Below are 111,489 nucleotides of genomic sequence, written 5' to 3' on the forward strand. Positions count from 1 at the left end.
TGGATGCCACCGGCACGCAGCACGCGGCGTTCTGCGCCGCCCTGCACGTACAGGGTATTGCCACCACCGTCATTGCCTATCCGGTTGACCGTGCGCTCGATTACACCGAGCTCGACGCGTTCGTGCGGCAGGCGCTGCCCACTACCACCCCATACGTGCTGCTGGGTGAGTCGTTCTCGGGACCGTTGGCGCTGGCCATCGCCGCGCACCCGCCGCCGCTGCTGCGCGGATTGATTCTCTCCACCACCTTCGCGCGGTCGCCGTGGCGTTCACTACGCGCGATGCAGTCGCTGGTGTACCGCGCACCGGTGCGGTTGCTGCCGATGCCGTTGCTGTCCTGGTGGTTGCTGGGGCGCTGGAGCACGCCCGCGCTGCGCCGGGAGCTGGCCGCAGCACTGGCGCAGGTAGATGACGACGTGCTGCGCACCCGCGCCGTGGCCGCGATCGGTGTGGATCGCAGTGCACATGCCGGGCGCGTCGACACTCCTGTGCTGTGCCTGCACGCGCGCCATGACCGGCTGTTGCCGGAATTCTGCCAGCGGCATCTTTCCGGGTTGTTGCACCCAACTTCGGTGCGTTGGTTGGACGGGCCCCACCTGTTGCTCCAGGCCCGCCCACAGGCCGCTGCCGACGAAGTGGGCCGATACCTTCGCGGCCTGACCTGACGCCTTCCGCATCACGATGCACCACGCCTATCGCAGGCGGAATATCAGTAGGCATCTTCGCTTGGACAGCAAGAGGCGGTTTCGATTTCATCGGACACGCCCTTTCAACGAGTTGCCCATGCCCACTACCGCCGCAGCGCATCGGCACGCCGCCGGTCGCTTTCACGCCCGTACCCCCGCCACCGCCCCGGCCCTGCGGCCTTTGGATACAACGACCATCCGCAGGGTGGACACACCCGCACAGGCACTCGCAGCGGTGCTGTTGATCTCCAATGCATCCGGGCTGCAGGCCGCCACGGTACGGCCTGGCTCACGCGCGGCTGCGGCGTTGCCTGCCGATTGCGTCCCGGTTCCTGTTTCGCCGGGGATGCCTGGCGTGCTGCACGGCATAGCGGGACTGCTGCGCAGTCCGGTCACCGAGCTGTTCACCGATGCGCGCAACGCCTGGGAGCGCCACGAGGGCGTGCGCTGCGCGCCGCCACTGAGCACCGGCATGCGCGCGCTGCTGCAGGTGGGTGACGCGGTGAGTACCCTTGCCGAAGCGGCCGTGATCGGATCGCGCGGCGTGTTCGCGATGCAGGAGGTGGCCAGCGTGCTGGACTTGGGTGCAGATGCGATGGAGCGCCGCCCGCTTGATCGCGACACGCTCATGGACGCGGTGCTGGGCCAGGCGGGACTGCGACTGGACGAGCCTGGGGCCGATGCCCAGCCACCGCGTCTGGTGGTCGCCCAGACCACCGTGGAACTGCGCGAAGGCAGGATGCAGGTGCGCTTCGAGGGCGCGGAGCACACCCTGTCGATCAGCGACGGCCAACTCCAGGTCCACACCGACAGCGGCGTCGTGCCCGTGCGGTGGGACACCGCCGACTGGGAGTGGAAGCGCAGCCCGGTGACGGTGACGCCCCGTGCCGGCCGCGTCCGCGCCGAGAGCTCCATCCGGCTGTTCGACCGCGCCGCAGCACGGGTGCGTGAGCAGCCTCCGCTGGACAACGTGCGCGTGCGGCTGGACCTGCTGGGCAAGGACGGCATCCTCTATTACGAGGACCCGGTCAGCGGTCAGGTCGGCAATGCCGTGTGCGTCGATGGGCGCTATTACGGCGCCACGCTGGAACCGCAGCTGGGATTGCGGATCGGCACGCTTGAGCTGGACCTGCAGGATGGCATCTACCAGCCACGCGAAGCGGAGCGACCGGCGCAGGCCGGTAATGCACCGCGCTGCCGCCGGGCGCCGGACGCGGCGTGCGCAATGGGTCAGCCGCAGTTCTCGACGGGTCTGTCGCGCATCCTCCGGCAGCAACATGCGCATGCGCTCACCGCAGAGCAGGCGCGCAATCGCGGCATCGTCGCCGACCCGGCGCGACCGGGCTGGCATCTGAGCCGCAAGGGCGACCGCCTGCGCCACTACGTGCAGTTCAGTGGCCGTTATTTCCGGGTGCGCATGCGCCAACTGGACGAGTTCACCCAACGGCTTTCGCTGTACCTGCCCCGCGCGTCCGGGGCAGGCCGCCTGAGTCACTGGGGGCGGCTGGCGCACCGCATCGCTGACATCCGCCAGTCGCTGCCTGCGCACGAGCACCGCTTCATGACCCAGGCCGAGTTCAATGTCGAGTACCGAGGCATGCCCAGCCTGGAGGCGGCGGAGGTGTACGAAAGTGCGATCCAGCACGCCGGCCGGCTGCGCCTCAGCCAACTGCAGCGCGCCGCCATCCGCAGCTACCTGCTGCGGCGTCGTTCGGTGGACGAGTTCCTGCAGTCCGGCGGGGTGCTGCCGCCGATGTTCACCGATGCGCCCCAGGTGGTGGCGCGGATCAATCGGGGCCTGGCGCGCATCCCGCCACACGCCGGGCGCGTGTATACGGCGCTGGCGGTGGACACGCGGCAACTTGCCCTGCTGGAGGTAGGACAGACGCTGTACAGCGACAGTTTCCTGGTGGCCAGTGGTGACCGTGGCCGTGCGGTTGCAGCGGTGGCCAGGGCCGGGGACGGACCGCAGGGTGCGTCCACCGTGCTGACCCTGGAGATGCAGCACCGAGCCCACCCGACGGGCTTGATTTCGCTGCAGGACGAAGCGCAGGTGCTGATCGGCAACAACGTCCTGTTCAAGGTCATCGGAAAATCGCCAGGCGAACTGCACCTGGAAGAACTCAGCCCGACCCGGCAGGCCATGGGGAAACTGGGTGCGCAACCCCTGCATTCCGTACCCCTGCGGGGCGCCTGAAAAACGAAAAGGCGGGCATTGCCCGCCTTCCCGTATCACTTCACCGCAGGCCGTTCAGGTCAATGCAATCGACTTGTTCTTGCGCTCGGCCAGCCGCTTCTCCAGGTAATGGATGTTCTGCCCACCGGCCTGGAAGCCCTTGTCCCGCATGATGCGCTGCTGCAGCGCCACGTTGGTCTTGATCCCATCCACCACCATCTCGCTCAACGCCACGCGCATGCGCGCAATGGCCGTTTCGCGATCCGGCCCGTGCACGATCAGCTTGCCGATCATCGAGTCGTAGTTCGACGGCACACGGTAGCCGGCATAGATGTGCGTATCCACGCGCACACCGGGACCACCCGGCGGATGGAACGCACTGATCAGGCCCGGGCTCGGCACGAAGGTTTCGGCATCTTCGGCATTGATGCGGCATTCGATCGCATGACCGGTGAGCACCACATCGCTCTGCTTGATGCTGAGCTTGTGGCCGGCGGCGATCTTCAGCTGCTCCACTACCAGGTCGATACCGGTCACCATTTCGGTTACCGGGTGCTCCACCTGGATGCGGGTGTTCATTTCGATGAAGTAGAAGCGGCCGTCTTCGTAGAGGAACTCGAAGGTGCCCGCGCCGCGGTAACCGATGCGCACGCACGCTTCGGTGCAGACCTTGCCGATCTCTTCGCGCTGTTCGGCGCTGATGCCCGGTGCCGGCGCTTCTTCCACCACCTTCTGGTGGCGGCGCTGCATGGAGCAGTCGCGCTCACCGAGGTGGATGGCGTTGCCCTGCCCATCGGCCAGCACCTGGATTTCCACGTGGCGCGGATTCTCCAGGAACTTCTCCATGTAGACCTCACCATTGCCGAACGCGGCCTTGGCCTCGCTCTTGGTGGTTTCAATGGAGGTCTTCAGCGAGGCCTCGGCATGCACCACGCGCATGCCGCGCCCGCCGCCGCCACCGGCCGCCTTGATGATGACCGGGTAGCCGATCTCACGGGCGATCTTGGTGTTTGCCACGATGTCTTCGCCCAGCGGCCCGCCCGAACCCGGCACGCACGGCACGCCGGCGGCCTTCATCGCGCGGATCGCTTCGACCTTGTCACCCATCATGCGGATGGTGTCGGCCTTGGGGCCGATGAAGATGAAGCCGGATTCTTCCACGCGCTCGGCGAAGTCGGCATTTTCCGACAGGAAACCGTAACCCGGGTGGATGGCCTGGGCATCGGTGACTTCCGCCGCTGCGATCAGCGCCGGAATGTTGAGGTAGCTCTGCGGCGACGGCGCCGGACCAATGCAGACCGACTCGTCGGCCATGGCCACGTGCTTGAGGTTGCGGTCGACCGTGGAATGCACGGCCACCGTGCGGATGCCCAGGGTATGGCACGCGCGCAGGATGCGCAGCGCGATCTCCCCTCGGTTGGCAATAACGACTTTGTCGAGCATGGACGGATCCTTAGCCGATCACGAACAGCGGCTGGTCAAATTCGACCGGAAGGCCGTTTTCAGCCAGGATGGCCACGATGGTGCCGGAAGCATCGGCTTCGATCGGGTTGAACATCTTCATCGCTTCGATGATCGCCAGCGTTTCGCCGGCCTTGACCTGCTGGCCAATGGTGACGAAGGCCGGCTTGTCCGGTGCGGACGAGGTGTAGAACGTGCCGACCATCGGCGAGCGCAGCACGTGGCCATCCGGCAGCGCCGGGCCCGGCTTGGCGGTACCGCCGGTGGAGGCTTCGGTCGGCGACTGCATCGGCATCGCCTGGGCGGCCGGCTGGGCCGGGGCCGGCGCCATCATCATCTGCGGCTGGGCCTGCACCATGCCGTAGCCCGACACCGGGGCGCGCGACAGGCGCACGGATTCTTCGCCTTCCTTGATTTCGATTTCGGCAAGGTTCGACTCTTCCAACAGGTCGATCAGCTTCTTGATTTTGCGGAGATCCATAGGGGCCTCTGGTGTTTGATGTCAGTGTGGTGGGAAGCGCGGAGCGCTCGGTTCAATGGGGTTTCAGGCGGCTGCCAGCCGCACCAGCGCCGCGTCCATCGCGTAGCGGTAGCTGTCGGCGCCAAAGCCGCAGATCACGCCGACCGCCTTGTCGCTGAAGTAGCTGTGCTGGCGGAACGGTTCGCGGGCGTGCGGGTTGGACAGGTGGATTTCGATGAACGGCACATCCACCGCCGCCAGTGCATCGCGCAGGGCGACCGAGGTGTGGGTGAACGCAGCCGGATTGATCAGGATGAAGGTGGTACCGTCGGTCCGGGCGGCCTGCACCCGGTCCACCAGCACGTGCTCGGCGTTGGACTGCAGGCTTTCCACCGCGTGCCCGGCGCCCTGCGCCTGGGCCAGCAGGGCCTGGTCGATCTGCGCCAGCGTGGTGTGCCCATACACCCCCGGCTCGCGCGTACCGAGCAGGTTGAGGTTGGGGCCATGCAGGACCAGCAGTTTCGCCATGGGAGCCAGAGAACAGGAAAGGGCGGAGTCTGGCGGAACTGGTGGATCGTGTCCAGTTCGGCGAAGTTACGGGTGTTTCAAGCAACCGTTTGAATCTCTGGCGGATCGCTTGGGGCGCGGGCGATGTCGCACCTCGACCGCCGCAGATGCCGCCCCAGCGTTCCGTTCATGGCACTGGTGTTCCGGGAGAGCGATATTACCTTTAGTAGGTAACGTCACTCCGGGAGCATTCCCCATGCACAGCCTGATCGTAGTTGCCCACCCCGAACCCGGCTCACTCACCCACGCGGTGGCGAGCCGGATCGGCGACGCCATCCTCGCCGCCAGCACCGGCAACACGGTGGAGATCGCCGACCTGGCTGCGGAGGGCTTCGACCCCCGCTTCAACCAGGCCGACAACGCCTTGTTCCGCCAAACCGCAGCGCCGCCGGAGGATGTGGCCGCCGAACATACCCGGATTGATCGGGCGGACGCGCTGGTGCTGGTCTATCCACTGTACTGGTGGTCATTCCCGGCACTGCTCAAAGGCTGGATCGACCGCGTGTTCACCCAGGGCTGGGCCTATGCCGAGAGTCCGGATGGCAAGGTGGTCAAGAAGCTGCAGCGCCTGCAGGTGCACCTGGTGGGACTGGGGGGCGCGGACGCGGCCATGATCGAGCGGCGTGGCTACGGCACCGCGATGAAGACGCAGATCGACATGGGCATCTTTGATTACTGCGGCGCACGCGTGCAGTCGTCCACGCTGCTGCTGGAATCGGACAGTGGTTCCGCAGAAGCGCACCTGCGCACCGCGGCGGACATCGGCCGTACCATTGGTGCGTCTGCTGCCGCCTGACCGACCCTTCCGATGCCCGCACGCCCCGAACCGCCCCGTCGCCGCATGCCACGCGAACAACGCGCGCGCCAGTTGCTGGATGTGGCGTGGGCGCTGGTGGGCGAAGAGGGAACCGATGCGCTGTCGCTCGGGCGCCTGGCCGAAGCTGCCGGTGTCACCAAGCCGGTAGCCTACGACCACTTCATCACCCGCAATGGCCTGCTGGCTGCGCTCTACCAGGACTACGACCAGCGCCAGACTGCGGTGTTTGAAGCGCGCATCGGCAAGGCCAGGGCGCAGTTGAAGGATCGCGCCCATGCCATTGCCGGTGGCTACATCGACTGCGTGCTGTCGCAGGGCAGCGAGATCCAGGGAATCCTCGCTGCCCTCGCGGGGTCACCCGAGTTGATGGAGGTAAAGCGGCGGTACCAGCAGGAGTTCATCGCCAAGTGCGCGGAATGGGTGGGTGGCTTCGCCACCGGCAGCGAAGTACCAGATGCGGGCTACTGGGCGATCCTGGGCGCGGCGGAGTCGCTCTCCGAAGCGGTCGCCGCCGGGGTGGTTGAGCACGCGGTGGCGGAGGCAGAGCTGGTGCGGCTGATCGTGTCGACCATCAAGCGCAGCTGATAGATCCCTCCGCGGCGACCAGTGCGCTGGCGGGCCAAGGGAATTCCCGTCCCTCAGCCCTGACGACCCCGCCCTCTCCTGAAGAAAGCATGCCACCGTTTCGGCGCAACGGCCTGCTGACGTGCATACAGACGCACACCCGGCACTGACAGCGCAACGTCGGTGCCTCGTGCTGGCCTGGAGCACATGCGCAGGGTGCCGCCCAGGCGCGCTGACCGCTCGTGCATTCCCTGCACGCCCCAGCGACCCTGCTTCACGGTGCCCTCCACCATGCCCCGGCCGTTGTCGCGTACCCGCAGGCAGAAGGTGTGGCCGAAACTCAGCTCAATGTCGATGTCCGTGGCGGCCGAATGCGCCAGCGCATTGCGGATTGCCTCGCGGCCGATCAGGAACACTTCTTCGGCGGCGGCGTCGTTCAGGCGCGGCGCTTCGCCCGAGACCACCACCCGCAACCGCGTGCCCGCCGGGTTCGTCTCTTCGTTGTAGACATGGGTGAGCGCCGCAGCGAGATCGAGCCCGGCGCCGGTGTCACGGCGCAGCGAAGCGACGCGTTCCCGGCCTTCCCGGAGACTGTCTTCCGCAGCCTGCATGGCCGATTCAAGCCGCGCCTGCGCCTCGTCCGGAAGGGACGGCATGGCGCTGATCGCGTGCAGCCGCAACAACAGGCCCTGGCCGCCCTGCAACAGGGTGTCGTGCAGGTCGCGGGCAATGCGCTCACGTTCCTCCAGCCGCTCTTCGTAGCGCGCCTTGACCAGGGCGGTGATGTGGCGGCCCCGCATGCGCGCGGCCGCAGCGACGAGCACCACCAGCGCGATCAACAGCAGCCCGCGGAACCAGAACGTCTGCGTCAGCAGCGGCTCGATCCGGAAGGCACGCGCGGTTGGGGCGCTCCCCCATACGCCGTCTTCGTTGGCAGCCAGCACCTCGAACGTGTAGCTGCCCGGTCCTAGGTTGGTGTAGTACGCCGTGGTGGCGCTGCCGGCGTCGCGCCAGCCGGAGTCCACGCCGGAAAGCCGGTACCGGTAGCGGTTGCGTTCCGGGCGGGCCAGCGACTGGGCGACGAAGTCGATCTGCAGCTGGGTGATGCCCGCGGGAACCACGGTGCCGTCGCGCAGGGGCAGGGTTTCATCACCGAAATGCACATCGCCGATGCGCGCGCTGGGGGCGGCGCGCGTGCGGTGGAGGCGGGTGGTATCCAGCCACGCCAGGCCCTGGTTGGTTGCAAGCCACAGCAGTCCATCCTTCGAAAGTTGCGCGGTGGGAATCGGGCCGCTCTGCAGCGCGATACCGGGCATGCCATCGACGTCATCGAACAGCCTCGGCGAGACGGCGTTTCCGGTGCGCGCGCTGGCGATCACATCGGCAAGATCCAGGCGCACCAGTCCGCGCCCGCCGTTCAACCACACCTGCTGGTCCGGGTCGATGACGATGCCGGTAATGCCTTCCAGCACGCCGGGAATGTCGGCGGTTACCGCGCTGAACGTACCTCCGTTGCTGCTGATGCTGAAGCCCTTCTCGCCGGCAACCAGCAGCAGGTGCTCGTGGGCAAGCACGGCGGTGACCGGCCCTGCATCGAGGCCGCGGGTCGAGCCGATGCGGTGCACCCCGGTGGCATCGCGCAGGACCAGCTCGCCGCTCGCATAGCCGAACAGCAGGCCCTGCGCGCTGCCCGGTGCAATGACGGTGCAGCCGGGCAGGGTGATGCGCGCGTCCTCCGTCCAGGAGCCGCGCAGGTAATGCACGACGCGGTTCTCGCCCACGCAGGCCCAGGCCTCTTCGGCGCCCGGAAAATGCAGTGCCTGCGGTTGCAGGCCGCGTGCAGTGCCGGGGAACTGCACTACCTCCAGCGCCGTTCCCCTGCGCCGGGCGAGGCTGGTCCATTCGAACTGCCACAGCGGGCGGGTGTCCCTCAATGCCGCGCGCTGCAGACCGGCCCGATCCAGGCCAAGGCCATGGCGGTCGAGGTCATACGGCACCATGTCTTCGCCATACCCGAAGAGCGCGCCGTCCGCATTCCTCGCCAGGATGCGGTAAGGATCGTTGGGCCCTTCCGTGAGAGTGCGCACGCTCTGCGCGCGGAAGCGGTTGAGGCCGAGATTGGTACCTACCCACACGTTGCCTTCGCGATCCTCGAAGACCGGCACGGCCGAGGTGGAGGTCAGCCCCTGCGGAACATCGAAGCGCTCCATGCGCACCGCGTGCTTGCCGTCGAACAGCACCCGCAGGATGCCGCCGCCCCCGCGCATGGGCGCCCACATGGCGCCGTCCGAGGTGAAATGCAGGCGGCTGGCCAGCACGTCCGGAAGCAGGCGGGCCTGCCGTTCAGCGGCGGGGAGCAGGCCGTTGGCATCGGCGATGGGCACCGCACCGCGGCGCCGGTCGGCCAGCCAGATCTCGCCCGACGGGCTTTCGGCCAGCGTCGCCATCAAGGAGACCTCGATGCCGGTGGGGACGAACGCAGCGCCGCCCTTGGGAATGAACCACACCTTCTGGCCGACCAGCGCCCAGAACCGGCCCCGCGAATCGTTGAGCAGCCAGTGCGCGTGGCGCTCGGGCAGGCCCATGGATGCGGGCGGTTTCTCCCAGCGCGTGCCGTTGAACCGGCGCAGGCCTTCGTCAACCGCTGCCCAGAGCACGCCGTTGCTGTCGTACGCAAACCCCGACACCACGCCTGGCGGCACCCCGTCCTTGCGCTGGTAAGAGCGCAGGGTGCCGTCGCTGCCCAGATGGGCGATGCCGGCGTGGTAATACCCCAACCACAGGCCACCGCTCCTGTCGCCAAGCAGGGTCACCAGGTTGAGCGAGGGCTGCGCAGCACCGGCGTTCGTCTGCTGACGTACGAACCGGTGCCCATCGAAGCTGTACAGCCCGGAGCCTGTCGCCAGCCACAGCGTGCCGTTGGGGTCCTGCTGGATGTCCCAGATATCGCCCGGTGCGCCCTGGCCGGCCCGCCACGCGGTGTGGTGGTAGCCGGTAAACCCGGTGCCGGGCGACGGATGCTGTTGCGCAAGACCCGGCGGAGACAGGGTGAAAAGAACAACCAGCAGCAGCGCACGCATGGCGTGGCCGGGGAACGAAGACAACAGGGGCATGCGGTGAACTACGGGGCCGGGGCAGGGGCCCGCTGCGGTGAGGACCGCAGCGGGACGCGCCGGAGCTTATCACCCGGCGCTGGGCGGCACCGGCGTGTTGAGCAGCTGCTGCTCCCATAGGTAGGCGATGCCACTGCCGGCGGCGTGCTGCTTGAATACCTCGGTCACTTCGGCCACGTGATCCAGCCGTGCCCAGTCGCGCTGCCATTCGCCAGCCAGGGCCATCCAGGTCATCACGTTGGCGCCGGCGGCGATCATGCGCTGGATGGCAACCTGGTGCGCTTCCACCGATACCGCGCCACATGCATCGGTAATAACGGTGACATCCCAGCCCTCGCCGAGCGCCTGGATGACCGGCATCGCTACGCAGATCTCGGTCCACAGACCCGCGATGATCAGCTGCTTGCGGCCGGTTGCCTTGACCGCATCCACCACCGCCTTGTCCTGCCAGGTGTTGATCAGGGTACGGTCGATGACCTGGTGGTCTGGAAACACATCGGTGATGTGCGGGAAGATCAGCCCGCCGCGTTCAGCGATCACGCTGGTGAGGATGGTGGGAACGCGGTAAGCCTTGGCGGTCTTGGCCAGGGCCGTGGCACTGTTCACCACGGCATGCGGGTCGTGGCTGTTGAGGTTGGCCAGCTGGTAGGGCTGGTGGTCGATGAGCACGAGGACGGAATCTTCGGGGCGAAGCAGCGAGTCGAGGCCATTGCGGAAGGTCATGGATGCATCCTGTGTGGGTGGGGCAGAACAAGCCCAAACCTTGTCATTCCCCTCCGTGAGGCGGTAGCCGCGTTCCGTGCCAAGCTGTGTCGCGGAAAGTGGAACGCGCGTTGGGCCATTGCTGTGTCAGGCTGGTGGGCGAACCCGGGAGGAACGGCGTGGATATCGAAGACCTGCGGACATTCGTGGAAGTGGCCAGCGCCGGTGGCGTGTCACCGGCGGCGCGTCGACTCGGCGTGGCCAAGTCGATCGTCAGCCGACGACTTGGGCGCCTCGAAGACGAGCTGGGCGTGCAACTGCTGGCGCGGACCACGCGCGGTGCATCGCTGACCGAGGCCGGTGCCACGTTCCGTATCCACGCGGCCAAGGCCTGCGCGGAGATCGATGCGGCGCGCGATGCCATCCTGCCCAGTGGCGACCTGCGCGGGCGGCTGCGCGTTGCAGCGCCGCTGACCTTTGGTCCCACCCACTTCGCACCGGTCTTCGCGGACCTGGCACGGCGACATCCCCAGCTGCACGTGCATGCTACTTACAGCGATCGCTTCGTCGATCTGGTGGGAGAAGGCTATGACTGTGCGATCCGCGTGGGGTATCTGCAGGATTCCAACCTGATCGCGCGCTGCGTCGGGCCGCTCCACGGCGGCCTGGTCGCCAGCCCGGGCTATGTCACCGCGAACGGCTCCCCGCAGTCGCCGGACCAGCTGGCCGACCACGAGGCGCTGATGCAGGGCACCGAAGCGTGGCAGTTCATGGACGGCGACAGCGTGGTGACGGTGCATCCGCGTGGTCGCTTCAAGGCCGACAACGGTACCGCGCTGCTTGCCGCCGCCCTGGCCGGCCTCGGCATCGCGTGGCTGCCCGATGGCATCACCCGTGAGCACCTGGATGCGGGTGCGCTGGTGCCGGTCATGCCGCGCCATCCGCCACCGCCGGCCGGCATCTATGTCGTCAGGCCGCCGGGCCAGCACCCGTCATTGAAGGTGCGGGCGCTCACCGAGCTGCTGATTGCGTGTTTCGATCTGGCGCCTCTGCCAGTGAAGCCGGCGACGTGAAGCAGAGCGGCTAGAACGTCACCCGCGCCCGCAGGCTGAACACCCAGAGCACGCTCTCGTCTGGATTGGTCGACGGATCGATCACGGCCTGGATATCCGGGGTGATCGCCAGGTTGCGGGTGATGTGGAAGCGGTAGAAGGCCTCGGCGGTGTACTGCGGGCGCAGCACGGACGCAGCAGGGTCGGCCCAGCCAAGGCCGATGCCCACCAGGTTGGAGGGTTGCCCCGTCGGCCGCCAGCCCACGCCGCCGGCCAGCGTCTTCTCGACGGCCCAGCCCTGCGAGAAGCCGCCACGGAAGAACACCATCGTGCGCTCGGAGACCATCCGGTTCACATTGAACGCGACACCGTGGGATTTGGGAGTGCCGTCGTCCTGTGCGTTGCGGTACCACCCGCTGACATGGATGTTGTCGCTGTCGGTGGGCCCGCGTGCTGCAATCGGAACGCCGGCGCGGGGGCGCCCGGTCCAGCCGATATCGAAGTGGTAGAAGTGTTCGGAGGTGTTGAAGAAGTCGTCCACCGTGCTTCCGGTGTCGTCACTGTGCGAGGTGTACATGCCCGCCTGCAGGTACAGGCCATTGGCGGTCGGATACCACGCCGCCACGGCGCCGAAGCCGCGCAGCGGCGACTGGATGCTGGGGCTGGTCGAGAACGCCTGGCTCAGGAACTGGCGGTTGTCGTCAAAGAACGGGTAGGCGTTGACGAAGTTGGGCGCGAAGATCTTGCCCACGGTGTACTGGAAGCGATTGCCGAACAGGTTCTGGCGGATGTAGGCCTGGGTGACCCCGAGGTCGAACTGGCCCCAGGTGGCTGCCGTCGGTACAAGCGATCCGGCGCCGAAGCCCGCGAACAAAGGCGGCTGGTCGCTGCCGAACATGGGCCGGCGGTCTTCTACCGCAACGGCAACCACCAGCGCTTCCGGCGTGCCCTTGCGGAACAGCTCGTAGGCCATGTTCAAGGTCAGTTTGGCGCCGGTCGAGTTCTGCTGGTCGATCAGGCTGTCGGAGTAGTTTTGATGCAGCAGCCCGTACGAGCCGCCAAACGTCAGGCCGGTGCGCTCCTGCACGTCCTGCTTCCACGCGAACCAAGGCTCCAGCAGGGAGTCGCGTGGGAACGGACGGGCGGTCACTTCCGCATCGGATGCTTCCTGGTCACCCTCGGCCGACAGCGTGCCCTGCAGCAGCGGCACGTGCGGATCATCATCAGGGAGGGCGTCCTGTGCGTGCAGCGGGGCTATCGACGCGGCCAGCACGACCAGTATGCGGAAAAGGAAGGCGCGCATGGAGGAACCTCACTCAACCCTGCCACGTCGGAAGGTCGCTTCCTCGAACGGCGACCAGTGGGTCGCGCCAGCGCCCCGGGGTGCGTGACAGCTGCACCTGGGGTGCCAGCCGCACCACCTCGCCGTAGGGTGTCCGCCGTGTGATCGTCCGCGGCGGGCCGATGCGGTGATCCGCGAGCGACGCATTGAAATCGGTGCTGGCGAACTGGCCGAGCGACTTGTACCACATGGCCGCACGGGTCAAGGAAACCCGTACGTGGTAGCTGCCGCCTTCGGTGGCGCGCCGGCGCAGGGCGGCCAGAACACCTGCGGCGCCCAAGTAACCTGCGATGTAGTCGTTCATCACCAGCGTGGGCGGGAAGCGGGGCGTGGCGCCGCCGCCTTCAGCCATCGTGAAGCCGGACACGGTCAGGCCTTCCATGTCGAACCCGGCGCGGTCGCGCCAGGGACCGTCGTGGCTGTAGCAGCGGACCGAGAGGTAAACGATGCCCGGACGCTTGGCAGCGATTTCCTGGGGGCCGAAGCCAAGTCGTTCAATCGCACCGCCCCGGAACGATTCGGCGAATACATCGGTAGCCGGAAGCAGCGCGGCCATGCGCCGGTTCTGCGCGGCATCGGCGAGATCGACAAAGGTGGAGCGCATGCCCACGTTGACGTCCATGACGAACGCCTCGTGCTCAAACGCCTGGTCACGGGCAACGTGCAGTACGTCGGCGCCGTATTCGGCCAGAGTGCGCGAGGCGGTAGTCCCCGCAATGACATGCGTGCAGGACAGTACCTTGATCCCGGACAACGGTTGCGTGGGCCGGGGTGCGAAACCGATCGGCGCGCTGTCGCCGATTTTTACGATCTCCACGAGCGGCTTCCCGGCGAGGTGGATGCCTTCGGGATGCGCGGACCACTCTTCGAACGTCCGGTGCATGGCCGCCGCAGCACGTGCTTCGGCGAGCGCGGTTTCAAGCGCCTGGCCGTCCCATGAGCGCACGGCCTGCTGGATGGCGGAAAGGTTGGGTGGGCATTTCAACGTGTTGAGGATCCGATCACCCAGGTGCGGGTAGGCGCCGGTGAGATTCATGAAGCGCCCGTCTTTGGTTTCGAACGCGCGGAACGACATCGGATGGCCCAGACCGAGCGGTGCCTGTACCAGCAGGCCGTTCACGCTGGGGACGAAGGTCATTTCCTTTGGGATGGGATCGCTGGCCGGGATCTGACCGGCGCCCTGCTGCATGCGCAGCACCATGCCGACCATGGGATTCACGTTCCAGACCGCGTCGCGCAGGTCCAGCGAAAGATCCTGTTCCTGTCCGGTCCTGTCACGCCAGATAGCGGCGGCGCCGACGCCGGCCCCCATGGCGGGGATGGCCATGCTGGCGCCGATGCGGAAGTGACTCCGCAGGATCGGGTCGGCCCCGGTGAAGGTCACCTTGCCGCCCGCGGCGTCCGGACTGCTGCCGATCGACTGCATGAAGCCGGCGAAAGCCAGTGTGACGTCGAACGGCGTGTCCATCGCCGATGGCGCCGCTGCGGCAGCGCCGGTGAAGAGCTGGTTGGTGACCATCGCGCCCAGTCCTGCCACGCCTGCGTCCACGAGAAACCCTCTGCGGCCAGCATCGATGGGCTTCATGGTTCGCCTCAGCAGGGTTGGATGGATGTCACCATACGCCGTGTTTTCCTGGCGCTCCTAGGTAAATCCGGCGGGCGACGGCCAGTATTTCTACGCACCTGTCTGGCACCGAGCTCCCGCCCGGCAGTGCGGTTCATCGCGCTGATGCCCGGATGAGCTCAGCCCGCTTCCTGCGGAGGAAAGAAGCGCCCGCCCAGCCCCAACGCCACGCGGACCAGCAGCACCAGCACGGGTACTTCGACCAGTGGTCCGATGACGGCGGCAAAGGCCACCGGGGAGGCAAGCCCGAAGGCGGCGATGGCAACGGCGATGGCCAGTTCAAAGTTGTTGCCGGCGGCAGTGAAGGCTATGGCCGTGGTACGCGGATAATCCCTTGCGACGAGCCGCCCCATGAAGAAGCTGAGGCCGAACTGGATGATGAAATAGAGCGTGAGCGGAATGGCGATGCGCACCGCATCGAACGGAAGGCGCAGCACGTCGGCGCCCTTCAGGCTGAACATCGCCACGATGGTCAGCAGCAGTGCAACCAGCGTGATCGGGCTGATCGCCGGCAGGAAGCGCTCTTCGTACCAGCGTTCACCCCTGGCGGCTCGCAGCCAGCGACGGGTGAGGTAGCCGGCGAGGAATGGAACGCCCAGGTAGATCAGCACCGCTTCGGCGATGGTCCACATGCTGACGTTGACCACGCTTCCCTGCAGGCCGAACATCGGCGGCAGCCAGGAAAGGAAGAACCAGGCGTACACGCTGAACAACAGGATCTGGAAGATCGAGTTGAAGGCCACCAGCCCGGCCACGTACTGGTTGTCGCCGCGTGCAAGCTGGTTCCACACCAGCACCATGGCAATGCAGCGCGCCAACCCGATCAGGATAAGCCCGGTCATGTACTCGGGGGAATCGCGCAGGAACAGCACCGCCAGGCCGAACATGAGGCACGGCCCCACGATCCAGTTCTGCAGCAGCGAGAGCGCCAGCACCCGTTTGTCGGCAAACACCTCTGGCAGCGCCTCGTACTTCACCTTGGCCAGCGGCGGGTACATCATCAGGATCAGGCCGATGGCAATCGGTACGTTGGTCGTGCCGATCGACAGGCGGTTCAGCGCGGTGGGAACGTCGTGGAACAGTGCACCGAGGCCCACGCCCACCGCCATCGCGGAGAATATCCACAGCGTCAGATATCGATCGAGGAAGGACAGGCGGGAGGTCTCCATGCGCATGGAAGGGACTCAGCAGCAGCCAGGCCGCTCAGACGGCGTGTCGTCAGCGCAGCAATTCTCGGTGAGGTAGCCCACCAAGGCGTTCATCGCAGTGAAGTTCGCCCGATAGCAGATGGACCGGCCCAGGTGTTCGGCGGTAATCAGCTTGGCGGCTGACAGTGCCTTCAAGTGGAAAGACAGCGTCGCGCCAGGCAGGTTGAGTGCCTGGGCGATATCGCCCGCCAGTTTGCCGCCCGTACCGGCCTGTACCAGGAGACGGTAGATGGACAGGCGGGTGGCATGGCTCAGGGCGGCGAGGGCCCGGGTTGCGCGCTTATGTTCCATAATTCTAGAATAATGGAAATAGCACGACACGACAAACCATGACTGACCTTCGCTGCTGCCGGCGTCGTCGTAACCGTTCTTGATGAGGAGGGCACATGAAGGCCGTCATCTACCACAACCCGAAATGCGGCACCTCGCGCAACACGCTGGCGTTGATCCGGCATGCGGGGATCGAACCTGAGGTGATCGAGTACCTGGTTGATCCGCCAAGCCGTGCGCGCCTGGTCGAACTGATCAATGCCGCCGGCGTTAACGTACGCGGCGCCATCCGCAAGAAAGAGAAGCGCTACCTGGAATTGGGGCTGGACGACATTGCGCTCAGCGATGACGCATTGCTGGATGCGCTGATGGACAACCCGATCCTGATCGAACGGCCGTGGGTGCAGACCGATCTGGGAACGCGCCTGTGTCGGCCTTCCGAGGTCGTTCTGGAAATTCTTCCGACCGTCACCGTGCCCTTCGCCAAGGAAGACGGAGAGGTGGTGATCGATCAGCACGGCAAACGGGTTCCCTGACCACCGCCGTAGTGCAGCCAGGGTCAGCCCTGTTGGAGCCGAGAACATGTTGTCCTTCAAGCAGATGGCATTGAACGCAGAGGTCATTGCGTTGCTTCAACGCGTCGGGTTGCCCACCGAAGACCTCGACCCGGTGTCCACCACGTTCTGCGGGATGTGGGAAGACGAAATGCTGTGCGGGGTCATCGCGATCGAGCCGTACCACGGTGTCGGACTGCTGAGGTCGCTCGCGGTCAGCCCCGCGTTTCGAGGCCGCGGCCAGGGTGAGGTGCTGGTGGGCAAGGCGGAGGAGCTTGCGCGCCGCGCGGGCGTGGAGGAGCTTTATCTGCTTACGGTCTCTTCCAGCACCCTGTTCGAGCGCTGCGGCTTTGCCCACGTTGCACGCGACCATGTCCCCGTTTCGATTCGGGAAACCAAGCAGTTTTCCGGCCTGTGCCCGGCCACCTGCGCGGTCATGCGAAAGCGGATCTGATACGCATCGCCCGCCGCATGGCGGGCGATGGTCGCAGGCTGCGCTTACTTCGCCGCCAGCCGCTTCAGCAGCACGGCGGCGGTCTCAGCGGACGACGCGGGGTTCTGCCCGGTGATCAGCAGGCCATCGCTGACCACGTACGAGCCCCAGTCCGGCCCCTTCGAGTAGTCGCCGCCCAGCGCCTTGAGCGTGTCTTCGACCAGGAAGGGCACCACGTCGGTCAGGCCGACGCCGGCTTCCTCGCTGTTGGTGAAACCGGTGACCTTCCGGCCCTGCACCAGCGGGTTGCCGTTGGCGGCCTTGACGTGGCGAAGCACGCCCGGGGCGTGGCAGACCAGCGCGACCGGCTTTTCGGCGGCGATGAACGATTCGATCAGCGCGATGGACTGGCTGTCTTCGGCCAGGTCCCAAAGCGGCCCGTGGCCACCGGGATAGAACACGGTGTCGAAGTCGGCCTGCGAAACGCTGTCCAGGCGAACGGTGCTGGCCAGTTGTGCGGTCGCCGCCGCATCGGCCTCGAAGCGACGGGTGAGGTCGGTCTGGAAGTCGGGCTCGTTGCTCTTTGGATCCAGCGGCGGCTGCCCGCCGTTGGGCGAGGCCAGGGTGATGGTGGCGCCCGCGTCCTGGAACGCGTAGTAGGGCGCGGCGAGTTCTTCGAGCCAGAAGCCGGTCTTGCGACCGGTGTTGCCAAGCGTGTCGTGGGAGGTGAGGACGATCAATACCTTCATGGGGAACGGTTCCTGGTAGATGGAGGAGTACAGTAGACCGGTCGTCTAGAATACCGGCGTGAAAAAACGCCCACAGGGCGTGAAGTACCTGCGGCCTGGGGTCAGGGCGAAGGGTGGAGAATCTGTTGCGTGGTCCGCCACGCGGCGTCGAAGGGCTGGGTATCGCGCACGATCTTCACCATCAGGCTCGCCCCCAACCACAGCGCGTAGAGGCTCTGCGCCACTGCGTCGGGTTTGCCGGTGAAGGCAAGCGAACCCTCGGCGGCGCCCGCTTCCAGTACATGCGCCAGCCGCTCGATGATGCCGGCGGTGCCCCGCTGCAGCGTTGTGCGCATGCTGTGGGACAGGTCTGCCACTTCGGCGCCGAGTTTCACCGCCAGGCACTTGCCCTGGCAGTCCTCGAACGACTGGTTGTCCTTCCAGGCGGCGAAATACGCCTCCAACTGCTGCGCGCGGTTCTTCCCGGGCTGGGCAAAGGTAAGGTCCATGTCGGCCAGATAGGCCGCGAAGTAGTCGTCAAGCAGGGCGTCGCCGAAGGCTTCCTTGGACGCGAAGTAGTGGTAGAACGAGCCTTTCGGTACGCCTGCGGCACTCAGCACTTCATTCAAGCCCACCGCCGAGAAGCCCTTGCCGCCCATGATGCGCTGGCCGGTGGACAGGATCCTGTCGCGAACGTCGGTGCTTTCAGTGGCTGCGGTCGGGCTCATGGACCGCACTGTACTCTCGATTAGACCGGTCGTCTAGTGTCGCGACAGGGTCGGCCGGCGCCCAAGCTAGCTGGCCTTCCGGCTGCAGCCCAACGCACGCTCGACGTGGGACAGCAGGTCGTCTATCTCGAACGGCTTGGCGATGAACGGCACCGCCTTGTGTGCAGCGGGCACCGCCTGCAGGTACACGGCGGACGCAAACAGATATGGTGTGCCCAGACGCGCAAGGCGATCAGCGACCGGAAACACGGCGCCGTCGCGCAACTCAACGTCCAGGATCGCCGCGTCGAACGGCTGGTCGGCAATGGCGAACAGGGCATCGGTCACCGAGTAGGCCGGAACGACCGTGTAGCCCGCGCCACTGAGTACTTCAATGAAGAGTCTCGACAGCTCGATTTCATCCTCGACTACCAGGATGACCTTGTTTGTACGTGATGACGCCAGGGTGCTCATGAAGTGCGCAGGAACGGTAGATACGCCTAAGGTCTACCTTCAGGTGTCAACGCGGCGGAAAGTCCTCTAGTCGCGGTCTTCATCGCAGCGGTCGACCCCCCTGCGGGCAATGCGGGCCGAACCGCAGTAGAAGTACGGTTTTTGGCGGGCCGGGCCATTGCTACGCTCCAGCTTTCTGCGTTGGAGATCCCGCCGTGAATCACGACGTTTCGCGTAAGCCCCACTTCGCCCTCCCGTTGGTCGCCCTCGCCTTAGCGGTGGCCTTATCCGCCTGCCGACGGGAGCCGGACGCGCCCGTCGCAGATGCAGCCAGTGCGCCACCGGCGCCTGCTTCATCAACGCCGCCATCCGCACCGCCGTCCGCAGAACCCAACCGCGCGCCAGAACCCGGAAGCGTGCCGGTGACCGCCGACAACTTCGTGCGCGCCGAATCCGATCGCTATCTCGGCGCGCTGGTGAAGGAGCAGGGACTGGGCAAGCTGTTCCATCATCGCGAACCGGCATCGATCAACAGCCAGACCGTGGTCCGTTTGAATCGCGACACGCTGTACTCCAGCGCGGTGTTCGACCTCGATGCCGGCCCGGTCACGATCACGCTCCCCGATGCGGGTGATCGCTTCATGTCCATGCAGGTCATCGACGAGAACCAGTACACCACCCAGGTCAACTACACGCCCGGCGACTACACGCTCAGCCGTGGCAAGGACGGCACCCGCTATGTGGTGGTCGCCCTTCGAACGCTGGTGGATCCATCCAACCCGGAGGACGTCGCAAAGGTGCACGCGCTGCAGGATGCGATCAAGGTCCAGCAGGCTGCGCCGGGCAGCTTCGACGTACCGAAGTGGGACACAGTGAGCCAGGACAAGGTGCGCACCGCGCTGCTGACGCTGGCATCCACGCTGCCCGACACCCGGCACATGTTCGGCACCCGCGACACGGTCGACCCGGTGCGCCGCGTGATCGGTGCCGCCTCGGCCTGGGGCGGCAACCCTGACAAGGACGCGATGTACCTCAACGTGGTGCCGGCCCGGAACGATGGCAGCACCGTGTACCGGCTGCACGTGGCCGATGTGCCCGTGGACGGGTTCTGGTCGGTGAGCCTGTACAACGCCGAGGGGTACTACGAAAAGAACCCGCAGAACGCCTACACGCTCAACAACCTCACCGCGAAGAAGAGCGCCGACGGCTCGATCGACATCCAGTTCGGTGGCTGCGATGGCCAGGTACCCAACTGCCTGCCCACCATGGCCGGCTGGAACTACATGGTGCGGCTGTACCGGCCCCGTGCGGAGATCCTGGAAGGGCGCTGGACCTTCCCTGACGCCGTGCCGGTGCAATAGCGCAGCCGGCCCCGCTCTCTCCGTACAGGTGCCGTGTACGCGGCACCTGCGATGCTGTGCGCATGAATCCGTCGACCCGTTCCGATCATGAACCCAGCGTGGCAGGAGAAAACCCGCCGCGCTCGCGAGCGTTCGCGCTACGCCGCTGGCTGGGCTGGCTGGTGTTTCCGCTGCTGCTGGGCCTGGTGCTGCTGACCCTGTGGAATGGCGAGTGGCTCAAGGCGCCACGCGCGATGTGGGAGCTGTCGCGCATGCCCGCGCCGACGACGTTGCCGGTCCCGGTGGACGGGGTTGCGGCGCGGCGCATCGCCGATACGTTCGGCGCGCCGCGCGGACGCGACCGCACCCATGCCGGCGTGGACATCTTTGCCAAGCGCGGCACGCCGGTACGGAGCGCGGCGCCAGGCGTGGTGGTCGCGGTGCGCGACAGCGGGCTGGGCGGGCGCCAGGTATGGGTCATTGGACCGGCGCGCGAGCGCTACTACTACGCGCATCTCGAGGACTGGCGCGAGGGGCTGGCCGAGGGCGAGGTGGTCAGCGAAGGCACCGTGCTGGGCTACGTCGGTGACAGTGGCAATGCGGCCGGTACGCCGCCGCACCTGCACTGGGGGATCTACGGTGCCGATGGGGCCTACGATCCGCTGCCGCTGCTGAAGGCGCACCGCACGACCAACGGTCGTGCGCTACCGCGGTAGGTAACGACCGTTGGTCGTTACGCCTTCGACCGCCGGCCGGACACGTGCGCATGCCCGCGCACATGCCAGCGCCATGGGAACTCCACTGCGCGACTGATGCCGATGCGGGGACCCGCCGCCGGATCCTCCGGTGGCGCCATCCCGTCCGACACGATCCGGATGCCGCGGTCATTGCTGACGAGGTCAGCGCCATCAAGTGCCTTGTCGATACCCATCGCCTGCGACAGCCGTCCAGGCCCGCTGGCCAGCTCGCGATCGCGGCGAATGGCTGGCCGCGCCTCACGGATCAGTTCCAATCCCTCCACGGGTTCCAGAGCCCGCAGCAGTACGCCCCAGCCCTGGCCGACTTCGCCGCAGACTGCGTTGCTGCCCCAGTGCATGCCGTAGGTAAAGTAGACATAGAGGTGGCCGCATTCGCCAAACATGGTGGCCGTACGCGGGGTCATGCCCCGGAACGAATGCGCGGCCGGATCCTGATCGCCTGCATAGGCCTCGACTTCAACGATGCGACCGGCCCGGCCATCGTCGCGCACCAGCAGCTTGTTCAGCAGCTCGGGCGCGACCTCGGTCGGATGCCGCCGGTAGAAGCTGCGCGGGAGCGTACGCCAGCGCGACGGAGGCAGGGGCATCAGCGTAGCGCCGGCTGCTGCGCGGCCAGGATCCGCGCCAGCTTGTCCGGATTGCGCTGCACCAGGATCTGGGTGATGCGCTCACCATCGGTATCGAACGACATCGCCGAATCCAGGTGCTCGCCAAAGTAGCGCAGCACCCCCAAGCGGCCGTTGATGAACGCGGACACCATGCGCAGCTCGGCGCGGCGCCGCAGGGTGGGCGCGAACAGGAGCTGGGCAATGCGCGCACCGCCAAGCATCGGCCTGGGGAAGCTGCTGACGATACCGCCGCCGTCGCCGATCAGCTGCGCCGACGTGTCCATCAGCGCGATCATCGACTTCAGGTCGCCCTTGTCCAGGGCATCGGTGAACGCCTGCAACAGTTGCTGGTGGGTGCGGTGCGGCACCTCGTGCAGCGGGCGCTCCTCGCGCAGACGGGTGCGCGCGCGGTGCACGATCTGCCGGCAGGCTGCTTCGCTCTTGTCGAGGATGTGGGCGATCTCGGGATAGTCACGGTCGAACACATCGTGCAGCAGGAAGGCGGCGCGTGCTTCCGGCGCCAGCCGTTCCAGTACCGCCAGGAATGCAACGGAGAGATCGCTGGCCGCTTCGTGCAGTCGCTCAGGCGTGCTGGCATCGTCGGTCAGTACCGGCTCGGGCAGCCAGATGCCCACATAGTGCTCGCGGCTGCGGCGCGCCATGCGCAGCTCGTCGATGGCGATGCGGGTGGTGGTGGCGACCAGCCATGCTTCGGCGTTCTCGATGGCGTCGCGGTCGGTGCCGTTCCAGCGCAGCCACACCTCCTGCGCGACATCTTCGGCTTCGGCCATGGAGCCCAGCATGCGATAGGCCACGCCAAGCACGCGCGGGCGCAGCTGGGTGAAGCGGTCGAGGGAAGTATCCATGGCGGCATTCAACACGAGCGCGCGCCGCAGGGACAGTGCCGTAAGCAGGACACTGTCGACGCACGGTGTTGAGCGCTGGGCACCAATCCAACGGACGCGGGGCTGTCACAGCGCATCGCGCTGGTCCGTCTGCCTTGCATGAGCACCTCATCCACCGCCGACGCCGCAGGCCTGCCACGCCCCGCCGACCAGGTCTGGACCACGTTCCTGTCTGCGCTGGAGGCGCTGCCTGCCGACGCCCGCCTGCTGCTGTTGCTGCACGACGTGGCCGGTGCATCGATCGAGGAGCTCATGCCGTTGCTGGGGTTGCCTGCTGCTGAATGCAGGCAACGGCTGGAAGCGGCCCACGCCTGCCTGCGCGCACATGCGCGCCATCTTGGAGCGCCGCCCGCATGTCCCTGACTGATCCGGCCACCGTAGACGACGGTGTCGACCCCCTCACCACCGGCTTTTCGGCCAGCTACGCCGGGGTGATGGCGTTCATTGCCGTCGCCCACGAGGGCAGCTTCTCGCGCGCGGCCGACCGTCTCGGTATCGGCCGCTCGGCGGTCAGCCGCAGCGTGCAGAAACTGGAGGGGCAGCTGGGCGTGCGCCTTTTCCTGCGCACCACCCGGTCGACCTCGCTCACACGCGAAGGCGAGCTGTTCCACGACGGCTGCCGCCCCGGTGTCGACCGCATCCTGCAGGCGCTGGAGGAAATGCGCGACCTGCGTGACGGGCCGCCACGGGGGCACCTGCGGGTGAGTGCCACGCACGGGTTCGGGCGCAAGGTGATCGCGCCGCTGCTGTCGGCATTCCGGGCCCACTTCCCAGACGTCACCCTCGAACTGCAGCTGGAAGAGCGCCCGCTGGACCTGGCCGCCGACCGGATCGATGTGGCGTTCCGCGACGGCGTGCTGGAAGACAGCGAGGTCATCGCAAAGCACCTGATCCCGATGCAGCTGCTGGTCTGCGCCGCACCGGACTATGTGGTGCGGCACGGCCTGCCGGCCACCGTTGGCGAACTGGCCGCGCATGCCTGCATCAGCCAGCGACAGGCCAACGGGCGGCTGCAGCCTTGGGAGTTTCGTGTGGAAGGCCGGCCACTGAGCGTGGAACCGGCGTCGGCGCTGGTGTTCAACGACGCCGACCTGGCGCTGCAGGCGGTCCTGCAGGGACAGGGCCTGGCGCAGCTGCCGAACTACCAGGTGCGCGCTGCGCTGGATGCCGGGTTGGCGGTGAGCTGCCTGGACCAGTACGCCGCCGACGACCGCGGGCACTACCTGTGCTACCTCAGCCGACGCCAGCTGCCCAAGCGCATCCGCGCGTTCATCGATTTCATCACCAGCGAGGTGCGTGCACTCGACCTGGACGTGGTGACCCATTGGGAAAGCGTGCAGCAGGCCAGTGCACCGGCGCGCGACGTCGATGCCGGCGCGTGGCAATGAACGCCATTGGTGCCTGACAGGCAACAGTGCGCGTCCGCGCGCGGACCTACTGCCGCCGTAGCGGCCTGACTAGCATCGTCACATGCCCCAGCCACCGGGGTTCCATCTTCCACCCCTGGAGCAAGAATATGAAGATCCTGGTTATCGGCGGCACCGGCCGCATTGGCAGCAAGGTCGTCGACCGCCTGCGCGCGGCAGGCCATGACATCGTCATCGCCGCACCGTCCACCGGCATCGACATCATCAGCGGCGACGGCCTGGAGGCGGCCATGGCCGGCACCGACGTGGTCATCGACCTGGCCAACTCGCCATCGTTCGAAGACGCAGAGGTGCTGGCCTTCTTCCAGACCGCGGGGCGCAACATCCTGGCCGCCGAAGCCAAGGCCGGCGTACGCCATCACGTGGCCCTTTCCGTGGTGGGCACCGACAAGCTGGCGGCCAGTGGCTACTTCCGCGGCAAGATCGCGCAGGAGACGTTGATCCGCGAGGCGGGCATCGCCTATACCATCATCCATTCCACCCAGTTCTTCGAATTCCTGCCGGGCATCCTCCAGTCCGCCGGGGAAGCGCTGCGCCTGCCCACCGCGCTGGTGCAGCCGATTTCGGCGGACGACGTGGCCGACGCAGTGGCGCGCATCGCGCTGCAGCCTGCCGTCAACGGGGTGGTGGAGATCGCCGGCCCCGAGCGCGCACCGATGGACGAACTGGCACAGCGCTTCCTCGACCGTACCCACGATCCCCGCCAGGTGGTGGGCGACGCACAGGCACCGTACTTCGGTGCGCAACTGCAGAACGACACGCTGGTGCCGGTCGGCCAGGCGTGGCTGGGCCGGCAGGGCTTCGATGCCTGGCTGCAGCAGTCCGGGTTGGTACGCAGCAACTGATTGCCCGTCCGCCCGCACCTCGTGGAAACGCCATGTCCGACCTGAAGCCGCCGTCGCCCACCGTTCTCGACAAATACCGTGGCGACGAGGTGCGCCCGCTCTACACCGGGCGGGTGCGGGTGAGCGGCGGCGAGACGGGACACGGACGCGCTTCGGGCGTGGTCGTCTCCGACGATGGCGCCTTGGCGCTCGACCTGCGCCTGCCTCCCTCGCTGGGCGGTCCAGGGGGCGGCAGCAACCCCGAGCAGCTGTTGGCTGCCGGCTATGCGGCCTGCTTCCACGGCGCGATGAACCTGCTGGCCAGCCGTGCCGGGCTGGTGCTGGTGGACCCCTGCATCGAGGTGTCGGTGACCTTCTCGCGCGACCCGATCGACGGCCTGTACCTGCTGTCGGCCGAGGTGGAAGCCTACCTGCCCGGCCTTGAGGCCGGCGTGGCCGCCGAGCTGGTGCGCAACACCGAACGTGTCTGCCCCTACGCAAAGATGTTCCGCAACGGCATCACGCACGTGGTGAGCGTGGTGCCCACCGCCGCCCCCTGAGCGGCGTTTCCCCCTGCTGGAGAACACCCTCATGCACGCCGGCCGCTCCTATACCTTCACCGAGTTCCTGCTGTGGACCCGCCGCCCGCTGTACCTGCTGATCCTGCTGGATGTGGCGCTGGTGGCGCTGTACCAGCTCGGCGGGCTGCATTGGCTGGCGGTGCCATGGAACGTAATCTTCATGCTGGGTACCAGCGTGGCGCTGATCGCAGGCTTCAAGAACACCCAGACCTACAACCGGTTGTGGGAAGCGCAGCAGGTGTGGGCCTCCATCACCGCCGCCAGCCGCCTGTGGGGCACGATGAGCCGCGACTACGTGGCCCATCCCGAACACACCCGGCGGCTGGTGTACCGCCACCTGGCGTGGCTGACCGCGCTACGCTACCAGATGCGCGAAACCAAACCCTGGGAGACCGTGCAGCTGGCGCCCAACATCGAGTACCGCAAGCGCTATGACGTGCCGGAAAAGGTGCGCACGCTGGATGCCGAGCTGATCAAGTACGTCACTCCCGAAGAGCGCTCGCGCATCCTGGGCGCTGGCGGCAAGGCCACCGAAGTACTTTCCCTGCAGGGGGCATCGCTGCGTCAGCTGCTGGATGCAGGTGACATACCGCAGGCCAGCTTCGCCGAACTGCAGCGCGTGCTGCGCGACCTGCACGACCAGCAGGCGCGCAGCGAACGGATCAAGAACTACCCCTATCCGCGCCAGTACGCGGTGATCAACGTGATCTTTGTCCGCATCCTGTGCCTGCTGCTGCCACTGGGCATGATCGACCTGCTGGCACCCATGAACGACACCGTGGGCGGGGCGATGGCCGGGCACATGGTGTGGCTGGCGATTCCGCTGAGCGTGCTGGTGTCGTGGATGTATGCCGCGCTGGACCAGGTCGGCGAAAGCAGCGCCAATCCCTTCGAAGGTGGCGCCAACGACATTCCGATTTCGCAGCTGTGCACCTCCATCGAGCTGGACCTGCGCCTGCTGCTGGATGAGCGCGACATTCCGGTACCGCAGGTGCCGGCCAGCCCCATCGTGATGTAGCCCATCGGGAGCACGCACATGAAGATCGTCGTCATCGGAGGTCACGGGCTGATTGGCAGCCGCGTGGTGGAGCAGTTGGCCGCGCAGGGCCACGACGTGCGCGCGGCATCGCGGCGCAACGGCGTGGATGTGGTCGGTGGGCATGGGCTGGATGAAGCTCTGGATGGGGTAGAGGTCGTGGTGGATGCGGGCAATGCACCGATCTTCGAAGACCCCGATGTCACCGCGTATTTCGAGCGCGCCACCACGCGGCTGCTGGCGGCCTGTGATCGCGCCGGCGTTGCGCACTACGTTGGCCTCTCCGTGGTGGGCACTCCCTACCTGCAGGACAGCGCCTACTTCCGGGCCAAAGCCATCCAGGAGGCCCTGATCCGCCGGGCGCCCCTTCCGGCCACGCTGGTCCGTGCCACCCAGTGCTTCGAATTCATGGTCCAGCTGGTTCCGCCCGTCGCTGCGCGCGAGGTGCTGCACCTGTCGCCCGCCAAGGTGCAGCCGGTGGCCGCCGACGATCTCGGCGCCCTGGTCGCACAGGTTGCCACCGCACCGCCTCGCGGCCACACGGTACAGGTCGCTGGCCCGGAGCGTCATCGCCTGTTCGAGCTGGTGGAGTGGGTGATGTACTTCAACCAGGACCAGCGTCCGGTCGTGGCAGATCCCGAGGCGCGCTACTACGGTGCGCTGCTGAAAGATGCCACGCTGACCCCCGAGCCGGGCGCGCTGTTGGGCACTACGCGTTTCATCGATTGGCTGGCCAGCCACCTGCCTGGCAACCGGCCGCGCGTCAATCTTCCCGATCCGCTAGGTGTCAGCGTGGAACGTACGCCGGTAAGCAGCGGGTGACACGCCAAACGCGCGGCTGAAATGGCTGCGCAGTGACACCGTGGAACCGAAGCCTGCGTGCTGGGCCACCCTGTCCAGCGCGCTGTCGCTGGTTTCCAGCAGGCGTTGCGCACGTGCCAGCCGCTGTTCCAGCAGCCATTGGTTGAAGGTGGTGCCGGTGGCGGCGCGGAAATGGCGGGTGAAGGTGCGTCGGCTCATCCGGGCGCGGTCGGCCAGCGCATCGATGCCCAGCGGTTCGGCAAGATGGAACGCGGCCCACTCGAGCACGGCTGCCAGCCTGTCGTCGCCGCAGGTCACCGGCAGGGGCTGCTCGATGTACTGCGCCTGCCCACCCTGGCGATGCGGGGCCACCACCATGCGCCGTGCCACGCGGCTGGCAACCTCGGCACCGTGGTCCTGCCGCACCAGGTGCAGGCAACAGTCGATGGCTGCTGCGGTACCTGCGGAGGTCAAAAGCGTGCCGTCTTCCACGTAGAGCACGTCGCGCTGCAATTGCACGCGCGGGTGCAGTGCAGCCACGTCATCCATGAACACCCAGTGGGTAGAGGCACGACGACCGTCCAGCAGGCCGGCCTGCGCCAACACCACCGCGCCCAGGCACAGCCCGACCAGACGTACGCCACGCGCATGGGCATCGTGAAGCGCTTCCAGCAGCGCCGGGGGCGCCGGTTCAGCCGGGTCGCGCCAGGCCGGCACCACGATGGTGTCCGCCTCGGCCAGGGCCTCCAGTCCATGCGCGATGCCAAGGCTGAAGCCGGCCGGGGTCTGCAGCGGGCCGGGTTCGGCGGCGCACACGGTCACGCGGTAGCGCGGTGCGCCGAGCCGGGCCAGGTCCTCGCCGAACACCGTGCACGGCACGGCCAGGTGGAAGGGGCTGATCTGCTGGTAGGCGACCACGACGACGTGGTGCGGGTGGTGGTCTGGCAGCATGGCCCGATCCTAGCAGGGAATGGCATTCGGGCCACTGTCGGCCGCGCCGGGGGTCCCCAACAATGCTGGCTCATTCCCCAACGGAGTTCACGAATGAACGCCATGATCCTTTCTTTGCTCGCCGGCATGAGCCTGACGGCCCCGGCTACCGCGATTCCTGATGCCGAGGCGCCCACCTTGCGCGCGCTGGGCGGTGCGGTTCCCCCACAGACGCTGGACGCCGGCAGCGCCGCGCTGCTGGTGATCGATTTCCAGAACGAGTACTACAGTGGGCGCCTGCCCATTCCCGATGGCGCTGCCGCGCTGGCCAACGCGCAGGCGCTGGTGCGGATGGCAGATGCCAACGGGATTGCGGTGTACCACGTGCAGCACCTGAACCCGGCGGCGGCACCGGTCTTCGCCGAAGGCACTGAAGGTGCCGCCCTGATCGCCGGCATGCAGCCCGGCCCGCGCCACCACCTGGTAAGCAAACGAACGGTCAGCGTTTTCGCCAGTACCGACCTGGATGATCAGCTGAAGGCCCAAGGCATCCGCACCCTGCTCATCAGCGGACTGATGACGCACGCCTGCGTGGCCGGTGCTGCGCGTGATGCGGTGCCGCGGGGGTACGAGGTGATCGTGGCGTCCGATGCGGTCGCCACCCGGAGCATCCAGGCGCTGCCTGGGCAAGGCACGCTGCCGGCCGAGCTGCTGCACCGCGCGGCATTGACTGAAATCGCCGATGCCTTCGGCAGCGTGATGTCGACCGAGGCGGTGCTGGCGTTGCCGGTGCAGCACTGAGCAATGGCGTGGGCGGCCGTCATCGTACGGTCGCCTGCGCGCGCTACAACGTGTCCACCGCACAACGCGTCGGGCAGGGCGTGCAGCAAACCCTAAAGTCCATGCAGATACGGCCGATATCGATGCGTCATTCCGCCTGGAGTACGTGATGTCGGCCGTTCCCCGCCGTGGTAGTTCCCTTCCCGCCTGGCGCACGCTGTTGCGTTGGCTGTCATCGCTGCGCCGGCTCAGCGTGGCGCGCAAGCTGAAAATCAGCCTGGTGGCCTGTGCAGCGGGCCTGCTGCTGGTGGCCGCCGTCTACGCCTGGACAAGGTACAACAGCGAACGCGCCGCCGACACCTTCGCCTCCCATCAGCAGGCGACCAGCCTGATGGCGGCACTGGGCACCCAGGTGGCCGATGCCCGCCGCCTGCAGACCCGCTACGCAGCGAGCTTCGACGATGCCGACCGGGAGGCGCTGCAGCAGGCACGCCAGCGCCTGCAGGTGTCGCTGGAGGCACTGCAGCGCACCGCCGCCGCCAACGGCAATGCGGCTTCACTCAGGGCATTGGCCACCCGCATCGGCGAGTTTGCCGAGGGGATCAACGCGCTGAATGCACGCGTGGATGAAATGGGAAGGGGCGAGGCCGGGCTGCGCGCGCAGCTGGAGGCCGCCGCTGCTGCGATGGAGGCCGAGCTGGCCCCCCTGCAACAACCCGCACTGGACGCCCAGTGGCAGGCCATCCGCCGTCAGGAAGCGCTGCTGTTGCTCACTGGCGATTCCACCCATGCCGACCGCGCCAGCGAAGCCAAGCTGCCGTTCGAACTGGCGCTGGCAGCGCCGGGCGTGCCGGCGGGCGCACAGGACGCGCTTCGCACCGCGATGGACAGCTACCAGGGTGCACTGCTTGGCTACACCGCCGCGCGGGTCGGGCTGGATGTGGAAGCGCAGTCGCTGGCCGATACCGCTGCACAGATCGCGCCGTCGCTCGAGCAGGTGCAGCGTGCGCAGGCAATGGCCCTGGAGGCCGCGCGTGGGCGCCTGCAGGCGCAGGCGAGGGCGATGACGGTGGTGTTCGCGGTCACGCTGCTGCTGGTGGCTGCGTTGCTGATCGCCACGCTGCTGCTGACCCTGCAGGCGGTGCAACGCCCGATTGCCAACACGTTGCGCTTCGCCGAGGACATCGCCGAGGACCGGCTGGATACGGTGCTGGTCGTGCATAACCCGCACGATGAGTTCGGCCAGCTGGCGCAACGCCTGCGACATATGCAGGAACGGCTGCGCGGCCGGATCGAGGCCGAGCGGGCCGCCGCGCGCGACAACACCCGTGCGCGCCAGGCCCTGGACAGTGCCCAGACCGGCTTGATGGTGCTGGAGCCTGACGGCCGCATCGGCTTCCTCAACCATGCGCTGTGCACTGCGTTGGGCTGCACGCCCAGCCAGTGGCAGGGCCAACCGGCGCAGGTGCTGCATCCGGTGTTTGCGGGCGTCGCCGCGCAGCTGCAGCGCGGCCATGCCAGTGCACACGAGATCGAGCAGGGCGGAATCCGCTATCAGCTGGTACTCAACCCCATCCTCGACCACGACCAGTTGCTGGGAGCCGCGGTGGAATGGCGCAGCCGCGCGCTGGAAACCACGGTCGAAACCGAAGTGGCCGCGCTGGTGGACGCCGCCGCGCAGGGTCAGCTGCAGGCGCGTATCGCGGTGAACGACAAGCAGGGTTTCGTGCTGACCTTGGCGGTGAGCATCAACCGCCTGCTGGATACCTTCCAGGGCAACCTGGCCGGGCTGCAGGCGCTGCTGTCCGGGCTGGCGCACGGTGACCTGGGCGTCCGCATGCAGGGTGACTACCAGGGCGTGTTCGCGCAGATGCGCGACGATGCCAACGCCAGCGTGGCACAGCTGGCCGACATCGTGGCGCGCATCCAGCACGCCACCGCGGCGATCAACGGCGCGGCTGGTGAAATCGTGGCCGGCAACCGTGACCTCGCCGAACGCACGGAACGGCAGGCGGCGCATCTTGAAGAAACCGCGTCCTCCATGGAGGAACTCACTGCAACCGTGCGCGAGAACGCGGATTCGGCGCAGCAGGCCAACCAGCTGGCGATGGATGCCGCTGCCATTGCGGGGCAGGGCGGCAACGCGGTGGCACAGGTCGTGTCCACGATGCACGACATCGCCGCCTCCTCACGGCACATCGGCGACATCACCGGGGTGATCGACGGCATCGCCTTCCAGACCAACATCCTTGCCCTCAACGCTGCGGTGGAAGCCGCACGGGCCGGCGAGCAGGGCCGGAGTTTCGCGGTGGTAGCGGGCGAAGTACGCCTGCTGGCCCAGCGCAGCGCCGATGCCGCCCGCCAGATCAAGCAGCTGATCGAGACCTCGGTGGAGACGGTCAACGCCGGTACCCGGCTGGTAGGCGAGGCTGGTGCCACCATGCGCCGCATCGTCGGCAGCGTGGGGCAGGTCACCGCGATCAGCGCCAGCATCGCGGCGGCCTCGCAGCAGCAGAGCGTGGGCATCGAGCAGGTAGGCAAGACGTTGTTGCAGATGGACGGCAGCACGCAGCAGAACGCGGCGATGGTGGAGGAAGCCTCGGCGTCCGCGCAGGCGATGCAGCGGCAGGCGGCTCTGTTGTCCGAAGCGGTGGCGGCGTTCGTGGTGGCACGGCCTGCGGTAGTGCGCGGGCTTCGTCCTGCGGTAGCGTGATGGGTTCGTGATTGCGGCGTCTACGTGGGCCGCCCAATGGGCGGCGCCACCGGCGGTATGCTTCCCACCATGAGCACACGTCGAAAAACATCGTCTCCCGCCCAGACCCGCAACGCATTTGTCCGCGTGCGCGGGGCGCGCGAGCACAACCTGAAGAACGTCGACGTGGACATCCCGCGCGATGCGCTGGTGGTGTTCTCGGGAATTTCGGGATCCGGCAAGTCCTCGCTCGCCTTCGGCACGCTGTATGCCGAAGCGCAGCGTCGCTACCTGGAGTCGTTGTCACCCTATGCGCGCCGCCTGATCGACCAGGTGGGCGTGCCTGATGTGGATGCCATCGAAGGCCTGCCGCCGGCGGTGGCGCTGCAGCAGCAGCGCGGCACCGCGAGCGTACGCTCCAGCGTGGGCAGCGTGACCACGCTGTCCAGCCTGCTGCGCATGTTGTATTCGCGCGCTGGTACGTATCCGGCCAGACAGCCGATGCTGTATGCCGAGGACTTTTCGCCGAACACACCGCAGGGCGCCTGCCCGAACTGCCATGGCTTGGGCCACGTGTATGAAGTGACCGAACAGTCCATGGTGCCCGATCCCTCGCTGACCATCCGCGAGCGCGCCATCGCCGCATGGCCACCGGCGTGGCACGGGCAGAACCAGCGTGACATCCTGGTGACGCTGGGCTACGACGTTGACATTCCCTGGCGCGACCTGCCTAAGAAGCAGCGCGACTGGATCCTGTTCACCGACGAGCAGCCGGTGGCGCCGGTGTATGCCGGGTTCACCCCGGCAGAAACCCGCGCCGCGCTGCGCCGCAAGGAAGAGCCCAGCTACATGGGCACCTTCAGTGGCGCGCGCCGCTATGTGCTGCACACCTTCGCCACCACCCAGAGCGCCATGATGAAGAAGCGCGTGGCGCGCTACATGGTGGGTACGGTCTGTCCGGTCTGCGATGGCAAGCGCCTCAAGCGTGCTGCCTTGTCGGTGACCTTCGCCGGCATGGACATCGGCGCGCTGTCCCAGCTGTCGCTGGCGGCGATGGCCGAGGCGCTGCGGCCGGCGGCGGAAGGCCGCTTCAACGCGCCGGCAAAGGGGGCAACGCGCAGCCGCGCGGCCGGGCGCAGGGCCGAACAGCTGCGGGTGGAGAAGGGCGGGCCGCTGCATGCAGGCAGCAGTGACGTGCGCCGCACGCCCGACCTGTCCGAGGAGAAGCGTATCGCTGCCCAGCGCATCGCGCACGATCTGGTGGAGCGTATCGGTACGCTCGAATCGCTGGGGTTGGGCTACCTGTCGATGGACCGCGCCACCCCGACGCTGTCGCCGGGTGAGCTGCAGCGTCTGCGCCTGGCCACCCAGATCCGCTCCAGCCTGTTCGGCGTGGTGTACGTGCTGGATGAGCCCACCGCCGGCCTGCATCCGGCAGATGGCGAGGCCCTGTATGGCGCGCTTGACCAGCTCAAGGCAGGCGGCAACACGTTGTTCGTGGTGGAGCACGATCTGGAGATGCTGCGCCGTGCCGATTGGCTGGTGGATGTCGGTCCCGGTGCAGGCCAGCACGGTGGGCAGGTGCTGTACAGCGGTGAGCCCGAGGGGCTGCGCGGCGTCGCCGCCTCGGCCACTGCACCCTACCTGTTCGGCAAGCACGACCGTGCCACCCGCAGCCCGCGCACGCCTGCCGGCTGGCTGGAGCTGCGCGGCATCCACCGCAACAACCTGCATGGGCTGGATGCACGCTTCCCGCTGGGCACGTTCTGCGCGGTTACCGGTGTCTCCGGCTCGGGCAAGTCCAGCCTGGTCAGCCAGGCGCTGGTGGAGCTGGTGGGTGAGCACTTGGGCCATGAGCCGGTGGCGCCCGATGCGGACGATGACCTGCCACAACCCAGCCGGATCGAGCGCACCCGCGGCCGCCTGCATGCCGGTCACACGGCGATCAAGCGCCTGGTGAACGTGGACCAGAAGCCGATCGGGCGCACGCCACGTTCCAACCTGGCCACCTACACCGGCCTGTTCGACCACGTGCGCAAGCTGTTCGCCGGTACCCGCATGGCCAAGGCGCGGCGCTACAGCGCCAGCCGCTTTTCCTTCAACGTGGCGCAGGGCCGCTGCGAAACCTGCGAAGGCGAAGGCTTCGTGCACGTGGAGCTGCTGTTCATGCCCAGCGTGTACGCACCATGCCCGACCTGCCACGGCCAGCGCTACAACGCCAAGACGCTGGAGGTGGAGTGGAATGGCCGCAGCATCGCGCAGGTGCTGGCGATGACGGTGGAAGAGGCGCTGGCGTTCTTTGCCGGTGAATCGGTCGTGCAGCGTCCGTTGCAGCTGCTGTGCGACATCGGGCTGGGCTATCTGCGGTTGGGCCAGCCGGCCACGGAACTGTCTGGTGGCGAAGCGCAGCGGATCAAGCTGGCCACCGAACTGCAGCGCAGCCAGCACGGCAACAGCCTGTACGTGCTCGACGAGCCCACCACCGGCCTGCACCCGGCCGACGTGGACAAGCTGATGGCGCAGCTGCATGGGCTGGTGGATGCGGGCAACACGGTGGTGGTGGTCGAGCACGACCTGCGCGTGGTGGCCGATGCGGACTGGGTGATCGACGTGGGTCCCGGCGCGGGCGAGCAGGGTGGGCAGATCGTGGCGGCGGGAACACCCGAGCAGGTGAGCCGATCGAAAGCAGGCAGGACGGCGGGCTACCTGCGGCGGTTCTTCGCCTGACTGCCTACCCACTGCTCGATTTCCCCATCTGCGAACGGCCCCAGTTTCTGCTTGACGATGTTCCCGTCGGCGCCCACCAGCACCGTGTAGGGCAGCAGACCCTGGGCGTTGCCCAAGCGCACGCTGGCGTCATCCGGCGCTGGCTGCTCGATCACGATCGGGTAGGTCACCGGCACGCGGTCAAGGAAATCGCGTACGCCGTCCGGCGTATCGATGGCCAGGCCCACCACCTGCACGCCATCGGCCGGCTGTGCAGCGGCAAACGCGGCCAACATGGGCATCTCTTCCACGCACGGACCGCACCAGCTGGCCCACACGTTGATCAACAGGGGGCGGCCACCGAAGCGGGCGAAGTCCACGGGCGTGCCATCCACGTCCGGCAGGGTGATGGCCGGCATCGCATCGCCGGGTTGGGCCGGCGCGGCGGCCGGGCGGCCCACCGCAGGAAACCCCGTTTCCTGTGGCGTGCGCGCCACGTAGTACACGCCGGTGCCCAACCCCAGCGCCGCAGCCAGCGCCGCCACCACCATCAACGAGGTACGGGGCGGCGGGGTACTCATCGCGCGGTGCGCAGCAGCGCTTCTTCCACCAGCGCCTGGGTCAGCACGGTGGGCAGCACGGTCGGCGGTGCGCCGGGGCCGTAGACCACGTACAGCGGCACGCCGACCGCCTTGTGCTCTTCCAGGAACGCGGTGATCTCCGGGTCCACGTTGGTGTAGTCACCGCGCATGTACACCGCGTTGGTACGGCGCAGGGTTTCCTCGAAACCCTGGGTGCCCAGCACCGCGCGTTCGTTGGCCTTGCAGGTCACGCACCAGTCGGCGGTCATGTTGACGAACACCACGCGGTTGTCCTGGCGCAGCCGGTCGAGCATCTGCGGCGAATAGGCCACCACGTTGTCGGCCGCGGCCAGTGCGGCTTTGGCCGGTGCAGCGATGCGGGTCACGCCCCACACCGGCACGAGTGCGCCCAGCAGCAGCACCAGCGCCAATGCGGCACCGACGCGCTGGCTGCGCCAGCGGCTGCGCTCGAACCACCACAGCGCCAGGCCCAGCATCACCAGCCCGGCCAGCACGAGTGCCATGGCATCCACGCCACGCTGTTTGCCCAGCACCCACAGCAGCCACAGCGCGGTGGCATACATCGGGAAGGCCAGCACCTGCTTCAGCGTTTCCATCCACGCGCCCGGGCGCGGCAGGCGCTTGGCCAGCGAAGGCACGAAGCCGATCAGCAGGAACGGCAGCGCCAGGCCGAGGCCCAGCATCAGGAACACCAGCATCGCCGGCACCGCCGGTGCGGTGAAGGCATAGGCCAGCGGCGCCCCCATGAACGGCGCCACGCACGGGCTGGCCACCACGCAGGCGAGCACGCCGGTGAAGAAATCGCCCATCGGTCCGCTACGCGAGGCCAGCGACTGGCCCACGCCGCCCAGGCTGCCGCCCAGGGTGAACACCCCGGACAGGCTCAAGCCCACGGTGAACATCAGGTACACCAGTGCGGCAATGAACCACGGGTGCTGCAGCTGGAAGCCCCAGCCCGCCGCCTGCCCGGCGGCACGCAGCGCCAGCACCAGTGCGCCAATCGCGGCGAACGCCACCAGCACGCCTGCCGTGTACCAGAGCGCGTGGCTGCGCGCGCGCTGGCGGCTTTCGCCGCTCTGCGCCACGCCCAGCACCTTCAGCGACAGGATCGGCAGCACGCACGGCATGAGGTTGAGGATCAGGCCGCCGGCCAGGGCCAGCAGCAACGCGGTGATCAGGGTGATCGGCGTGGCACTGCCGCTGCTGCCCGGCGGACGCGTGCGCTGGTCGTTGTCGGCGCTGGCGTCGGGCGTGCCGTCGGCGGGCAGCGCCAGCGCCGGTTCGTTCGGGCGGATCAGCATCGGCTGGGTCGCAATGCCGTTGGCCTCGCGTTCCTGCGCACGCTTATCGCGCGTCACCAGCGGGGCGATCACTTCGCTGCGGCGCGCTTCTTCACCCGCACTGGCGTTGACCTTGCCGGCCGGCAGCGCCAGCTTCACCCGCCGGGTCATCGGCGGGTAGCAGATGCCATCGGTCTGGCAGCCCTGGAAGGTGATCACCAGCGTGGCATCGGCGGCCTCGGCCACGCTGCGGCGCAGCGGCAGCTTCACATCGACCTGGTCGAAATACACCGACACATCGCCGAAGTGCTCGTCGCGGTGCGACTTGGCGGCCGGCCACAGCGGCTTGTCCGCGCGGATGCCCGGGGCGCCTTCCAGCTTCAGCGAAGTGCGGTCGCGGTAGAGGTAGTAGCCCGGCGCCGGACTGAAACGCAGCAGCACGGTATTGCCATCGCCGACGATGGCTTCGAAGCCGAAGGCGCGTTCGGACGGCAGCGGCAGTGACGGGGTGCTGGCCGCGCCGGGCAGGCGCAGGCCACCGGCGGCATTGCCGGCCAGCGGGTTGTTGAACGGCGACGCGGCGGCGGCGCCCAAGGCCGGGGTCATGGCGCTGTCGGCGCGGGCGCTGCCACCCGGCAGCGTGACCTGCACGCTGCGCTTCTGCGGCGGGTAGCACACGCCGGCATCGGCGCAGCCCTGGTAACGCACTTCCAGCGTCACCGTTTCAGCACCGTCGGCAGCCTTGCCGGGCAGTACGGCGGTCAGCCGCTCACGGTAGGTTTCCACTTCGCCGAAGAAGTCATCGTGGTGCTTCTTGCCGGCCGGCATCTGCAGCGCCTCGGCACTGAAGCCGGCGTCGCTCTTGACCGTAGTGCGGTGGCGGTAGAGGTAGTAGCCCGGCGCGATCTTCCAGCTCACCTCGATACGGTCGCGGTCGCGCGCCTGCGCGCTCAGCCCGAAGGCTTCATCCACCGGCAGCAGGTCTTTCTCGCTGACGGCCAGTGCCGGCAGGGACACCACGAACAGCGCGCACAGCGCCGCAACACGACGAAACAGCGTCATCAATCAGTTTCCTCTCGGGTCTGGGCCCGAATCCAATCCAGGTACGCCGGCAGGCCGGCGCGGGTTTCGACCGCGATGCACTCGGGGAGTTCATACGGGTGCAGCACCTGCACGCGCGCGATGGCCGCATCCAGGCGGCTGCCGGTGGTCTTGATCAGCAGTTGGACCTCAGCGTCCTCGGTCACCTCACCGTGCCAGCGGTAGGTCGAGTGCGCCCCGTCCAGCCGGGTCACGCAGGCGGCCAGGCGTTCTTCCACCAGCGCATGCGCCAGCCGCGTGGCGGTGGCCGCATCGGGGCAGGTGGTCAGGAGGATGAATACGGGATCGGGGGTCGACATGACCGCCGAGTATAGAGATCGCGGCCTGGCGATGCCGGCCGGTTCCGCCTGGGAACCGGCCGGAGAATCGAATCCCGGTGGCACCGGCGGGTGGCCGGGGCACCGTATTGTCCTGGTGCCGGCCCCTGGCCGGCAACTCGGGATGCCTCAGTTCGCCAACTCGCAGGTCGCCGGCTTGGCCGACGTGAACAGGGCAGGCGTGCCCCATTCCGGGTGGTCGATGAACGGGTTGCGGTTGCCCTGGAAGCTGTAGATCACTTCATTTCGGGCTTTTTCTGCGGCATCCGGCGGGTCGGACAGGTGCCAGTCGATCAGGGTCGAGAGCAGGCCCATGTAGGCCGGCGAGGCCGAGGTCTTCACGATCCTGCTGCGGTCGTCGGTCAGCTCCAGGTCCGGTTCGGACTGGCCGGTGGCTGCGTCCTTGCCGCCCTCATAACGGATCGCCATGTACATCACCGCACGCGCCATGTCGCCCTTGCGGTGGCCCCACACCTCGAAGGTGCCGGCATTCCCGTCCGGGGTGCGCACCCAGTTGGAATTGCCCGGATAGCCGCCACTGCCGCCGCCGGTGCCGTTGTTGGCCTCGGTGGCGCGCTCGCCGCAGTTGCTGTCGCACTTGGCGAACGGCTTGTTGCCGCGGTCCGCGTTCCACTGCGCATCGGTCAGGTACAGCATGTGGGTATCGGTATAGGGCGCGTAGGGCAGTCCCTTGTCGCCGGTGGTGCTGGCAAAGCCCAGTGAATTGGGCCAGGTGTGCTCGCGGTTGTAGGTCAACCCGCTGCCGGTGCCGGCCCGGTCGGTGACCTTGGCGTAGCTGCGGTTGCGGTACGCGTCCAGGATGCGGCCGCTGTTGTTGGGATCCTCGTCGGCGATTTCCAGGATGGTCCAGGTGCTGGTGCCCGAGCCGCTGTACGGATACGAGGTGTGGCCCTTGATGGTGGCGTGCAGCGAGCAGCGCAGCTGGCTGGGGCTGGAGGTGTTGACCTTCGAGTAGTAGCTGCCCGGATCCGGGTCGGGACCGGGGTCGGTACCGCCGCTGGCCACGGTGAAGGCGATGCGGGTATCGGCCGCCGGGCGTGCGCCCTGGGCGTCCTTGATGCGCGCGGCACGGATGTCGAAGCGGCAGGCTTCACCGGCCACCAGCGCGGTGTTGGTCGACAGGGTGAAGCGGGTACCGCTGCTGGCGTGGGTGAGCGGCACCGTGCCGGACTGGCCGCAGCTCAGGGCAAACGCACCGGCGCTGACGGTGACGCTTTCACTGAAGGTCACGGCCAGGTCGGCAGCGGCCGGGAAGCTGGTTGCGCCCTGTTCCGGGGTGGTGGTGCTCACCGACGGCGGGGTGTTGGGCCCGGTGCTGCCGCCGCCGCTGAAGGTCTGGCCGGTGTTGCAGGCACCGAAGGTCTGCGCCGCCGATCCGGCCCAGGTGAAGTGGGTGTACTGGCTGCCGCTGCCGGTGAGCTGCAGGGAGGTGCCCGGGGCGGTGCTGTTGCTCTCGCTGACCGGGATGTTCTGGCTGGTCAGCCCGGCGGCCGGGCCGCCGGAGGCGGTGATGGTGCCTTCGTAGCTGATGAACTGGATGACCTTGCCGCTGGCATCCACCAGCGCGATGCCGTCGTTGGCGCCGTTCTGCAGGCCGTTGGTGGGGTAGGTGACGGTGGCGATGCTGGCCTTGCCGCAGCCGGCGGCGGTACCGGCCGGCACGGCGTTGTTGGCATAGACCGTGGCCGCCGACGGGGTGCTGCCGTTGTACAGGTACAGCCGGTAGGTACTGAGGTCCTCGCCGCCGGTGGCGACCACCTCGATGGCTTCGCCGACATCCCCGGCCGGGGTGCTGTCGTCGTAGTGCAGTTCATTGATGAATACGTCCGCCTGGGCGGAACCGGCGGCCAGCGCCAACAGGCACCCCAGGGACAGCGGTGTGAGCAACCTCATCTACGTCTCCTTGTGATTGGGTTTTGCCGGCCGAATCTAGCTAATCCATATGACACATCTATCGATTTGTCGGATTCGGCACTCCGCAGTGGGACGTGCGTCAAGAAAATGGCGGTCTGGGGGAATTCGTCGGCACCCCCTTGAAAGGGCTCGGGACAGCACCATCTCTGCCCTGTCCCGCACTGGCGGGTTTTTTCACGAGCGGTGCTGGCAGTCACCTGGGGTGAGTGCTAAGATCGCCGGACTTTTTCAAACCAATCAACAACTTAAGAGGCACGCATGAACATCAAGCCGCTTCACGACCGCGTTGTGGTCAAGCCGATCGAAGCCGACGAAGTCTCCGCCGGCGGCATCGTCATCCCCGACTCGGCCAAGGAAAAGTCGACCAAGGGTGAAGTCGTGGCCGTGGGCCCGGGCAAGCCGCTGGACAACGGCAGCGTGCGCGCGCCGTCGCTGAAGGTTGGCGACAAGGTGATCTACGGCCAGTACGCCGGCAGCACCTACAAGAGCGAAGGCGTGGAATACAAGGTCCTGCGCGAAGACGACATCCTCGCCGTCATCGGCTGAGTTTGCGCCGCCGGGCTTGCCCCGCCGCTTCTTCTTTTTTCAGATCAACGCAGCCGGGCATCGCCCGGCGCCACATAAAAGGTAATCGCAATGGCTGCCAAGGAAATTCGTTTCGGTGAAGACGCCCGCGCCCGCATGGTGCGCGGCGTCAACGTTCTCGCCAATGCCGTCAAGGCCACCCTGGGCCCGAAGGGCCGCAACGTCGTGCTCGAAAAGAGCTTCGGCGCCCCGACCATTACCAAGGACGGCGTGTCCGTCGCCAAGGAAATCGAACTGGCTGACAAGTTCGAGAACATGGGCGCGCAGATGGTGAAGGAAGTCGCCTCGCGTACCAACGATGACGCCGGCGACGGCACCACCACCGCCACCGTGCTGGCCCAGGCCCTGATCCGCGAAGGCGCCAAGGCCGTGGCTGCCGGCATGAACCCGATGGACCTCAAGCGCGGTATCGACAAGGCCGTGGTCGCCGCCGTCGCCGAGCTGAAGAACATCTCCAAGCCCACCGCCGACGACAAGGCGATTGCCCAGGTCGGTACGATCTCGGCCAACTCGGATGAGTCGATCGGCAACATCATCGCCGAGGCGATGCGTGAAGTCGGCAAGGAAGGCGTGATCACCGTTGAAGAAGGCTCGGGCCTGGAAAACGAGCTGGACGTGGTCAAGGGCATGCAGTTCGACCGCGGCTACCTGTCCCCGTACTTCATCAACAACCAGCAGGCGCAGACCGCCGACCTGGATGATCCGTACATCCTGCTGCACGACAAGAAGATCTCCAACGTGCGTGACCTGCTGCCGGTGCTGGAAGGCGTCGCCAAGGCCGGCAAGCCGCTGCTGATCGTGGCCGAAGAAGTCGAAGGCGAAGCGCTGGCGACCCTGGTGGTCAACACCATCCGCGGCATCGTCAAGGTCGTGGCCGTCAAGGCACCGGGCTTCGGCGACCGTCGCAAGGCGATGCTGGAAGACATGGCCACCCTGACCGGCGGCACCGTGATCTCCGAAGAAATCGGCCTGTCGCTGGAGAAGGCGACCATCGCCGACCTCGGCCGCGCGAAGAAGGTGCAGGTTTCCAAGGAAAACACCACCATCGTCGACGGCCAGGGCGACCAGGACGCGGTGCAGGCACGCGTGGCCCGCATCAAGACCCAGATCGAAGACACCTCGTCCGATTACGACCGTGAGAAGCTGCAGGAACGCGTGGCCAAGCTGGCCGGCGGTGTTGCCGTGATCAAGGTCGGTGCGTCGACCGAAATCGAAATGAAGGAAAAGAAGGACCGCGTCGACGACGCCCTGCACGCTACCCGTGCGGCGGTCGAAGAAGGCGTGGTGCCGGGCGGCGGTGTTGCCCTGGTCCGTGCGGTCACCGCGCTGGCTGGCCTGAAGGGTGCCAACGAAGACCAGAACCACGGCATCCAGATCGCCCTGCGCGCGATGGAAGCCCCGCTGCGTGAAATCGTCGCCAACGCCGGCGAAGAGCCGTCCGTGATCGTCAACAAGGTCAAGGAAGGCACCGGCAGCTACGGCTACAACGCCGCCACCGGCGAGTTCGGCGACATGCTGCAGTTCGGCATCCTGGATCCGACCAAGGTGACCCGTTCTGCCCTGCAGAACGCTGCCTCGATCGCCGGCCTGATGATCACCACCGAAGCGATGGTGGCCGAAGCGCCGAAGAAGGATGACGGCGCCGGCGCAGCAGGCGGCGGCATGGGCGGCATGGGTGGCATGGGCGGCATGGACTTCTAAGGTCCCCGCACACGCGACACCCTGTCGTGCTGTAAACGAAGAACCCCGCCGAAAGGCGGGGTTCTTTCGTTATGGGACAAACACCTTGTTGCCGTATTCCCAGGTCCACGGCACGGCGGTGTCACCCAAAACGTAGCGCACCAGTGCGGGGAATGCCGCTTCGGCGCGCACATCGTTGCCCAGGATCACCACGCAGCGCTGGCCACGTTCCAGGCAGACCATCGTGTTACCCACCGCATCGTCATGCCCGCCTTTGTAGAAGCCATGGCCCTGCGGGCCATCGAACACCACCACGCCCAGCCCGGCGGCAAGGTCGGCACGCCGCTTCGCCGGGGGCAGTTCGTCCTGCAGCGTGGGGAACTGCGATGCGGTGGTGATCGGCCACTGCGCGCGCACCAGCTCACGCCGCGATGCAGGTGAAAGGCCTTTACCGCTCACCAGGGCGGCGGCAAGCCGCGCGATATCGGTGATGGTGGTGTCCATCGAACCAGCCGCTCGCACACGGCTGCGCTCGTCATGCGGTTCGGTGCTGCCGTCCTGTGTCCAGCCGTCGGCCAGGTTGCCGGCGAAGTCCGCGCGCCAGGTCATGCTGGTACGGGTCATGCCGAGGCGATCAAACACCCTCCGCTGCATTTCCCTGCCCACGTCCAGGCCTACGCCCTGTTCGAGCACGAACTGAAGCAGGATCAGCCCTTCCCCGGAATACGCATACCGCGTGCCCGGGTCGAAATGCAGCCGCAGTTTTCCCTCCGGTTCAAGGAAGGCGAAGTTGGAGAAACCGCTGCGGTGGCTGAGCAGCATGCGCGGGGTGATCTGCTGCCAGCGCGGGTCGTCCTTCAGGTCGGGCCAGGGCGCGTAGCGCTTATCGGCCGGATAGTCCGGTAGTGGACGGTCCAGGTAGGCGGCGATGGGGAGATCCAGATCCAGCATGCCGTCGTCCACGAGCTGCAGCACCATGTAGGCAAACGCCGCCTTGGTCAGCGACGCGGCGTACATGATGGTGTCTGGCTGCAGCGGCTCGCCGGCCGCATTGCGTTTGCCGGCCGCGTGCACCTGCGCGACCTTGCCGTCATCGATCACGGCCAACGCCAGCCCCTGGGCCTGGGTTGCCCGCATCAGACGCTGCATCTGCGCATCCACCGCGGGCGGGGACGGCAGCGCGTGGGGTGGGGCGGCGGCCAGCGCAGCGGACGCTGGCATCAACAGGGAGAACATCAGGACGAACGGGCGCATGCACGGCACTCCTCCGGGTCTCAGCGCCAATCGTACCGTCGGGCCTGCAGCCCTGAACACTGCACCCCAGTTGCGAATGAAACAGTTGGCACTCCCAAACCCCTGTGCTATCAATACTCCCCAATGAACGCACGCCACGCCAATTCCTACTTTTGGTATTACTTTCCGAAGCCACCGGCGGAGGAAGGCATGCGCTCACCCTGAAGAAACCTTCAGACGCATTCCCGAAAGCCGCCAGCGCACCTGGCGGCTTTTTTGTTGCCGCCGCGCTGGGGACCCCCACCTTCCAGGAGACACCCCCATGCCCCCCCACACCGACGACCTGCGCATCCGCAAGATCGAACCGTTGACCCCGCCGGCACAGCTGTTGGCGATGCTGCCCTGCGATGATGAAGCCTCCTCCACGGTAAGCGCCTCGCGCGCCGCACTGCACGAGATCCTGCACGGCCGCGATGACCGCCTGGCGGTGGTGATCGGCCCGTGCTCGATCCATGACCCGGTCGCGGCGATCGAATACGCGCAGCGCCTGAAGCCGCTGCGCGATGCGTACGCGGGCGAACTGGAAATCGTCATGCGCGTCTACTTCGAAAAGCCGCGCACCACGGTGGGTTGGAAGGGCCTGATCAACGACCCGGACCTGGATGGCAGCTTCCAGATCAACAAGGGCCTGCGCGTTGCGCGCGGCCTGCTGCGCGACATCAACAAGTTGGGCCTGCCGGCCGGCGTGGAGTTCCTGGATGTGATCTCGCCGCAGTACATCGCCGACCTGGTTGCCTGGGGCGCGATTGGCGCACGTACCACCGAAAGCCAGGTGCATCGCGAGCTGGCCTCCGGGCTGTCGTGCCCGGTCGGCTTCAAGAACGGTACCGACGGCAACATCAAGATCGCCGCCGACGCGGTGGGGGCCGCATCCAACCCGCATCATTTCCTGTCGGTGACCAAACAGGGCGATACGGCCATTGTCGCTACCGCCGGCAACCCGGATTGCCACGTGATCCTGCGCGGCGGAAAGGTGCCCAACTTCGATGCCGCCAGCGTGGATGCCGCCAGCCAGACGCTGGCCAAGGCGCAGCTGCCGGCGCGATTGATGATTGATGCCAGCCACGCCAACAGCAGCAAGAATCCGGAGAACCAGCCGAAGGTGATCGCCGATATCAACGCACAGCTGGCGGCAGGCGAAGAGCGCATCGTGGGCGTCATGGTGGAAAGCCATCTGGTGGCCGGCCGCCAGGAACTGGTGGAAGGCCAGCCGCTGGTGTACGGGCAGAGCATCACCGATGGCTGCATCGGCTGGGACAGTTCGCTGCAGGTACTCGAAGCGCTGGCCGAGGCCGTGCGTGCGCGGCGCGCGCGGCGTCTGGCCGAGGCGGCTTGACCCCGCAGGGAGCCGGCCGCCGGCCGGCTCCACGAAAGATCCGCTCTACCGGAAGCCTGGTTTTGTTAAAGAGAATCAATTGGATACTGCGCGCCCAGCGCTGCAGACTGCAGGCCTCACTTGAGGGTCCTACAGGGTGTATGTACAATGTATGCACAGTCCAGCAACGTGCGGGTGCTTCCCATGGGAACCGCAAGCAAAGTCATCAATTTCCGGGCCCCTGCCGATAAGCAGGATCTGATCGATCGTGCCGTAGCAATCAGTGGCGTGAATCGCACCGAGTTCATCCTGGAAGCCGCGTGCGACAGGGCACGCGAGGTGCTGGCCGACCAGACGCAGTTCACGTTGAATGCCGAGCAGCTGCAGCGCTTCAATGCGCTGCTGGACGCGCCGCTGGAGGAAAACCTGGCGCTGCGCCGGTTGTTGAGCACGCCGGCGCCCTGGGAACGCTGAGCCCTTGTGGCTCTCCGCTCCAACACCGCTGCATGCGGATCATCTGTTGGATGACTTCCGCTGCAGCGCTCCACCCCTGGCGAAATGGCTGCTTGAACGCGCACGCCAGAACCAGGCATCCGGCGCATCCAGATGCTTCGTTGCCTGCGATGAGAAGCGTCGCGTCGTCGGTTACTACGCGCTCTCAGCCGGTTCGATAGCGCATGACGCCGTGCCCGGACGAATCCGCCGCAACATGCCCGATCCCATTCCGGTCATCGTGTTGGGGCGGTTGGCGGTACATGCGGACAGGGCGGGGCAAGGCATTGGCCAGGGCTTGTTGAAGGATGCGGTGCTACGTTCGCTGCAGGCGTGCGCTCAGGTCGGCGCACGGGCGTTGCTCTGCCATGCCATCGATGAGCCCGCCAAGGCGTTCTACCTCAAGCACGGTTTCATCGCTTCACCCATTCACCCTCTGACGCTGATGCTGCCCCTTGCGTGCTAATGCACCTCGTCGCGGTACACGAACTTCGGCATCTCCCACTTGAAATGGATCGCCAGCAGGCGGAAGGCGAAGCCGCCGCCCAGGCACCACAGCGTGGCGGCGTTGAGCGACACACCCAGTTCGAGCAGGCCCAGCCATGCCGCGCCGGTAAGCAGGGTGATCACCGCGTACAGCTCCTTCTGGAAGATCAGCGGCACCTCGTTGCACAGCACGTCGCGCAGCACGCCGCCGAAGGCGCCGGTGAGCATGCCGGCGATGAGCACGATCGGCACCGCGTGGCCGCCGTCGCGCGCCACCGCGCAGCCGATCAGGGTGAAGCAGATCAGGCCCAGGCCATCGAGCACCAGGAAGGTGCGGCGGAAGTGGTGCATCCAGCGCGCCACCCAGGTGGCGATCAGTGCCGCGCAGATGGTGAAGCCCAGGTACTCGGGGTGCTTGACCCAGCCCAGCGGGTAGTGGCCCAGCACGATATCGCGCAGCGAACCGCCGCCCAGCGCGGTGACGCAGGCGATGATGACCACGCCGAACAGGTCCATCCGCCGCCGGCCGGCAGACAGGGCGCCGGTCATGGCTTCGGCGGAAATGGCGATGAGGTAGATGATGGACAGCAGCATGCAACGGCTCCGGAGGGGCAGGCGGGGACGGAAACGCGCACGCGCCAGCGCCGCAGCACTATCGTGGGGTGGGATTCCGTTGCCGCTCCCGCTGTCCTTTTGCCTGAGAGTTCAGTGGCCAGGCCACGTGCCCCTTCGGCGGGTCATTGAAGACCTCTCTCCAGATCGGCGTGTTGGATGCATGGTTGGTGGCGTATCGAGCCACCGGCCTGAGCGATTATGGGAGCCTGCGCCTTCGGCGGGCGCCAGCGCGGCGCCTCTCTCCTGCATCCGGGTCCGATTCTAGCAGCCAGCACGCCCCCGCCGGTGGATAATCCCGGTATGCCCGCTGAACCCGCCCCCTGGTACGTCTACCTGCTGGAATGCCGCAACGGCAGCTATTACGCCGGCATCAGCAACGACGTGGACGCCCGCTTCCAGGCCCACCTGTGCGGCAAAGGCGCGCGCTACACCCGCGCCAACCCACCGGTGAAGCTGCTGGCCATGCGCGCCTACCCCGACCGCTCGGCAGCTTCCAAGGCCGAATGCGAGCTCAAGCGCCAGCCGCGCGCACGCAAGCTGGCCTGGCTGCAGCAACGGAGTGCCGGAGCATGACCGGAATCGACCCGGCCAAGGCGCGCGCAATGATCGGCAAGACCGTGCTCGCCGGCATGACCTACCTTGACGCCCAGGGCAACGCCCTGGAGCACCGCCAGATGGCCGGGCAAGTGCTGCGCATCAATGACGAAGAAGGCGTGGTACTGGCCAGTGCAATGGACGGCGAGGAAGTGTTCCTGCCGCCCACGCTGGACCACTACACCCCGGCAGCACCGGGCGACTACACGCTGCGCTCAATGGCGCTGACCATCAGCGATCCGGACTACCTGTGCACCTGGGATGTTCACCTCGCCCCTGGCAACGATCCCTGATCGGACGACTTTGGCCGCCGGTCCTCGCGGTCATCACCGAAGATGATCCGCGCGCTGCGCTGGTAGCTCCAATACGCCACCGCCCAGTTGAGCAGCACCACAATCCGGTTGCGGAACCCGATCAGGAAGAACACGTGCGCGGCCAGCCAGAACCACCACGCCAGCACGCCCGACAACTGCAGCCGGCCCAGGTGCACGATGGCAGCCATGCGCCCGATCGTGGCCAGGTTGCCGAAGTCCTGGTACTTGAACGGCCCGGGTGACGGCTTGCCCTCCAGCCGTGCACGGAGGGTTGCGGCCACGTGCTTGCCCATCTGCTTGGCGGCCGGGGCAACGCCCGGCACCGGCCGACCATCGGCCTGCTGCAGCGCGGCCAGGTCGCCGGCGACGAAGATCTCCGCGTGCCCGTCCAGGGTCAGGTCGGGCTGCACCGGCACGCGTCCGGCGCGGTCCAACGGCACCTCCAGCGTCCGCGCCAACGGCGAAGCGGCCACGCCCGCGGCCCACACCACCGTGCGCGCGGCAATGAACTGCTCACCGAGCTGGAAGCCCTCGCCGTCGATGTGGCTCACCGCCGTACCGGTCAGCACTTCCACCCCGAGCTTCTCCAGCTGGCGCCGCGCTTTCAGCGACAGCACCTCGGGGAAGCTGGACAGCACCCGTGGCCCGGCTTCGACCAGCCGCACCTTGGCGCTGGCCGGATCGATATGGCGGAACTCGTTGCGTAGCGTGTGCCGCGCGATCTCGGCCAACGTGCCGGCCAGTTCCACCCCGGTGGGGCCACCGCCGACCACCGCGAAGCTCAGCCACGCCGCTTTGCGTGCCGGATCCGGCTCGGCCTCGGCGCGTTCGAAGGCCAGCAGCAGCTTGCGGCGCAGCGCGATGGCATCGTCCAGGGTCTTCAGGCCAGGCGCGTCGGCGGCCCACTCGTCGTGCCCGAAATAGGCGTGGGTGGCGCCGGTGCACAGCATCAGGGTGTCGTAGCCGAGCTGGCTGCCGTCGGCCAGGGTGATCTGGCGGCTGGCCTTGTCGATCGAGGTCACCTCGCCCAGCCGCACTTCAACATTACGCTGGTCGCCCAGGATGTGGCGCAGCGGCGCAGCGATGTCGGGTGCGGACAGGCCGGCGGTGGCGACCTGGTAAAGCAGCGGCTGGAACAGATGGTGGTTGCGACGGTCCACCAGGGTGATGCGGATGCGCGCGCTGGCCAGCGCGCGGGTGGCCCAGAGGCCGGCGAAGCCGCCACCGATGATGACCAGGTGGGGCAGGGAATCGCGGGTCATGCAATGACTCCTTGGCGGGGGTCGAAGCGAAGCACTGCATGTTCGCACGTGATGCGCGATATTCACGTGGATGGCAGATACTGGGTTCAGCAGCCGTCGCGCCTGCCGGCGGCCGATTCGACCCTTGCCTGGAAAGTCCACCTGCGTGCGCGCATTTCCGAAAGAAGACGCGGCAACACCGGCGCGTTGATCGGCGTATCGTATCGGCGCATATCGACAACCGGGAACACCAACATGCTGAAGATCTGGGGCCGCCGCAATTCCAGCAACGTGCGCAAAGTGCTGTGGTGCGCGGAGGAAATCGGCCTGCCGTACGAATCCATCGAAGTGGGCGGCCTCTTCGGTGGCACCCAGTCGCCGGAATACGTGGGCATGAACCCCAACGGCCTGGTGCCGGTGATCGAAGACCACGGCCTGCCGCTGTGGGAATCCAACACCATCGTGCGTTATCTGAGCGCGCGCTACGCGCTGGGCACGCTGTACCCGGAAGATGCGATGGCGCGCGCGCAGGCCGAGAAGTGGATGGACTGGAGCACCTCGCGCATGGCGCCGCTGTACACCGACCTGATCTGGGGGATCATGCGCACCGCCCCGGCCGACCGCGACGAGGCCCGCATCAATGCCGCGATCACCCGTGCCGGCGAGTTGCTGGGCATGGCCGATGCCACCCTGGCGCAGCAACCTTGGTTGTCCGGCGAGCAGTTCGCGATGGGCGACATTCCGTTGGGCGCGCTGGTCTATGCGTGGTTCGAGCTGCCGATCCAGCGGCCGTCGTTGCCGCACCTGGAAGCGTGGTACCAGCGCCTCCAGCAGCGCCCGGCGTATGTCAAAGCGGTCATGACGCCGTTGACGTGAGGTAACGGACGGTAGGTGCGGACCGTTGGTCCGCACGCTTTCAATACAGGTCGGTGGGATCTACGTCCAATGACCAGCGCACCTTGCGCGCCTGCGGCAAGCCGTAAACCAGCGGCATGATCTGATCCAGCAGCGCATGCAGCGGCCGCCGCGAGGCTGCTGAAAGCAGCAGCTGCGTGCGCTGGTAACCGGCGCGGCGCGGCATCGGCGCCGGCATCGGACCGAAGCGTTCCACCGGGCACTCATGCGCGATCAGCTCGCGCACCGCCATCAGCATGGCGTTGGCGTGCTCCACCTGCTGCGCCTCGGCGCGCATCAGCGCCAGGTGCGCGAACGGCGGGAAGCCGGCCGCTTCGCGCTGCTGCAGCTCGGCGTCGGCGAAAGCGTGGTAGCCCCCGTTGACCAGTGTTTCAAGTAGCGGGTGCCCAGGGTGATGGGTCTGCAGCCAGACCTCGCCGGCGTCGGTGGCGCGTCCCGCGCGGCCGGCCACCTGGATCAGCTGCTGGGCCAGTTTCTCGCTGGCGCGGAAATCGGCGGAGAACAGTCCCTCGTCGATGCCCACCACCACCACCAGGGTCAGCTTGGGCAGGTCGTGGCCCTTGGCCAGGATCTGCGTGCCGACCAGGATGCCGGCGCGGTCGCCCAGCGTGGCAAGTTGGGTCTCCAGCGCGTCGCGCCGGTTGGTGGTGCCGCGGTCGATGCGGATCACCGGGAAATCGGCGAAGGCTTCCGCCAGGTGTTCTTCCAGCCGCTCGGTGCCGATGCCCTGTGGCTGCAGCGCCAGGCTGGCGCAGTCCGGGCAGGCCAGTGGCGCCGGCTGGCGCGCGCCGCAGTGGTGGCATTGCAGCCGGCGGCCGCCGGCGTGCACGGTCATCGGCGCATCGCAGCGTTTGCAGGGCGCGGTCCAGCCGCAGTCGTGGCACAGCAGCACCGGCGCGTAACCGCGGCGGTTCTTGAACACCAGCACCTGGTGGCCGGCCGCCAGGTGCTGGCCGATGCCTTCCATCACCTCGGCCGAGAGGCCGTCCTTCAACGGGCGCTTGCGCACGTCCAGCACCCGCACGCGCGGCGGGCGGGCCTCGCCTGCGCGCTGTTTCAGGCGCAGATGGGTGTAGCGGCCGGCATGTGCGTTGTGCAGTGATTCCAGCGACGGCGTGGCGCTGCCCAGTACCACCGGCACATCCAGCGCCTTGGCCCGCACCAGCGCGAAATCGCGCGCGTGGTATCGAATGCCGTCCTGTTGCTTGTAGCTGCCGTCGTGCTCTTCATCGACCACGATCAGCCCGGCGTTGGGCAATGGGGTGAACACGGCCGAGCGCGTGCCCACGATCACCTGTGCCTCGCCGCGCGCGGCCGCTGCCCACACCCGCGCGCGCTCATTGTCGTTCAGGCCCGAATGCAGCACGTGCACCGCAATGCCCAGGCGGCTGCGGAAGCGCGCCAGCGTCTGCGGGGTCAGCCCGATCTCGGGCACCAGCACCAGCGCCTGTCGGCCGCGGGCCAGGCAGTCCACGATGGCCTGCAGGTACACCTCGGTCTTGCCGCTGCCGGTCACCCCGTCGAGCAGGAACGCGCCGAACCGCGCGTGGGCGGTGATCGCGGCGATGGCGTTGGCCTGCTCCGCGTTCGGGGTCGGGCCCGGCCGCAGGGCCGGCTGCGCCGGCGCGTGCTCCAGCGCGATGCGCTCGACCAGGCCGCGCTTGGCCAGCGAGCGCGCCGCGCTGCGCCAGTCGTCCATCGCCTCGTCGAGCAGGTCCTCGTCCACGCTGCCCCCGGCCAGCTGTTCGGCCAGGCGGTGCGGACGGGTGCCGGCCCGCAGCTTGGCGCGGTGTTCGATTCCTTCGGCAGTGAGCTGCCAGCCCCAGCGGTGGGTGTCGGGCACCGGCTCACCACGGCGCAAGGGCGCGGGCAGGGCGGTGCTGACCACCTCGCCCAGCGGCGCATGGGTATAGCGTGCCAGCCACTGCAGCGAGGTCCACAGCTCGCCGCCCAGCAGCGGCGCCGGGTCCAGCCATTCCACGGCAGCACGCAGTGCGTTGCCGTCGGCCACCGTACCGATCCCGGCCACCACGCCCACCAGCTCGCGCGAGCCGAACGGAACCCGCAGCCGGCGACCGACCATGCCAGGCCCAGGCGGCGCTCCCGGCGGCGGCGCGTAGTCGAACCACTGCGGCAGCGGCAGGGGCAGGGCAACCTGGAGGGAGGGGGCATCCGGCAGCGGCGCCGGGGCACTTTCCAGGGTCAGCAGGGGGGCTGGATCGGGGGGCAGCATCGCGCCAGTGTAGCGGCCCGAACCGGCCCTGTTCAGCGCACGAAACCGATCGCCGCATGGCGCCGTGGAACCTAAATAGGAGCTAAATATCCGTGGCCATTGGAGATTCGGTCTTATCCACATCTTCTGTGGATAAGTCTGTGTGCGAGTGTCGAACTCCGAGCTGTTTGTCAGGGAGTTCCGCAGTGAAGCCTGGGTTGGTCAAAAAATAGCCACACAACTAAATGTATGTAAATCAAGAAGATGGCTGTGAAACACGGCTGACACATGGGTGACGCCGCCTTCACCTGCCGGTTTTCTGCCGATTTTGTTGGTGCTGTGCACAACCTGCGCCGCTGTCAAGCCATCTACATCACCGCGGTAGTCGCACGTGACCCGTATCGGCATCCCCCTGCGCGGGCGCACTCGCTATCATTTCGGCACTTGATGGAGTTGCTATGACGGCTGTGAACGCCCCTGTTTCCTCTACTGCAGCGGGTGCCCTGTCCGCATTCCTGCGAGGCGTCGAACGCCGTGCCCTGGTGGTTGCCGAGCTGCAGTGCGGCGACCCGACCGTCGCCGAACAGGCACTGGTGGCGGTGATGCGCGCCTTCGCCGGCATCGCCAGCGATGTGCCGATGGCACAGTGGCCGGACCGGTTCTGGATCCTGCTGGCCCACCGCACCCCGATCCGCATGCCGGCCCCTGGCGGCCAGTGGGCCCCTGGCCTGGCGCACCTGCCCAGCCTGGCGCCGCCGGCACGTCTGGCGCTGCTGCTGCGGGTAGGGGGCGGGCTGGACGAGGCGGCCGCCGCGCAGATCCTGGACATGCCGGTCGCCGACTACCAGCAGGCGCTGGCGCAGGCCTGCCCACGCGATGCGCAGGGCCACCCCGATGCGGCGGGCTGGCGTGCGTTGGCCGAACAGGTGCAGCAGCGCCTGCGTGACCTGCCGGCCAGCAGGCTGCAGCAACTCCACCAGCCCGCTCCGGCCGCCGCGCCGGGCAAGGGTCCGGCCTCCTGGCGCGCGCCGGCCCCGGCCGATGCGGCGCCCCGGCGCACGCCGGTGCGCCGTCACAATCGCCGGCCGCTGTGGCGTGGCCTGCTGATCCTGCTGGTCACCATCGCCGTGTTGCTGGGCGGTGCGGCGTGGTGGAAGCACCGCAGCCCGGCGCTCGCCCCCGAGGCCAGCGTGCCCGACGGCGCGGTGTCCACCGCCGACCCGGTGCGGGTCGAACCGTTGGCGGCTGAAGACCTGCCGGTGACGGCGCCGGCCGATCCGGCCCACGCCGCCAGTGACGCGGCCATGCTGGCCGACCCGGACCTGATGCTCGCCCGCGATGCGGACCTGTACGCGTGGGCTGCCGCCGGTGGGCCGGTGCCGGTGGACGAGTCGCAACCGCAGCCCAGCCGCCCCGAACCTGCCACCGCCGGCCTGGAGACGGCAGCCGCTGATGAATAAGTCGATCCTGCTGCTCGCCATCGGCTTGGCGACCGGTGCGCATGCCGCGCCACAGCCGCTGCCCCTGCCATCCGCCACGCCTGTGCCGGTTACCACACCCGCCATTCCCGCCACCCCCGCCGCGCTGGACCCGGCCCAGCTGCGTGAACTGCGCAGCCGCTATGCGCAATGGCAGGCATTGCCTGCAGCCGAACGTGCCCGTATCCGCGAGGCCGCCGGCCGTATTGCCGCGATGCCCGCTGCACAGCAGCAGGCGGTGCGGGCCCGCTTCGACGAACAGGACCAGCGGTTCCGCGACGGCTGGCTGCTGGGCCCGCAGCTGGGCCAGCATTTCCCCAAGCTGCAAGGTCTGTTCGGCTACCTGCCCGCTGACCAGCGCGAACCCGCCCTGGCCGCGCTGCGCCAGCTCAACGAGGGCCAGCTGGCCCAACTCACGCTGATCGCCCAGCGCACGCCGCCGCAGGAGCGCGACCAGGTGCGCGACCAGTTCCTGGGGCTGGCCCCGGCCGCGCGCGATGCCTGGTTGAAGGAAAACCTGGTGCGTTGAGCGTAAGATGACCGGCCGCAACCCGGTGCCTGTGCCCTCCGCGCGCTGCCGTAGTTGCCGTCTGTGATCCCATGTCTACCGTTACCGCAACGCCGCGCCTCTCCCGGGAAGTGCGCGCCACCGGCCTGCTTGCGCTGCCGCTGGTCCTTGGCCACATCTCCACTGGCCTGATTTCCTTCGTCGACAATGTCATTGCGGGCCACCACGGCACCCAGACCCTGGCGGCGGTCACCATCGGGACGGCGCTGCTGTGGCTGCCGATGCTGATCCCGATCGGCACGTTGATCTCACTCACCGCCTCGGTGTCGCAGCTGCATGGCGCCGGCCGCGAGCGGGAGATCGGCCCGCTGTTCCGCCAGGCGCTGTGGCTGGCGTTGGGCCTGGGCCTGATCATGTTCACCTTCCTCACGGTGGTGCCGCCGTTGCTGCCCGCGTTCGGCATCGCCCCGGACATCGTGCCGGGCGCGACCGCGTTCCTGCATGCGGTGCGATGGGGTGGCCCGGCGCTGACCCTGTACTTCTGCATGCGTTACCTCAGCGAAGGCATGCACTGGACGCTCCCGACCATGCTGCTCGGCTTCGGCGGCCTGCTGGTGCTGGCGCCGCTGGGTTACGTGCTGTGTTACGGCAAGCTGGGCTTCCCGGAAATGGGCGCCGAAGGCCTGGGCATCGCCTCGGCCACCATGATGTGGGTCCAGGCGCTGTGCTTTGCCGGCTACCTGTGGAAGACCAAGCGCTTCGCCCACCTGGAACTGTTCTCGCACCTGGAGCTGCCGCGCTGGGCGGCGATCTGGGACCTGCTGCGTACCGGCCTGCCGATCGGCATCACGGTGCTGATGGAGGGCGGGCTGTTCATCGTTACCGCCCTGCTGATCGGTCGCCTGGGCGCCACCGAGGCGGCATCGCACCAGATCGCCATCAACGTGGCCCAACTGTGCTTCATGATCCCGATGGGCGTGGCCGAAGCCACCACCGTGCGCGTGGGCCATGCGGTCGGCAGCGGCAACGGACTGGGCGTGCGGCGCGCTGCCATCGCCGGCCTGCTGATCATCCTGGGCACGCAGACGCTGTCGGCGCTGGTGCTGCTGTTCGGGCACGACGCCATCGTTGGGGTGTATACCGCCGACATGGGCGTGGCCGCGCTGGCCTCCACCCTGCTGCTGTACGCGGCCGCGTTCCAGTTCCCGGATGGCATCCAGGTGCTGTCAGCCGGCGCGCTGCGCGGCCTGAAGGACACCCGCGTGCCGATGTTCATCGCCATGTTCTCTTACTGGGGGCTGGGCATGCCGCTCGGCGCCGGGCTCGGCCTGGGCCTGGGCATGGGTCCGCAGGGCATGTGGCTGGGCCTGATCCTGGGGCTGACCGCAGCAGCGATCCTGATGGGCTGGCGGCTGCGCGTGAGCAGCCGTCGTGTCGGCAATGACCTGAACCTGACGGCCTGATGGCCCCCTTACTTGTGTCCGATGCCGGGCTGTCCGGCACGGGCTATGCTGGTACCACGGCAAGAAGCCAACTGGAGTTTTCCCCATGAACCAACCCGTGCGTCGCAATCCCGTCGCCAGCTTCTTCATCGGGCTGTGGGATGTGATGAACTTTACCCGCAGGCTGATCCTCAACCTGCTGTTCTTCGGCCTGTTGCTGCTGATCCTGGTCCTGTTCGTCTTCGCGATGGGCAAGGGCGCCAGCAGTGGCCGCACCCTGCAGGACCGCACCACGCTGGTGATCGCGCCGGAAGGCCGCCTGGTCGAACAGTTCAGTGCGGATCCGGTCAGCCGTGCGCTCGCAAAGGCCATTGGCGACAACAGCGCCGAGGAAGTGCAGCTGCGCGACCTGGTGCGCGCGCTGGATGCGGCGCGCGAGGACAAGAAGATCGAACGCGTGGTCCTGCAGCTGGACAAGCTGCAGCCGAGCGGTTTTGCCTCGATGCGTGAAGTAGCCGCGTCGCTGCAGGAACTGCGCGCGTCGGGCAAGGACATCGTGGCCTACAGCGACAACATGAGCCAGTGGCAGTACCTGCTGGCCGCGCAGGCCAAGGAGATCTACCTCGACCCGATGGGTGGGGTGGTGCTGGAAGGCCTCGGTCGTTACCGCCAGTACTTCCGCACCGGCCTGCAGGACAAGCTGGGCGTGGACGTGCACCTGTTCAAGGTGGGCGAGTACAAGTCCGCCGCCGAACCGTACGTGCTGGACGCGGCGTCGCCGCAGGCCAAGGAAGCCGACCTGTTCTGGATGAACGACGTGTGGCAGCGCTACCTGGCCGACATCGCCACGGCGCGCAAGCTGGACGCCGCGCAGCTGGCCGCCGGCATCGACACCATGCCCGAAGGCATCGCTGCTGCCGGTGGCGACCTGGCCAAGTTCGCCCTGCAGCAGAAGCTGGTGGACGGCCTGAAGACCCGCGAGGAAGTCGAAGACCTGCTGGCAGATCGTGGCGTGGCCGATGAAGACGCCGACGGTGGCTTCCGCAGCATCAACCTTGACGAATACCTGACCCAGATCGACACCCGTCGTTCGCCGGTCGATTCGCGGCCGCAGGTGGCGGTGGTGGTGGCGTCCGGCGAGATCGCCGGTGGCGACCTGCCGGCCGGCCGCGTGGGCGGTGAGTCGACCTCGGCGCTGTTGCGCGAAGCGCGCGACGACGACAACGTGAAGGCCGTGGTGCTTCGCGTGGATTCGCCCGGCGGTGAAGTGTTCGCCTCCGAACAGATCCGCCGTGAGGTGGTGGCGCTGAAGGCGGCCGGCAAGCCGGTGGTGGTGTCGATGGGCGACCTGGCGGCATCGGGCGGCTACTGGATCAGCATGAATGCCGACCGCATTTACGCCGATCCGTCGACGATCACCGGTTCGATCGGCATCTTCGGCATGATCCCCAACCTGTCGCGTTCGCTGGACAAGATCGGCGTGCACACCGACGGCGTGGGCACCACCCGCTTCGCCGGTGCGTTCGACATCACCCGCCCGATGGACCCGGCCGTGGGCCAGGTGATCCAGTCGGTGATCAACAAGGGCTACGCCGATTTCACCGGCAAGGTGGCCGATGCACGCAGCAAGCCGGTGGAAGCGGTGGACGAAGTCGCCCGCGGTCGCGTGTGGAGCGGTGCGCAGGCCAAGGAACGCGGCCTGGTCGATGCCTTCGGCGGCCTCAAGGCGGCCATTGCCGACGCCTCCAACCGCGCCAAGCTGGGCGGCCCGGACAAGGTGCGCGTGCGCTACATCGAGAAGCCTGCCACTCCGTTCGCGCAGTTCCTCAGCGGCTTCGCCGGCAGCCATGCCGGTGCCTGGATGCTGGGCGAATCGGGCGTGGCGCGGATGATGCTGGCCCGGTCGATGCCGGAAGTGGACACCCAGCTGCGCTTCGTCGAAGACGCCGCCCGCGACCCGCGCGGCAGCGCCCCGGTCAAGGCGCTGGCGTACTGCTTCTGCGGTTTCTGACGGCGGATCACGACCAACGGTCGTGATCTACCCGATGCGATTGTCCTGGTAGGTCACCACCGTTGGTGGTGACGCCCTTCAAAAAAACCCGGCCAAGGCGGGGTTTTTTTATTCTTTACCGGCCCGCTTCGACCTCGTCGGCGGCGCTGGTGTCCGGTGCTTTTTCCAGCGTTTCGCGCGCGGCCTTGGCCTTGTCCAGCGGTTGCTGCATGGCGTCGCGCAATGCGGTGGCCTGGGGCTCCGGACGCTTGTCAGGGTCCGGTGGCACCGGGCGGCTGCAGCCGCTCAAGGCGAGCAGGGCAGCCAGCGGAAGGGCGATACGGATCAACATGGCAACCTCGCAGGCGAACCCAGGGAAGCGCAGTTTCGCACCGCTTTGCCGGCCCGTGTGTGATGGGGTGCGCCGCACCGGCATGCGGGCTATCCTGCAGTGCCCCAAGGCAGGAGAAGCAGGTGAGTGCGCATCGTTGGCGACTGGACGGACAGACCGCATTGATCACCGGTGCCAGTGCCGGTATCGGACTGGCGATCGCGCGCGAGCTGCTGGGATTCGGCGCCGACCTGCTGATCGTGGGGCGCGACGCGGACGCATTGGAAATGGCCCGCGATGAGCTGGCCGATGCCTATCCGGATCGTGAGATCCATGGGCTGTCCGCCGACGTTTCCGACGACGAGGATCGTCGCGAGATCCTGGACTGGGTGGAAGACCACAGCGATGGGCTGCACCTGCTGATCAACAATGCCGGCGGCAACATCACCAAGCCGGCCACCGAATACACCGAAGACGAGTGGCGCGGCATCTTCGAGACGAACCTGTTTTCGGCGTTCGAACTGTCGCGTTATGCGCACCCGTTGCTGGCCCGCCACGCCGCCTCGGCCATCGTCAACGTCGGCAGTGTCTCCGGGCTCACCCATGTGCGCAGTGGCGCGGTGTACGGGATGACCAAGGCGGCGATGCACCAGATGACGCGCAACCTGGCGGTGGAGTGGGCCGAAGACGGCATCCGGGTCAACGCGGTGGCGCCCTGGTACATCCGCACCCGCCGCACCTCCGGCCCGCTGGCGGACCCGGATTACTACGAACAGGTGATCGACCGCACACCGATGCGGCGCATCGGCGAGCCTGAGGAAGTAGCTGCCGCCGTCGGGTTCCTGTGCCTGCCTGCGGCCAGCTATGTCACCGGCGAATGCATTGCCGTGGACGGCGGATTCCTGCGCTACGGGTTCTGAGGCGTACCGGCCAACGGTCGGTACCTACCGGGGTACCGCGCAGTTGCTTTCTGACAGCACGCCCTGCAGGCGCTCGCGCTCGGCGGCAGCGGCGGCTGCCGTGCCGGGCGAGGCGAAGCGTTCCCGCCCGCGCGCATCGCGGAAGCGCTGCTGCCACGCATTGCAGCGCTGGTCTTCAGCCAGCGGCTCGCAGGTATCGCGGACCACTTCGCAGCTGGCGGCGTTGACCGGCGTGTTGCCGCCCAGCGCTGTGACCGACAGCAGCACGCAGGTCGGCGGTGCCGGCTCACGCTCGTGCAGGTAGCGTCCGCCGTCCTGGCCCTGGCACTGGTAGATCTCCGGCAGCGGCGGTTTTGCCGGGCCGTCGCCGGGCAGCTCGTCACCGGGCTTGGGCAGGTTCGCACTATCCAGGATCGCAGTGCCCCGTGGCACTTCGTACGCCTCTGAAATCATGCGCTCCATCGGCTGCGCCTTGCCGGGTACCTGCGGCGGCATCGTTGCGGGTGACAACGGCTTGACCGTTGGCGCCGCAGGCGGCGGGGGCGTCGCCTGGGTCGACACGGACACCTCCGCGCGCGATGGCGCGGCGTTCATGCGCTGGATGACCTGGTGGCTGCCGGCCGGGCAGGGCTTGCCCTGCACGGTCACGTTGTCGTCCGCATCGGTGCAGCGGAACACGATCGGCTCATCGGCCACCGCCGATGACGCCACGCACAGCAGCAACAGGAGCCAATACGGTTTCATCGGCGCAGGATACAACGCGCCGGTTGCGGCGCCCTACCGGCAATCCCGGTCAAGGCGCGCATCCACGCCACGCTGCTCGCGGCTGATCGCATCGCGCTCGCTCTGCAGCGCGCTGTTGTAGCGCCGCACCAGCTCCCAGCGCCGGTCACGCAGGATCGAACACACTTCGCTGGCGGGCAACGGGTTGCACTGGTCGCGCACCAGCACGTTGCCGGCCGGAACCACCACGTCCTGGTAGGTGCCCGGGTACGCCGACCCTTCGCTGTGCCACTGGGTACTGCCGCTGCCGACGGAGAGGCTGCCGCCGATCCGTGAGCCGCCGCCGGAGACGGTCAGCGACCCGCCACTGGAGCTGACCGAGCCGCTGCCCATCGGCGCGATCGGGGGCAATGGGCGTGGTCCCGGCCCCGGGCCAGGGCCAGGGCCAGGGCCAGGGCCGGGATGGATGCCACCGGGCCGGCGTCCTGGGATCCAGGCGCTGGTCCACACCGGCACCCAGCGCGGATTGCCCTCGCTGGTTTCGCTGGTATAGCGGCTGCCGTCGTCGCGGATGCATTCGTACATCGGCTGCGGTGGCTGTACCTGCACGTAGCGCACCTCGCGTTCGGGTGCGGCAGGCGCGGGCGTGGCGGGGGCGCGATCGCTGCGCACCACGCGCGGCGCCGGATCGCGCGGGCGCTGCATCTCGCGCACTTCCTGGCGGCCGTCGCGGCATGGGGCGTCCTGCAGCGATACCGCCCCGTTGCTGCCTACGCAGCGGTAGACACGCACGCTGCTGTCCTGCGCCGCCAGCGGGGCGCTGCACAGCAGCAACAGGTACAGCGGGAGGGCAGGGTGTGGGCGCATGGCCGCAGTGTGCGGCCTTGCCTGTGCAGGCGCAAAGAACGCCATGCGGCTCAGGTGCGCAGGACGTGGCCGGTGAGGGCGTCGCGGATCGGGGTGGGCTGGTCCAGGCCACCGGTGGCGCCGTCAACCAGCCCGTCCAGGTCGCGCAGCAGGTCAGGGTCCAGTCCGGCACGGCTGCGCGCAGGCGGCTGGCCGGCCAGGTTGGCGCTGGTGGACACCAGCGGACCGCCCCATGCGCGGCACAGCGCCGCCACCAGCGGGTGGGCGCTGACCCGAACGGCAATGCCGGTGTGTTCCCCTGTGATCCATCGTGGCGCGCGAGGCCCGGCGGGCAGGATCCAGGTGTTGGCGCCGGGCCAGCTGGCCAGTACCTCGGCCCTGCGCTCGGCAGGCAGCGCGTCGATCCGCACCCAGCCTTCCAGCTGGGCCAGGTCGGCAGCGACCAGGATCATGCCCTTCTCGACCGGCCGCTGCTTGAGCTGCAGCAGCTTCAGCACGGCCGCTTCGTTGGCCGGGTCGCAGCCCAGTCCCCACACCGCTTCGGTGGGGTAGGCGATCACGCCGCCGGCGCGCAGCGCGGGAGAGGCAGAGTCGACGGTGAGTTCATTCATGGTGACGACCGTTCCAGTGCGCCGTGTTGTCGCCCGACCAACGGTCGGGCGCTACCGCGGTCAGGCCTTCTTTACTGCTTTCTTTGCTGCGGCCTTCTTCGTGGCGGCCTTCTTGGTCGCCGCCTTCTTCGCAGGTGCCTTCTTGGCAGGAGCCTTCTTGACGGCGGCCTTCTTCGCCGCCGGCTCCTTCTTCACTGCCGCCTTCTTCGCCGGGGCCTTCTTCGCCACGACCTTCTTGGCGGCCTTCTTTCCGAAGCCCTTGCGCACCGGCTTGCCGGTTTCTTCCATAAGCTGCTGCACTTCGGCCAGGGTCAGCGAGGCCGGCTCGCGATCCTTCGGGATCTTGCCGTTCATCTTGCCGTCGCTCAGGTACGGGCCGAAACGGCCGTTCAACACCTGGATCTCGCTGCCGTCGAATTCCTTGATGATGCGGTTGCGGGCGATCTCTTCCTTCTCTTCGATCAGGAACACCGCGCGGGCCAGATCGATGGTGTAGGGGTCATCTTCCTTCTTCAGCGAAGCGTAGGTGCTGCCACGCTTGGCGAACGGGCCGAAGCGGCCGATGCCCACGCTGACGTCCTCGCCCTTGTCCTCACCCAGCGCGCGCGGCATCAGGAACAGCTCCAGCGCGTCTTCCAGATTGATGGTGTGCATCGACTGGCCCGGGCGCAGCGAGGCGAACTTGGGCTTGTCCTCGGCGTCCTCGGCGGTGCTGCCAATAGCCGCGTACGGCCCGAAGCGGCCCAGCCGCACGCTGACCGGCTTGCCGGTCTTGGGGTCGGTGCCGAGCTCGCGCGCGCCACTGGCCTCGGCGCGGTCGACCGATTCCTTCTTCTCTTCCACCAGCTGGTTGAAGGGTTCCCAGAAGCGGGCCATCAACGGAATCCAGTCTTCTTCGCCGCGCGACACCGCATCGAGCTCGTCTTCGAGCTTGGCGGTGAAGTCGTAGTCCACGTACTGGGTGAAGTGGCTGGAGAGGAACTTGGAGACCGCACGGCCCACGTCGGACGGGCGGAAGCTGCGGCCTTCCATTTCCACGTACTTGCGGAACAGCAGGGTCTGGATGATCGACGAATAGGTCGACGGACGGCCGATGCCATACTCTTCCAGCGCCTTGACCAGCGCCGCTTCGGTGAAGCGCGGCGGCGGCTGGGTGAAATGCTGTTCGGCCAGGATGCGCTCCAGCGGCACGCGGTCGCCGGGCTTCATCGCCGGCAGCTTGCGGCCTTCGTCGTCGTCCTCGGCGCTCTTGTTGTCCTTGCCTTCCTCGTACACGGCCAGGAAGCCGGGCACCACCACGGTGGTGCCGCTGGCGCGGAACACGTGTTCGCTGCCGGCCGACAGGTCCACGCTGACGGTGTTGAGCGTGGCCGGAATCATCTGGCTGGCCACCGCACGCTTCCAGATCAGCTCGTACAGCTTGCGCTCGTCGTCGGTGAGGTAGCGCGCCACCGACGCCGGGGTGCGCAGCGCGGCCGTCGGGCGCACCGCTTCATGCGCTTCCTGGGCGTTCTTGGACTTGGTCTGGTAGGTGTTGGGCTTGTCCGGCAGGGCGGCAATGCCGTAATCGCGGGCGATCACGTCGCGGATCTCGGCCAGCGCGTCCTGGGACAGGTTGACCGAGTCGGTACGCATGTACGAAATCAGGCCTACGGTGCCTTCGTCGCCGATCGCCACGCCTTCGTACAGCTTCTGCGCCACCTGCATGGTCTTGCGGGTGGTGAAGCCCAGCTTGCGCGAGGCTTCCTGCTGCAGCGTGGAGGTGGTGAACGGGGCGGCCGGGCGGCGCTTGCGCTCCTTGCTGGCCACGTCGGTGACGTGCAGGTTGCCCTGGGCGGCCTGCTGGATGCGCAGGCGCGCGGCCTCGGCGGTGTCGCCGTCGGTCACGGTGAACTGCTCGAACTTCTGGCCGTCCAGCTTGATCAGGCGGGCATTGAACGGCTGCGAGGGGTGCGCGCAGGCAGCATCGATGCTCCAGTATTCGCGGGCGATGAAGGCTTCGATTTCCTCCTCGCGCTCGACGATCATGCGCAGCGCCGGGCTCTGCACGCGGCCGGCGGACAGGCCGCGCTGGACCTTGCGCCACAGCACCGGGGACAGGTTGAAGCCGACCAGGTAATCCAGCGCGCGGCGCGCCTGCTGGGCATCGACCAGGTCGCTGGCGATGGCGCGCGGCTGGCTCATCGCCTCCTTGATCGCGCGCGGGGTGATCTCCGTGAAGACCACCCGCTGCATCGGCTTGTCCTTGACCAGCCCGCGTTCCTTCAGGATCTCGGCGATGTGCCAGCTGATCGCCTCACCCTCGCGATCCGGGTCGGTGGCCAGGAAGATGTCGTCGGCGCCCTTGGCGGCCTTGGCGATCGCATCGACGTGCTTCTCGTTCTTCTCGATCAGGTCGTAGCGCATCGCGAAGTTGTTGTCGGGGTCGACCGCACCTTCCTTGGGGACCAGGTCGCGCACATGCCCATACGAGGCCAGGACGGTGAAGTCCTTGCCGAGGTATTTGTTGATCGTCTTGGCCTTGGCGGGCGATTCGACGATGAGCAGGTGCTTGGGCATGTCGTTGATTTCTGTGGGCAGCAGCCCGGGGGAGGGCGCTAGGGTGGAGCAAATGGCCGCATTAGTGAAGGGCAGCCGTCGAATTCCATACGCTGAACGCCCGGGTATGCGCCGGGCGTTCAGGTTTTGCGCCTGCTAGAGGAATCACGCCGGAGCCGCCTGTGTCAAGCGGCCGGGTGTGAGGGCCGGTCAGGACATGGACGCGGCAATGGCCCCGAAACCGAGGATCAACAGGCCGATCATGGCCACCGTCAGGATGCCGCTGATGACCAGGATCACGATGGTGACCGTGCCCAGGCCGCGTTCCTGGAACTCGGCGTTCTCGGTGAAGGCCCACTTGTCCACCACCAGCGTGTCGCACAGCATGTCGTGCAGTGCCTGCTTGCGCTCGGTGAAGGCGGCCATGATGAAGCCGATGAAAAGGGTCAGGCTGCTCAGGATGAAACCGAAGTAGCGGCCCACGCCGCGCAGGAAGGTGATCCGCTCGCCGTCGCTGCGCACCACCTTGATGCCCACGGCCATCTTGCCCAGGGTGGCGCCGCCGCGCGAGGCGTGGAAGCCTGCGTAGTAGCCGATGCCGATGGCGAAACCGCTCAGCATGGCCACCAGGCTCATCGCCAGGGCCAGGCTTTCGTTGCCGCTGGACGCGCCGATCAGGTTGAACACCACGCTGACCGGGACGTTGATGATGCCCACCACGATCGAGTCCAGGAAGTACGCCGCGTATCGCTTCCAGAAGCCGGCGTAGACCACCTCGCCACCGCCCACCACGGCCGCGCCGTAGCCGCCGGTGGCGGCCGGTGCGGTATACGGCGAATAGGTGCCGCCGCCGGTGCCGGGCAGTGGTGCGGTGCCGTTGTCGATGGCGGTGTAATCCCCGCGCAGGTCGAAGCCGCTGCCCAGGTTGCTCGTGGCGCTGGTCAGGTTCTGCAGCTGCAGCTCCTCGACCGCTTCGGACACCGGCTTCCACTGCGGGTAGCCTTCGCGCCATACCAGCGTCGTGAGGCTGATTTCACCGCGCTGGAAGCGCTGGCGCAGGTCTTCGACCAGCAACGGACCCTGGCGGTCCTGGCCGTCTGCGTAATACCACTCAGTCATTGCGTGCTTCCCCTCTCATCCATAATTGAAGTGCTGCTCAACCGCGGCATTGCGCGGGCAGATACTTGGTGTCGAGATCGCTGCTGCAGGTCCACTCCTGGCTCTGCATGTCGTATTCGAACCACAACATTTTGCCATCGAGTGCGCGCTTGCCCGGCACGGCAAATTCCATTTCGATGCCGCACTTGTCTTCGCCGATGCGGCCGATGCGCACCGCACCCACGTAGTCGCCGGCGTACGAGGTCGGGCTCTGGAAGCCATCGTCGCCGTTGACCGGGCAGCGGTCGGTGCTCATGGCGAACTCGGTCACCTGGTTCTTCAGCTGCGACACGATGCCCACCGCATTGGCCACGCGGGCACGGTGCTGGTAATCGCTGTAGGCAGGAAGCGCGATCGCGGCGAGGATGGCGATCACCACCAGGAACACCAGGCCCACCACCAGCCCGATGATCAGGCACCCGGAGGTCTTCTTCGGCGGCGGCGCGGCGCGCGGGTAACCCGGCGCCGAGGCATAGGCGGGCGCGGCCGGCCCGGGTCCGGTGGCGCGCGGCGCAGGCGTGTCGAACCCGGGAATCCTCGGCGGGCTGGGCACGACCGGCTCCAACTGCGGGCCGTCCAGCGGAAGCGGCGGCTCCACCGCCGGCGGCGGTGCGATCACCAGGCCGATCTCGTCGGCGACACTGCGCAGGGGCTGCCATTGGGCAAGCCCGTCGCGCCATACCAGGGTATCCAGCGCAATGCGGCTGGACTGGTACAGCGCGATCAACTCTTCAGATGTCAGCGGACCCCGCTGCTGACGATTCCCTTCTGCATAGAACCACTGGCTCACTTTCCATTCCCCTGAATGCGCGAAGCACCCAGTGTACGGTCAGTGAAGGGGTTCCGGTTCGTCGACGAACATCTGGGTTTCCATCCAGGCATAGGCTGCCTCGGCGCCGGGCTGGTTGAACAGCACCATCAGCACCACCCATTTGAGGTCGTCCAGGTCCAGTTCGTCCTGGTCCAGGGCCATGGCGCGGTCCAGCACCAGCTCGCGCTGGTTGGCATCCAGGATGCCGTGCTGTTCCAGGAACATCAGGAAGCCTCGGCCTTCCACGTCGAGCTTGTCCAGCTCCGGGCCATGGAAAATGCGCACGGGGCCGTCGACGCGGGCCAGGGTCACGGTCGGGCGCTGCTCGGCCAGGGCGTCCAGCCAATCGAAGGCTTTGTTGATTTCGGTGGGGCTGAAGCCGGCCTGTATCAGACCGTTCTGGAGGGAATCGCGGTCGCGGATGAGGTCCGCGTCTTCGCTGAAATAGTGTTCGAACAGGTACAGCAGGACATCCAGAATGCTCTCTTTCATTGCCCCTCGGCCTGCGTCAACGACGCTGTGGAGGTGAAGAAACTAGGGTTTTCGACAGTAGCGGCCATGGTTGGCGACCACCTTTCCATCCAGTTCCATGATCAGCAGCATGGCCGACAGCTGGTCCGCCGTCAATCCGCTGCGCTGGATCAATGAATCCATACCCGTTGGGTTTTCATCCAGCGCGTTCCACAAGCGCTGGTAGTCGGGGAGGGGGAAGGGGGAAGCGCTGGCATGCGCCGACCGTGCCTGTTCAGTGGGGGCGTCCAGGCGCCAACGCAAGGCCTGCCCCAGGCTGGCGGCCGCCCCGGTCAGCCCGGCGACGACCTCGGACGGGGTTTCCACCAACTGGGCGCCATCACGGATCAGCCGATGGCAGCCGCGCGCGCGCGGGTTGCGCACCGAGCCGGGCAGCGCGAATACCTCACGGCCGATCTCCGCGGCCAGGCGCGCGGTGATCAGGGCCCCGGAGCGGGCCGCCGCCTCGATCACCAGGGTGCCCAGGGTCAGCCCGGCCACGATCCGGTTGCGGGCCGGGAACTGCCCCGGGCGCGCCACGGTGCCGGGCGGATACTCGCTGACCACGGCGCCGCGCTCGGCGATGCGTGCCTGCAGCGCTTCGTGCCGGGGCGGGTAGGTCAGGTCCAGGCCGGTGGCCACCACGGCCACGGTGCGCCCGCCGGGTACGTCCAGGGCGGCCTGGTGGGCCCGCGCATCGACCCCGGCGGCCAGCCCGCTGACCACGCCCAGGCCACTGCGGGCCAGGGCGCCGGCGAACTCGGCGGCCAGCTCGGCACCCGTGGGCGATGGGGTGCGGCTGCCGACCACGGCCACCGCGGGGTGCCAGAGTGTGGCCGGGTCGCCGTGCACGAACAGCGCCAGCGGCGCCGGATCCAGCGGGCGCAGCAGGGTGGGGTAGTCGTCGGTGTCGATCGACAGCAGGTGCCGGCCGGGTTGCGACAGCCAATGCAGGCCGCGCGCGAGCGCGTCGCGGTCGGGCAGCGCCAGCAGTGCCCGCTGGTGCGGGCTGCAACCGGCGGCGCGCCATGCGGCAGGGCCGGCACGCAGGGCCTGGGCGGGATCAGCGAAACGGGCCAGCAGGGCGCGGCGGGGTGCCGGGGCGCCACCGGCGAGGACCAGGCGCAGCAGCGCCTCGGTAGAGCAGGGCAGGTCATCGGGCATCGGCTCAGGCTAGCCCGCATACGACGACGGCGCCCTGGGGCGCCGTCGTGTTGTTGCGTCAGGTTTTCCCGCGGTTATTGCGCGTCGGGGTGCTTGGCCGAATAGCCGACCAGGACCGGCTTCACGCCCTGCATCACCAGCGCATAGCTGACCTTGTCGAAGGTGCGGAACACCATCGCGTGGGCGGCGTACTCATCCGGCAGGGACACCCGGCCGGCACCATCGGTGAGCGAGTCGTCCATGCGCGAGGAGCCCGGGTACTTCATGCGATGCGCCACATGCCGCCCCTGGCGCCACAGCGAGACCACGGTCCCGTTGTCGATGCCGTTGGCGCTGCCGGCCGAAATCGCGATGACGTCGCGCGGACCGCCGACCAGGTACATGTCCGTCACCGCCAGCACGCGGATGTCCAGGCCTTCGGTCTGGGCGGCAGGGGCGTGCGGGAAGAACTGCAGGTCATACGGGGTGGCTTCCACCGGCACCAGGCGGTCGCCGGCGCGCACTTCACGCCCGTCGGTCCGGCCCTGCAGCGCGATGGAGGTCACGTCCGACCTGTCGTCCGGCACCTTCACCACCGTGCCCACGTTCAGCTGGGACAGCTCGTAGCCCAGCATCTCGTTGCGCTTGCTCGGCGCGGCTACGAAGTTCTTCCACAGGTTGCCGCTGCCCGGAGTGACATCCCCGTTGGCGGTCAGGTCCTCGGTCGGCTTTGGCAGCGAGTAGCGCACGGTCGGTCGGACCACGGCCCAGCGCTGGCCCACCTGTGCCCCTTCCAGCCCCCGCACGTAGGCGGTCTGGCCGGTGGTGGCGCGCAGGCGGTTGTCTTCCAGGGCCACCACGTAGGGCAACGAGTCGATCTCGTCCACCACGCTGAGCTGCTTCAGGAAGGGTTCGACCTGGCTGAGCGGGATCGCATTGATCGGCGCTTCCTGGCGCGGGCCGGGCTGGGCCACGACGCGGTCCAGGTAGGCCAGGCTCAGCACGTCACCTGGATAGATGAGGTGCGGGTTCTTGACCTGCGGGTTGGCCTGCCAGATTTCCGGCCACAACCACGGCTTTTTAAGGAAGCGCGCGGAAATGTCCCACAAGGTATCGCCCTTCTGGACGACGTAGGTTTCCGGGTGCCCGCCATTCACTTCAACGGCGGTAGCATAGGTAGCGACGGTCAGCATCGCGACGGCGACGACCGTACGAGTTCTTTCAAACATAGGTGTGGTGCCTGATTCCCCAACAGGTTCGAGCACTATAGTCCAGAAACCGGGGCGCAAGGCAAGCGTTGGCGATAGAATTGCGACGTACGCCGCTTTAAGGGCGCCCCCAAACGGTATTTGCCATGGCCATCCTGCCCATTCTCGAGTTCCCGGACCCGCGCCTGCGCACCAAGGCGGCGCTGATCGACGCCGCCGAAGTGACCACCCCGGCCTTCCAGGAACTGATCGACAACATGTTCCAGACCATGTACGACGCCCCGGGCATTGGCCTGGCGGCCTCCCAGGTCGACGTCCACAAGCGCTTCATGGTCATCGACGTCAGCGAAGAGAAGGACACCCCGCGGGTGTTCATCAACCCGGAGATCGTGGCCAGCGAAGGCGGCCAGGTCTACCAGGAAGGCTGTCTGTCGGTGCCCGGCATCTTTGCCGACGTGACCCGCGCCGACACCATCACCGTGCGCTTCCTGGACCGCCAGGGCGTGGCCCAGGAGCTGACCACCGACGGCCTGCTGGCAGTGTGCGTGCAGCATGAGATGGACCACCTGGACGGCAAGCTGTTCATTGATTACCTGTCTCCGCTCAAGCGCGAGATGGTCCGCAAGAAGCTGGCCAAGTCGCGCAAGCACGTTGCCTGACCTGGCCACGCCGCCTTACCGGTTGTTCGGCGCCGTGCCCCGGCGCCGTTTTTCTTTCTGCAAGTGGGAACGCCATGAAGATCGTCTTTGCCGGAACGCCTGAGTTCGCCGTCGCCTCGCTGCGCGCCGCCGCGCGCCACCAGGAGGTGGTGGGTGTGTACACCCAGCCGGACCGCCCGGCCGGCCGTGGCCGCGGGCTGATGCCCTCGCCGGTGAAGCTGGAAGCGATCGCCCGAGGCATCCCGGTGTTCCAGCCCGAATCGCTCAAGACCGAACAGGCCCAGCAGCAGCTGCGCGACCTGCAGCCGGACCTGATGGTGGTGGTGGCCTACGGGCTGATCCTGCCCAAGGCGGTGCTGGCCATCCCGACCTACGGTTGCTGGAACGTGCATGCCTCGCTGCTGCCACGCTGGCGCGGCGCCGCGCCGATCCAGCGCGCCATCCAGGCCGGCGATGCCGACACCGGCGTGTGCCTGATGCAGATGGAAGCCGGGCTGGACACCGGCCCGGTGCTGCTGCGCCAGCACACCCCGATCCAGGCCGGTGAACTGGGCGGCTCGCTGCACGACCGCCTGGCCGAACTTGGCGCGCAGGTGCTGTCCGACGGCCTGGGCCTGCTGCGCGCCGGCCTCAAGCCGATCGCCCAGCCGCAGCCGGAACAAGGGGTGACCTACGCGCACAAGCTGGACAAGGCCGAAGCGCGGCTGGACTGGTCGCAGGATGCGCAGGTGCTGGAGCGCACCGTGCGCGCCTTCAACCCGTGGCCGATTGCCGAAGTCCAGCTGGCTGGCGAGCGCGTGCGCGTCCATGGCGCGGTGGCGCTGGCCGACAACCAGGGCAAGGCCCCGGGCACGCTGCTGGCGGCCGGCCGCGACGGCATCGATATCGCCTGTGGCCAGGGTGCGCTGCGCCTGCGCGTGCTGCAGCGCGAGGGTGGTAAGGCGATCACCGCAGCCGACTACCTCAATGCCCGCCGCGACCTGGCCGTGGGCACCTGAGATGGCCCAGCCCCGCCAGAATAAACCGTCCCCCGCGCTGTCCGGCCTGGCCCCGGGCGTACCCACCCGCGTGCTCGCCGCCCGCGTGCTGGCCCAGGTGATCGGCCGTGGGCGCTCGCTCAAGGCCGAACTGGCCACCGCGCTGCCTACGCTGGACGACAGCCGCGACCGCGCCCTGCTCGAAGCGCTGTGCTTTGCCGTGCTGCGCCGGCGCACCGCCTATGACGCCGCCCTGGCGAAATGGATGCAGCGCCCGCTGAATGTGCGCGAGGACGAGCTGCGCGCGCTGCTGCTGGTCGGCTTTGCCCAGCTTGATGCGCTCGACCTGCCGGCGCATGCCGCACTTTCGGCCACGGTCGACGCCGCCCGCGCGCTGGGCAAGGAGCGCCAGGCCGGGATGGTCAACGCCTTGCTGCGCCGCGCCCAGCGCGATGGCATTCCGGCGCTGCCGGCGCGTGAGGCCTTCCCGCAGTGGATGGCCGAGCAGATCGAACAGGACTGGCCAGAGCAGGCTGACGCTGTCTTCAGTGCCAGCCTGCAGCCGGCGCCGTTGTGGCTGCGGGTCAACCGCCAGCACGGCAGTCGCGCGGCGATGCTTGAACGGCTGGAGGCGGCGGGCATTGCCGCCGAGGCCAGCGAAGTGGGCGCCGATGCGATCCGGCTGCCGGTACCAGTGGCGGTGTCGGGGCTGCCCGGCTTCGCCGACGGTGCCCTGTCGGTGCAGGACCTGTCCGCCCAGCAGGTGGCCGATGCGCTGGCCGTGCCCACCGGCGCGCGCGTGCTCGATGCCTGCGCGGCCCCGGGCGGCAAATCCGCGCACCTGCTCGAGCGCGACCCCAGCCTGCGCCTGCTGGCGCTGGATATCGATGCGCGCCGGCTCAAGCGCATCAGTGAGACCTTTGCGCGCACCGGCGTGGGCGAACACGCCCAGGTGCGGGCAGCCGATGCCACCGATCCAGCCAGCTGGTGGGACGGGCAGCCGTTCGACGTGATTCTGCTGGACGCCCCGTGTTCGGCCACCGGCATCATCCGCCGCCAGCCGGACGTGCTGCTGCACCGCCGCGCTACCGATATTCCGGCGCTGGTGGCGTTGCAGGCGCGCCTGCTCGATGCCTGCTTCGGCATGCTCGCCCCGGGCGGCACCCTGTTGTATGCGACATGCTCGATCCTGCGCGAGGAAAACCAGTTCCAGGTCGAGGCCTTCCTGCAGCGCACCCGCGGCGCGGGGTTCCTGCCACTGGGTGACGCTTACGGCCATGACTCCTGGGCCGGGCGCCAGCGCCTGCCGGGGGAACAGGGTGCTGACGGCTTCTTCTATGCACGTCTGCTAAAGAAAGGGTAACCCTGCACCGTTAGAATCGCGCCCATGCTGAAAACACGCGAATCCCGGGAATTCTGGTTGCTTGCGCTGATGGCCCTGCTGGTACTGGGGGCAGGGCTGGGCATGCGCGATCCCTGGCCATCGGACGAACCCCGCTTCGCGTTGGTGGCCAAGCAGATGGTGCTGAGCGGGGACTGGTTGTTCCCGCACCGCGGTACCGAGCTGTACTCGGACAAGCCGCCGATGCTGATGTGGCTGCAGGCTGCGCTCTATACCGTGCTGCGCGACTGGCGGGTGGCGTTCCTGTTGCCCACCCTGCTGGCGTCGCTGGGCACGCTGGCCTGCGTGTATGACCTGGGTCGCCGGTTGTGGACCCGCAAGGTGGGCCTGTACGCCGCCTGGGCGCTGCTGTTCGCGGTGCACTTCACCTTCCAGGCAAAGAAGGCCCAGATCGACCCCCTCGTGGTGTTCTTCATCACCTTGGCCAACTACGGCCTGCTGCGCCACCTGCTGTGCGGGCCGGCCTGGCGCTGGTGGTGGCTGGGCTGGTTCGCCGCCGGCCTGGGGGTGATCACCAAGGGCGTGGGCGTGCTGGCGCTGTTCATGCTGGTGCCGGCGCTGGCCGCCGTCGCCATGGGCTGGCCGCGCGTCCGGCTCGACCTGCGCAACTGGCGGTTCTGGGTGGGGCCGTTGGCCTTCCTGGCCGCCATTGCGCTGTGGCTGGTGCCGATGGTGCTGGCCGCCACCGGCAGCGGCTCGGCCGAATACCGTGCGTACATGAACGACATCCTGTTCCGGCAGACGGCCAAGCGCTATGCGCAGTCCTGGGACCACCACCAGCCGTGGTGGTACTTCCTGGCCACCATGCCCTCGATGTGGATCCCCGCGTTCCTGCTGGTGCCATGGGCGATTCCCGCCTGGTGGCGACGCCTGCGCCGGCGCGACCCGCGCTACCTGCTGCTGCTGGGCTGGTGGCTGCTGATCGTGCTGTTCTTCTCCATTCCGCACGGCAAGCGCGATGTCTACATCCTGCCGGCGCTGCCGATGTTCTGCTTGGCGCTGGCACCGCTGCTGCCGGGCCTGCTGCGGCGGCGCGACGTGCAATGGGTGCTGGGCGGCTTCGCGGTCCTGCTTACCGTGGCGCTGCTGGGGATCGGCGTGGCCATGCTCGGCGGTGAGCCCAGCTTCGAGCGCAAGCTCATCCTTGAGCGCGGCATCGACACCTCGGTGACCGCCGCGCTGGGCTGGGTCGGCATCGCGCTGGGCAGCTGGGGCGTGGTCAGCCTGGTGTTCAGCGGTGCGCGTCGTTTCCACCTGGCGGTGGTGTCGCTCCTGGCGATGGCATGGGTGGCCTACGGGCTGGTGGGCTACCCGCTGTTCAACGATTCCAGTTCGGCGCGCGGGCTGATGTACCAGGTGGGCCAGCGCATCGGCCCGGATGCCGAGCTGGGCCTGGTGGGCTGGAAGGAACAGAACCTGCTCATGTCCGACCGGCCGGTGCGCACCTTCGGCTTCAAGCGGCGCTGGTACCTGCAGCTGCAGGACGGCCGGGCATGGCAGGCTCAGGCGCCCGAGCGGCGCTGGCTGCTCGTGCAGCAGGCCGCACTGCTCGCCTGCGTGGACCGGGCCCAGGCCGAGCGCGTAGGGGTGGCCAATCGGCGGGGCTGGTGGCTGGTACCGGCGCGTGCGTTCGCAGGGCCCTGCCAGCCCAGTGCCGTGGACCTGGCGCGGATACGCCGCGAGCAGGGCAAGGAAGAGGGCGAGGACTGACCCTGCGCTCATGGATCATTCCCGACCGATCAGCGACAATGCCGCCCGCTCCGCCCGAGTCGCATTGAACGTGAACAACGCGCTTCCCCGTACCGCCGGCGTCCACCCTGTCCTGGCCTGGGTGTTCACGATCGCGCTTGGCCTGTCGCCGGTACTGCTGATGTCCACGATGGACGGCGGCAGCGCGGGCTATTACGGGCTGGTGCTGCTCAGCTTCATCGTGCTGGCCTGGGTGCGTCGCCCTGCGGTCGGCACCGTCTGGTGCGACAATCGCCGCGAGTACCTGTGGATGGTGGCAGGCATGGGCGTGATGCTGCTGGGCGTGCTGACCAGCCTTGCCGTGCATGGCATCTGGAAGGGATCGGAAACCGAAAAGGCGGTGCGTTTCCTCACCGTGGGCCTGATTCTCGCCGCCGCGTTGCGCGTGCCACGCCCTGTGCTGGTCCATGCCGCGTTCGGCCTGCTGGCCGGCATCTGGTATGCCGTGATCAACGTGGCCTGGCTGGTGCTGAGTACCGGTGCGCGCCCTGCGACCCGCCAGTTCAACGCTGTCACCTACGGCGACCTGACCCTGTTGTTCTCGGTGATTGCCTTCCTGTTGCTGGGCCTGCGCATCACCCGCTTCCGCCGCACCGAATTCGCACTCAAGCTGGTCAGCGGCATCGCCGGTATCGGGGCCTTCCTGGCCACGCAGACCCGTGGCGGCCTGCTGGCCATTCCGTTCTTCCTGTTCATCGCTCTGCTGGTGCAGGGTCGCCGCATGAACCGCTTCAAGGTCCTGGCCGCTGCGCTGCTGCTGGGCCTGGCCGGCATCATCGTGGCCAGCGATGCCTCGATGCGTGAGCGCATCCACCTTGGCGTGAGCGAGTTCGACCAGTGCCAGGTGGCGCACCTCTCCGATACCTCGGTATGCATCCGCCTGCAGCTGTGGAGCGCGGCCGGCCATATGATCCGCAGCGAGCCGCTGTTCGGCGTGGGCGGCGGCGACCGCTTCCGCGAGGAGCTGGCGCAGCTGGCCGACGCCAAGCAGGTCACCCCGACCGTGGCGCGCGACTTCGGCGAAACCCACAACGACCTGCTGTACTTCCTGGCCACCTACGGCGTGCTGGGCGGGTTGGGCCTGGTGCTGCTCTACATCGCGCCGGGCTGGGTGTTCGCCAGGCGCCTGCGGTTGGGTGTGACCGACCGGCCCACCCGCCTGTTCGCCGGTGCGGGCCTGATGATCTGCGTGGGCTTTGCGGTGTTCGGCCTGACCGAAATGATGTTCCGCGACATGCGCACCGCCTCGTTCTACGCCACCTGGATCGCCTTCTTCCTGGCCCTGTCCGACCCCCTGCGCCTGCGCACCCCAACCGACGTGTAGAGCCGACTGTTAGTCGGCTGCCCCACCCAACACCGCCACATAACAAGCTTCAGTCAACGCACTGAACGTCTCCAACCCGAACGCTTCCACCGCATGCGCGCGCGCGGCCTGGCCGACGGCCGGCAATGTCTGCCGCAGCTCATACAGCGCCACCACCTGCGCGGCGATGGCGGCCACGTTCCGCACCGGCACGATCCAGCCGTTGTGCCCATGCGTGATGTTCTCAGGCAAACCCGCGTAATCGCTGACCATCACCGGCTTGCCCATCGCCATCATTTCGCGGCAGGCAAACGAGATGGTTTCCACGTCGTAGGACAGCACGAAGCCCGCATCGCCGCTGGCCACGAACGGGCGGATGTCTTCCAGCAGCCCGGCAAAATGCACCTGCCCGGTTACGCCAAGCTGTTCCACTTCCGCCACCAGTTGCGGGTCGGGCTCGCGTCCGGCCACGGCCATGTGCACCTTGCCGCGCAGCGGTTCGGGCAGGGTGGCGATGGCGCGGGCCAGGTCGATCCAGCCCTTGTGGCCATCGGTGCCGGCGTTGCTCACCAGCACCAGCGCATCCGGGTCGAGGGTCCAGCGCGCGCGCAGGGCCGCGCCATCGGCGGGCGCAACCGGCGAAAAGCGCTGCAGGTCCACCCCATTGCGCACCACGTCGATCGGGCAGCGCCGGTACGGGCTGTCCAGCAGCATCTGCCGGGTGTGTTCGGACACGGCGATCACCCGGTCGGTGCCCCAGCGTGCACGCACGGCATTGCCGAAGGTGTTGCTGGATTTGCTGTTGTGCTTGGTGAACACCAGCTTGGGCCGCTTCGGCAACCCCGCCACCGCCTCCATCACCACGCGGTGATCGCGCGCGCCGTTGGCGTGCACGATATCGATGGCGTGCTCGCGGATCAGCCCGCGCAGCGTGCGCAGGTCAGCCCATTGCCGCCCCAGCGTGGCCAGGCCGCTGCTGAAGGCGATCTCCACCGGCTCGGCGATGCGCTCCTGGCGCACTACCCGCAGCACCCGGCTGCCGGCGGGTGCGGCCATGAACAGCTGATGGCGCGGCGACAGTGCGCGCGCCAGCGACGCCAGGTAGGTGGTGTGCCCACCGCCATCACCGGCGTGGAAGTTGGTGTAGAGGATCTTCATGGGGGCCTTCGGTAATACGCCCCCAAAGTCTGACATACCCGTGTTCAGGGAGTGTCGCCAACGTCCCGTGGCGGATCGCTGACCGGCTGCCCGTGCTGCAGCATCCACAGCATGATGGTCTTCTGCCGCACGTAGTTGGCGCGCACGTAGGCATACACCAGGCCATGCCAGCCATCGCGGAAACCGCCGCGCAGCAGCAGCCCCCGCCAGAAACGCCACGCCGGGGCGAGCACCAGCTTGGCCAGCGTGGCGCGCTTGCCGCGCGCGAACTCGTGCTCGGCCATCATCCGCGCATAGCGCTGGGTCTTGGCCAGCTGCTGTTCCAGTGAGCGGTAGGGGTAGTGGATGAGGTCGCCGCGCAGGGTGCCCACGCTGCCATCGACACTGGCTGCTTCGTGGATCTCGCGCTTGCCGCGCCAGCCGCCGTGGCGGCGGTCGAACAGCCGCAGCACCCGGTCCGGGTAGGCATTGCCATGGCGCAGGAACTTGCCGAAGTACTCGGAAAGCCGGGCAAAGCGGTAGCCATGGGGGCCGGTGAAGCCCACCGCCTGGGCGGCGAGGATCGCGGCGCGCAGGTCATCGCTGATGCGCTCGTCGGCATCCAGGCAGAGCACCCAGTCGTGCGCGGCCTGCGCCACGCAGAATGCCTTCTGGCTGCGGAAGCCGTCGAACGGGCGTTGCAGCACCCGCGCCCCGGCGGCCGTGGCGATGGCCACCGTGGCATCGGTGGAGTACGAGTCCACCACGATGACCTCATCGCAGAAGGCCAGCGAGGCCAGGCAGTCGCCGATGCGGTCGGCTTCATTGAACGCGATAATGCAGGCCGAGATGCGAGGCCGTTCAACGGGAGCGGTCGTGGAGGACATGATGGCCGAGTACCTGCTGTTTGCGACGGAACGCTATGCGTTGCCTATTCTCGCCCCGTTGGCCCAGGCGTTGCACGCCTCCGGTCAATCGGTGTCGGCGTGGTTTGCCGACGGAGCGGCCGGGGCGAGCCTGCCAGGCGTGCCCAACGTTGGCCTGCAGCAGGCGCTGGCGCTGCGCCCGCGCGCGGTGTTCAGCGCGGCCAACTGGGTGCCGCCGTTCATTGCCGGGGCCAAGGTGCAGGTCTTCCATGGCTTCAACGTGCAGAAGCGCGACAGCGCCCGTGGCCACTTCCGCGTGCGGGGGCTGTTCGACCTGTACTGCACCCAGGGCCCGGCCACCACCACCCCGTTCCGCGAGCTGGCCGCACGTGAGGGCCACTTCGCGGTAGCCGAGACCGGCTGGCCCAAGCTCGACCCGCTGTTCCTGGACGACGGCGGCGCCAGTGCAGCGCTGCGCGCGCCCGCGCAGGGGCGGCCGGTGATCCTGTTCGGCTCCACCTTCACCGAGCGCCTCAGTGCGGCCCCGCACCTCTACGAGCAGATCGCCGGGGACATCGCACGGGGCGGCCATTACTGGCTGCTGACCCTGCACCCCAAGTGCCCGCCGGAGTTGTTCGCGCGCTACCGCGCACTGGCCGGCGCCAACGCCGCCTTCATCGAACCGGAGCAGGTGATGGCCGCGCAGCGCGCCGCCGATGTGCTGGTGTCGGACACCTCCTCGATCGTCTCCGAGTTCGTGGTGCAGCACAAACCGGTGGTGACCTTCCGCAACCGCGTCCCGCAGCCGCACATGATCGACTTCGACGATCCGGCCCAGCTGCCGCCGATGCTGGCACGCGCGCTGCACCCGGAGCCGGCGTTGATGGCGGAGATCCGCCGCTACGCCGACGACATCCACCCGTGGCGAGACGGCCGCTCCAGCGAGCGCGTGATCGCCGCCACCGAGGATTTCCTGGCAGGCGAGATGGGTATCCTGAAGCGCAAGCCGTTCGGCGCGTGGACGCGCGGCCTGCAGATCCGCAGGGACCTGGGTTATTGGGGCCCCTCCAAGCGGTAACGGTTACCGATACGGGCGGCGCTTCACGAACGCAGCATTGAGCTGTTCAAACACCGCCCGCGCCTCGGCTTCCGGCAGATACCGCAGGCACAACGCGATGCTGCCGCTTGCCCCCGCCGTATCCAGCCATACGCTGGACGTGCCCAGCCACCGGTCCAGCGGCGAGCGGCCCAGCCGCAGCGCCTGCAGCTTGTCCAGCTCGGCAAACCGCCACCAGCGCTGCCACCAGCCACCGCGCACGGCCACGTAACGCGCATCCAGGTGCCAGCCCATATGCGCCATGGTGCGATGTGCGCGCAGCGCCGACCACGGCAGCCACGCCAGCACCAGCGCGCCCCACGGCCCCACTTCCCACACGGCACCGGCCGCCAGCAGCGGCACGATCACCAGCGCCGGCAGGCACAACCGCCACCAGCCGCGCAGCGGCACCGGCCGCCACTGCGCCGGTGGCCACTGCAGCTGCGGCAGAAGGTGCTGCACCAGCGTGTTGCAGGCCTCGGGCGTAGCCAGCGGCGCCAGTTCGCGCAGGTCGCGGCGTTCGCCATCGGTGGATACACCTGCGGCGATATCGATGCGCAGGTGGCGGCGATTGAACCAGCGCTGCAGCGCGGTTTCGCGCAGCGTCCAGGCCTGGATCCGCCGGCGCGCCACACTGGTGCGCATACGCGTGAGCAGGCCGCTGGCCACGGTGAGGCGGCGCTCGTGTTCGGTCAGCCGGAAGCCGTGATAGCGCAGCAGCGCCACTGCCACGGAGAACACCCGCAGCAGTGCCCAGAAGCCGATCACCATTACCAGTGCCGCCACCACCCAGACCCAGGTGGCCGGGTGCAGGGAGCTGGCATAGCCGAACGCCTGGCGGCCACCGTGTTCAATGGCGTCGTCGACCGCGCCGCGCGGGAACAGCTGGTACGACGCACCGATAGCGGCCAGCACCACCACCCAGCCGCGATTGGACAACAGCCCGACGCGCACCACATCGGCGGTACCCAGCTGCAGCAGGACATCTTCGGCCGGGACGTCGGGGGTTTGCACCGCCGTCGTATCCCCGCTGGCCACCTGCTGCTGCCCGCGCTGGCGCACCAGCTGCTCCAGCGCCAGCGCCTGGTCCAGCTTGAGCACGCGCATTTCCGCTTCCGGCCGATTCCCGCCGGCCGATTCCAGGCGCAGTTCGGCCACGCCGAACAGCCGGTGCAACGGATTCTGGTGCACCACCACGTTGTGGATGCGTGCGAAGGGAATCTCGCGCCGGTTGCGTGAGATCACGCCGCTGCGCACGCTGATCGCATCGCGGCCGATCCGGTAATGGAAGGTGAGGTACTGCAGGATGGAAACGGCCACCAGCACCACGATCACCACCAGCGCGGCCAGGTTGGACCACATCTCCTCCTCGTCACTGTCGCCGCGGCCACCGAACACCACCAGCGCTACCAGCGGCAGCAGGAACTGGCGCAGCTGCATCAGCAGCACGAACAGCCACGACCATGGATGCAGGCGCTGGTCGGGGGCGCCGTCGTCAGCCAGGGGCGTGCTCACAGGGCGTCATCGTCCTGGTCCAGCTGGCGCCCCAGCGTATCGCGCAGGTGCTCGGCATCGGCCTGGTCCAGCCCGGCCAGCGACACCGCACTGAAACGGCTGCCGGCGGTATGCACCACCAGGGTGGACAGCCGCGCGGTGCGTTCGATCGGGCCACGGCGCAGGTCCAGGTGCTGCACGCGCGACAGCGGCACCCGGGTCTCCAACTGCCACATCAGGTCACGGCGCACGCCCAGCCCCTGCGCATCCAGCCGCCACCACGTGCGGCGCTGCCGGCGGAAGCCGAAGACGCCGCCGATCAGCGCGCCGGGAAGCAGCATGGCCGGTCCCGCGATCCAGCGCATCGGCAGGTCGAAGACCACCCACAGCGTGCCGAGCACGCCGCCGATGAAGATTGCACCGGTGATGGCACCGGCCACGCCGGCGATGGTGGCCGCGCGCAGCGGCAGCGGCTGCCACGTGCCCTGGTCGGGCAGGGGGGGCGGGGACGGCAGCGGGGCAGGGGACGGGTCGGACAAGGCAAGCGCTCGGCAGGAGGAAACATGCCGGGCGTCCACATCAGGTCGGCTGCGCCCGTCGCGCAGACGGTAGCAGGTTGGCGCGGGCTATTGCGCGGCCTGGATCAGTGCATCCACGTCCAGCAGGTGGCCGGCGCGTTCGGCCTTGGTGCGCAGGTAGTGCTCGTTTTCGGCGGTGATGTCGCCGGTCACCGGCACACAGTCCACCACCTCGATCCCGGCATGGCGCAGGCGCTGGGCCTTGGTCGGGTTGTTGCTGAGCAGCTGTACGCGCTGTACGCCCAGGCCCTGCAGCATCGCCACCGCGCTGCCATAGCGGCGCTCGTCGGCGCCGAAGCCCAGCTGTGCATCGGCATCGATCGTATCCAGCCCATCGTGCTGGTAGCCATAGGCGCGCATCTTGGCGGCAATGCCGGTGCCGCGGCCTTCCTGGTCCAGGTACAGCAGCACCCCACCGCCCAGTTCCTTGAGCTTGCGCAGCCCGCGCCGCAGCTGGTCGCCGCAGTCGCACTTGAGCGATCCGAACAGATCGCCGGTCAGGCACGAGGAATGCACGCGCACCGGTACCACGCCGGCAAGATCGGGGTTGCCCACGATGATCGCCACCTGGTCGCGCTGGGCCACGCCGCCGCGGAACACCGCAAATTCGGTCATGCCCACTTCGCGCAGCGGTACCGGCGAGCGTGCCACCAGTTCATAGGCGTGCGCGGCCTGCTCGGCGCCCTGGGCCAGGTCGCACAGCGATACCTGCGCGCAGCTGTCGAAGCGGGCATCGCCCGGGGCCAGCAGTACCCCCACCATGGCCGGCAGCAGCAGGCCCAGCCGGGCGATTTCCACCGCGCCCTCATCCAAGGCCTGCCCGGCGGTCCAGCCGGCCGGCATCGGCTCGGCATCGCGCAGGTAGCTCAGCGAGGGCAGTGCATCAAAGTCGACCCCGGCCAGCGGGACGCGTGCGCCGTCTTCGGCGGCCACCCCCAGCACCCGCGCGCGGGTAGCGGTCAGGAACAGGTAATGCTGCCCGGCGGCCACCCCGGCAAAGGCGGTGTAGCTGCTGCGCGTACTGCTGTCCAGGGCGATGAAGGCCAGGCGCTGGCCGTGGCCGTCATCGATCACCACCGGGCGGCCGGCACGCAGTTCGGCCACCGCGCGCTCGCAGCGGATCGCGGCCGGATCGCCGAACGGGGAAGAAGCAACTGGGGACATGGCAGGGGCCGTGGGGGACATCGTGGTTTCACAGTGGGGTCGGAAGGCGCCGATTCAATCGTGGCCGGTGCGACGCAGCGTCGCGCTCAGTGCGGATGTCGGTCGGTGGCGTACGGGTCCACTTCGTCGCTGTGCGGCGGGCGCAGCGTGTAACGCTTGTAGGTCCACTGGTACTGGGCCGGATCGCGGCGGGCAATCGCCTCGATGCCGGCATTGAGCGCACTGGCGGCCGTGCGCGGGTCAGGATCGGCCACGGCGGCGTCAGCCGGCGTGATGTGCAGGGCGAACTGCATGCCCGGCCCGGTGCGTTCGCACCACCCGTACAGCACCGTGGCCCCGGTGCGCTCGGCCAGCCGGTTGACCAGGGTCATGGTCAGCGCTTCCACCCCGAAGAACGGGGCGAACACGCCATCGCCGGCCTTGGGTTGCTGGTCCGGCAGGATGCCGGTGGCGCCGCCGTCCTTGAGCACCTTGAACAACTGGCGCACCGCCGGCCCTTCGGCCCGGACCTGCTGCACGTTGCTGCCGCCCCGGACCAGCTGCAGGAATTCATCGCCCACCGCTTCATCCGGCGCCTTGTAGACGATGGCGATCGGCCCGCGCGAGGCCAGCCACTGGTTGAGCAGCTCCCAGTTGCCGTAGTGCGGGGCGGCCACGATCACGCCCTTGCCGCTGGCCAGGGCAGCGTCGTACAGCGCCTCGCCATGGCGTTCGGTGAGCAGGGCCAGGTTCCGGTCGCGCGGGCGCGTCCACAGGCGCAGGGTCTCCACCGCCTGCAGCGCGGTCGAGCGCAGCACCGCCTTGTGCAGGGCGGCGCGGTCCTCGGCCGACAGCTCGGGGTACGCCAGCTCCAGGTTGCGCCGGGTCACCCGGCTCTCGCGGGCATTCAGGGCGATCCAGAGCCCGGCCAGGCCATGGGCAAAGCCGCGCAGCCAGGACCAGGGCAGGCGGGTGAACAAAGCGGCGGCGCGGTAGGCCAGGCGGGCGGTGGTTTGCGGTTTCATCGGGGCAAAGTCTAGCCGGTGCAGGCGCTCAACCCCTAAGGTAGGCCGCTTGTTCATCCTGGAAAGCCCCACCATGCTCGTCCTCATCCAGCGCGTTACCCAGGCCAGCGTCAGCGTGGACCACGCCGTGGTCGGCCAGATCGGCCCGGGCCTGCTGGCCCTGGTGGGGATGGAGCCGGGCGATACCGAGGCCCAGATCCGGCGGATGGCCGATCGCCTGCTTGGTTACCGTGTGTTTGCAGATGAGAGCGGGAAAATGAACCGATCCCTGGGGGAGACAGGGGGCGGCCTGCTGCTGGTGAGCCAGTTCACCCTCGCGGCAGACACGGCCAGCGGGATGCGCCCGGGCTTCAGTACCGCCGCGCCGCCTGACGAGGCTGAACGTGGATTCAACAGATTGGTGGAGATCTGTCGTCAAAAGCACGTTTCAGGGGTGGAAACCGGTCAGTTTGGCGCCCATATGGTTGTCAGCCTGATCAACGATGGTCCGGTGACCTTCCTGCTCAGACCCTGACCCCGGGACCACCGCCCGGGCCCGAGGGGCGCTGGGCTGGTATAATGCTAGGTTCTATTCCCTATCCCTGCCGGTGGCGCGAGCACTACATGGCCAACGAACGTCCTGCCCAGCAAAACGACATCAAGCTTCTGATCAGCAAGGGCCTGGAACAGGGCTACCTGACCTACGCCGAAGTCAATGACCACCTGCCCGACGACATTGTCGACCCGGAGCAGATCGAAGACATCATCGGCATGATCAACGGCATGGGCATTGATGTCCATGAAGTTGCGCCCGATGCCGAAACCCTGCTGCTCAACGACGGCAACACCGGTAACCGCGAAGTCGATGACACCGCGGCCGAAGAAGCTGCCGCCGCACTGAGCGCACTCGACACCGAAGGTGGCCGCACCACCGACCCGGTGCGCATGTACATGCGCGAAATGGGTACCGTGGAGCTGCTGACCCGCGAAGGCGAAATCGCCATCGCCAAGCGCATCGAAGAAGGCCTGGGCCAGGTTCAGGCTGCACTCGGCACCTTCCCGGTGTCGGTGGAATCGCTGCTGGCCGATTACGAAGCGCACAAGGAAGGCAAGAAGCGCCTGGCCGAAGTGATCGTCGGCTTCAACGACCTGGTGGAAGAAGTCCCGGCCCCGGTCGTGGCTGAAGACACCAGCGACGACGCTGATGCGGACGCCGACGAAGACGAAGAAGACGGCGACGACGTCGAAGAAGAAGCCGGCCCGACCGGTCCGGACCCGGAAGAAGTCGCCCGCCGCATGGCCGAGCTGGCTGCTGCCTACGCTGCCTTCAAGAAGGCGGCGACCAAGGCCGACCGCAAGCCGCTGACCAAGCTGCGCGACGACATGGCCGCCGTGTTCGTCACCCTGAAGCTGCCGTTGCCGCTGACCGACGTGCTGGTCAAGCAGCTGCGCGACGTGATGGCCGACATCAAGGGCCACGAGCGCCGCGTGCTGAACCTGGCCACCGTGACCGCCCGCATGCCGCGCAAGGACTTCATCCGTTCCTGGGAAGGCAACCAGACCAACCTGGAGTGGGTGGAAGACGCACTGAAGCGCAAGCAGAAGTGGTCCTCGGCCCTGCGTGACGTCAAGGACCAGATCATTGCCGAGCAGCAGGCCACCATCGACATCGAGAAGAACACCTCGCTGGAGCTGGAAGAGCTGAAGGAAATCAGCCGGGCCATGGCCTACGGCGAAGCCAAGGCGCGCAAGGCCAAGAAGGAAATGGTCGAAGCCAACCTGCGCCTGGTGATCTCCATCGCCAAGAAGTACACCAACCGCGGCCTGCAGTTCCTCGACCTGATCCAGGAAGGCAACATCGGCCTGATGAAGGCCGTGGACAAGTTCGAGTACCGCCGCGGCTACAAGTTCTCCACGTATGCGACCTGGTGGATCCGCCAGGCCATCACCCGTTCGATCGCCGACCAGGCGCGCACCATCCGTATTCCGGTGCACATGATCGAAACGATCAACAAGTTGAACCGCATTTCCCGCCAGATGCTCCAGCAGTACGGCCGCGAGGCCACGCCGGAGGAGCTGGCCAAGGAAATGGACATGCCGGAAGACAAGATCCGCAAGGTGATGAAGATCGCCAAGGAGCCGATCTCGATGGAAACCCCGATCGGCGACGACGAGGATTCCCATCTGGGCGACTTCATCGAGGACACCAACGTGGAGTCCCCGATCGAGAACACCACCAACATCAACCTGTCGGAAACCGTGCGTGACGTGCTGGCTGGCCTCACCCCGAGGGAAGCCAAGGTGCTGCGCATGCGCTTCGGCATCGACATGAACACCGACCACACCCTGGAAGAAGTGGGTAAGCAGTTCGACGTCACCCGCGAGCGCATCCGCCAGATCGAAGCCAAGGCGCTGCGCAAGCTGCGCCACCCAAGCCGCTCCGAGCAGCTGCGCAGCTTCCTGGACATCGATTGATTCCAGGTAGTCGCGCAAATGAAAAAACCCCGCTTCGGCGGGGTTTTTTCATGGGTTGCCGCCAGCGACGGACGGATCGGGCTCCGCCGCATCGCGCCGGACGCTGGCACACATAATGCTGGGGGCGGGTAGGGTCGGTTCCCAAACGACCGCCGACCTCGCTCATCGGCACGGTAACGCATGGCCCCAACCGAAGATCGCTCTTGCCCACCCCGGCGCCTTGCCGCGCTGATCAGGCCAGTGGCGCCATGTAGCACTGGCTACCTCAAGCGTGACACGGGCCCGAACGCCCGCGAAAGGCACTGGAGTAGGGCATAGCACACCCTGCTTCAGCCCGTCCCCAGTAGCAACCCCCGCTTCGCCTCCACTACACTGTGCAACCGCGTAGGGCCTATAGCTCAACGGTTAGAGCAGAGGACTCATAATCCTTTGGTTCCAGGTTCGAATCCTGGTGGGCCCACCACATCCGAGCGCTGATAGCGATGTTGTGTGGGCGAAAGCATAAGTTGGCCGTTTTGGCCAACTTTTACTGGAGCGTAAAGCACAACTTGGCCGGTTTGAGGCCTCTCTAAGCAGGCCCACCTAAGCGATTCAAGGGCTTATGTGCCGCAAGTGATGATTTTTCCAGGTGCGGCCAACTTATGCTGGAGTGCCCGAGTACCGGCTATGCGAGAGTTGGGTTCAAGGGGATCCAAGTGATGATGGTGCTGCCTGTTGGCCGGCCTACGATGACAGGCCTAACAATGTGCACCAAACGACGGGCTGTCCCCGGTAGAGTTCGATAGGCAGTACGCACTACACGGCTGACGATGGTCTGCAAAACCCTGGGCGATTCACCTGACGCGCCCCTTATGAAGAGGCGGCTCATGGCCGCACGCGGAAATCGCCGATGACGTGTACAGGGTGCGCTGCTTCCGGTGGAAGGCGTGGCGGCGCGCGGCATTGCCGACGCGTTCAGTGCTCCGCGTGGCCGCGACCGTTTCCAGGCCGGATCGATATCTGTGCCAAACGCGACACGCCGGTACGCAGCATTGGTCCGCGCGCGGTCGCTGCCGCTCGTGACAGGGGGCTGGGTGGCCGGCAGGTTCGGCGTGGTGGGCCCAGCGCACGAACGCTACTACTACGCGCATCTTGAAGACTGGCGCGAAGGCCTGGCCGAGGGCGAGGCGGTCAGCGAAGGCAGTGTGCTGGGCTACTGCGCCACGGTAGGTGCCCCACCGTGTGTGGGTCCGGTTTCCGCAGGGACTTGGCCACCGCCACGCCCTGCCAACCAGTTCAGCGAACAGTTCAGACCGGGTCGTGAGCCAGCGCGTGCGGCCTCCCTTCGCGCAGATCGAGCACGCGGTCCAGCTTGCGCTACCCCCTTGCTTGCAGACCCGGACACGTGCGCATGACCGCGAAAATCGTCGCTGCATCGACCCGAGCTGGCGCTGCTCAACGCAGCGCCAGCGGCTGATTCGCCGCCATCCGCGCAAGCTTTTCCGGGTTGCGCTGCACCAGGATCTGGGTGATGCGCTCGCCGTCGGTGTCGAATGACATCGCCGATTCCAGGTGTTCGTCGAAAAAGCGCAGCAGCCCCAAGCGGCCGTTGAATAGCGCCGGCACCATGCGTAGCTCGGCGCGCCGCCGGAGGGTGGGTGCGAGCAACAGCTGGGCGATGCGGGCACCGCCCACCATCGGCTTGGGGAGACTGCTGACAATGCCGCCCCCGTCACCGATCAGCTCGGCTGAGCTGTGCATCAGCGCCATCATCGACTTCAGGTCGGCTTTGTCCAGCGCGTCGGCGAAAGCCCGCAGCAGTTGCTGGTGGGTATGGTGTGGCACCACATACAACGGGCGTGCATCGCGCAGGCGGATACGCGCGCGATGCACGGTCTGACGGCAGGCCGCTTCGCTCTTTTCCAGGATCCGGGCGATTTCAGGGTAGCCGCAGTCAAAAACATCGTGCAGTAGGAAGGCGGCACGCGCTTCCGGTGCCAGCCGTTCCAGCACCGCTAGGAATGCAACCGAAAGATCACTCGCGGCCTCATGCAAGCGTTCGGGCGTGTCCGAATGTTCGGTGGGTACCGGCTCGGGAAGCCAGATGCCGACGTAGTGCTCGCGGCTGCGCCGTGCCATGCGCAGTTCGTCGATCGCGATGCGGGTGGCGGTGGCCACCAGCCAGGCCTCGGCATTCTCGATTGCGGCGCGGTCGGTCCCGTTCCAGCGCAGCCACACCTCCTGCGCGACATCTTCGGCCTCGGCCATGGAGCCGAGCATGCGGTAGGCCACGCCGAGCACGCGCGGACGTAATGATGTGAACAGGTCGGGGAAGGTGTCCATTGCGGCATTCAACACGAGCAGGGGCCACCGCAACAGTGCCGGGAGAGTGGCACGGCTGCGGTGGCGTCCCGCACTGCGCTCAGTGCGGGGCAAGTACGGCGGGTTTGCCGGCGTCCTTGATCAGGAACACCACGAATCGCGCCGGTTCGGTACTGCTGGCGTTGCGGCCTACGGTATGCAGATCCTTTGGACCTTCGTGGAAAGCTTCGCCAGGGCCAAGGGAAACTTCGCGTCCACCGGCCACACCCATCACGATATGGCCTTCCAATACGTAGACAAACCCATGCGCGTCGTGTCGGTGCACCGGGTCGGCGCCGCCAGGCGGATACTCCACGGTGAGGACCAAGGCCTCCTTGCCCGGGTACTCGGGCAGGGGCTTGCTCATCACAGCAGTCACCACCGGTTCGGGTGCTGCAAGGGGAGGCGTGGCGGCATGGACGGCAGGGCTGGCCACGGCCAGCAGCAGGAAGCAGAGCAGAGTGCGCATGGGTGTCTCCGTCAGTTGAGGTCGGCCTTGTCCACGCCCCAGGCCTTGTCGCGCGAGCCCGGCTCGCTGCGGAAGGCGATGTTGATGCGGTTCCAGGCGTTGATGCCCATCACCGCATGGGTGAGGTCCAGCACATCCTGCTCGGACAGCTGGCCCCGCACCCGCTCGTACAGTTCGTCCGGTACGCCCTGCGGCGGCAACTGGGTCAGCACTTCGGTCCAGGCCAGCGCTGCGCGCTCGCGCGGACTGAACAGGGGGGATTCGCGCCACACCGCTAGGTGGTGCAGGCGCAGCGGGCGCTCGCCGTGCAGCGTGGCCTGCTTGACATGCATGTCCACGCAGAAGCCACAGCCATTGAGCTGCGACGCGCGGATGGCTATCAGGTCCTGGATCGGCTCTTCAATCGCGCCGGCGTGCGCGGCCATGCTGTAGTCCAGCAACTTCTTGAACAGGGCGGGAGCTTGCTTCTGGTAGTCGAGGCGTTCGGTCATGGTCGTGATCCTGGCAGCGGAGGGGGAAATACGAGGCTGCAGGCTAAGCGCCGCGCCGCAGGCACGGTAGCCGGCGCGGCGGACCCACGGTGTTGAGCGCAATGCACCAATCCAGATGGGGGTCGGGCTGTCACAGCGCATCGCGCTGGTCCGTCTGCCAGGTATGAGAACCCTGAATTCCACCGATGCCGCAGGCCCGCCGCGACCCGTAGAACAGGTGTGGACGACGTTCCTGTCGGCGCTGGAAGCCCTGCCGGCCGACGCGCGCCTGCTGCAGTTGCTGCATGACGTGGCCGGAAAACCCATCGAAGCGCTCATGCCCCTGTTCGGACTGTCTGCAGCCGATTGCTGCCAGCGTCTGGACGCTGCCCATGCCTGTCTGCGCGCCCACGCGCGCCGACTTGGAGTGCCACCCACGTGTCCCTGACCGAACTAGGTACCGTCGAGGACGGTGCCGATCCGCTTACCACAGGCTTTTCGGCTAGCTATGCCGGGGTAATGGCCTTCATCGCGGTGGCCCACGAGGGCAGCTTCTCGCGCGCGGCGGACCGGCTTGGCATTGGCCGCTCGGCGGTGAGCCGCAGCGTGCAGAAGCTGGAAGGACAACTGGGCGTCCGCCTGTTCCTGCGCACCACGCGGTCAACATCGCTTACCCGCGAAGGCGAGCTGTTCCACGACGGTTGCCGGCCGGGCGTGGACCGCATCCTGCAGGCGCTGGAGGAAATGCGCGACCTGCGCGATGGTCCACCGCGCGGGCACCTGCGGGTCAGCGCGAACCACGGCTTTGGCCGTAAGGTGATAGCGCCGCTGCTTTCACAGTTCCGCGTACTGTTTCCCGAAGTTACGTTGGAGCTGCAGCTGGAGGAACGCACGCTGGACCTGGCTGCCGACCGCATCGACGTAGCGTTCCGCGATGGCGTGCTGGAAGACAGCGAGGTGATCGCAAAACACCTTATCCCGATGCAGCTACTGGTGTGCGCCGCACCGGAGTACGTGGAGCAACATGGCCTTCCCACCAGCGTGGCGGACCTGGCCGCGCACGCCTGTATCAGTCAGCGCCAGTCCAACGGGCGCTTGCAGCCGTGGGAATTCCGCGTGGATGGCCGGCCGTTGAGCGTGGAGCCGGTGTCGGCACTGGTATTCAACGACGCCGACTTGGCGCTGCAGGCGGTGCTGCAGGGCCAGGGGCTGGCCCAGCTGTCCAACTACCAGGTGCGCGCGGCACTGGACGCGGGCCTGGCCGTGAGCTGCCTGGGCCAATACGCTGCCGACGACCGCGGCCATTACCTGTGCTACCTGAGCCGACGCCAGCTGCCAAAACGAATCCGCGCATTCATCGATTTCATCACCAGCGAGGTCCGCGCGCTCGACCTGGACGTGGTGACGCACTGGGAAAGCGTGCAGCAGGCGGGTGCGCCGGCACGGGACATCGACGCCGGGGCGTGGCGATGAGCTGCATTGGTGCCCAACAGGCAACAGTGCGCGTCCACGCGCGGGTCTACCGCCGCTGTGGCGCCCCGCATAGCATCGCTGCATGCCCAAGCCAACACAGGCTGTCCCCTTCCAGCACTGGAGCATTTCCATGAAGATCCTGGTCATCGGCGGCACCGGCCGCATTGGCAGCAAAGTGGTCGACCGCCTGCGTGCAGCCGGTCATGACATCGTCATCGCTGCCCCGTCTACCGGTATCGACATCATCAGCGGAGAGGGCCTGGATATGGCCATGGCCGACACGCAAGTGGTGATCGACCTGGCCAATTCGCCCTCGTTCGAAGACGCTGCGGTGCTGGCTTTCTTCCAGACCGCCGGGCACAACATCCTGGCCGCCGAGGCGAAAGCTGGTGTCGCCCACCATGTCGCGCTGTCGGTGGTGGGTACCGACAAGCTGGCAGCCAGCGGCTACTTCCGCGGCAAGATCGCACAGGAAAAACTGATCCGCAACGCGGGCGTTGCCTACACCATCATCCATTCCACCCAGTTCTTCGAGTTCCTGCCGGGCATCATCCAGTCCGCCGGTGATGCGATGCGGCTGCCTACCGCGCTGGTGCAGCCGATTTCCGCGGAGGATGTTGCCGATGCAGTGGTGCAGGTGGCACTGCAGCCGGCGGTCAACGGCGTGGTGGAGATCGCAGGTCCCGAGCGCGCGGCGATGGACGCATTGGCCCAGCGCTTCCTAGATCGCACCGGCGATCCACGGCGGGTGGTTGGCGATGCGCAGGCGCCGTACTTCGGTGCGCAGCTGCAGGACGACACGCTGGTGCCGGTGGGCCAGGCGTGGCTTGGCCGACAGAGTTTTGACGGATGGCTGCAGCAGTCCGGACTTGAACACTCCCACTGACCGCCAGCACTGCGTGGATCCACCATGTCTGATTTGAAGCCGCCATCGCCTGCCGTTCTCGATAAGTACCGTGGTGATGAGGTGCGTCCCCTTTATACCGGGCGGGTGAGGGTAAGGGGAGGGCAGACGGGACACGGTCGCGCATCCGGCGAGGTGGCGTCAGACGATGGCGCATTGCAGCTGGACTTGCGGCTGCCACCGTCGCTCGGTGGCCCAGGCGGTGGCAGCAACCCTGAGCAATTGTTGGCGGCAGGTTACGCGGCCTGCTTCCACGGCGCGATGAATCTCCTTGCCAGCCGTGCCGGGCTGGTGCTGGTGGATTCGTGCATCGAAGTAGCGGTGACCTTCTCGCGTGATCCGATTGACGGGCTCTACCTGCTCTCGGCAGAAGTTGAAGCCTACCTGCCAGGGCTGGACAGCGGGATTGCCGCCGAGCTGGTGCGCAATACCGAGCGCGTTTGTCCCTTCGCAAAGATGTTCCGCAACGGCATCACACACGTGGTCTGCGTGGTGCCCACCGCAGCGCCCTGAGCGGTGCCCCCCTGGAGACAACACCATGCATGCTGGTCGCTCCTATACCTTCACCGAATTCCTGCTGTGGACCCGGCGCCCGCTGTACCTGCTGATCCTGCTCGACGTGGCACTGGTGGCGCTGTACCAGCTGGGTGGCCTGCACTGGCTGGCCGTGCCGTGGAATGTGATCCTCATGCTCGGCACCAGCGTGGCGTTGATTGCCGGGTTCAAGAACACCCAGACCTACAACCGGTTGTGGGAGGCGCAGCAGGTGTGGGCGTCGATCACTGCGGCAAGCCGGCTGTGGGGCACTATGACCCGCGACTACGTCAACCGTCCCGAGCACAACCGGCGACTGGTTTACCGGCACCTTGCCTGGCTGACCGCGCTGCGTTACCAGATGCGCGAAAGCAAGCCGTGGGAAACCCAGAAGCTGATGCCTAACGTGGAGTATCGAAAGCACTACGACGTGCCGGAGAAGGTGCGTACGCTGGATGCAGAGCTGATCAAGTACGTCAGCCCCGAGGAGCGTTCGCGCATTCTTGGTGCTACCAGCAAGGCCACCGAGGTATTGTCGCTGCAGGGTGCCGCACTGCGCCAGCTTCTCGACGATGGGGTGATAGTCCAAGCCACCTTCGCCGAACTGCAGCGCGTGCTGCGTGAACTGCACGAACAACAGGCGCGCAGCGAACGGATCAAGGATTATCCGTATCCCCGGCAGTATGCCGTCATCAACGCGATCTTCGTGCGCATTCTCTGCCTGCTGCTGCCCTTGGGCATGATCGACCTGCTGGCACCGATGAACGACACGGTGGGCGGGGCGATGGGGGGCCAAATGGTATGGCTGGCCATTCCACTCAGCGTGCTCGTGTCCTGGATTTACTCTGCGCTGGACCAGGTGGGCGAGAGCAGCGCCAATCCGTTTGAGGGCGGTGCCAACGACATTCCAATCTCGCAGCTGTGCAACACGGTCGAGCGCAATCTGCGTGAGTTGCTGGACGAGCGTGATGTTCCGTTGCAGCACGCACCGGCCAGCCCCATCGTGCTGTAACCCGGGAGTACACTGAGCATGAAGATCGTCGTCATCGGGGGGCACGGGCTGATCGGCAGCCGGGTCGTGGAGGGCCTGGCTAGATTGGGACACGATGTGGTGGCCGCGTCGCGCCGCAGTGGCGTGGACGTACTGACCGGCGAAGGGCTGGCAAGAGTGCTTGAAGGTGCCCAAGCGGTGGTGGACGCCTGCAACGCGCCGATCTTCGAAGACCCCCAGGTCGGCGATTTCTTCCGGAGCGCCACCACGCAGTTGTTGGCTGCGTGTGAGCGTGCCTCCGTGCAGCACCTAGTGGGCCTGTCGATCGTGGGCACGCCTTACCTGCAGGACAGCGCCTACTTCCGCGCTAAAGCGGTACAGGAGGACCTGGTCCACCAATCGGGACTGCGCTCCACGCTCATCCGCGCCACCCAGTGCTATGAGTTCATGTCCCAGCTGGTGGCGCCACTGGGCGGCCGACAGGCGCTGCACCTGTCGCCAGCAAAGGTGCAGCCTGTGGCGGCCGACGACCTTGGCGCCCTGGTTGCGCAAGTTGCGGCCGCAGCGCCGGGTCAGCGCATGGTGCAGATCGCAGGCCCCGAGTGCCACCGCCTGTTCGAGCTGGTGGAGTGGGTAATGTACTTCAACCAGGACGACCGCCCGGTGGTGGCAGATCCCGACGCGCGCTACTACGGCGCGCTGCTGAAAGACACGACGCTCACCCCCGAACCTGGTGCGCTGCTAGGCGGCACACGCTTCGCAGATTGGCTGGCCCGGCACACGCGCCGCGCCTTCCCCTACGTGCACCTGCCCGCGCCGTAATGTCGGGCTCGTTTCGCTCGGTTCTCTGGGAGACCGCACGCGGATCGCGATTCTGCTAGCAGAAGCACTCGAAAGCAGAGTCATTTTCCCACCATCGGCGGCGCATCCGTCCGCGCTTGCAGTGGCCGCGAAATAAACCTCACGAACGCCGATGTGGAATCCCGCGCGACGCGTTGGTGAAGTTCTCCGCCATATCTGTCTCCGGCAAATCGTCGCTCGCCTTCGACATTCTCTAAACAGAAGCGCAGCGTCCATCCCTTGTACAGCACTCGCCCCCGTAGCGGCTGAAGAGAAGTGCGCGGGGTGGCGTTATCTAACGTCGGGCAATCTGCTTCAGGGCTTTCACCTCGCGCGGTCCGATTGCGCGAGGTAGCTCTTGGCGGTGGGCGGCGATAGCGCGCGGAATCGTCGCGGGCAGTTGCGTTGATCAGCCCAGATGCGCGGCCCGCCCTCGACGCAAATGAAGAACGTTAGGACAGTTGCCGCGCGCAGAGTCGACGCTCCAACGGCCGTGCCTCACAGCCGCTAGTCAGGCAATCATTATGGACCATCGCCGACACCCGTCTCTCTGCTTAGCTGACGGACATCCGCATGTGAACGATAAAGAGAGACCAAGCAGGGTGTCGATTGTAATCGGCACCCTGGGGGACTTAGGTGGCTTCAGCTTCGTGTGACCAAGCAGTAGATACAAGGCCTGAAACTCCGGATTCCGTGGTAGCGCGGTCCAAGCCAGTAGCTTCGTCGCAACGTAAATGCTGCAAAACGCCTACCCGGCGATGCCCTGCTTCGGAGAAGTGAACAAGCCATTGCTGCCTGATGGACAACATTGTGAGCCCGCGCGCATGTCTACCGGCCATGCGCTCGATCTCCTACATTGAATCTGCACGGCGCCTTGCCGTGATTGCCGCGAAGACCAATCCCCCTGTCCGCTCAGGCCGGCCTCCGGCCCGGCCGTGCAGCGCCAGCTTCGCATTTCCGCCAGCCAGCCTCTTCCCTGGAAATCCTCTCATGTTCAGCCTAGACACTACTGAAAACCCATCCGCCACCGCGCTCGACGAGCTGGTGCCATCACGCTACGCACTCAAGGTCGGTGACATCGACGTGCTGGTTGTAAGCGACGGTGTGCTTCCTCTTCCTACCCAGATGCTTGGTCACAACGTCAGCCAAGCCGAACGCGCCGTCTGGTTTGACGACATGTATCTGCCACAAGATGCGTTCGACTGGTCATTGAACGTAATGGTGGTCCGTAGTGCGGACCGGGTCATCCTCATCGATGCCGGCCTCGGCATGGACCCCGATCTGCAGTTGCCGCGTGCGGGCCAGCTGATCCGCCGCCTGGGCGCTGCCGGGATCAACTTGGAGGAGATCACCGACGTAGTAATTACACACATGCACATGGACCATATCGGCGGTCTGCTCGTCGACGGTGTCAAAGAGCAGCTGCGTCCTGACCTTCGCATCCACGTTGCAGCATCGGAAGTAGAGTTCTGGAAGTCGCCGGATTTCACCCGCACCAGCATGCCACCGGGCTTCCCGGACGCGCTGCGGGCAACCGCAAAGCACTTCTGGGCCGAGTACGGCAGCTCGATGCGGTTGTTTGAGGAGCATCATGAGGTCGCGCCGGGCGTGACCGTCCGCCGCACCGGTGGCCATACCCCTGGTCACAGCATTGTGCGACTGGACTCCAATGGCAGCGCTCTGACCTTTGCCGGCGATGCAGTGTTTGCGGTCAGCTTCGACCAACCCAACTGGTACAACGGCTTCGAGCATGACCCGGAGGAGGCGGCGCGCGTACGTCTGGACCTGCTCAACGACCTGGCAGGGACCGGTGAAATGCTTGTGGCAACGCATTTGCCATTCCCGTCGATCGGACGGGTCTCCGCGGAAGGCGGCGCCTTCCGTTGGGTGCCCGCGTTCTGGGACTTCTGAGCCAGCTGCGCGCTTGGACCCTCGGTCAATTTTCATCGGCGTCTGGTCATCCAACGTCCGGCCGAGAGGTCCAGTGTAGCGCGTGCGACCTTTCCCCCACTCGACGTTAGCAGAGGTCTACCCATGAACATGATTACCCGTACCCTGGCGGCCACCACTCTGGCACTGGCCGTCCAGGCGGGCACGTCAGCCCAGGCAGCCGTGCCGCCGCATGTGGCCGCGATCAGCCCGGCCCGCACCGCCAGCACCATTACTACCTCCGACGGGGTACAGCTCTACTACAAGGATTGGGGCCCAAAGAACGGCCCCGTGGTGACCTTCAGCCACGGCTGGCCACTGGACTCGGACAGCTGGGATGCGCAAATGATGTTCCTGGCCAGCCACGGATACCGTGTGGTCGCGCACGACCGACGTGGCCATGGCCGTTCCAGCCAGCCATGGGACGGCAACGACATGGATCACTATGCCGACGACCTGGCCACGGTCGTCAATACACTGGACCTCAAGGATGTGACCATGGTGGGATTCTCCACCGGTGGAGGCGAAGTAGCGCGCTACGTGGGTCGCCATGGTACCGGTCGGGTGCGGAAGATCGTGTTGATCAGTTCGGTAACGCCCTTCATGCTCAAGACGGCGGACAACGAAGGCGGCGTGCCGATTGAAGTGTTCGACGGCATGCGTAACGGGCAGCTGGAGAATCGATCGCAGTTGTTCAAAGACGTCCCTAGCGGCCCGTTCTACGGCTACAACCGCCCCGGTGCCAAGCCCAATCAGGCATTGATTGATTCTTGGTGGGCGCAGGGCATGCTAGGTGGAAGCAAGAGTACCTACGACTCGGTTGCAGCCTTCTCGGCTACCGATTTTCGCGGGGACCTGAAGAAAATTGACGTGCCCACGCTGGTCATCCACGGCGACGACGACCAAGTTGTACCCATCAACGTCGGCGGCCGCATGTCGGCCCAACTGATCAAGGGTGCCAAGCTGATCGTCTACCCTGGTGCACCGCACGGTCTCACCGCCACCCACCAAGACAGGGTCAACCAGGACCTGCTGGCGTTCCTGCTGCAACACTGAATTACCGCAAGCGCCCGCAGGCGTGATGCAGCGCGGACATGGCCATCTCCGTGTCCGCGCCCCTCCGGAGAACGCAGACATGCATGTATCCAACACTCAACGATTGCTGCGTCTCGCACGCAGGACAAGCGGGGGCCTAGTGCTGGTTGCCCTCTATTCCACGGCGGTGGTTGCACTGTATCGGTGGACGGATGGACAGTGGATCAGCTTTCCATGGGGCCTGCTGGCGTTTCCTGGGCTGAGCCTGGCCGTATCCACTGGGTTCAAGGCCTTCCATCGTCGCAACCATCTTGCCTCTGGAGAGGCGACCTGGGCATCCATCCATGCCACCAGCCGGAACTGGGCGCTGCTGGCCCACGCCGCACTGGGCGACCAAGGGAACGCACAAACCCTGGTTGAGCGCCATCTGGTATGGCTTGCAGCATTGCGTCGGGAGCTGCGATGGAACGATACAGGGGAGCCGGTCGAACTCACTCGGGGCGTGGACGTTCGCAGTGGTCAGCAAGGCGCGGAGGGAGTGTTGCGATTGCAGAGTGCGGCGCTCAAGTCGCTGAGAGTGGAAGAGACGCTGGATCCAGCGTCTTTCAATGCACTGCACAGCCTGCTGCAGCAAATGCAAAGTCAGCGGGTCGATGCGATGCGATTCAGAGAGGATCCGGCTACCGGACGGCATTCAATCGTCGACACCGTACTGTTGTGGTCCTTCGGCCTGCTTCTGCCCTTCGGCTTGCTCGATGCGATGAGTCCGCTGATACTGTTTGACGATACATTTACTGCCACAGTTGCGTGCTGGGTCGTGGTTCCACTCGCGGCGCTGCTCCAAGGAATGTTCTTGGCCCTGCACAGCCTCGGGTCATGCAAGGCCTTGCCAGGCGATGCGGACCACGTCACATCCGCTGCCAACGCCTTTCAATCGCTCGAAAGCGAATTGAAGGCCTGGCCCAGCGGATCCGCGCAGGCCCGGGGCGGAAGGGCAACAGCGGCCTTATCGCATTGAGGCACGGCTGCATCGCATTCCTGTCGCATAAACGCGACGCCTGCGCCAGTTGCGATCTGCGATGGCAGCAGCCAACCGTCTGCAATTCGATCAGCCATGAAGTCTACGAACGCCCGTGTCCTAGATGGCATGTGCTGCCTGCTCTGATAACAGATGTAATGGCCTTGGTCATGAACTGCGTACCGATCAAGAAGCGGGACCAGTAACCCTGACGCCAGTGGCCTCGCCGCCAGGTACGCAGGAAGCTGCGCGACACCATGATCGTCGAGTACCGCCTGCAGTGCCAGCTCAGGGTCGTTGAAGGTTACCTGTGCGTTGGGCAGCATGCGCTGGATCCGGTCGTCAAGGTTGAATTCCCATTCGTCAATCCTGCCCGTGGCCAATCGCAGCGTGACGCAGTCATGTCGGGCAAGGTCTTCCAGCTGCATCGGCGTCCCACGACGTGCGAGGTAGCCCGGCGAGGCGTAGGTCTGAACGCACATGGGCACCATCCTGCGCGCAATCACCTGCGAATCGAGCAACCTTCCTTCAAGGAATGCAACGTCGACCCGGTCGACGGTGAAGTCGACCGGTTGGTCGTTCAATATTAGATCGACCGACACTTCAGGATATTCGTGCTGGAAAGCCCCGAGTAGGGGCGCAACGATGCGCCGGCCGAAGCCGACTGTCGATTGAATCCGGATGCGCCCACGAGGAGGGCCCGCTTTGAGGTCGCGCATCTCCTCCAGCGCCTGCACGATACGTTCGACGCCTTCATGGCAGCTTGCGTAGAAGGTGTTCCCGTCGGACGTCAACGTAGTTGATCGCGTCGTTCTATGGAACAGGCGTACGTCGAGCTGGCTCTCCAGTTTCTGGACGCTGCGGCTTACCGCAGACCGACCGATGCCCAGCCGGTTGGCTGCCTTCGAAAAGCTACCATCTGTGACGACCGCAATGAATGCCACGATGCCTGAATAGGTGGTGGCGAAGGAGCCCGCCAGCGGATCGCCTAGCATCTGTTGGTGACGAGAGTTTTCCATGGAAGGGGGCCTGGTTAGGGACAGGACGCGCTGCCGCTAACGCTGCTGCGCCAGGCGTGGGTGCTAGATTGATGGCACCTGCGTGGGTGACGCCAGTCACGACGTGTAAAAGTGTGTAAAGGCACGCTGCAGACAACCCCGAGTGCACTTTCGTCGCTAGCTCTCGATACGCCGGAACAGCGCACTGGCGAGTCTTTCAATACGCTTCAACAGGGGCGCGCTATCGGTCCGGGGCCAGTTGGCGAGTACCTTGCGGACCACGCTGGACGCCTGCCGATGCTCGCCCCGCCTGATGAGCAGACGGGCCAAATCGTAGGAAGCGCGCCAGTGCCATGCCGCAGCACCCTGTTCCAATGCGACCGCCATGGCCTGATTCAGACATGCTTCGGCCTCTCCCAGGTTACCCTCGCGTGCGTGTCGCCTGGCCTCGCCGCGCCAGACCTCTGCGGCGCACCACGCGGACTCCCCCGCCAGCACCCTGGCCATCAGCGACGGTGCCACCCAGTCGACACTGAAGGTGGCAAGCATTTCCTGCCTTGGCACCTCGAAGCCGGGCAGCAGCTCGCGCACCTTGCGTCTATGCTCTGCAGCATCCTCGAACAACAGTCGCCACCCATCGTGGTACCACTCAGGGAAGCGCAGCCAGCCCCCTAGTCCGCGTCGCGTTGCTTCCTTGCGCATCAGCTCGATCCATTCACCGGCTAATTCCTTCTGGCCGGACCATAATGCGACCGGACATGCTCCAAATAGTGCCGCGCACAATGAAAGGGAATGCTTACTCTGTCGCGCACGTTCCACCATGCCGATTGCAGTTTCTAGGGCTTGAGCGAGGTCTCCCTGCAACCATTGGGTCCGCGACAGCATTGCATTCGCGGCGACAATCGGATCCACGCCCACCATGTTCGTCGGTGTGCGCGGCGCGTGCTCGCCTATTAGCAATGAGGCGTGGGAATGTGCCGAAGAAATCGCCAGCCGCCCAGAGAAGTGATTGGCCATCGCGCACGTGCGATGCGCAAGGTTCAATGCCGCAGCATCCCCCCAAGGCATAATTACTTGCATCAGTTCATCCGCATGCCGGAGCGCGAGTGGGTATTCGCCGCGGAACATTTCGTAGGTACACCGGCCCCACAGCGCCTGCAACTGGAACACAGGGGCCTCGGCCTGGCGTGCCGCCGAAATCGCCTTGAGCCAAAGCCCATCCAGCGATGGGCTGAGTGCATCGGTATGGAGCATTGCGACCAGCAGCGCGGTCGAGAGGGAGGCGGTGGCCATGGCGTCATCAGCGCGCCGTGACTCCATGGCGGCCAGGGTCGCGGCGACGCCATCGCGGTATTCAGCGAGCAGCGAAGCATGAAACCAGAGGGGCGAAGACGCAGCCACCAGTGCGGCCGCCACTTGCAGGTCGCCTGAATCGGCTAGGCTGTTGCGCAAGGCGAATCGGACATCGTCGAGCCTGTGCACGTGACGTTCGCCCCACTGCGCCTCCTCGATCAGCGGAAGTTCAGCCGTCGCTGCACGCATGGCATCAAGCATATGGGCGGCATGACGTTGCAGGAGCATGGGCTCTTCGCCGACGCGGGTAGCATGGGACGCCGCATAGGCCCGGGTAGTGTCCAGCAGCCGGTACGGCGCCACCTGAGAGCTGGGATCGAACATCACCAGCGATTTGTCGACGAGCGATGAGAGCGCATCCAGTGCGTCGTCAGGTTCGATCTTTCCCATGCAGATCGCTAGCGCCGCCTCCATATCGAAGCGCCCCCGGAACGCCGACAAGGCGCGCAGCAGCTGCGCCTCCTTTTCATCAAGTAGCGCCATGCTCCAGTCCAGTGCAGCAGCAAGACTCCGCTGGCGATCAAACGCACCGCGACGCCCTATCGAGAGCAACCGAGCGTGGTCCTGGAGGCGCAATGCCAGATCCCGCGCAGGCTGCTTCCCCAATTGTGCCGCAACCAGCTCTATGGCCAGTGGTACGCCCTGCAGTTGACGTGTGATGGCAGCCAGCGCTTCGGTATCGCCTTCGTTGAAGTCTGCTGCACCTGCAGCCTTGGCACGGGCCAACAAAAGTTCAGCAGCTGGCGACCGGGAAAGCTGCTCCAACGAGGTCGACCTGCCAGCCGGCAGATCTAGCCCCAGAAGTCTGATGAGCCGTTCACCGGGCAACTGCAGGGATTCGCGGCTGGTAGCCAGCACGCGCAATCCGGGAAGCCTGGACAGCAACCGATCAACCGTTGCCGCCAGCGGGCCCAGGACATGCTCACAGTTATCCGCCACCAACAGCACCGGCCGGCCCACGAGGTTGCTGTGGATTGCATCAATGGCATCGGACGCACCCGCAGGCACTCCAAGTGCCCGTGCAACTGCGTCCGGAACGTGTTCTGGTGACACCAGTGGAGAAAAGTCCGCGAACGCAGCTGGAATTCCCAACTCGGCCTGCAGCCGGACGGCCACACACACCGCAATGCTGGTTTTGCCTATTCCGCCCGGGCCGACGATGGTCACCAGACGGTTTACCTGCATCAGTGAGGCGACCTCATCCACTGTAGCCTGCCGGCCCACCAGTGTAGTCAGCCTTGACGGCAGTAAGGTAAGTGCTGGGTGGTTGGCGGTTTGACTGGTGACACTCGTACTGCTTCTCCTGCTGGTCAGCTGGCCGTTGAAACGGTAGCCGCGCAGCGGTACGTTGCTTATCCACTCTAGGCATCCGTCGCTCGGCAGTGGCGCGCCGAGCGCCTTGCGTATCAGCGAGATATGGACGCGGACGCTTGCGTCTTCGACCACGACGCCCGCCCAGACGGCTGAGAGCAGGTGGCGGTTGCCCACGAACTCCCCGGCGTGCTTCACCAGCAGCATGAGCAGTTCAAAGGATCGCGGACCGATCCTTACCGGGCTTCCGCGCACTTCTATCCGACGCTGCAATTCAGAGATCACAAGCGAACCAAACTGCCAAGCATCACCACCAGCCTGCGGCGGGTGATCGCAAGGCTGGCCTGCCATGTTGGTCTCCACGCACCCTCCCATCGCGATTGGGCTAGACCTGGCAAGAGTACACCCGTAGGGAGGTTGGCCTTTGGGTGTGCTGTCGATGCTGCAGCTGATCGATCGGCCTGCCTACCCAGGCAGATCCATGGCCCCAGGGCCCCACCCATTCATGAATACCCTAACGACCGAATCTACGTGCGTAGCAATCCGCTCAGGAGAGACTGCCGAAGAATCCCCGAACAATGCCTCGAGGTACAGGTCGCCGCAAAGCATCGAAACAAATGAACGCGCTGCCTGGCTTGCAGAGCCATCGGCCAGCCCCCCTGCATTGATTGCGCCTAAGAAAATCCCCGCAAACGCCGCCGTGACGCGCCCTGGACCCTGCCGCCAGAACACATGCGCGGCCGCAGGGAAGTGTGGCGCCTCCACGATGAACGCCCTGCACAGACTGATCATGGAAGGATGCACTAGGTAGCCCATTAGATCCCTGCCTGCACGCTTCAGGGATTCTTCGAGCGATTCGCCCTGCATCCTATGCATGCCGGTTAAGGCCGCGCGCATCTCCTCCTGGGCGAGCTGGCGGGTGTATCCCGCCAGGAACTCGGGCAACTCCACCCGCGAAGTTCCGGGCTCCGCGGCCAGACGAACCCGAAGGCCATTCGGTGTCCAGGTCCGGTAGCCCCGCCCGAGCAGGAAGGCGACCAGTACGCTGCAATTGGCCCAGCCACGCATCTGGCTTGCATTCCCGGGAACGTGCTCGGTAGCGCACATGATGGCGCCGGCCGCACCCCAGCGCAGGTACCTCATCGCCTGATCGAGGGTGAGGACCCGGATCATCATCCGCGTCCACCATGGCTCAACGATCAACCATTCACCGCCCCCGAGCGGGCGCATTGCATATACATGCTTGTACCTTGCATGCGCAAAGCTATGCCACCATTGCTTGCGCAACCCAGGCACGAAGCACACGAACCACTCCACTGCAGGGGAAGAAATCGGGGCACCGTCCTGGTCTACGTTGATTCCCAACGCCGGCGCGGAGTATTGGCCGCCCCGCGTTGCCAATGCACTGCGGCGCTGCGGCCTAGGCGGCAGCATATGCATGCGGCGCCTCCTGACAGACTCCTGCACAGAACAGATCGACAATCCTGCGAATGTCGACCCGGTCATCGTCGCTTCGCTCCGGGCAGGGCCAGCCCAGCATGTCAGCCACGTGCCACCCGCCGCGCAGCAGTGCAAGCAGGTGGCTGGCCATCTCCCGCTCATCCGTCGGCTCCACCACACCTGCATCTTGCGCCAACCGAAGGAAGCGTCCAAGCGCCTCGTTGACCGCCGCTGGTCCTGCCTGGAAGAACAGATTTCCCGATTCGCGGCTGCGCGCGCTCTCGCCGAGACCCAGGCGATAAAGCTGCGCCAATGCCCCTCCCGTGTTAGCCGCGACAAAGCGACTTGCGAATTCTCGCAGCACAACCTTCATGTCAGCCGCTGTCGCACAAGCGCGCAGCGGTGCAACGAGGAAAGATGCGTAATGCCCGGCAAGGGCAAGCACCATCCCGCCCTCGCATCCAAAAGCAGCAGATATCTCTTTTCGTGAGATCCCGACCGCTTCGGCGACGCTGCCGGGGTCGCTGAGTGATGCGTCACCTGTCTGCAGCGCTTCTGTCAGCCGTTCCAGAATAGCTTTCTGGTAGCCCGAGATAGCTACCGCCGGCGATGGAGATGGCTTGTACATGGTTGAGTTCCTGTTGAATGGCACGGGCCACGTGGGTCATCACCGTGGCTTCCTATACGACGAATGCTATATATCCGCCGGCGCATCCACTAGGTGCTTATTCCTCAGTACGTTGTTTCATCGTAGGAATCACAACTGTGCCTGGAGGTGTGGATTGTTGCGTGCCGCTCAACAGGGCGCGTCCCTCTAGTGGCCTTATCCACGAAGGCCGGTGGCGCGAGACTACGCACATGTGCCTACGCACCTTACAAGGACGGCCTTTCAGCGCCGAGTCGATGTCATGATGAACCCCGAGAAGCGTTTCCGTTTGTGGATGTCCACATGCCTGGCAACCGCCGTGGCCGCCTTTGCCTACTTCTTGATCGCTGACATCCACATGCCTATATCGGCAGACGCACGCCTGATCTATCGCGTCACCCAGGTTTCTCCCGAAGTTAATGGTCGGGTGGTCAGGGTCGCGGTCGCGAATAACCAGCGTGTGCAGCGGGGTGATCTGCTCTTCGAGATTGATCCGCTCGTATACCGCAATGCCGTTCAGAATGCGGAGCTACAGCTTGAGCAGGCCGTCCAGAGCAATGCGGAACTGGATGCCGCAATCGCAAGCGCGGCCTCGCAGGTCAATCGGGCCCAGGCGCAGTACCAGGACGCCGAACGTGAGCACGGCCGCTTCCGGCTTCTGTCCAAGGAGGGCTTTGTCTCACGCGCGGCCTTAGACAAGGCCGAAGCCCAAAGCGTGACCGCAAGCGCCGAGCTGGAGGCCGCACGGGCCGCCCTGCAGGCCGCAAAGGTTCGTCGCGGTAGCGCCGGGGAGCAGAGCCTGCGGTTGCGGCTTGCCCACAACGCCTTGGCCAACAGTCGTATCGACCTGACCCGCTCAAAAGTGACCGCGCTCGAACCGGGTGTCGTCAGCAACCTCCAACTGGAGGCTGGCACCTACGCGCAGGCCGGTGTGCCCAGGTTGGCATTGGTCAGCACCTCCCCACAGCTCCATGCGGATTTCCGTGAAAAGTCCCTGCGAGGGGTTGCCGCAGGCACTTTGGCGGAGGTTGCGTTTGACGCATTACCGGGCTTGGTATTCAAGTCCGAGGTTACGTCGCTGGAGCCAGGCATCGCCGACGGCCACATCGTTGCAGATGGCCGCCTTGCCAGTCCTGACCATAGTGATCGCTGGCTGCGTGATGCTGAGCGGGTCCGTGTCAACCTCAGGTTGCTCCAATCTCCCCCTGTCCAGCTGATGTCGGGCGCCCGTGCAACCGTCCAGCTTCATACCGGGACTGGAGGCGTGAGGCTATGGCTTGGCCACGCCCAGATTCAGTTCGTCAGCTACCTGCACTATGTCTACTGACGCGATGCCACCTGCTGCAGCCGGTGCCGTCGATGTGGCCGGATGGCGCCAAGCCTGCCGGATGACGGCGGCCAGCGCGGCCTGCCTCTTTCTAGCCAAGGTAATGGACTGGCCCTATGCCGCGTTCTTCGCGGTTTACCCAATCCTGCTGTTGGGATTGGTACCCGTCTGCAACCTTCGCATCTTTGCCCAGTTCGGCGTCTCCAGCCCGGTAGCGATCATGATGTCAGGCATGCTAGCCATACTAGGGAACGTCTCGCCCTACCTAGCCAGTCTGATCTTCGGGCTCTTTGCAGCAGGGTGTTTCACGCTGATGGCCAAAGGAACCTGGTTTCTCGTGGGCGCGCTGTCGCTTGTTTCCACCTCGATTCTCGTCCACCTGGCAAGCTACCCACAGATCGACGGCGACATGCTTAAGACGGCGCAGTTGTTGGCCACGTTCGTCGCGATCATTGCTTCGCTGCTTGTCCACGCCGCTTTTCCCGAGCGTAGGGCAGCACCTGCCCCCCCGACGCCGGCACCTGCCGAGCGGCCGCAGCGGATCGCGCTGGGAGCACTCTGCGCGACTGCGTCGTACATCGCGTTTCAGCTGCTCGACCTTCCCGATTCGCTGTCTGCCCAAGCTGCGACGGTACTCGTACTGTTCCCCATGACGCTCAGCGCAGGGCGCAGGGCGTCGTGGCAGCGCGCCCTAGGCACGCTTGCCGGCTCTGCCTGTGCCCTTGCATCGGAGCTGCTGCTGCACGCGCACCCTGGAAACCTCCTGCTGCTGTTGAGCCTGTACGTTCCCGGCCTACTCTACTTCGGACTTATGCATGCGCGTGAACGCGCCGGACCGGCCGTTGGCTTGGCCGCGGCGACTGCGCTTGCTGTATTGGCCGGCCAACTTACTCCCGACGGAGACATTATTGGAACGTCGCTGTATCGGTTCTCGTCGGTAGCGGTGGCGCTGGGCACCACGCTACTTTTCATGTTTGTGGTGGACACTTGGCTGTCCGCACTCTTCCGCGCTGGGACCGCCGAAGAGCGCGGCCGTCGATGAAGCGCATGTTGATCTGGACTTCCGTGGTTTTGGCGGCAGCACTGGCTGTGATGCTCGGCGGTCTTCTGCTCATTGACGAGGTCGCACCGGCAGCGACCGGCATGCCCGGCTACGCGCTTCCAGTGCAGTCTGCCGACACAGCTATCGACCGCGATCTGGCGCCCTTGCTTGCGGCCCATCCAGGTGAGACTGGCGCAATCTTTCTGGCCGACGGACTGGATGCCTTTGCTGCGCGCGCGATAACCGCGCTGAACGCCGGCCGCAGCCTCGATCTGCAGTATTTCATCTGGCGCGACGACATGGCGGGCCGGCTGCTGGCGCGCAAGGCATACGATGCAGCGCAGCGCGGTGTCCGCGTGCGGATTCTGCTCGATGACATGAATGCCTCCGGGCTGGACCCATACCTGCTCGCCATGGACGCACACCCGAACATAGAGCTCCGACTGTATAACCCGCTTCGCAATCGAAAAAGTGGTTGGCGTGCTCTGGAACTGGTGCGCCGCGCGATGACGATGACTCATCGAATGCACAACAAGGCATGGATCGCGGACGGTCGCGTGGCGATCATCGGTGGTCGCAACATCGGCGAGCAGTACTTTAGTGCGGATTCCGAGATGAACTTCCGGGACCTTGACCTGCTACTGCTAGGACCGGCGGTATCGCAGGCGAGCTTGATCTTCGACGACTACTGGAACAGCTCCGCAGCGATTCCGGTCGGTACGCTCGGCAGTCGTGGACCGGAGGCCGTGCGTACGCTGCTCGAAGGGGTGTATCGCGATGCCGGAAGTGCGGGCGCAATGCGCTATCTCGCGCGCGTGGCAGATTCCCATCTGATGAGTGCGCTCCATGACAGAGCCCTGCAGCCTCATTGGAGCCCCAGCATCCAAGTCGTCGCCGACCCGCCGCTGAAGCTGTCGGGCGACAACCACGCCCAGTGGCTGGTGGCGCGGCTTGCGCCGATGATCTCCGGCGCTGGCAGCGAAGTGATGGTGATCTCGCCCTACTTTGTGCCTGGCGAGGACGGCACCACGCTTCTCGCCGCCGTGGGTAGCCGTGGCGCGCAAGTCAGCGTAGTTACCAACTCACTTGCGGCGAACGATGTCTCTGCAGTGCACAGCGGCTATGCAGTCTACCGTAAACGTCTCCTGCAACTCGGCGTTCACCTTTACGAGCTGCGTGGCGAGGCTCAGGCGCATGCGCAGGCGGCACCGGCGTACTTCGGCAAGCGAGCCAGCCTGCACACAAAGGCTTTTGTCTTGGACGGGACCCGTGGTTTCGTTGGGTCCTTCAACATCGACCCCCGGTCGAAGAACCTGAATACGGAGATGGGGGTACTGTTCGATGACCCCGACATGGGTCGTGCGCTTCGCACCGAATTCCTTCGCTTGGCCACGCCCGACCTTAGCTACCAGCTGTCGTGCAGCCGGAATGGCGAGTTACGTTGGCGCGACGGAACACGACAACCGGCCGTCATGCTGGAACAGGAGCCTGATGCCGGACCATGGCGCCGTGCGCTGGCGCGGGTGGCCGGCTGGTTGCCGATCGAGTCGCAACTATGACTGCGATGCAGTCGATCGAAGGCCTTGACTCATGGCTTGCTTGGGCCGCACGCGCCGGAGCGGCGCACCATAGCTCGCTGCAATCCTGGTTACGCTGCGCCACGGCGGCCTACCGTACGCTTAACGCGTGCACGGAGGGCCGTACAGATGCAGCCGCAGCCCTGCTGACGCGGTGCACGGAAAGGGTTCTTCTGCAGCTGCTTAAGGAACACTCCGGTGGGTGGGCCGCAGGGCCGGTCGACGTCGGTGGTACGCGCCTGCTGCTGGAGTTTCGCCGGGTTCCGCAAGTCGTGCAGGCACCGGTTAGACTCAGGCTGGCCAGTGACCTGTCGATGGCCGCGTTTGGCGGCCAACGGTACGGATACCCAGGTTTCGGGGTTCCGTTGGCCACGCTGTCCTCGTACGGGGGAACCTCGCCCCAGGCGATGCTGCAGCCGCATTCTGGCGCCTTTCGCAATCTCACCTCATGGATCGAACCCGACCTGCGCGATCCGCATGGGCCCCTGCGGTTGGTCCTGGCCGACCCGCAACGAACCCCCAATGTTTCCGTGGGCGGCTGCACATTGACGCTGGCTCGAGATACTTCTGCTGCCTATGCTTGGGCTATGCAGGTTTCCAACTTGGCGCGCAAAGGTGTGTGGGGGCTACTGGGCGGCCGCCAGATACGCGATAGAGTGGGCGTGTTCTTGCTTGATGACTATGATCCTGCCAAGCGCCCACTTTTAATGATCCACGGCCTGGGTAGTATTCCGCTTATCTGGGCGCATCTCACCAATGCGGTGTGGGGCTCAGATGACCTGCGCGCCCGCTATCAGGTATGGCAGGTGGTCTATGAAACCGACCTTCCCCTGTTAGCAGCGCGTTCGCGCATTCATGAGTATCTGCAGGAAGCATGGAACGTGCTCGATCCGGGCGAAACTGCGCCGGCCCGAACGCAGATGGTGCTGGTCGGGCACAGCTTGGGAGGCGTGATTGCACGGTTGCTGTGTGTCGACAGCGGGGAAGGTCTGTGGAACGCCGCCTTCGCGGTGCCGCCCGTGGCGCTCATGGCCAGCCCCAGCGATCTAGACAAGGCTACAAGCGTCTTCCGATTCGCCGCCCATCCCGGCATCGCGCGCGCAGTCTTCCTTGCTGCACCACACCGTGGTGTCAGTACGGCCATTGAGCTGGACCACCTAAGCAGTTTACTGATTCCCCGACGCGCCCCTGAAGTATTGGCATTGCGCCGGATCGCACGTGCAAACCCTGGAGCGATACAGCCCACGATGCGTCGTGCGCTATTGCAAGGTTGGATCAACAGCGTCGCCACATTGCAGGCGGACCATCCCGTGCGGATGGCGACGGAATTGCTCCTGCCGCCCAAGAATGTCCAGTATCACACCATTGCCGGCGTAAAGGCGGGCCTCGGAAAGCAGACCGACGGTATGGTGCCGCTGGACAGTGCAATCATCCCCGGCGCCGAGTCGTCGCTGGTAGTGGGGGGCAGCCATCACCTGTACGACAGCCCGGAGGTCATTGCCGAGGTCGTGCGGATCCTTCGTGAGTAACTCCAGAGGCCCCAGGGTCCGCGTCCGACAACATCAGCGTAGTCGGATATTGCCCGACCTGAAACGGTCGATCAGACCATGCAGAAAAGATAGAAGTGGGGTGATGTCTGCTTCTGGCCGAAAGCGGACCTTGCGCGCTCTTGCGGATTAGGACGATTTATCGAGGATGGGGCGGAGGTCCACCCTTGGCCTTGGCCGGAAACATGAGCCTCGGATGAGAGTGATCTTCTTCAGGCGAGGCTTCTCTTGGATAGTCGAAAGTTTTGTGGATACGAACTGCCCCGAGTATGAGCTGAGGGACAGACTCACCGAGATGGCGTGGTAAAACTCATCCGAACTCACTCCCAGGCATTAGCCGTATGAAGATCCCTGCCGACCTGATAGGCGCCCTCACCGGCCCCACCGCCAGCCTTACAACGGATGTGGCCTCGGCAGTATGGGAAGCGGCGCTAGACGAGAACGTCCTGGGTAAGGTGCCCGTAGTCTCCGTTGTGCTTGCCGTACGTCAGGGAGCGGCGGCGATAAGTGATCGTTTGTACGCCGCAAAGGTAGCCCGGTTCCTGGTCGGCGTTGAAAGCCTATCGGCCAGCGAACGCGCTCGTGTCGTCGACGAACTCGCTGGAACAGAAGCAAAGCGAGAGCGGTTAGGCGAGCTGCTGCTGGACAAGCTCGACCGTGCGGACCCACTACACAAACCAAAGATGCTGGCCGATCTGTTCGTCGCCGTTGGAAGGCGCAAGATTCCGGCCTCAGACTTCGATCGCCTTTCAGACATGGTGCTCAGCGTATTCCTCGGCGACCTGAGGGATCTCGCCGAGAGGGGAAGCATAGAGGATGTCACTGAAAGCCGCCGTTTCGCACTTCAAGCCGCCGGCTTCCTCGCATGGGAGGTTGACGCGGTGTACGCAGGTGGAGGAGCAAGCTTGAAATGGTCAATCACCACGGACGGCAGCACTATTCTAGCTCACTGCCCACTAGGCAATAGTTGAGCGTCTGCACGCTCGCATCAGGGTGCAGATCAGCGCTGACCAAGCTCCGCCTGCCGTGATTACTCGTACCCCCGCCACGCCTCTTGAGCGGGATGCACACCACTTGCGGCCCCGCAAAAGTGTGGACAAACGCGGATAAGTTCGTGGCGAGTTCTCCACTCTGATCAGTCGGCACTGGCGACCGGTGGCAACGGATGGAGTTTCGCCCTCGCGTAGCAGAGCATTGGTGGGCGTCCGTTTCTGGCCGGAAGCGGTCGCGGTCGCAGCGGCGCGCACAGAAGGCATCTGTCCAATACTAGGATTTGGAAAACTTATAGGGGCTGGGAAGCGCTGAATTCGAGCAGAACCGTACATCAGCGCGACATGCACATTTCCTTTCGGAAGACCTGGTCAAAGGGCCAAGATTGCGTCGCAAAGCCGGTCAAGTGTGGGGCAGGCGCCCCCTCGGGCATGCGAGGCGGCAAGCTTCTTCTCCACAAACATCGTATGCTTATTCACGTCAGCAGCAAACCCACAATGCTGGCGAGATTCATTCATTACCTGTCCAAAAGCCGCCTGTCCGATCGAGTTGCTTAGCTCAGCATCGACGATCCTTGAAAGCTCATCTGGCCACTGGGCATGATTGAGTCCCCAGCTTGGATCGTCGGGGAAGAGCGGGGCTTGGTCCAAGCCCAGTATGCGCAACAAGCGGCGATTATCCGTTGTCTGGGCTGCATGAGCCGCTTTCTCACGGTCGCCATCAAAGATGACGAAGACTGGAATTTTCAACTCTTGAGCAACGATGAGCGGCCTTGCTAGGTTGCTCTTTCCTTCGGTTGGGACTATATGAACCCCTTGACTTCGAAACGTGTTTAATCGCCCTGTCAAGACCATCCAAGTCATTAAGTAAGCGGCATCCTCCGGGCCTTCAACCAAAACCAACTTCGTTGCGAAGAACATTTCGTTGATGCCGCCCCTCAAGGCCTGATTGAGCTGTGTCTCTACAGCTGAGAGCTGCAGAGGCGCTGCTTCATCCACCTCGGCGAAGCGGTCGGAAAATCGCTGGCGATTCAGTGCAAAAGTAACTGTCGCACGTGTCTGTGGAGCTTTTCGGAACAGGCGGACCATTTCAAAATTCGAGCCGTCAACGAAGTACGGACTATGAGTCGTGCAGACCACCTGAGAGCCGCTCGTGGCCAATTGCTGAAGTACCTGTGAAAGGTATCTCGCCTGTGGAGGATGTTGATACAGCTCCGGTTCTTCCACGCCCAGGATCAAAGTCGGGGCATCATCTCCCGGCATGGTGGCCAACTCCTGAAGCAATGCAAGGAGATAGGATCGCTGAAAACCGTGCCCAAACCGCGCCAAGTCGCCTTCAAAACCTTGTTCGCCTGCCAATACCTTGGCCGTTGGCGTCTTGATGTTGATTGGGATGCTGTTCCAGTTTATCTGGAGCGTAACCTCGGGGTGCGACCACTGGCTCAATCGGCCAGACAATGCAGTTGCCACCTCGTCCAAGACGCCCTGATTGGCGTCCATAAGCGCTTGGTACTGTTGCTGAGCGGCATGCTCTATAGCAGCTAGGTCGGTTTTGAAATTCACCCGAGCATGGACTGTGCGAGCCAAGAGTTTACCTAAAGCCCCGGCACGGCTCTCTGACTGTTCGTCGGTGGCGTCCTTCACCGCTGGGACATAGACCCATTGGATGAAGGGCCTGAGCTTGGATGGCCCGGCAATACCGTAAAACTGATCCGTGCTGCGCAAGGGCGTTAGCAGGTGCGCGTTCGCCGGATCACCTTCATAGGCGCGGAGGGCATCCCGTCGCGCATCCTTTGATCTACCTGCGGGGGCAGGTATCCCTGGATACGCTTCTTTAAGTTCATCGAAGATCTGCGTGAGATCCCCCGCGGGCGCGCCGGACTTCCATGCCTCAAAGAATCTGGCAAAGTCTGCAATCGCCATGCGACTGCCCGCCTGCTCGACGACAGCCCTGCCTTTCTCATCTTCAAATCTAGCGATAGCAGAAACTACAAGCTCACCGTTACGGTAGTAGTCTTTCAAGGCTTCTTGAGCGCGGGGAGACAGTTCATGAAACGTGACTGTTATCTCGACGGGCTCGCCAATTCGCCTCTGGTGAAAATCTTCTGCGGCTAGAGAGTCGACGGGGGTCGCATTGGAGTCCTCGCAGAAGAAGACATTCAAGGCACTAAGAAGGGTGGATTTGCCCGCGCCATTGGGGCCTAAAAGGCAGGTATAGGAATCAAGTGTGATGAGTTGATCTTCAAAAGATCTGAAATTCTTGATTCGAACAGACTTAATTCTCATTGCGCCCCCTGGGCTCTGAGTACCACTCTGGATGCTATCGTCCCACGCGAGGGGCTGACCTGCAAATCCCCGCCTTCTGGGATCGTTGCTGGTCGACAGCGGCCATCAGTGGGCAGCAGATCAGCAAGATCCATTGGGGGCTGGGGGCGCTTTTTACCTAAGGAGAAGTTGAGCCGCCTCTTACCAAGCATTAGGTCAACCATCAGACGGTCAGTCGAACCGGCCATGCATCGGCTTGTGGTCCGAAGCTTGTCGCCCTAAGCTCTTACTGCGTCAACGAAACGCCCCTGTATCCGATACGCTGTGGGTGAAGGATATGGCGGGCTCCGCGGGTCCGGCCACCAGGTTGTTAGGCATAAAAAAAAGAGGATGACATCTGCGTGGAAGAAGAAAAATCGATATGGCTTACGCTATTCATCGCTGCCGTGTCCGGAGGGTTGGCATCTACACTCATTGAGCAGTTTTTCATCGCGCCAATAAGGGCGCACTGGAAGCAACGTAAAGCTGCAAAAGACATAGTTGATGCTCACCTCGACCCGCTATTGAAAGCCGCTGATGCGATTGTCGGCAAGACGGTTTCTTTGGCAGAAAGAGACTTCGTGCCGCTTGCAGGGCAATCTGGTAACGAGACTGACACCGACCTTGTTGGGCTCGCGTATTTATATGCGAGCTTCTGGGGTCGGGTCGAAATCTTGAGGGCAGAAAGCTTGGGGGTCTCAATATCCGGGGATGCGCGCGGGAGAAAACTGAGTAAATTCATCACATGTTTCGAGTCACAGCGTATCCGATTGGTGAACAGAACGCATCAGAAGGCCATTGGTGAGATCACAACAGACCTACTGGCTGGTGGCGGCTTGCGCACGATCGGGGTCGTTGAGTTTGGCGAGAAACTAGCTGGCAGCAGATCTGCAGAAAGTTGGTGTCAACCTTTGACCGATCTCCTTGCGAGAACAAGCGATAGATCGACACGGCAGAAATTGCTTATCTATGGGGTTGTCCTGCACTCACTGGTGGACACCCTAGATCCCGATCATCACTCCACTCACAAGCGCTCTTCGTATCCGAATAAGCTGACTAAAGAATCGAAGCGAAGGATTAAATACTTGGTATTCCGCGAGTACCTGCAAGGAACAGGCGCAGTCAATACATACGCAAACCCGGAATAAAAAATGGCGCCCGCCGACTACGGCTGCTAAGCAGCGTAGTCATTGGGCGCCGTCTACAACCCGTTTATACCATGTCGTTGTGACTGAGTTCAACCCCACGGGGGCTTTGGCTTCTGGCAGGCTGCCTAGCCATTTGGTCAGACTGATGCCTCTTCCCCGCAGGTGGAACACCCCGCAGCTTACGCCGGCCATCGAAGGTATAACCTCGTGCACGTCGACCAAGTGCGCCAAGCTCCAATCCAGCATGGCCCTCGGCAGCCGAGTCGGCCGGCCAGCGTGCGGGGCGCCGGTTTGGTGGCCAGCGCACTCGCACCCGGACAGTAAAGGATGAGCCAGAGAGCGACACCGCCCCCGCCGGTGCGTGCCTTGGCACGGCACCAGTACGGCCGATACGGTGGCGG

At 66.2% G+C, this 111,489-nt stretch carries 101 protein-coding genes, 1 tRNA gene, 1 pseudogene and 2 riboswitches (1 of these 105 running past the window's edge); of the genes and pseudogenes, 55 read left to right on the forward strand and 48 right to left on the reverse strand.

Annotated features, from left to right (window positions below; translation table 11 throughout):
- Positions 1–665, forward strand: partial view of an alpha/beta fold hydrolase gene (locus QE395_RS01675; RefSeq protein WP_249833212.1) — the 3' portion only. 58 nt of this gene lie to the left of the window's left edge; only the last 665 of its 723 coding nucleotides appear in the window; its start codon lies beyond the left edge, outside the window; the stop codon is at positions 663–665.
- Positions 666–891: 226 nt separating this feature from the next.
- Positions 892–2,883, forward strand: coding sequence for a hypothetical protein (locus tag QE395_RS01680; protein WP_306987370.1), 1,992 nt, complete (start codon positions 892–894; stop codon positions 2,881–2,883).
- A gap of 54 nt (positions 2,884–2,937) precedes the next feature.
- Here the strand turns inward: QE395_RS01680 and accC are convergent, their stop codons facing one another.
- From accC to aroQ, 3 genes are all read right to left on the reverse strand, one after another.
- Positions 2,938–4,305 carry an acetyl-CoA carboxylase biotin carboxylase subunit gene (gene accC / locus QE395_RS01685; RefSeq protein ID WP_249833210.1) on the reverse strand — a complete coding sequence of 456 codons (1,368 nt, stop codon included), beginning with the start codon at positions 4,303–4,305 and terminating at the stop codon, positions 2,938–2,940.
- A 10-nt stretch (positions 4,306–4,315) separates the two neighbouring features.
- Complete coding sequence (gene accB, locus QE395_RS01690; protein WP_093534832.1) at positions 4,316–4,804, reverse strand: acetyl-CoA carboxylase biotin carboxyl carrier protein; 489 nt, start codon at positions 4,802–4,804, stop codon at positions 4,316–4,318.
- Between the two features lie 63 nt (positions 4,805–4,867).
- A complete protein-coding gene (gene aroQ / locus QE395_RS01695) occupies positions 4,868–5,311 on the reverse strand; it encodes a type II 3-dehydroquinate dehydratase (protein WP_068854220.1) in 444 nt (147 codons plus the stop codon).
- Positions 5,312–5,546: 235 nt separating this feature from the next.
- On the opposite strand from aroQ, the gene QE395_RS01700 reads away from it, so the two are divergent.
- Positions 5,547–6,146, forward strand: a complete 600-nt coding sequence (locus QE395_RS01700) for an NAD(P)H-dependent oxidoreductase (RefSeq protein WP_306987371.1) — start codon at positions 5,547–5,549, stop codon at positions 6,144–6,146.
- 12 nt (positions 6,147–6,158) lie between these two features.
- Positions 6,159–6,752, forward strand: a complete 594-nt coding sequence (locus QE395_RS01705) for a TetR/AcrR family transcriptional regulator (RefSeq protein WP_184125871.1) — start codon at positions 6,159–6,161, stop codon at positions 6,750–6,752.
- Positions 6,753–6,805: 53 nt separating this feature from the next.
- On the opposite strand, the gene QE395_RS01710 is transcribed toward QE395_RS01705, so the two are convergent.
- Positions 6,806–9,844 carry a sensor histidine kinase gene (locus QE395_RS01710; protein WP_306987372.1) on the reverse strand — a complete coding sequence of 1,013 codons (3,039 nt, stop codon included), beginning with the start codon at positions 9,842–9,844 and terminating at the stop codon, positions 6,806–6,808.
- Positions 9,845–9,913: 69 nt separating this feature from the next.
- Entirely contained in the window at positions 9,914–10,567 is a 654-nt protein-coding gene (locus QE395_RS01715) for a hydrolase (protein WP_306987373.1), read from the reverse strand.
- A gap of 158 nt (positions 10,568–10,725) precedes the next feature.
- Here QE395_RS01715 and QE395_RS01720 point away from each other — a divergent pair, with 158 nt between their 5' ends.
- Entirely contained in the window at positions 10,726–11,619 is an 894-nt protein-coding gene (locus QE395_RS01720) for a LysR family transcriptional regulator (RefSeq protein WP_306987375.1), read from the forward strand.
- 10 nt (positions 11,620–11,629) lie between these two features.
- Here QE395_RS01720 and QE395_RS01725 read toward each other — a convergent pair whose 3' ends face one another.
- From QE395_RS01725 to QE395_RS01740, 4 genes are all read right to left on the reverse strand, one after another.
- Entirely contained in the window at positions 11,630–12,901 is a 1,272-nt protein-coding gene (locus tag QE395_RS01725; protein WP_306987377.1) for a carbohydrate porin, read from the reverse strand.
- Positions 12,902–12,914: 13 nt separating this feature from the next.
- Complete coding sequence (locus QE395_RS01730) at positions 12,915–14,525, reverse strand: CoA transferase (RefSeq protein WP_306987378.1); 1,611 nt, start codon at positions 14,523–14,525, stop codon at positions 12,915–12,917.
- Positions 14,526–14,683: 158 nt separating this feature from the next.
- Positions 14,684–15,733 (reverse strand): ACR3 family arsenite efflux transporter, encoded by a 1,050-nt coding sequence (gene arsB, locus QE395_RS01735; RefSeq protein WP_306990397.1) that lies wholly within the window; start codon positions 15,731–15,733, stop codon positions 14,684–14,686.
- A gap of 15 nt (positions 15,734–15,748) precedes the next feature.
- Complete coding sequence (locus QE395_RS01740) at positions 15,749–16,063, reverse strand: metalloregulator ArsR/SmtB family transcription factor (protein WP_068854213.1); 315 nt, start codon at positions 16,061–16,063, stop codon at positions 15,749–15,751.
- Positions 16,064–16,158: 95 nt separating this feature from the next.
- Here QE395_RS01740 and arsC point away from each other — a divergent pair, with 95 nt between their 5' ends.
- Together arsC and arsN2 are read left to right on the forward strand one after the other, a co-directional pair.
- A complete protein-coding gene (gene arsC / locus QE395_RS01745) occupies positions 16,159–16,578 on the forward strand; it encodes an arsenate reductase (glutaredoxin) (protein WP_306987381.1) in 420 nt (139 codons plus the stop codon).
- Between the two features lie 46 nt (positions 16,579–16,624).
- Positions 16,625–17,050, forward strand: coding sequence for an arsenic resistance N-acetyltransferase ArsN2 (gene arsN2 / locus QE395_RS01750; RefSeq protein ID WP_306987382.1), 426 nt, complete (start codon positions 16,625–16,627; stop codon positions 17,048–17,050).
- Positions 17,051–17,094: 44 nt separating this feature from the next.
- On the opposite strand, the gene QE395_RS01755 is transcribed toward arsN2, so the two are convergent.
- The 3 genes from QE395_RS01755 to QE395_RS01765 form a co-directional block, all read right to left on the reverse strand.
- Complete coding sequence (locus QE395_RS01755) at positions 17,095–17,778, reverse strand: type 1 glutamine amidotransferase domain-containing protein (protein WP_306987383.1); 684 nt, start codon at positions 17,776–17,778, stop codon at positions 17,095–17,097.
- A 101-nt stretch (positions 17,779–17,879) separates the two neighbouring features.
- The gene (locus QE395_RS01760) at positions 17,880–18,485 is read right to left on the reverse strand and encodes a TetR/AcrR family transcriptional regulator (protein WP_306987384.1); all 606 of its coding nucleotides are present in this window, start codon (positions 18,483–18,485) and stop codon (positions 17,880–17,882) included.
- Positions 18,486–18,551: 66 nt separating this feature from the next.
- A complete protein-coding gene (locus QE395_RS01765; RefSeq protein ID WP_217537956.1) occupies positions 18,552–18,938 on the reverse strand; it encodes a response regulator in 387 nt (128 codons plus the stop codon).
- A gap of 401 nt (positions 18,939–19,339) precedes the next feature.
- On the opposite strand from QE395_RS01765, the gene QE395_RS01770 reads away from it, so the two are divergent.
- On the forward strand, positions 19,340–20,278 hold the full coding sequence (locus QE395_RS01770; RefSeq protein ID WP_306987386.1) for a DUF1254 domain-containing protein: 939 nt from the start codon (positions 19,340–19,342) through the stop codon (positions 20,276–20,278).
- A gap of 176 nt (positions 20,279–20,454) precedes the next feature.
- A complete protein-coding gene (locus tag QE395_RS01775) occupies positions 20,455–20,973 on the forward strand; it encodes a M23 family metallopeptidase (RefSeq protein ID WP_254622123.1) in 519 nt (172 codons plus the stop codon).
- Between the two features lie 17 nt (positions 20,974–20,990).
- Here the strand turns inward: QE395_RS01775 and QE395_RS01780 are convergent, their stop codons facing one another.
- Together QE395_RS01780 and QE395_RS01785 are read right to left on the reverse strand one after the other, a co-directional pair.
- Positions 20,991–21,602, reverse strand: coding sequence for a DNA-3-methyladenine glycosylase (locus QE395_RS01780; RefSeq protein ID WP_306987387.1), 612 nt, complete (start codon positions 21,600–21,602; stop codon positions 20,991–20,993).
- Positions 21,602–22,489 (reverse strand): RNA polymerase sigma-70 factor, encoded by an 888-nt coding sequence (locus QE395_RS01785; protein WP_306987389.1) that lies wholly within the window; start codon positions 22,487–22,489, stop codon positions 21,602–21,604. The genes QE395_RS01780 and QE395_RS01785 overlap by 1 nt, the downstream gene beginning before the upstream one ends.
- Positions 22,490–22,627: 138 nt before the next feature.
- Between QE395_RS01785 and QE395_RS01790 the strand changes: the two genes are divergently transcribed.
- The 6 genes from QE395_RS01790 (at position 22,628) to QE395_RS01815 (ending at position 27,218) form a co-directional block, all read left to right on the forward strand.
- Entirely contained in the window at positions 22,628–22,891 is a 264-nt protein-coding gene (locus QE395_RS01790; RefSeq protein ID WP_093534796.1) for a hypothetical protein, read from the forward strand.
- Positions 22,882–23,916, forward strand: a complete 1,035-nt coding sequence (locus QE395_RS01795; protein ID WP_210131168.1) for a LysR family transcriptional regulator — start codon at positions 22,882–22,884, stop codon at positions 23,914–23,916. The genes QE395_RS01790 and QE395_RS01795 overlap by 10 nt, the downstream gene beginning before the upstream one ends.
- Before the next feature lie 128 nt (positions 23,917–24,044).
- Positions 24,045–24,800, forward strand: coding sequence for an SDR family oxidoreductase (locus QE395_RS01800; protein WP_095363064.1), 756 nt, complete (start codon positions 24,045–24,047; stop codon positions 24,798–24,800).
- A gap of 32 nt (positions 24,801–24,832) precedes the next feature.
- Positions 24,833–25,339 (forward strand): Ohr family peroxiredoxin, encoded by a 507-nt coding sequence (locus tag QE395_RS01805; protein WP_068854202.1) that lies wholly within the window; start codon positions 24,833–24,835, stop codon positions 25,337–25,339.
- Positions 25,340–25,370: 31 nt separating this feature from the next.
- Positions 25,371–26,378 (forward strand): bestrophin family ion channel, encoded by a 1,008-nt coding sequence (locus tag QE395_RS01810; protein WP_095363063.1) that lies wholly within the window; start codon positions 25,371–25,373, stop codon positions 26,376–26,378.
- 18 nt (positions 26,379–26,396) lie between these two features.
- A complete protein-coding gene (locus QE395_RS01815) occupies positions 26,397–27,218 on the forward strand; it encodes an NAD(P)H-binding protein (RefSeq protein ID WP_306987392.1) in 822 nt (273 codons plus the stop codon).
- On the opposite strand, the gene QE395_RS01820 is transcribed toward QE395_RS01815, so the two are convergent.
- On the reverse strand, positions 27,177–28,148 hold the full coding sequence (locus QE395_RS01820; RefSeq protein WP_306987393.1) for a helix-turn-helix domain-containing protein: 972 nt from the start codon (positions 28,146–28,148) through the stop codon (positions 27,177–27,179). The two genes, QE395_RS01815 and QE395_RS01820, sit on opposite strands and share 42 nt — an antisense overlap.
- A gap of 102 nt (positions 28,149–28,250) precedes the next feature.
- Here QE395_RS01820 and QE395_RS01825 point away from each other — a divergent pair, with 102 nt between their 5' ends.
- The 3 genes from QE395_RS01825 (at position 28,251) to QE395_RS01835 (ending at position 34,326) form a co-directional block, all read left to right on the forward strand.
- Positions 28,251–28,928 carry an isochorismatase family protein gene (locus tag QE395_RS01825; protein WP_249833195.1) on the forward strand — a complete coding sequence of 226 codons (678 nt, stop codon included), beginning with the start codon at positions 28,251–28,253 and terminating at the stop codon, positions 28,926–28,928.
- A gap of 148 nt (positions 28,929–29,076) precedes the next feature.
- Entirely contained in the window at positions 29,077–31,620 is a 2,544-nt protein-coding gene (locus tag QE395_RS01830; protein WP_249833194.1) for a methyl-accepting chemotaxis protein, read from the forward strand.
- 69 nt (positions 31,621–31,689) lie between these two features.
- Complete coding sequence (locus tag QE395_RS01835; protein ID WP_306987395.1) at positions 31,690–34,326, forward strand: excinuclease ABC subunit UvrA; 2,637 nt, start codon at positions 31,690–31,692, stop codon at positions 34,324–34,326.
- Here QE395_RS01835 and QE395_RS01840 read toward each other — a convergent pair.
- From QE395_RS01840 to QE395_RS01855, 4 genes are all read right to left on the reverse strand, one after another.
- Entirely contained in the window at positions 34,302–34,886 is a 585-nt protein-coding gene (locus tag QE395_RS01840) for a TlpA disulfide reductase family protein (protein WP_095363059.1), read from the reverse strand. The two genes, QE395_RS01835 and QE395_RS01840, sit on opposite strands and share 25 nt — an antisense overlap.
- Positions 34,883–37,249, reverse strand: coding sequence for a protein-disulfide reductase DsbD domain-containing protein (locus QE395_RS01845; RefSeq protein ID WP_306987397.1), 2,367 nt, complete (start codon positions 37,247–37,249; stop codon positions 34,883–34,885). The genes QE395_RS01840 and QE395_RS01845 overlap by 4 nt, the downstream gene beginning before the upstream one ends.
- Positions 37,249–37,587: a divalent-cation tolerance protein CutA gene (gene cutA / locus QE395_RS01850; protein WP_068854197.1), complete on the reverse strand. Its 339-nt coding sequence runs from the start codon at positions 37,585–37,587 to the stop codon at positions 37,249–37,251. The genes QE395_RS01845 and cutA overlap by 1 nt, the downstream gene beginning before the upstream one ends.
- Before the next feature lie 147 nt (positions 37,588–37,734).
- Positions 37,735–39,519 carry an endonuclease gene (locus tag QE395_RS01855; protein ID WP_249833191.1) on the reverse strand — a complete coding sequence of 595 codons (1,785 nt, stop codon included), beginning with the start codon at positions 39,517–39,519 and terminating at the stop codon, positions 37,735–37,737.
- Positions 39,520–39,798: 279 nt separating this feature from the next.
- Here QE395_RS01855 and QE395_RS01860 point away from each other — a divergent pair, with 279 nt between their 5' ends.
- On the forward strand, positions 39,799–40,086 hold the full coding sequence (locus QE395_RS01860; protein ID WP_068854195.1) for a co-chaperone GroES: 288 nt from the start codon (positions 39,799–39,801) through the stop codon (positions 40,084–40,086).
- Positions 40,087–40,176: 90 nt separating this feature from the next.
- Positions 40,177–41,826: a chaperonin GroEL gene (gene groL / locus QE395_RS01865; RefSeq protein WP_093534776.1), complete on the forward strand. Its 1,650-nt coding sequence runs from the start codon at positions 40,177–40,179 to the stop codon at positions 41,824–41,826.
- A 69-nt stretch (positions 41,827–41,895) separates the two neighbouring features.
- Here the strand turns inward: groL and QE395_RS01870 are convergent, their stop codons facing one another.
- On the reverse strand, positions 41,896–43,059 hold the full coding sequence (locus QE395_RS01870; RefSeq protein WP_306987399.1) for a serine hydrolase domain-containing protein: 1,164 nt from the start codon (positions 43,057–43,059) through the stop codon (positions 41,896–41,898).
- Between the two features lie 301 nt (positions 43,060–43,360).
- Here QE395_RS01870 and QE395_RS01875 point away from each other — a divergent pair, with 301 nt between their 5' ends.
- The 3 genes from QE395_RS01875 (at position 43,361) to QE395_RS01885 (ending at position 45,371) form a co-directional block, all read left to right on the forward strand.
- Positions 43,361–44,434: a 3-deoxy-7-phosphoheptulonate synthase gene (locus QE395_RS01875; protein WP_068854192.1), complete on the forward strand. Its 1,074-nt coding sequence runs from the start codon at positions 43,361–43,363 to the stop codon at positions 44,432–44,434.
- Positions 44,435–44,617: 183 nt separating this feature from the next.
- On the forward strand, positions 44,618–44,887 hold the full coding sequence (locus QE395_RS01880) for a DUF1778 domain-containing protein (RefSeq protein WP_095363113.1): 270 nt from the start codon (positions 44,618–44,620) through the stop codon (positions 44,885–44,887).
- Positions 44,888–44,933: 46 nt separating this feature from the next.
- Positions 44,934–45,371, forward strand: coding sequence for a GNAT family N-acetyltransferase (locus QE395_RS01885; RefSeq protein ID WP_245356740.1), 438 nt, complete (start codon positions 44,934–44,936; stop codon positions 45,369–45,371).
- On the opposite strand, the gene QE395_RS01890 is transcribed toward QE395_RS01885, so the two are convergent.
- Positions 45,368–45,985 (reverse strand): trimeric intracellular cation channel family protein, encoded by a 618-nt coding sequence (locus QE395_RS01890; protein WP_068854189.1) that lies wholly within the window; start codon positions 45,983–45,985, stop codon positions 45,368–45,370. The genes QE395_RS01885 and QE395_RS01890 overlap by 4 nt on opposite strands.
- An 83-nt stretch (positions 45,986–46,068) precedes the next feature.
- A riboswitch (glycine riboswitch) is annotated at positions 46,069–46,159 on the reverse strand.
- A gap of 20 nt (positions 46,160–46,179) precedes the next feature.
- Positions 46,180–46,262: riboswitch (glycine riboswitch) on the reverse strand.
- A 44-nt stretch (positions 46,263–46,306) separates the two neighbouring features.
- Between QE395_RS01890 and QE395_RS01895 the strand changes: the two genes are divergently transcribed.
- Together QE395_RS01895 and QE395_RS01900 are read left to right on the forward strand one after the other, a co-directional pair.
- The gene (locus QE395_RS01895) at positions 46,307–46,579 is read left to right on the forward strand and encodes a GIY-YIG nuclease family protein (RefSeq protein ID WP_306987401.1); all 273 of its coding nucleotides are present in this window, start codon (positions 46,307–46,309) and stop codon (positions 46,577–46,579) included.
- On the forward strand, positions 46,576–46,893 hold the full coding sequence (locus tag QE395_RS01900) for a hypothetical protein (protein ID WP_210131157.1): 318 nt from the start codon (positions 46,576–46,578) through the stop codon (positions 46,891–46,893). Before QE395_RS01895 ends, QE395_RS01900 begins: the two co-directional genes overlap by 4 nt.
- On the opposite strand, the gene QE395_RS01905 is transcribed toward QE395_RS01900, so the two are convergent.
- Positions 46,866–48,176: an NAD(P)/FAD-dependent oxidoreductase gene (locus QE395_RS01905; protein ID WP_249833188.1), complete on the reverse strand. Its 1,311-nt coding sequence runs from the start codon at positions 48,174–48,176 to the stop codon at positions 46,866–46,868. The genes QE395_RS01900 and QE395_RS01905 overlap by 28 nt on opposite strands.
- A gap of 234 nt (positions 48,177–48,410) precedes the next feature.
- Between QE395_RS01905 and QE395_RS01910 the strand changes: the two genes are divergently transcribed.
- Positions 48,411–49,031 (forward strand): glutathione S-transferase, encoded by a 621-nt coding sequence (locus QE395_RS01910; protein ID WP_306987402.1) that lies wholly within the window; start codon positions 48,411–48,413, stop codon positions 49,029–49,031.
- A gap of 40 nt (positions 49,032–49,071) precedes the next feature.
- Here QE395_RS01910 and QE395_RS01915 read toward each other — a convergent pair whose 3' ends face one another.
- The gene (locus QE395_RS01915) at positions 49,072–51,303 is read right to left on the reverse strand and encodes a primosomal protein N' (RefSeq protein WP_306987403.1); all 2,232 of its coding nucleotides are present in this window, start codon (positions 51,301–51,303) and stop codon (positions 49,072–49,074) included.
- Between the two features lie 437 nt (positions 51,304–51,740).
- Between QE395_RS01915 and QE395_RS01920 the strand changes: the two genes are divergently transcribed.
- From QE395_RS01920 to sppA, 4 genes are all read left to right on the forward strand, one after another.
- Complete coding sequence (locus tag QE395_RS01920) at positions 51,741–52,742, forward strand: hypothetical protein (RefSeq protein WP_306987404.1); 1,002 nt, start codon at positions 51,741–51,743, stop codon at positions 52,740–52,742.
- Positions 52,735–53,289: a DUF3106 domain-containing protein gene (locus tag QE395_RS01925; protein WP_306987405.1), complete on the forward strand. Its 555-nt coding sequence runs from the start codon at positions 52,735–52,737 to the stop codon at positions 53,287–53,289. The genes QE395_RS01920 and QE395_RS01925 overlap by 8 nt, the downstream gene beginning before the upstream one ends.
- 71 nt (positions 53,290–53,360) lie before the next feature.
- Positions 53,361–54,731, forward strand: a complete 1,371-nt coding sequence (locus QE395_RS01930) for an MATE family efflux transporter (RefSeq protein ID WP_095363049.1) — start codon at positions 53,361–53,363, stop codon at positions 54,729–54,731.
- 85 nt (positions 54,732–54,816) lie between these two features.
- Positions 54,817–56,721, forward strand: a complete 1,905-nt coding sequence (sppA, locus tag QE395_RS01935) for a signal peptide peptidase SppA (protein ID WP_068854181.1) — start codon at positions 54,817–54,819, stop codon at positions 56,719–56,721.
- 115 nt (positions 56,722–56,836) lie between these two features.
- Here sppA and QE395_RS01940 read toward each other — a convergent pair whose 3' ends face one another.
- Positions 56,837–57,052: a hypothetical protein gene (locus QE395_RS01940; protein ID WP_068854180.1), complete on the reverse strand. Its 216-nt coding sequence runs from the start codon at positions 57,050–57,052 to the stop codon at positions 56,837–56,839.
- A gap of 122 nt (positions 57,053–57,174) precedes the next feature.
- On the opposite strand from QE395_RS01940, the gene QE395_RS01945 reads away from it, so the two are divergent.
- Positions 57,175–57,951: an SDR family oxidoreductase gene (locus QE395_RS01945; protein ID WP_068854179.1), complete on the forward strand. Its 777-nt coding sequence runs from the start codon at positions 57,175–57,177 to the stop codon at positions 57,949–57,951.
- Positions 57,952–57,975: 24 nt separating this feature from the next.
- Here QE395_RS01945 and QE395_RS01950 read toward each other — a convergent pair whose 3' ends face one another.
- From QE395_RS01950 to QE395_RS01990, 9 genes are all read right to left on the reverse strand, one after another.
- Positions 57,976–58,695: a DUF4124 domain-containing protein gene (locus tag QE395_RS01950; RefSeq protein ID WP_095363048.1), complete on the reverse strand. Its 720-nt coding sequence runs from the start codon at positions 58,693–58,695 to the stop codon at positions 57,976–57,978.
- A gap of 33 nt (positions 58,696–58,728) precedes the next feature.
- Positions 58,729–59,541: a DUF4124 domain-containing protein gene (locus QE395_RS01955; RefSeq protein WP_095363047.1), complete on the reverse strand. Its 813-nt coding sequence runs from the start codon at positions 59,539–59,541 to the stop codon at positions 58,729–58,731.
- Between the two features lie 50 nt (positions 59,542–59,591).
- A complete protein-coding gene (locus QE395_RS01960; RefSeq protein WP_095363046.1) occupies positions 59,592–60,152 on the reverse strand; it encodes a Sua5/YciO/YrdC/YwlC family protein in 561 nt (186 codons plus the stop codon).
- Between the two features lie 60 nt (positions 60,153–60,212).
- A complete protein-coding gene (locus QE395_RS01965) occupies positions 60,213–62,711 on the reverse strand; it encodes a DNA topoisomerase I (RefSeq protein WP_068854175.1) in 2,499 nt (832 codons plus the stop codon).
- A gap of 189 nt (positions 62,712–62,900) precedes the next feature.
- On the reverse strand, positions 62,901–63,809 hold the full coding sequence (locus QE395_RS01970) for an RDD family protein (protein WP_093534746.1): 909 nt from the start codon (positions 63,807–63,809) through the stop codon (positions 62,901–62,903).
- A 37-nt stretch (positions 63,810–63,846) separates the two neighbouring features.
- The gene (locus tag QE395_RS01975) at positions 63,847–64,638 is read right to left on the reverse strand and encodes a pilin (protein WP_095363045.1); all 792 of its coding nucleotides are present in this window, start codon (positions 64,636–64,638) and stop codon (positions 63,847–63,849) included.
- Between the two features lie 39 nt (positions 64,639–64,677).
- Positions 64,678–65,151 carry a DUF494 family protein gene (locus QE395_RS01980; RefSeq protein ID WP_306987407.1) on the reverse strand — a complete coding sequence of 158 codons (474 nt, stop codon included), beginning with the start codon at positions 65,149–65,151 and terminating at the stop codon, positions 64,678–64,680.
- A gap of 42 nt (positions 65,152–65,193) precedes the next feature.
- Positions 65,194–66,333, reverse strand: a complete 1,140-nt coding sequence (gene dprA / locus QE395_RS01985) for a DNA-processing protein DprA (RefSeq protein WP_306987409.1) — start codon at positions 66,331–66,333, stop codon at positions 65,194–65,196.
- Positions 66,334–66,407: 74 nt separating this feature from the next.
- Positions 66,408–67,541, reverse strand: a complete 1,134-nt coding sequence (locus QE395_RS01990) for a LysM peptidoglycan-binding domain-containing protein (RefSeq protein ID WP_093534740.1) — start codon at positions 67,539–67,541, stop codon at positions 66,408–66,410.
- A gap of 125 nt (positions 67,542–67,666) precedes the next feature.
- Here QE395_RS01990 and def point away from each other — a divergent pair, with 125 nt between their 5' ends.
- The 5 genes from def to QE395_RS02015 all read left to right on the forward strand — a co-directional run bounded on the left by def (position 67,667) and on the right by QE395_RS02015 (position 73,631).
- Positions 67,667–68,179 (forward strand): peptide deformylase, encoded by a 513-nt coding sequence (def, locus tag QE395_RS01995; RefSeq protein WP_068854169.1) that lies wholly within the window; start codon positions 67,667–67,669, stop codon positions 68,177–68,179.
- A gap of 74 nt (positions 68,180–68,253) precedes the next feature.
- Positions 68,254–69,177 (forward strand): methionyl-tRNA formyltransferase, encoded by a 924-nt coding sequence (fmt, locus tag QE395_RS02000; RefSeq protein ID WP_249833182.1) that lies wholly within the window; start codon positions 68,254–68,256, stop codon positions 69,175–69,177.
- Between the two features lies 1 nt (position 69,178).
- Positions 69,179–70,519 carry a 16S rRNA (cytosine(967)-C(5))-methyltransferase RsmB gene (gene rsmB / locus QE395_RS02005; protein WP_249833181.1) on the forward strand — a complete coding sequence of 447 codons (1,341 nt, stop codon included), beginning with the start codon at positions 69,179–69,181 and terminating at the stop codon, positions 70,517–70,519.
- A gap of 24 nt (positions 70,520–70,543) precedes the next feature.
- A complete protein-coding gene (locus tag QE395_RS02010) occupies positions 70,544–72,268 on the forward strand; it encodes a glycosyltransferase family 39 protein (RefSeq protein WP_306987410.1) in 1,725 nt (574 codons plus the stop codon).
- 70 nt (positions 72,269–72,338) lie between these two features.
- A complete protein-coding gene (locus QE395_RS02015) occupies positions 72,339–73,631 on the forward strand; it encodes an O-antigen ligase family protein (protein WP_306987412.1) in 1,293 nt (430 codons plus the stop codon).
- A 9-nt stretch (positions 73,632–73,640) separates the two neighbouring features.
- On the opposite strand, the gene QE395_RS02020 is transcribed toward QE395_RS02015, so the two are convergent.
- Both QE395_RS02020 and QE395_RS02025 read right to left on the reverse strand, forming a co-directional pair.
- Positions 73,641–74,768 (reverse strand): glycosyltransferase, encoded by a 1,128-nt coding sequence (locus QE395_RS02020; RefSeq protein WP_249833178.1) that lies wholly within the window; start codon positions 74,766–74,768, stop codon positions 73,641–73,643.
- 44 nt (positions 74,769–74,812) lie between these two features.
- Positions 74,813–75,634 (reverse strand): glycosyltransferase family 2 protein, encoded by an 822-nt coding sequence (locus QE395_RS02025; protein ID WP_249833177.1) that lies wholly within the window; start codon positions 75,632–75,634, stop codon positions 74,813–74,815.
- Between QE395_RS02025 and QE395_RS02030 the strand changes: the two genes are divergently transcribed.
- A complete protein-coding gene (locus QE395_RS02030; RefSeq protein ID WP_249834393.1) occupies positions 75,633–76,691 on the forward strand; it encodes a CDP-glycerol glycerophosphotransferase in 1,059 nt (352 codons plus the stop codon). The two genes, QE395_RS02025 and QE395_RS02030, sit on opposite strands and share 2 nt — an antisense overlap.
- A gap of 3 nt (positions 76,692–76,694) precedes the next feature.
- Here the strand turns inward: QE395_RS02030 and QE395_RS02035 are convergent, their stop codons facing one another.
- The 4 genes from QE395_RS02035 to QE395_RS02050 form a co-directional block, all read right to left on the reverse strand.
- Entirely contained in the window at positions 76,695–78,224 is a 1,530-nt protein-coding gene (locus QE395_RS02035) for a PH domain-containing protein (protein WP_306987413.1), read from the reverse strand.
- Positions 78,221–78,742, reverse strand: a complete 522-nt coding sequence (locus tag QE395_RS02040) for a PH domain-containing protein (protein ID WP_245356735.1) — start codon at positions 78,740–78,742, stop codon at positions 78,221–78,223. The genes QE395_RS02035 and QE395_RS02040 overlap by 4 nt, the downstream gene beginning before the upstream one ends.
- A gap of 87 nt (positions 78,743–78,829) precedes the next feature.
- Positions 78,830–79,966 carry a GTP cyclohydrolase II RibA gene (gene ribA, locus QE395_RS02045; protein ID WP_217537991.1) on the reverse strand — a complete coding sequence of 379 codons (1,137 nt, stop codon included), beginning with the start codon at positions 79,964–79,966 and terminating at the stop codon, positions 78,830–78,832.
- 65 nt (positions 79,967–80,031) lie between these two features.
- Entirely contained in the window at positions 80,032–80,949 is a 918-nt protein-coding gene (locus QE395_RS02050) for a lauroyl acyltransferase (protein ID WP_095363036.1), read from the reverse strand.
- A gap of 73 nt (positions 80,950–81,022) precedes the next feature.
- On the opposite strand from QE395_RS02050, the gene dtd reads away from it, so the two are divergent.
- From dtd to QE395_RS02070, 4 genes and pseudogenes are all read left to right on the forward strand, one after another.
- Entirely contained in the window at positions 81,023–81,463 is a 441-nt protein-coding gene (gene dtd / locus QE395_RS02055; RefSeq protein WP_068854158.1) for a D-aminoacyl-tRNA deacylase, read from the forward strand.
- 89 nt (positions 81,464–81,552) lie between these two features.
- Entirely contained in the window at positions 81,553–83,403 is a 1,851-nt protein-coding gene (gene rpoD / locus QE395_RS02060) for an RNA polymerase sigma factor RpoD (RefSeq protein WP_068854157.1), read from the forward strand.
- 387 nt (positions 83,404–83,790) lie between these two features.
- Positions 83,791–83,866, forward strand: a tRNA-Ile gene (locus QE395_RS02065).
- 448 nt (positions 83,867–84,314) lie between these two features.
- A pseudogene (locus tag QE395_RS02070) lies at positions 84,315–84,596 on the forward strand (M23 family peptidase); the annotation flags it as partial.
- A 241-nt stretch (positions 84,597–84,837) separates the two neighbouring features.
- Here QE395_RS02070 and QE395_RS02075 read toward each other — a convergent pair.
- From QE395_RS02075 to QE395_RS02090, 4 genes are all read right to left on the reverse strand, one after another.
- A complete protein-coding gene (locus QE395_RS02075) occupies positions 84,838–85,725 on the reverse strand; it encodes an RNA polymerase sigma-70 factor (RefSeq protein ID WP_306987415.1) in 888 nt (295 codons plus the stop codon).
- 79 nt (positions 85,726–85,804) lie between these two features.
- Entirely contained in the window at positions 85,805–86,212 is a 408-nt protein-coding gene (locus QE395_RS02080; protein WP_306987416.1) for a cupin domain-containing protein, read from the reverse strand.
- Positions 86,213–86,223: 11 nt separating this feature from the next.
- Positions 86,224–86,703, reverse strand: a complete 480-nt coding sequence (locus QE395_RS02085) for a carboxymuconolactone decarboxylase family protein (RefSeq protein ID WP_306987417.1) — start codon at positions 86,701–86,703, stop codon at positions 86,224–86,226.
- 130 nt (positions 86,704–86,833) lie between these two features.
- The gene (locus QE395_RS02090) at positions 86,834–87,076 is read right to left on the reverse strand and encodes a hypothetical protein (protein WP_306987418.1); all 243 of its coding nucleotides are present in this window, start codon (positions 87,074–87,076) and stop codon (positions 86,834–86,836) included.
- 44 nt (positions 87,077–87,120) lie between these two features.
- Between QE395_RS02090 and QE395_RS02095 the strand changes: the two genes are divergently transcribed.
- From QE395_RS02095 to QE395_RS02130, 8 genes are all read left to right on the forward strand, one after another.
- Positions 87,121–88,155: a LysR family transcriptional regulator gene (locus tag QE395_RS02095; RefSeq protein ID WP_306987420.1), complete on the forward strand. Its 1,035-nt coding sequence runs from the start codon at positions 87,121–87,123 to the stop codon at positions 88,153–88,155.
- A gap of 130 nt (positions 88,156–88,285) precedes the next feature.
- Positions 88,286–89,041, forward strand: a complete 756-nt coding sequence (locus QE395_RS02100) for an SDR family oxidoreductase (RefSeq protein ID WP_306987421.1) — start codon at positions 88,286–88,288, stop codon at positions 89,039–89,041.
- A gap of 24 nt (positions 89,042–89,065) precedes the next feature.
- A complete protein-coding gene (locus QE395_RS02105) occupies positions 89,066–89,572 on the forward strand; it encodes an Ohr family peroxiredoxin (RefSeq protein WP_038686018.1) in 507 nt (168 codons plus the stop codon).
- A gap of 25 nt (positions 89,573–89,597) precedes the next feature.
- Positions 89,598–90,605, forward strand: a complete 1,008-nt coding sequence (locus tag QE395_RS02110) for a bestrophin family ion channel (RefSeq protein WP_306987422.1) — start codon at positions 89,598–89,600, stop codon at positions 90,603–90,605.
- 18 nt (positions 90,606–90,623) lie between these two features.
- Positions 90,624–91,406 carry an NAD(P)H-binding protein gene (locus tag QE395_RS02115; RefSeq protein ID WP_306987423.1) on the forward strand — a complete coding sequence of 261 codons (783 nt, stop codon included), beginning with the start codon at positions 90,624–90,626 and terminating at the stop codon, positions 91,404–91,406.
- Positions 91,407–92,414: 1,008 nt separating this feature from the next.
- Positions 92,415–93,335, forward strand: coding sequence for an MBL fold metallo-hydrolase (locus QE395_RS02120; RefSeq protein WP_038686023.1), 921 nt, complete (start codon positions 92,415–92,417; stop codon positions 93,333–93,335).
- A 123-nt stretch (positions 93,336–93,458) separates the two neighbouring features.
- Entirely contained in the window at positions 93,459–94,409 is a 951-nt protein-coding gene (locus tag QE395_RS02125; protein ID WP_306987424.1) for an alpha/beta hydrolase, read from the forward strand.
- A 79-nt stretch (positions 94,410–94,488) separates the two neighbouring features.
- A complete protein-coding gene (locus tag QE395_RS02130) occupies positions 94,489–95,406 on the forward strand; it encodes a bestrophin family ion channel (RefSeq protein WP_185753443.1) in 918 nt (305 codons plus the stop codon).
- Here QE395_RS02130 and QE395_RS02135 read toward each other — a convergent pair.
- The 4 genes from QE395_RS02135 to QE395_RS02150 all read right to left on the reverse strand — a co-directional run bounded on the left by QE395_RS02135 (position 95,319) and on the right by QE395_RS02150 (position 101,136).
- Positions 95,319–96,425 (reverse strand): LysR family transcriptional regulator, encoded by a 1,107-nt coding sequence (locus QE395_RS02135; protein WP_081797126.1) that lies wholly within the window; start codon positions 96,423–96,425, stop codon positions 95,319–95,321. The two genes, QE395_RS02130 and QE395_RS02135, sit on opposite strands and share 88 nt — an antisense overlap.
- A 156-nt stretch (positions 96,426–96,581) precedes the next feature.
- Positions 96,582–99,419: a winged helix-turn-helix domain-containing protein gene (locus tag QE395_RS02140; RefSeq protein ID WP_081797305.1), complete on the reverse strand. Its 2,838-nt coding sequence runs from the start codon at positions 99,417–99,419 to the stop codon at positions 96,582–96,584.
- Between the two features lie 114 nt (positions 99,420–99,533).
- A complete protein-coding gene (locus tag QE395_RS02145; RefSeq protein WP_185753444.1) occupies positions 99,534–100,508 on the reverse strand; it encodes a TetR/AcrR family transcriptional regulator C-terminal domain-containing protein in 975 nt (324 codons plus the stop codon).
- Positions 100,489–101,136, reverse strand: a complete 648-nt coding sequence (locus QE395_RS02150) for a TetR/AcrR family transcriptional regulator C-terminal domain-containing protein (RefSeq protein WP_185753445.1) — start codon at positions 101,134–101,136, stop codon at positions 100,489–100,491. Before QE395_RS02150 ends, QE395_RS02145 begins: the two co-directional genes overlap by 20 nt.
- Before the next feature lie 283 nt (positions 101,137–101,419).
- Here QE395_RS02150 and QE395_RS02155 point away from each other — a divergent pair, with 283 nt between their 5' ends.
- From QE395_RS02155 to QE395_RS02175, 5 genes are all read left to right on the forward strand, one after another.
- Positions 101,420–102,481: an HlyD family secretion protein gene (locus tag QE395_RS02155; RefSeq protein ID WP_306987425.1), complete on the forward strand. Its 1,062-nt coding sequence runs from the start codon at positions 101,420–101,422 to the stop codon at positions 102,479–102,481.
- Positions 102,471–103,523, forward strand: coding sequence for a DUF2955 domain-containing protein (locus tag QE395_RS02160; RefSeq protein ID WP_081797128.1), 1,053 nt, complete (start codon positions 102,471–102,473; stop codon positions 103,521–103,523). The genes QE395_RS02155 and QE395_RS02160 overlap by 11 nt, the downstream gene beginning before the upstream one ends.
- Positions 103,520–105,082 (forward strand): phospholipase D family protein, encoded by a 1,563-nt coding sequence (locus tag QE395_RS02165; protein WP_306987426.1) that lies wholly within the window; start codon positions 103,520–103,522, stop codon positions 105,080–105,082. Before QE395_RS02160 ends, QE395_RS02165 begins: the two co-directional genes overlap by 4 nt.
- A gap of 383 nt (positions 105,083–105,465) precedes the next feature.
- A complete protein-coding gene (locus QE395_RS02170; RefSeq protein WP_306987427.1) occupies positions 105,466–106,629 on the forward strand; it encodes an alpha/beta hydrolase in 1,164 nt (387 codons plus the stop codon).
- Between the two features lie 359 nt (positions 106,630–106,988).
- Entirely contained in the window at positions 106,989–107,618 is a 630-nt protein-coding gene (locus tag QE395_RS02175; protein ID WP_306987428.1) for a hypothetical protein, read from the forward strand.
- 390 nt (positions 107,619–108,008) lie between these two features.
- Here QE395_RS02175 and QE395_RS02180 read toward each other — a convergent pair whose 3' ends face one another.
- Positions 108,009–109,922: an AAA family ATPase gene (locus tag QE395_RS02180; RefSeq protein ID WP_306987429.1), complete on the reverse strand. Its 1,914-nt coding sequence runs from the start codon at positions 109,920–109,922 to the stop codon at positions 108,009–108,011.
- A gap of 380 nt (positions 109,923–110,302) precedes the next feature.
- Between QE395_RS02180 and QE395_RS02185 the strand changes: the two genes are divergently transcribed.
- The gene (locus QE395_RS02185; protein ID WP_306987430.1) at positions 110,303–111,088 is read left to right on the forward strand and encodes a hypothetical protein; all 786 of its coding nucleotides are present in this window, start codon (positions 110,303–110,305) and stop codon (positions 111,086–111,088) included.
- Positions 111,089–111,489: the final 401 nt, after the last annotated feature.

Origin of the sequence: Stenotrophomonas sp. SORGH_AS_0282 (genome assembly GCF_030818125.1) — a bacterium.
GTDB lineage: Bacteria > Pseudomonadota > Gammaproteobacteria > Xanthomonadales > Xanthomonadaceae > Stenotrophomonas > Stenotrophomonas rhizophila_A.

What these genes read in the sequence shown, in the direction of transcription:
- QE395_RS01755 (WP_306987383.1), bottom strand. Translation starts at nt 17,778, where the DNA reads ATGAAGGTATTGATCGTCCTCACCTCCCACGACACGCTTGGCAACACC.
- accB (WP_093534832.1), bottom strand. Translation starts at nt 4,804, where the DNA reads ATGGATCTCCGCAAAATCAAGAAGCTGATCGACCTGTTGGAAGAGTCG.
- QE395_RS01870 (WP_306987399.1), bottom strand. Translation starts at nt 43,059, where the DNA reads ATGCGCCCGTTCGTCCTGATGTTCTCCCTGTTGATGCCAGCGTCCGCT.
- QE395_RS01805 (WP_068854202.1), top strand. Translation starts at nt 24,833, where the DNA reads ATGTCCGACCTGAAGCCGCCGTCGCCCACCGTTCTCGACAAATACCGT.
- rsmB (WP_249833181.1), top strand. Translation starts at nt 69,179, where the DNA reads ATGGCCCAGCCCCGCCAGAATAAACCGTCCCCCGCGCTGTCCGGCCTG.
- QE395_RS01840 (WP_095363059.1), bottom strand. Translation starts at nt 34,886, where the DNA reads ATGAGTACCCCGCCGCCCCGTACCTCGTTGATGGTGGTGGCGGCGCTG.
- QE395_RS01800 (WP_095363064.1), top strand. Translation starts at nt 24,045, where the DNA reads ATGAAGATCCTGGTTATCGGCGGCACCGGCCGCATTGGCAGCAAGGTC.
- QE395_RS01795 (WP_210131168.1), top strand. Translation starts at nt 22,882, where the DNA reads ATGTCCCTGACTGATCCGGCCACCGTAGACGACGGTGTCGACCCCCTC.
- QE395_RS01820 (WP_306987393.1), bottom strand. Translation starts at nt 28,148, where the DNA reads ATGCTGCCAGACCACCACCCGCACCACGTCGTCGTGGTCGCCTACCAG.
- QE395_RS01950 (WP_095363048.1), bottom strand. Translation starts at nt 58,695, where the DNA reads ATGAAACCGTATTGGCTCCTGTTGCTGCTGTGCGTGGCGTCATCGGCG.
- QE395_RS02150 (WP_185753445.1), bottom strand. Translation starts at nt 101,136, where the DNA reads ATGTACAAGCCATCTCCATCGCCGGCGGTAGCTATCTCGGGCTACCAG.
- QE395_RS01960 (WP_095363046.1), bottom strand. Translation starts at nt 60,152, where the DNA reads ATGAATGAACTCACCGTCGACTCTGCCTCTCCCGCGCTGCGCGCCGGC.
- QE395_RS02145 (WP_185753444.1), bottom strand. Translation starts at nt 100,508, where the DNA reads ATGCATATGCTGCCGCCTAGGCCGCAGCGCCGCAGTGCATTGGCAACG.
- QE395_RS01830 (WP_249833194.1), top strand. Translation starts at nt 29,077, where the DNA reads ATGTCGGCCGTTCCCCGCCGTGGTAGTTCCCTTCCCGCCTGGCGCACG.
- QE395_RS02140 (WP_081797305.1), bottom strand. Translation starts at nt 99,419, where the DNA reads ATGGCAGGCCAGCCTTGCGATCACCCGCCGCAGGCTGGTGGTGATGCT.
- QE395_RS02090 (WP_306987418.1), bottom strand. Translation starts at nt 87,076, where the DNA reads ATGGGCAGCGTCCAGACGCTGGCAGCAATCGGCTGCAGACAGTCCGAA.
- QE395_RS02120 (WP_038686023.1), top strand. Translation starts at nt 92,415, where the DNA reads ATGTTCAGCCTAGACACTACTGAAAACCCATCCGCCACCGCGCTCGAC.
- QE395_RS02030 (WP_249834393.1), top strand. Translation starts at nt 75,633, where the DNA reads ATGATGGCCGAGTACCTGCTGTTTGCGACGGAACGCTATGCGTTGCCT.
- QE395_RS02135 (WP_081797126.1), bottom strand. Translation starts at nt 96,425, where the DNA reads ATGGAAAACTCTCGTCACCAACAGATGCTAGGCGATCCGCTGGCGGGC.
- QE395_RS01875 (WP_068854192.1), top strand. Translation starts at nt 43,361, where the DNA reads ATGCCCCCCCACACCGACGACCTGCGCATCCGCAAGATCGAACCGTTG.
- QE395_RS01900 (WP_210131157.1), top strand. Translation starts at nt 46,576, where the DNA reads ATGACCGGAATCGACCCGGCCAAGGCGCGCGCAATGATCGGCAAGACC.
- QE395_RS01890 (WP_068854189.1), bottom strand. Translation starts at nt 45,985, where the DNA reads ATGCTGCTGTCCATCATCTACCTCATCGCCATTTCCGCCGAAGCCATG.
- aroQ (WP_068854220.1), bottom strand. Translation starts at nt 5,311, where the DNA reads ATGGCGAAACTGCTGGTCCTGCATGGCCCCAACCTCAACCTGCTCGGT.
- QE395_RS02115 (WP_306987423.1), top strand. Translation starts at nt 90,624, where the DNA reads ATGAAGATCGTCGTCATCGGGGGGCACGGGCTGATCGGCAGCCGGGTC.
- accC (WP_249833210.1), bottom strand. Translation starts at nt 4,305, where the DNA reads ATGCTCGACAAAGTCGTTATTGCCAACCGAGGGGAGATCGCGCTGCGC.
- QE395_RS01710 (WP_306987372.1), bottom strand. Translation starts at nt 9,844, where the DNA reads ATGCCCCTGTTGTCTTCGTTCCCCGGCCACGCCATGCGTGCGCTGCTG.
- QE395_RS01765 (WP_217537956.1), bottom strand. Translation starts at nt 18,938, where the DNA reads ATGAGCACCCTGGCGTCATCACGTACAAACAAGGTCATCCTGGTAGTC.
- QE395_RS01725 (WP_306987377.1), bottom strand. Translation starts at nt 12,901, where the DNA reads ATGCGCGCCTTCCTTTTCCGCATACTGGTCGTGCTGGCCGCGTCGATA.
- QE395_RS01925 (WP_306987405.1), top strand. Translation starts at nt 52,735, where the DNA reads ATGAATAAGTCGATCCTGCTGCTCGCCATCGGCTTGGCGACCGGTGCG.
- QE395_RS01910 (WP_306987402.1), top strand. Translation starts at nt 48,411, where the DNA reads ATGCTGAAGATCTGGGGCCGCCGCAATTCCAGCAACGTGCGCAAAGTG.
- sppA (WP_068854181.1), top strand. Translation starts at nt 54,817, where the DNA reads ATGAACCAACCCGTGCGTCGCAATCCCGTCGCCAGCTTCTTCATCGGG.
- QE395_RS01880 (WP_095363113.1), top strand. Translation starts at nt 44,618, where the DNA reads ATGGGAACCGCAAGCAAAGTCATCAATTTCCGGGCCCCTGCCGATAAG.
- QE395_RS02125 (WP_306987424.1), top strand. Translation starts at nt 93,459, where the DNA reads ATGAACATGATTACCCGTACCCTGGCGGCCACCACTCTGGCACTGGCC.
- QE395_RS01740 (WP_068854213.1), bottom strand. Translation starts at nt 16,063, where the DNA reads ATGGAACATAAGCGCGCAACCCGGGCCCTCGCCGCCCTGAGCCATGCC.
- QE395_RS02165 (WP_306987426.1), top strand. Translation starts at nt 103,520, where the DNA reads ATGAAGCGCATGTTGATCTGGACTTCCGTGGTTTTGGCGGCAGCACTG.
- QE395_RS01955 (WP_095363047.1), bottom strand. Translation starts at nt 59,541, where the DNA reads ATGCGCCCACACCCTGCCCTCCCGCTGTACCTGTTGCTGCTGTGCAGC.
- QE395_RS01845 (WP_306987397.1), bottom strand. Translation starts at nt 37,249, where the DNA reads ATGACGCTGTTTCGTCGTGTTGCGGCGCTGTGCGCGCTGTTCGTGGTG.
- QE395_RS01940 (WP_068854180.1), bottom strand. Translation starts at nt 57,052, where the DNA reads ATGTTGATCCGTATCGCCCTTCCGCTGGCTGCCCTGCTCGCCTTGAGC.
- rpoD (WP_068854157.1), top strand. Translation starts at nt 81,553, where the DNA reads ATGGCCAACGAACGTCCTGCCCAGCAAAACGACATCAAGCTTCTGATC.
- QE395_RS02160 (WP_081797128.1), top strand. Translation starts at nt 102,471, where the DNA reads ATGTCTACTGACGCGATGCCACCTGCTGCAGCCGGTGCCGTCGATGTG.
- arsN2 (WP_306987382.1), top strand. Translation starts at nt 16,625, where the DNA reads ATGTTGTCCTTCAAGCAGATGGCATTGAACGCAGAGGTCATTGCGTTG.
- QE395_RS01895 (WP_306987401.1), top strand. Translation starts at nt 46,307, where the DNA reads ATGCCCGCTGAACCCGCCCCCTGGTACGTCTACCTGCTGGAATGCCGC.
- dprA (WP_306987409.1), bottom strand. Translation starts at nt 66,333, where the DNA reads ATGCCCGATGACCTGCCCTGCTCTACCGAGGCGCTGCTGCGCCTGGTC.
- QE395_RS01700 (WP_306987371.1), top strand. Translation starts at nt 5,547, where the DNA reads ATGCACAGCCTGATCGTAGTTGCCCACCCCGAACCCGGCTCACTCACC.
- def (WP_068854169.1), top strand. Translation starts at nt 67,667, where the DNA reads ATGGCCATCCTGCCCATTCTCGAGTTCCCGGACCCGCGCCTGCGCACC.
- QE395_RS02155 (WP_306987425.1), top strand. Translation starts at nt 101,420, where the DNA reads ATGAACCCCGAGAAGCGTTTCCGTTTGTGGATGTCCACATGCCTGGCA.
- QE395_RS02025 (WP_249833177.1), bottom strand. Translation starts at nt 75,634, where the DNA reads ATGTCCTCCACGACCGCTCCCGTTGAACGGCCTCGCATCTCGGCCTGC.
- QE395_RS02130 (WP_185753443.1), top strand. Translation starts at nt 94,489, where the DNA reads ATGCATGTATCCAACACTCAACGATTGCTGCGTCTCGCACGCAGGACA.
- ribA (WP_217537991.1), bottom strand. Translation starts at nt 79,966, where the DNA reads ATGTCCCCCACGGCCCCTGCCATGTCCCCAGTTGCTTCTTCCCCGTTC.
- QE395_RS02010 (WP_306987410.1), top strand. Translation starts at nt 70,544, where the DNA reads ATGCTGAAAACACGCGAATCCCGGGAATTCTGGTTGCTTGCGCTGATG.
- arsC (WP_306987381.1), top strand. Translation starts at nt 16,159, where the DNA reads ATGAAGGCCGTCATCTACCACAACCCGAAATGCGGCACCTCGCGCAAC.
- QE395_RS01990 (WP_093534740.1), bottom strand. Translation starts at nt 67,541, where the DNA reads ATGTTTGAAAGAACTCGTACGGTCGTCGCCGTCGCGATGCTGACCGTC.
- QE395_RS01780 (WP_306987387.1), bottom strand. Translation starts at nt 21,602, where the DNA reads ATGCCCCTGCCTCCGTCGCGCTGGCGTACGCTCCCGCGCAGCTTCTAC.
- QE395_RS01980 (WP_306987407.1), bottom strand. Translation starts at nt 65,151, where the DNA reads ATGAAAGAGAGCATTCTGGATGTCCTGCTGTACCTGTTCGAACACTAT.
- QE395_RS01855 (WP_249833191.1), bottom strand. Translation starts at nt 39,519, where the DNA reads ATGAGGTTGCTCACACCGCTGTCCCTGGGGTGCCTGTTGGCGCTGGCC.
- QE395_RS01965 (WP_068854175.1), bottom strand. Translation starts at nt 62,711, where the DNA reads ATGCCCAAGCACCTGCTCATCGTCGAATCGCCCGCCAAGGCCAAGACG.
- QE395_RS01835 (WP_306987395.1), top strand. Translation starts at nt 31,690, where the DNA reads ATGAGCACACGTCGAAAAACATCGTCTCCCGCCCAGACCCGCAACGCA.
- QE395_RS01825 (WP_249833195.1), top strand. Translation starts at nt 28,251, where the DNA reads ATGATCCTTTCTTTGCTCGCCGGCATGAGCCTGACGGCCCCGGCTACC.
- QE395_RS01970 (WP_093534746.1), bottom strand. Translation starts at nt 63,809, where the DNA reads ATGACTGAGTGGTATTACGCAGACGGCCAGGACCGCCAGGGTCCGTTG.
- groL (WP_093534776.1), top strand. Translation starts at nt 40,177, where the DNA reads ATGGCTGCCAAGGAAATTCGTTTCGGTGAAGACGCCCGCGCCCGCATG.
- QE395_RS01760 (WP_306987384.1), bottom strand. Translation starts at nt 18,485, where the DNA reads ATGAGCCCGACCGCAGCCACTGAAAGCACCGACGTTCGCGACAGGATC.
- fmt (WP_249833182.1), top strand. Translation starts at nt 68,254, where the DNA reads ATGAAGATCGTCTTTGCCGGAACGCCTGAGTTCGCCGTCGCCTCGCTG.
- arsB (WP_306990397.1), bottom strand. Translation starts at nt 15,733, where the DNA reads ATGGAGACCTCCCGCCTGTCCTTCCTCGATCGATATCTGACGCTGTGG.
- QE395_RS02075 (WP_306987415.1), bottom strand. Translation starts at nt 85,725, where the DNA reads ATGGACACCTTCCCCGACCTGTTCACATCATTACGTCCGCGCGTGCTC.
- QE395_RS02020 (WP_249833178.1), bottom strand. Translation starts at nt 74,768, where the DNA reads ATGAAGATCCTCTACACCAACTTCCACGCCGGTGATGGCGGTGGGCAC.
- QE395_RS02110 (WP_306987422.1), top strand. Translation starts at nt 89,598, where the DNA reads ATGCATGCTGGTCGCTCCTATACCTTCACCGAATTCCTGCTGTGGACC.
- QE395_RS02085 (WP_306987417.1), bottom strand. Translation starts at nt 86,703, where the DNA reads ATGACCGAACGCCTCGACTACCAGAAGCAAGCTCCCGCCCTGTTCAAG.
- QE395_RS02050 (WP_095363036.1), bottom strand. Translation starts at nt 80,949, where the DNA reads ATGAAACCGCAAACCACCGCCCGCCTGGCCTACCGCGCCGCCGCTTTG.
- QE395_RS01810 (WP_095363063.1), top strand. Translation starts at nt 25,371, where the DNA reads ATGCACGCCGGCCGCTCCTATACCTTCACCGAGTTCCTGCTGTGGACC.
- QE395_RS01930 (WP_095363049.1), top strand. Translation starts at nt 53,361, where the DNA reads ATGTCTACCGTTACCGCAACGCCGCGCCTCTCCCGGGAAGTGCGCGCC.
- QE395_RS01715 (WP_306987373.1), bottom strand. Translation starts at nt 10,567, where the DNA reads ATGACCTTCCGCAATGGCCTCGACTCGCTGCTTCGCCCCGAAGATTCC.
- QE395_RS02080 (WP_306987416.1), bottom strand. Translation starts at nt 86,212, where the DNA reads ATGCGCACTCTGCTCTGCTTCCTGCTGCTGGCCGTGGCCAGCCCTGCC.
- cutA (WP_068854197.1), bottom strand. Translation starts at nt 37,587, where the DNA reads ATGTCGACCCCCGATCCCGTATTCATCCTCCTGACCACCTGCCCCGAT.
- QE395_RS01790 (WP_093534796.1), top strand. Translation starts at nt 22,628, where the DNA reads ATGAGCACCTCATCCACCGCCGACGCCGCAGGCCTGCCACGCCCCGCC.
- QE395_RS01705 (WP_184125871.1), top strand. Translation starts at nt 6,159, where the DNA reads ATGCCCGCACGCCCCGAACCGCCCCGTCGCCGCATGCCACGCGAACAA.
- QE395_RS02105 (WP_038686018.1), top strand. Translation starts at nt 89,066, where the DNA reads ATGTCTGATTTGAAGCCGCCATCGCCTGCCGTTCTCGATAAGTACCGT.
- dtd (WP_068854158.1), top strand. Translation starts at nt 81,023, where the DNA reads ATGCTCGTCCTCATCCAGCGCGTTACCCAGGCCAGCGTCAGCGTGGAC.
- QE395_RS01915 (WP_306987403.1), bottom strand. Translation starts at nt 51,303, where the DNA reads ATGCTGCCCCCCGATCCAGCCCCCCTGCTGACCCTGGAAAGTGCCCCG.
- QE395_RS01815 (WP_306987392.1), top strand. Translation starts at nt 26,397, where the DNA reads ATGAAGATCGTCGTCATCGGAGGTCACGGGCTGATTGGCAGCCGCGTG.
- QE395_RS02175 (WP_306987428.1), top strand. Translation starts at nt 106,989, where the DNA reads ATGAAGATCCCTGCCGACCTGATAGGCGCCCTCACCGGCCCCACCGCC.
- QE395_RS01905 (WP_249833188.1), bottom strand. Translation starts at nt 48,176, where the DNA reads ATGACCCGCGATTCCCTGCCCCACCTGGTCATCATCGGTGGCGGCTTC.
- QE395_RS02100 (WP_306987421.1), top strand. Translation starts at nt 88,286, where the DNA reads ATGAAGATCCTGGTCATCGGCGGCACCGGCCGCATTGGCAGCAAAGTG.
- QE395_RS02180 (WP_306987429.1), bottom strand. Translation starts at nt 109,922, where the DNA reads ATGAGAATTAAGTCTGTTCGAATCAAGAATTTCAGATCTTTTGAAGAT.
- QE395_RS01730 (WP_306987378.1), bottom strand. Translation starts at nt 14,525, where the DNA reads ATGAAGCCCATCGATGCTGGCCGCAGAGGGTTTCTCGTGGACGCAGGC.
- QE395_RS01920 (WP_306987404.1), top strand. Translation starts at nt 51,741, where the DNA reads ATGACGGCTGTGAACGCCCCTGTTTCCTCTACTGCAGCGGGTGCCCTG.
- QE395_RS01860 (WP_068854195.1), top strand. Translation starts at nt 39,799, where the DNA reads ATGAACATCAAGCCGCTTCACGACCGCGTTGTGGTCAAGCCGATCGAA.
- QE395_RS01785 (WP_306987389.1), bottom strand. Translation starts at nt 22,489, where the DNA reads ATGGATACTTCCCTCGACCGCTTCACCCAGCTGCGCCCGCGCGTGCTT.